This is a genomic window from Leptospira neocaledonica (assembly GCF_002812205.1).
GTDB classification, from domain to species: Bacteria; Spirochaetota; Leptospiria; order Leptospirales; family Leptospiraceae; genus Leptospira_B; species Leptospira_B neocaledonica.
In genome coordinates this window covers 1-115343 of record NZ_NPEA01000010.1, presented here as the reverse complement: position 1 = coordinate 115343, position 115343 = coordinate 1, and the positions used below count along the sequence as shown (strand labels likewise).

The 115343-nt window shown below is 40.4% G+C and carries 104 protein-coding genes (1 of these 104 running past the window's edge); 69 read left to right on the top strand and 35 right to left on the bottom strand.

Annotated features, from left to right (window positions below; translation table 11 throughout):
• From CH365_RS17420 to CH365_RS17405, 4 genes are all read right to left on the bottom strand, one after another.
• Positions 1 to 795 carry the 5' portion of a heme/hemin ABC transporter substrate-binding protein gene (locus CH365_RS17420; RefSeq protein ID WP_100769814.1) on the bottom strand. It extends 60 nt beyond the left edge of the window, so 795 of the gene's 855 nt are visible here — the first part of the coding sequence; the start codon lies at positions 793 to 795; its stop codon lies beyond the left edge, outside the window.
• A 27-nt stretch (positions 796 to 822) separates the two neighbouring features.
• Entirely contained in the window at positions 823 to 3315 is a 2493-nt protein-coding gene (locus CH365_RS17415) for a TonB-dependent receptor plug domain-containing protein (protein WP_100769813.1), read from the bottom strand.
• Positions 3315 to 3956 (bottom strand): HmuY family protein, encoded by a 642-nt coding sequence (locus tag CH365_RS17410; protein WP_100769812.1) that lies wholly within the window; start codon positions 3954 to 3956, stop codon positions 3315 to 3317. The genes CH365_RS17415 and CH365_RS17410 overlap by 1 nt, the downstream gene beginning before the upstream one ends.
• A 67-nt stretch (positions 3957 to 4023) precedes the next feature.
• Entirely contained in the window at positions 4024 to 4794 is a 771-nt protein-coding gene (locus tag CH365_RS17405; protein WP_244283268.1) for a hypothetical protein, read from the bottom strand.
• Positions 4795 to 5285: 491 nt separating this feature from the next.
• On the opposite strand from CH365_RS17405, the gene CH365_RS17395 reads away from it, so the two are divergent.
• Positions 5286 to 5714 carry a host attachment protein gene (locus CH365_RS17395; RefSeq protein WP_008594114.1) on the top strand — a complete coding sequence of 143 codons (429 nt, stop codon included), beginning with the start codon at positions 5286 to 5288 and terminating at the stop codon, positions 5712 to 5714.
• A 105-nt stretch (positions 5715 to 5819) separates the two neighbouring features.
• Positions 5820 to 7367 carry a glycerol kinase 5 gene (locus CH365_RS17390; RefSeq protein ID WP_100769810.1) on the top strand — a complete coding sequence of 516 codons (1548 nt, stop codon included), beginning with the start codon at positions 5820 to 5822 and terminating at the stop codon, positions 7365 to 7367.
• Here the strand turns inward: CH365_RS17390 and CH365_RS17385 are convergent.
• A complete protein-coding gene (locus CH365_RS17385; RefSeq protein WP_100769809.1) occupies positions 7364 to 7801 on the bottom strand; it encodes a hypothetical protein in 438 nt (145 codons plus the stop codon). The two genes, CH365_RS17390 and CH365_RS17385, sit on opposite strands and share 4 nt — an antisense overlap.
• Before the next feature lie 99 nt (positions 7802 to 7900).
• Here CH365_RS17385 and CH365_RS17380 point away from each other — a divergent pair, with 99 nt between their 5' ends.
• From CH365_RS17380 to CH365_RS17365, 4 genes are all read left to right on the top strand, one after another.
• Positions 7901 to 9127 (top strand): alpha/beta fold hydrolase, encoded by a 1227-nt coding sequence (locus tag CH365_RS17380; protein ID WP_100769808.1) that lies wholly within the window; start codon positions 7901 to 7903, stop codon positions 9125 to 9127.
• A 237-nt stretch (positions 9128 to 9364) separates the two neighbouring features.
• Positions 9365 to 11221, top strand: a complete 1857-nt coding sequence (locus tag CH365_RS17375) for a SpoIIE family protein phosphatase (protein ID WP_100769807.1) — start codon at positions 9365 to 9367, stop codon at positions 11219 to 11221.
• Between the two features lie 139 nt (positions 11222 to 11360).
• Positions 11361 to 12716, top strand: coding sequence for an ammonium transporter (locus CH365_RS17370; RefSeq protein WP_100769806.1), 1356 nt, complete (start codon positions 11361 to 11363; stop codon positions 12714 to 12716).
• A gap of 82 nt (positions 12717 to 12798) precedes the next feature.
• The gene (locus CH365_RS17365; RefSeq protein ID WP_100769805.1) at positions 12799 to 13473 is read left to right on the top strand and encodes an LIC11874 family lipoprotein; all 675 of its coding nucleotides are present in this window, start codon (positions 12799 to 12801) and stop codon (positions 13471 to 13473) included.
• A gap of 144 nt (positions 13474 to 13617) precedes the next feature.
• Here the strand turns inward: CH365_RS17365 and CH365_RS17360 are convergent, their stop codons facing one another.
• Positions 13618 to 14367 (bottom strand): menaquinone biosynthetic enzyme MqnA/MqnD family protein, encoded by a 750-nt coding sequence (locus tag CH365_RS17360; protein ID WP_100769804.1) that lies wholly within the window; start codon positions 14365 to 14367, stop codon positions 13618 to 13620.
• A 177-nt stretch (positions 14368 to 14544) separates the two neighbouring features.
• Here CH365_RS17360 and CH365_RS17350 point away from each other — a divergent pair, with 177 nt between their 5' ends.
• From CH365_RS17350 to CH365_RS17340, 3 genes are read left to right on the top strand one after another with little or no spacing between them, the layout of a single operon-like run.
• Positions 14545 to 14814 carry an STAS domain-containing protein gene (locus CH365_RS17350; protein ID WP_100724165.1) on the top strand — a complete coding sequence of 90 codons (270 nt, stop codon included), beginning with the start codon at positions 14545 to 14547 and terminating at the stop codon, positions 14812 to 14814.
• A gap of 3 nt (positions 14815 to 14817) precedes the next feature.
• On the top strand, positions 14818 to 15693 hold the full coding sequence (locus CH365_RS17345) for a CheR family methyltransferase (protein WP_100769802.1): 876 nt from the start codon (positions 14818 to 14820) through the stop codon (positions 15691 to 15693).
• Positions 15694 to 15712: 19 nt separating this feature from the next.
• Positions 15713 to 16063, top strand: coding sequence for a rhodanese-like domain-containing protein (locus tag CH365_RS17340; RefSeq protein WP_100769801.1), 351 nt, complete (start codon positions 15713 to 15715; stop codon positions 16061 to 16063).
• A 26-nt stretch (positions 16064 to 16089) separates the two neighbouring features.
• Here CH365_RS17340 and CH365_RS17335 read toward each other — a convergent pair whose 3' ends face one another.
• Together CH365_RS17335 and CH365_RS17330 are read right to left on the bottom strand one after the other, a co-directional pair.
• Entirely contained in the window at positions 16090 to 18081 is a 1992-nt protein-coding gene (locus tag CH365_RS17335) for a methyl-accepting chemotaxis protein (protein ID WP_100769800.1), read from the bottom strand.
• 24 nt (positions 18082 to 18105) lie between these two features.
• Positions 18106 to 20100, bottom strand: coding sequence for a methyl-accepting chemotaxis protein (locus CH365_RS17330; protein ID WP_100769799.1), 1995 nt, complete (start codon positions 20098 to 20100; stop codon positions 18106 to 18108).
• A gap of 308 nt (positions 20101 to 20408) precedes the next feature.
• Between CH365_RS17330 and rsmH the strand changes: the two genes are divergently transcribed.
• From rsmH to CH365_RS17250, 16 genes are all read left to right on the top strand, one after another.
• On the top strand, positions 20409 to 21368 hold the full coding sequence (gene rsmH, locus CH365_RS17325) for a 16S rRNA (cytosine(1402)-N(4))-methyltransferase RsmH (protein WP_100769798.1): 960 nt from the start codon (positions 20409 to 20411) through the stop codon (positions 21366 to 21368).
• Positions 21365 to 21724, top strand: coding sequence for an FtsB/FtsL family cell division protein (locus CH365_RS17320; protein ID WP_100769797.1), 360 nt, complete (start codon positions 21365 to 21367; stop codon positions 21722 to 21724). Before rsmH ends, CH365_RS17320 begins: the two co-directional genes overlap by 4 nt.
• A complete protein-coding gene (locus CH365_RS17315; RefSeq protein ID WP_100769796.1) occupies positions 21702 to 23198 on the top strand; it encodes a UDP-N-acetylmuramoyl-L-alanyl-D-glutamate--2,6-diaminopimelate ligase in 1497 nt (498 codons plus the stop codon). The genes CH365_RS17320 and CH365_RS17315 overlap by 23 nt, the downstream gene beginning before the upstream one ends.
• Positions 23199 to 23309: 111 nt before the next feature.
• Positions 23310 to 24422 (top strand): phospho-N-acetylmuramoyl-pentapeptide-transferase, encoded by a 1113-nt coding sequence (gene mraY, locus CH365_RS17310; RefSeq protein ID WP_100769795.1) that lies wholly within the window; start codon positions 23310 to 23312, stop codon positions 24420 to 24422.
• Complete coding sequence (locus CH365_RS17305; protein WP_100769794.1) at positions 24419 to 25570, top strand: FtsW/RodA/SpoVE family cell cycle protein; 1152 nt, start codon at positions 24419 to 24421, stop codon at positions 25568 to 25570. Before mraY ends, CH365_RS17305 begins: the two co-directional genes overlap by 4 nt.
• Complete coding sequence (locus tag CH365_RS17300) at positions 25567 to 26643, top strand: UDP-N-acetylglucosamine--N-acetylmuramyl-(pentapeptide) pyrophosphoryl-undecaprenol N-acetylglucosamine transferase (protein WP_100769793.1); 1077 nt, start codon at positions 25567 to 25569, stop codon at positions 26641 to 26643. The genes CH365_RS17305 and CH365_RS17300 overlap by 4 nt, the downstream gene beginning before the upstream one ends.
• The gene (gene murC / locus CH365_RS17295; protein WP_100769792.1) at positions 26643 to 28052 is read left to right on the top strand and encodes a UDP-N-acetylmuramate--L-alanine ligase; all 1410 of its coding nucleotides are present in this window, start codon (positions 26643 to 26645) and stop codon (positions 28050 to 28052) included. Before CH365_RS17300 ends, murC begins: the two co-directional genes overlap by 1 nt.
• 147 nt (positions 28053 to 28199) lie before the next feature.
• Positions 28200 to 29822, top strand: a complete 1623-nt coding sequence (locus CH365_RS17290) for an LA_3751/LA_3752 family putative glycosyltransferase (protein WP_100769791.1) — start codon at positions 28200 to 28202, stop codon at positions 29820 to 29822.
• Positions 29823 to 29949: 127 nt separating this feature from the next.
• On the top strand, positions 29950 to 30921 hold the full coding sequence (locus tag CH365_RS17285; protein ID WP_100769790.1) for a glycosyltransferase family 2 protein: 972 nt from the start codon (positions 29950 to 29952) through the stop codon (positions 30919 to 30921).
• A 79-nt stretch (positions 30922 to 31000) separates the two neighbouring features.
• Positions 31001 to 32209 carry a glycosyltransferase family 4 protein gene (locus CH365_RS17280; protein WP_100769789.1) on the top strand — a complete coding sequence of 403 codons (1209 nt, stop codon included), beginning with the start codon at positions 31001 to 31003 and terminating at the stop codon, positions 32207 to 32209.
• Positions 32172 to 33455: a polysaccharide pyruvyl transferase family protein gene (locus tag CH365_RS17275; RefSeq protein WP_100769788.1), complete on the top strand. Its 1284-nt coding sequence runs from the start codon at positions 32172 to 32174 to the stop codon at positions 33453 to 33455. The genes CH365_RS17280 and CH365_RS17275 overlap by 38 nt, the downstream gene beginning before the upstream one ends.
• Before the next feature lie 147 nt (positions 33456 to 33602).
• Positions 33603 to 35510: an asparagine synthase-related protein gene (locus CH365_RS17270; RefSeq protein ID WP_100769787.1), complete on the top strand. Its 1908-nt coding sequence runs from the start codon at positions 33603 to 33605 to the stop codon at positions 35508 to 35510.
• An 88-nt stretch (positions 35511 to 35598) separates the two neighbouring features.
• Complete coding sequence (locus CH365_RS17265; protein ID WP_100769786.1) at positions 35599 to 36597, top strand: lysylphosphatidylglycerol synthase transmembrane domain-containing protein; 999 nt, start codon at positions 35599 to 35601, stop codon at positions 36595 to 36597.
• Between the two features lie 13 nt (positions 36598 to 36610).
• Positions 36611 to 37204: a hypothetical protein gene (locus tag CH365_RS17260; RefSeq protein ID WP_100769785.1), complete on the top strand. Its 594-nt coding sequence runs from the start codon at positions 36611 to 36613 to the stop codon at positions 37202 to 37204.
• Complete coding sequence (locus tag CH365_RS17255; RefSeq protein ID WP_100769784.1) at positions 37205 to 38164, top strand: hypothetical protein; 960 nt, start codon at positions 37205 to 37207, stop codon at positions 38162 to 38164.
• Between the two features lie 112 nt (positions 38165 to 38276).
• A complete protein-coding gene (locus tag CH365_RS17250) occupies positions 38277 to 40319 on the top strand; it encodes an acyltransferase family protein (protein ID WP_100769783.1) in 2043 nt (680 codons plus the stop codon).
• Positions 40320 to 40371: 52 nt separating this feature from the next.
• Here the strand turns inward: CH365_RS17250 and CH365_RS17245 are convergent, their stop codons facing one another.
• From CH365_RS17245 to CH365_RS17235, 3 genes are read right to left on the bottom strand one after another with little or no spacing between them, the layout of a single operon-like run.
• Entirely contained in the window at positions 40372 to 41493 is a 1122-nt protein-coding gene (locus CH365_RS17245; protein ID WP_100769782.1) for a 5-(carboxyamino)imidazole ribonucleotide synthase, read from the bottom strand.
• Positions 41490 to 41978 (bottom strand): 5-(carboxyamino)imidazole ribonucleotide mutase, encoded by a 489-nt coding sequence (purE, locus tag CH365_RS17240; protein ID WP_100769781.1) that lies wholly within the window; start codon positions 41976 to 41978, stop codon positions 41490 to 41492. The genes CH365_RS17245 and purE overlap by 4 nt, the downstream gene beginning before the upstream one ends.
• 48 nt (positions 41979 to 42026) lie before the next feature.
• Entirely contained in the window at positions 42027 to 43439 is a 1413-nt protein-coding gene (locus CH365_RS17235; RefSeq protein WP_100769780.1) for a UDP-N-acetylmuramoyl-tripeptide--D-alanyl-D-alanine ligase, read from the bottom strand.
• An 89-nt stretch (positions 43440 to 43528) separates the two neighbouring features.
• On the opposite strand from CH365_RS17235, the gene CH365_RS17230 reads away from it, so the two are divergent.
• Genes CH365_RS17230 through CH365_RS17210 form a run of 5 tightly spaced genes read left to right on the top strand, consistent with a single transcriptional unit; the run spans position 43529 to position 48460 of the window.
• On the top strand, positions 43529 to 44578 hold the full coding sequence (locus tag CH365_RS17230; protein WP_100769849.1) for a Gfo/Idh/MocA family protein: 1050 nt from the start codon (positions 43529 to 43531) through the stop codon (positions 44576 to 44578).
• A gap of 4 nt (positions 44579 to 44582) precedes the next feature.
• Entirely contained in the window at positions 44583 to 46286 is a 1704-nt protein-coding gene (locus tag CH365_RS17225) for an ABC1 kinase family protein (RefSeq protein WP_100769779.1), read from the top strand.
• Complete coding sequence (locus CH365_RS17220; RefSeq protein ID WP_100769778.1) at positions 46283 to 46840, top strand: lipoprotein signal peptidase; 558 nt, start codon at positions 46283 to 46285, stop codon at positions 46838 to 46840. Before CH365_RS17225 ends, CH365_RS17220 begins: the two co-directional genes overlap by 4 nt.
• A 2-nt stretch (positions 46841 to 46842) precedes the next feature.
• Positions 46843 to 47370: a cyclic nucleotide-binding domain-containing protein gene (locus tag CH365_RS17215; protein WP_100769777.1), complete on the top strand. Its 528-nt coding sequence runs from the start codon at positions 46843 to 46845 to the stop codon at positions 47368 to 47370.
• Positions 47363 to 48460, top strand: a complete 1098-nt coding sequence (locus CH365_RS17210) for an AI-2E family transporter (RefSeq protein WP_100769776.1) — start codon at positions 47363 to 47365, stop codon at positions 48458 to 48460. Before CH365_RS17215 ends, CH365_RS17210 begins: the two co-directional genes overlap by 8 nt.
• A 24-nt stretch (positions 48461 to 48484) precedes the next feature.
• Here CH365_RS17210 and CH365_RS17205 read toward each other — a convergent pair whose 3' ends face one another.
• The 6 genes from CH365_RS17205 to CH365_RS17180 form a co-directional block, all read right to left on the bottom strand.
• Positions 48485 to 50023 carry a sodium:solute symporter family transporter gene (locus CH365_RS17205; RefSeq protein ID WP_100769775.1) on the bottom strand — a complete coding sequence of 513 codons (1539 nt, stop codon included), beginning with the start codon at positions 50021 to 50023 and terminating at the stop codon, positions 48485 to 48487.
• On the bottom strand, positions 50023 to 50331 hold the full coding sequence (locus CH365_RS17200; RefSeq protein ID WP_100769774.1) for a DUF485 domain-containing protein: 309 nt from the start codon (positions 50329 to 50331) through the stop codon (positions 50023 to 50025). Before CH365_RS17200 ends, CH365_RS17205 begins: the two co-directional genes overlap by 1 nt.
• A gap of 89 nt (positions 50332 to 50420) precedes the next feature.
• On the bottom strand, positions 50421 to 52100 hold the full coding sequence (locus tag CH365_RS17195) for a WG repeat-containing protein (RefSeq protein ID WP_100769773.1): 1680 nt from the start codon (positions 52098 to 52100) through the stop codon (positions 50421 to 50423).
• A 16-nt stretch (positions 52101 to 52116) separates the two neighbouring features.
• Entirely contained in the window at positions 52117 to 53226 is a 1110-nt protein-coding gene (locus tag CH365_RS17190; protein ID WP_165782624.1) for a WG repeat-containing protein, read from the bottom strand.
• Between the two features lie 540 nt (positions 53227 to 53766).
• Positions 53767 to 54483 (bottom strand): amidohydrolase, encoded by a 717-nt coding sequence (locus CH365_RS17185; RefSeq protein ID WP_100769771.1) that lies wholly within the window; start codon positions 54481 to 54483, stop codon positions 53767 to 53769.
• A gap of 21 nt (positions 54484 to 54504) precedes the next feature.
• A complete protein-coding gene (locus CH365_RS17180) occupies positions 54505 to 56331 on the bottom strand; it encodes a hypothetical protein (RefSeq protein WP_100769770.1) in 1827 nt (608 codons plus the stop codon).
• Positions 56332 to 56444: 113 nt separating this feature from the next.
• Between CH365_RS17180 and CH365_RS17175 the strand changes: the two genes are divergently transcribed.
• The 3 genes from CH365_RS17175 to CH365_RS17165 all read left to right on the top strand — a co-directional run bounded on the left by CH365_RS17175 (position 56445) and on the right by CH365_RS17165 (position 58314).
• Positions 56445 to 56807, top strand: coding sequence for an STAS domain-containing protein (locus CH365_RS17175; protein WP_100769769.1), 363 nt, complete (start codon positions 56445 to 56447; stop codon positions 56805 to 56807).
• 61 nt (positions 56808 to 56868) lie between these two features.
• Entirely contained in the window at positions 56869 to 57609 is a 741-nt protein-coding gene (locus CH365_RS17170; protein WP_100769848.1) for an LA_1326/LA_4305 family lipoprotein, read from the top strand.
• Positions 57610 to 57627: 18 nt separating this feature from the next.
• The gene (locus tag CH365_RS17165; RefSeq protein WP_100769768.1) at positions 57628 to 58314 is read left to right on the top strand and encodes a DUF1003 domain-containing protein; all 687 of its coding nucleotides are present in this window, start codon (positions 57628 to 57630) and stop codon (positions 58312 to 58314) included.
• Positions 58315 to 58345: 31 nt separating this feature from the next.
• On the opposite strand, the gene ileS is transcribed toward CH365_RS17165, so the two are convergent.
• The 4 genes from ileS to CH365_RS17145 all read right to left on the bottom strand — a co-directional run bounded on the left by ileS (position 58346) and on the right by CH365_RS17145 (position 64511).
• The gene (gene ileS / locus CH365_RS17160) at positions 58346 to 61084 is read right to left on the bottom strand and encodes an isoleucine--tRNA ligase (protein ID WP_100769767.1); all 2739 of its coding nucleotides are present in this window, start codon (positions 61082 to 61084) and stop codon (positions 58346 to 58348) included.
• 4 nt (positions 61085 to 61088) lie between these two features.
• Positions 61089 to 61733, bottom strand: a complete 645-nt coding sequence (locus CH365_RS17155; RefSeq protein WP_100769766.1) for a leucine-rich repeat domain-containing protein — start codon at positions 61731 to 61733, stop codon at positions 61089 to 61091.
• A complete protein-coding gene (purL, locus tag CH365_RS17150; RefSeq protein ID WP_100769765.1) occupies positions 61730 to 63961 on the bottom strand; it encodes a phosphoribosylformylglycinamidine synthase subunit PurL in 2232 nt (743 codons plus the stop codon). Before purL ends, CH365_RS17155 begins: the two co-directional genes overlap by 4 nt.
• A 70-nt stretch (positions 63962 to 64031) precedes the next feature.
• On the bottom strand, positions 64032 to 64511 hold the full coding sequence (locus tag CH365_RS17145) for a flavin reductase family protein (protein ID WP_100769764.1): 480 nt from the start codon (positions 64509 to 64511) through the stop codon (positions 64032 to 64034).
• A gap of 114 nt (positions 64512 to 64625) precedes the next feature.
• Between CH365_RS17145 and CH365_RS17140 the strand changes: the two genes are divergently transcribed.
• Positions 64626 to 64964, top strand: a complete 339-nt coding sequence (locus CH365_RS17140) for a hypothetical protein (protein ID WP_100769763.1) — start codon at positions 64626 to 64628, stop codon at positions 64962 to 64964.
• Between the two features lie 5 nt (positions 64965 to 64969).
• On the opposite strand, the gene CH365_RS17135 is transcribed toward CH365_RS17140, so the two are convergent.
• On the bottom strand, positions 64970 to 66460 hold the full coding sequence (locus CH365_RS17135) for an amidase (protein WP_100769762.1): 1491 nt from the start codon (positions 66458 to 66460) through the stop codon (positions 64970 to 64972).
• Between the two features lie 207 nt (positions 66461 to 66667).
• Between CH365_RS17135 and CH365_RS17130 the strand changes: the two genes are divergently transcribed.
• On the top strand, positions 66668 to 67636 hold the full coding sequence (locus CH365_RS17130) for an ankyrin repeat domain-containing protein (protein WP_100769761.1): 969 nt from the start codon (positions 66668 to 66670) through the stop codon (positions 67634 to 67636).
• A 150-nt stretch (positions 67637 to 67786) separates the two neighbouring features.
• On the top strand, positions 67787 to 69499 hold the full coding sequence (locus CH365_RS17125) for an HsdM family class I SAM-dependent methyltransferase (RefSeq protein ID WP_100769760.1): 1713 nt from the start codon (positions 67787 to 67789) through the stop codon (positions 69497 to 69499).
• A 4-nt stretch (positions 69500 to 69503) separates the two neighbouring features.
• On the opposite strand, the gene CH365_RS17120 is transcribed toward CH365_RS17125, so the two are convergent.
• Positions 69504 to 69929, bottom strand: a complete 426-nt coding sequence (locus tag CH365_RS17120; RefSeq protein WP_008594860.1) for a MarR family winged helix-turn-helix transcriptional regulator — start codon at positions 69927 to 69929, stop codon at positions 69504 to 69506.
• Positions 69930 to 69947: 18 nt separating this feature from the next.
• Positions 69948 to 70412 carry a MaoC family dehydratase gene (locus tag CH365_RS17115; RefSeq protein ID WP_100769759.1) on the bottom strand — a complete coding sequence of 155 codons (465 nt, stop codon included), beginning with the start codon at positions 70410 to 70412 and terminating at the stop codon, positions 69948 to 69950.
• A gap of 504 nt (positions 70413 to 70916) precedes the next feature.
• Between CH365_RS17115 and CH365_RS17110 the strand changes: the two genes are divergently transcribed.
• Genes CH365_RS17110 through CH365_RS17045 form a run of 14 tightly spaced genes read left to right on the top strand, consistent with a single transcriptional unit; the run spans position 70917 to position 83599 of the window.
• Positions 70917 to 71294 (top strand): NADH-quinone oxidoreductase subunit A, encoded by a 378-nt coding sequence (locus CH365_RS17110; RefSeq protein WP_036089115.1) that lies wholly within the window; start codon positions 70917 to 70919, stop codon positions 71292 to 71294.
• Positions 71285 to 71845 (top strand): NADH-quinone oxidoreductase subunit B, encoded by a 561-nt coding sequence (locus CH365_RS17105; protein ID WP_100769758.1) that lies wholly within the window; start codon positions 71285 to 71287, stop codon positions 71843 to 71845. The genes CH365_RS17110 and CH365_RS17105 overlap by 10 nt, the downstream gene beginning before the upstream one ends.
• The gene (locus tag CH365_RS17100) at positions 71842 to 72363 is read left to right on the top strand and encodes an NADH-quinone oxidoreductase subunit C (protein WP_100769757.1); all 522 of its coding nucleotides are present in this window, start codon (positions 71842 to 71844) and stop codon (positions 72361 to 72363) included. Before CH365_RS17105 ends, CH365_RS17100 begins: the two co-directional genes overlap by 4 nt.
• 10 nt (positions 72364 to 72373) lie before the next feature.
• Positions 72374 to 73588 (top strand): NADH dehydrogenase (quinone) subunit D, encoded by a 1215-nt coding sequence (gene nuoD, locus CH365_RS17095; RefSeq protein WP_100769847.1) that lies wholly within the window; start codon positions 72374 to 72376, stop codon positions 73586 to 73588.
• Complete coding sequence (locus CH365_RS17090) at positions 73588 to 74067, top strand: NADH-quinone oxidoreductase subunit NuoE family protein (protein ID WP_100769756.1); 480 nt, start codon at positions 73588 to 73590, stop codon at positions 74065 to 74067. Before nuoD ends, CH365_RS17090 begins: the two co-directional genes overlap by 1 nt.
• 11 nt (positions 74068 to 74078) lie before the next feature.
• A complete protein-coding gene (gene nuoF / locus CH365_RS17085) occupies positions 74079 to 75374 on the top strand; it encodes an NADH-quinone oxidoreductase subunit NuoF (protein WP_100769755.1) in 1296 nt (431 codons plus the stop codon).
• 3 nt (positions 75375 to 75377) lie between these two features.
• Complete coding sequence (nuoH, locus tag CH365_RS17080; RefSeq protein WP_100769754.1) at positions 75378 to 76436, top strand: NADH-quinone oxidoreductase subunit NuoH; 1059 nt, start codon at positions 75378 to 75380, stop codon at positions 76434 to 76436.
• A complete protein-coding gene (locus CH365_RS17075; RefSeq protein ID WP_100769753.1) occupies positions 76430 to 77041 on the top strand; it encodes an NADH-quinone oxidoreductase subunit J family protein in 612 nt (203 codons plus the stop codon). The genes nuoH and CH365_RS17075 overlap by 7 nt, the downstream gene beginning before the upstream one ends.
• Entirely contained in the window at positions 77038 to 77373 is a 336-nt protein-coding gene (gene nuoK, locus CH365_RS17070) for an NADH-quinone oxidoreductase subunit NuoK (protein ID WP_425268569.1), read from the top strand. Before CH365_RS17075 ends, nuoK begins: the two co-directional genes overlap by 4 nt.
• 4 nt (positions 77374 to 77377) lie before the next feature.
• Positions 77378 to 79309, top strand: a complete 1932-nt coding sequence (gene nuoL / locus CH365_RS17065) for an NADH-quinone oxidoreductase subunit L (RefSeq protein WP_100769752.1) — start codon at positions 77378 to 77380, stop codon at positions 79307 to 79309.
• Entirely contained in the window at positions 79310 to 80959 is a 1650-nt protein-coding gene (locus CH365_RS17060; protein WP_100769751.1) for a complex I subunit 4 family protein, read from the top strand.
• Positions 80956 to 82434, top strand: coding sequence for an NADH-quinone oxidoreductase subunit N (locus tag CH365_RS17055; protein WP_100769750.1), 1479 nt, complete (start codon positions 80956 to 80958; stop codon positions 82432 to 82434). The genes CH365_RS17060 and CH365_RS17055 overlap by 4 nt, the downstream gene beginning before the upstream one ends.
• A 1-nt stretch (position 82435) precedes the next feature.
• Positions 82436 to 82951, top strand: a complete 516-nt coding sequence (locus CH365_RS17050; RefSeq protein WP_100769749.1) for an SseB family protein — start codon at positions 82436 to 82438, stop codon at positions 82949 to 82951.
• A gap of 27 nt (positions 82952 to 82978) precedes the next feature.
• Positions 82979 to 83599 carry a hypothetical protein gene (locus CH365_RS17045; protein WP_100769748.1) on the top strand — a complete coding sequence of 207 codons (621 nt, stop codon included), beginning with the start codon at positions 82979 to 82981 and terminating at the stop codon, positions 83597 to 83599.
• Here the strand turns inward: CH365_RS17045 and CH365_RS17040 are convergent.
• A complete protein-coding gene (locus tag CH365_RS17040; RefSeq protein WP_100769845.1) occupies positions 83583 to 84017 on the bottom strand; it encodes an MAPEG family protein in 435 nt (144 codons plus the stop codon). The two genes, CH365_RS17045 and CH365_RS17040, sit on opposite strands and share 17 nt — an antisense overlap.
• 168 nt (positions 84018 to 84185) lie before the next feature.
• Here CH365_RS17040 and CH365_RS17035 point away from each other — a divergent pair, with 168 nt between their 5' ends.
• A complete protein-coding gene (locus tag CH365_RS17035; protein WP_100769747.1) occupies positions 84186 to 88022 on the top strand; it encodes a PAS domain S-box protein in 3837 nt (1278 codons plus the stop codon).
• A 17-nt stretch (positions 88023 to 88039) separates the two neighbouring features.
• On the opposite strand, the gene CH365_RS17030 is transcribed toward CH365_RS17035, so the two are convergent.
• Genes CH365_RS17030 through thiL form a run of 3 tightly spaced genes read right to left on the bottom strand, consistent with a single transcriptional unit; the run spans position 88040 to position 91510 of the window.
• Positions 88040 to 89203, bottom strand: a complete 1164-nt coding sequence (locus tag CH365_RS17030) for a DUF418 domain-containing protein (protein ID WP_100769746.1) — start codon at positions 89201 to 89203, stop codon at positions 88040 to 88042.
• Positions 89204 to 89212: 9 nt separating this feature from the next.
• Positions 89213 to 90541 carry an MFS transporter gene (locus CH365_RS17025; protein ID WP_100769745.1) on the bottom strand — a complete coding sequence of 443 codons (1329 nt, stop codon included), beginning with the start codon at positions 90539 to 90541 and terminating at the stop codon, positions 89213 to 89215.
• Positions 90542 to 90589: 48 nt separating this feature from the next.
• Positions 90590 to 91510: a thiamine-phosphate kinase gene (gene thiL / locus CH365_RS17020; RefSeq protein WP_100769744.1), complete on the bottom strand. Its 921-nt coding sequence runs from the start codon at positions 91508 to 91510 to the stop codon at positions 90590 to 90592.
• A 58-nt stretch (positions 91511 to 91568) separates the two neighbouring features.
• Here thiL and CH365_RS17015 point away from each other — a divergent pair, with 58 nt between their 5' ends.
• Positions 91569 to 92213, top strand: coding sequence for a YceI family protein (locus CH365_RS17015; RefSeq protein ID WP_100769743.1), 645 nt, complete (start codon positions 91569 to 91571; stop codon positions 92211 to 92213).
• Positions 92214 to 92274: 61 nt separating this feature from the next.
• Here the strand turns inward: CH365_RS17015 and CH365_RS17010 are convergent, their stop codons facing one another.
• From CH365_RS17010 to CH365_RS17000, 3 genes are all read right to left on the bottom strand, one after another.
• On the bottom strand, positions 92275 to 92835 hold the full coding sequence (locus CH365_RS17010) for a hypothetical protein (RefSeq protein ID WP_244283267.1): 561 nt from the start codon (positions 92833 to 92835) through the stop codon (positions 92275 to 92277).
• 206 nt (positions 92836 to 93041) lie between these two features.
• Positions 93042 to 93677 (bottom strand): hypothetical protein, encoded by a 636-nt coding sequence (locus tag CH365_RS17005; protein ID WP_100769741.1) that lies wholly within the window; start codon positions 93675 to 93677, stop codon positions 93042 to 93044.
• An 85-nt stretch (positions 93678 to 93762) separates the two neighbouring features.
• Positions 93763 to 94449, bottom strand: a complete 687-nt coding sequence (locus tag CH365_RS17000) for a hypothetical protein (RefSeq protein WP_125226332.1) — start codon at positions 94447 to 94449, stop codon at positions 93763 to 93765.
• Positions 94450 to 94538: 89 nt separating this feature from the next.
• Here CH365_RS17000 and CH365_RS16995 point away from each other — a divergent pair, with 89 nt between their 5' ends.
• The 8 genes from CH365_RS16995 (at position 94539) to mpl17 (ending at position 100937) form a co-directional block, all read left to right on the top strand.
• A complete protein-coding gene (locus CH365_RS16995) occupies positions 94539 to 95354 on the top strand; it encodes an LA_0442/LA_0875 N-terminal domain-containing protein (protein WP_100769739.1) in 816 nt (271 codons plus the stop codon).
• Between the two features lie 119 nt (positions 95355 to 95473).
• Positions 95474 to 95923: a 50S ribosomal protein L13 gene (rplM, locus tag CH365_RS16990; RefSeq protein ID WP_100769738.1), complete on the top strand. Its 450-nt coding sequence runs from the start codon at positions 95474 to 95476 to the stop codon at positions 95921 to 95923.
• Between the two features lie 13 nt (positions 95924 to 95936).
• On the top strand, positions 95937 to 96335 hold the full coding sequence (gene rpsI, locus CH365_RS16985; protein ID WP_100769737.1) for a 30S ribosomal protein S9: 399 nt from the start codon (positions 95937 to 95939) through the stop codon (positions 96333 to 96335).
• Between the two features lie 83 nt (positions 96336 to 96418).
• Positions 96419 to 99178, top strand: a complete 2760-nt coding sequence (gene alaS, locus CH365_RS16980; RefSeq protein WP_100769736.1) for an alanine--tRNA ligase — start codon at positions 96419 to 96421, stop codon at positions 99176 to 99178.
• Position 99179: 1 nt separating this feature from the next.
• On the top strand, positions 99180 to 99674 hold the full coding sequence (locus CH365_RS16975) for a YajQ family cyclic di-GMP-binding protein (protein ID WP_100769735.1): 495 nt from the start codon (positions 99180 to 99182) through the stop codon (positions 99672 to 99674).
• A 95-nt stretch (positions 99675 to 99769) separates the two neighbouring features.
• On the top strand, positions 99770 to 100072 hold the full coding sequence (locus CH365_RS16970) for a type II toxin-antitoxin system HigB family toxin (protein WP_100769734.1): 303 nt from the start codon (positions 99770 to 99772) through the stop codon (positions 100070 to 100072).
• Positions 100073 to 100093: 21 nt separating this feature from the next.
• Positions 100094 to 100477, top strand: a complete 384-nt coding sequence (locus tag CH365_RS16965; RefSeq protein WP_208861234.1) for a helix-turn-helix domain-containing protein — start codon at positions 100094 to 100096, stop codon at positions 100475 to 100477.
• A 64-nt stretch (positions 100478 to 100541) separates the two neighbouring features.
• On the top strand, positions 100542 to 100937 hold the full coding sequence (gene mpl17, locus CH365_RS16960) for a cell surface protein MPL17 (RefSeq protein ID WP_100769733.1): 396 nt from the start codon (positions 100542 to 100544) through the stop codon (positions 100935 to 100937).
• Between the two features lie 154 nt (positions 100938 to 101091).
• Here mpl17 and CH365_RS16955 read toward each other — a convergent pair whose 3' ends face one another.
• Complete coding sequence (locus tag CH365_RS16955; RefSeq protein ID WP_100769732.1) at positions 101092 to 101511, bottom strand: lipoprotein; 420 nt, start codon at positions 101509 to 101511, stop codon at positions 101092 to 101094.
• 17 nt (positions 101512 to 101528) lie between these two features.
• Positions 101529 to 102149 (bottom strand): hypothetical protein, encoded by a 621-nt coding sequence (locus CH365_RS16950; RefSeq protein WP_208861233.1) that lies wholly within the window; start codon positions 102147 to 102149, stop codon positions 101529 to 101531.
• Between the two features lie 95 nt (positions 102150 to 102244).
• Here CH365_RS16950 and CH365_RS16945 point away from each other — a divergent pair, with 95 nt between their 5' ends.
• The 9 genes from CH365_RS16945 (at position 102245) to CH365_RS20105 (ending at position 112701) form a co-directional block, all read left to right on the top strand.
• Entirely contained in the window at positions 102245 to 103822 is a 1578-nt protein-coding gene (locus tag CH365_RS16945) for a M16 family metallopeptidase (RefSeq protein ID WP_100769730.1), read from the top strand.
• Entirely contained in the window at positions 103819 to 105252 is a 1434-nt protein-coding gene (locus tag CH365_RS16940; RefSeq protein ID WP_100769729.1) for a M16 family metallopeptidase, read from the top strand. Before CH365_RS16945 ends, CH365_RS16940 begins: the two co-directional genes overlap by 4 nt.
• The gene (locus CH365_RS16935) at positions 105252 to 106082 is read left to right on the top strand and encodes an MBL fold metallo-hydrolase (RefSeq protein WP_100769728.1); all 831 of its coding nucleotides are present in this window, start codon (positions 105252 to 105254) and stop codon (positions 106080 to 106082) included. The genes CH365_RS16940 and CH365_RS16935 overlap by 1 nt, the downstream gene beginning before the upstream one ends.
• 1 nt (position 106083) lies before the next feature.
• Positions 106084 to 106770 (top strand): O-methyltransferase, encoded by a 687-nt coding sequence (locus tag CH365_RS16930; protein ID WP_100769727.1) that lies wholly within the window; start codon positions 106084 to 106086, stop codon positions 106768 to 106770.
• A 54-nt stretch (positions 106771 to 106824) separates the two neighbouring features.
• The gene (locus CH365_RS16925) at positions 106825 to 107580 is read left to right on the top strand and encodes a hypothetical protein (RefSeq protein WP_100769726.1); all 756 of its coding nucleotides are present in this window, start codon (positions 106825 to 106827) and stop codon (positions 107578 to 107580) included.
• A 97-nt stretch (positions 107581 to 107677) separates the two neighbouring features.
• Positions 107678 to 109033, top strand: coding sequence for an N-acetylmuramoyl-L-alanine amidase (locus CH365_RS16920; protein WP_100769725.1), 1356 nt, complete (start codon positions 107678 to 107680; stop codon positions 109031 to 109033).
• A 152-nt stretch (positions 109034 to 109185) separates the two neighbouring features.
• Positions 109186 to 110325 (top strand): DUF1574 family protein, encoded by a 1140-nt coding sequence (locus tag CH365_RS16915; protein ID WP_165782623.1) that lies wholly within the window; start codon positions 109186 to 109188, stop codon positions 110323 to 110325.
• A 22-nt stretch (positions 110326 to 110347) separates the two neighbouring features.
• Positions 110348 to 111724 carry an MBOAT family O-acyltransferase gene (locus CH365_RS16910; RefSeq protein ID WP_100769723.1) on the top strand — a complete coding sequence of 459 codons (1377 nt, stop codon included), beginning with the start codon at positions 110348 to 110350 and terminating at the stop codon, positions 111722 to 111724.
• Between the two features lie 440 nt (positions 111725 to 112164).
• The gene (locus tag CH365_RS20105) at positions 112165 to 112701 is read left to right on the top strand and encodes a hypothetical protein (protein WP_244283266.1); all 537 of its coding nucleotides are present in this window, start codon (positions 112165 to 112167) and stop codon (positions 112699 to 112701) included.
• Positions 112702 to 112716: 15 nt separating this feature from the next.
• On the opposite strand, the gene CH365_RS20200 is transcribed toward CH365_RS20105, so the two are convergent.
• Both CH365_RS20200 and CH365_RS16895 read right to left on the bottom strand, forming a co-directional pair.
• A complete protein-coding gene (locus CH365_RS20200; RefSeq protein ID WP_100769722.1) occupies positions 112717 to 113628 on the bottom strand; it encodes a histidine kinase N-terminal 7TM domain-containing protein in 912 nt (303 codons plus the stop codon).
• Between the two features lie 272 nt (positions 113629 to 113900).
• A complete protein-coding gene (locus CH365_RS16895) occupies positions 113901 to 115049 on the bottom strand; it encodes a hypothetical protein (RefSeq protein ID WP_125226331.1) in 1149 nt (382 codons plus the stop codon).
• Between the last annotated feature and the right edge of the window lie 294 nt (positions 115050 to 115343).

Below are 115343 nucleotides of genomic sequence, written 5' to 3'. Positions count from 1 at the left end.
GAGCCTTGGGCCGAAACCTAAAAGAACTAGATCATCTATTGCAACCACTCTGGATTTTTTTCCTGCAGGAGTGTCTTTCACACCTGGAAGAGAAAATACTCCGTCTTTTCCGCCGAGGCTTTCTAATCCTCTGCTTGGAATTAAGATGATATCCGGTTGAGCTGCAATCACTGCTTCCGGTGTGATCGGTTTAAAACCTTTGAATCCGTCCACTGCGTTGATTCCTCCGCCGAGTCGGATCATTTCATCTGCAGGTGTTTCCGTTCCGGAAACCTGAGCAAGGCTTGTTCCTCTATGATATACGAATAGTACTTTTGGTTTGGATTTTAATTTAGAGACCTTCTCCGCAATTTTAGAATGTTTTTTGCGGATATCTTGGACGATCTTTTGGGCTTCTTTTTCCGCACCGATCTCTTTTCCGATCGCAAGAATATTATTTAATGCAGGCTCTACTCCAGGCAATCCAGGATAGATAATCACTTTTAAGCCTGCAGATTTAAGTTGTTCTATCACTTCGGGAGGACCGGCATATTCTAATCCTAGAACCAGGCTCGGTTTTAAAGAAAGAATACCTTCTGCGGAAAGCGCTCTTTGGTAACCTACTTTAGGAAGTGCTAATGCTTCCGGAGGATAAAGGGAAGAAGTGTCATTGCCTACTACCAATTTACCTTTTCCTAATGCGAATACGATCTCGGAAACAGTTCCATTTAATGTTACGATTCTAAGATCCTTTGTCTCTGCAAAAATAGATGCAGGTAAACATAGTAACAAAGCCAAGATTATGATTTTTTTCATGTCGGTTCTCCGAATTTCAAAATGTTTTTACCGGACCCCCGGTACAGGTGAAGAAGAAGGTATCGGCGCCGCAGAATAATCTGCAGGAGCCGCACCCGCGCTGAACCTTCCATCTATCCCCACATAATAGAATCTAGGTTTTTGCGGATTATAAGTAAGATCGAATGTGTCTAGAAGGTTATCTACGCCGGCGAATATTTCGAAAGTCCCAAGTATCTTTTGAGAAATCCTAATATTCAAATTGGTATGAGGATTCACCATTCTTACGCCGTAAGTTGGTCCTGTAGTACAGTAAGATAGATTTCTTTCCGTACAGTATTCTTGGATTCCGCCGGGAATACTTCCGAACAATGCATTGATCGTATTGGTTGCCTGCGTGCTAAGCTGAGCAGTAAGTGCAGAGAACTCCGTGGGCAATTGAGGATCACACCAAAACGGATTTTTTTGACAGTAATAAGGTTGTTTCCCGAAAACGACCGCGAATAAGGAAAAACTAAATCCGCTTGGTTGATGATCTATACGAATATTTGCATTCCATCGATGGTAACCTCTCCCTTCTAAAGGAAGATTGGTCAATTCGTCTCTTGTATCAGTATACGTATAACCGCCACCTAGAGAAACATTCTGGTGAACCCTGAGAGTTACGGAGGATTCGAATCCTTTTGTAAGAGCCTTTTGGTAATTGGATGTATTAAAGATCTGTAATCCGGATGCATCCCTAGTCGGGTTTGTCCTAAATCCGATCAAGTTATCGATATTATTATAGAAGAAGTTAAAGCTGAACCAAAATACCTTATTCGGCTCCCATTCTCCACCCAAGTTATAACTACGAGAAAGTTCGGGCTTTAGATCGGGATTTCCCGCTACTCTATAACCTACGCCCGGGTTTACAAAATTATAATATAGATCCTGAAAACTCGGAGCCCTATATCCTAATCCGTTGGCTGCTCGGAAGCGGAATTTATCAGTCACATCATAGCGGACCGCTAATTTTGGAAGGACTTGTCCTCCGTAAATGGAGTCGTGGTCGGAGCGGATTCCTGGAACGATCTGGATTCTAGGAGCGCTGGATACTCTCCATTCATCTTGCACATAAAAAGCATTTCTTTGTCTTTGGGCGTATCCGTTTTGGGTTTGGTAAGGATCCGTTCCCCCAAGGATATCACTTGCACAAATATTAGGAAAATTTCTCTTACAGTCCGGAGCAATTCTTGCGGAAGAAAATTGGTCTATCAGTGTTTCCGCTCCGTAAGAAATTACATGTCCGTCCGATATCTTATGATCTAAACGAGTTCTTAATTCTGTAACTGCGTTATCCAGCTTCTCTCTTTTATCTTGTGCATCCGACTTTCTTTGGTCGTATGTATAGGTATCGAAAAATCTGGCGTAATTTGTATTTACGTTTAAGTTTAATGTTTTAGTGATTTCCCAATCCGCGTTGACTGCGCCCATAAAGTCATGGGTCTTATTACTTCTATCATATACTCCTCTTGGAGGAACTGCATCTACTGCGCTTTGGTTTAGATATCTATAATAGAATTGGAAACCGATTTTGAACGTTTCTGAGATATCGAAGGTTGTCTTATTGGAAACGTTTATATCTTCGAATGCACTGCCTGAGGTAGATTCTAAGGGACCTTCATAAGGAAGTTTTTTACGATAAATATATAATTTGGTCCAAAGGGGAGTGTCGGTAGGAAAAGGAGAATAACTAGGGGAAAGACTTTCTACTCTCCCGTTTTTGGGACCTAAAGTTGCATCCGGAGTTAGATCGTAACCGTCTCCTCTATGCCAACCCGCCGTAAAGTTAGTGGAAACAATTCCTTTGCGGACTCCTACGGATGCGTAATTACGGAACTCAGTTCCTGTCCCATAATAGAGAGGGTTTCCTCCTCCCATAAAAGTCCTAAAGTTCGCCGAGTATGGATCTTTTTGCTCTTTAGTGATGATGTTGATCACACCCGCAATTGCATCCGAACCGTAAAGAGCAGATGACGCGCCCTTTACGATTTCAATTCTTTCTATATCTTCCGCTTTAAATCTAGTTAAGTCTATAGAACCGCTGAAACGTCCTGTGGTTCTTTGTCCATCTACTAAGATGAGAACGTTTTGACCTGCAAGACCCTGTAAACGAACCGTGGACCCTCTTTCTCCTGCTTGAGCGGGACGAACTTCTATCCCTGGAACGTTACCTAAAGTTTGGGAGATATCTCTCGCTCCCATAGCATCTATATCTTTTCTGGTGATTACTTCCGTAGTGATCGTGGAATCTTTTAAAAAACCTTTTCTACGAGTACCTGTAACGGTGATGATAGAACCTCTATCGTTGTTCCCATTACTAATATCTTTCCCAGTTTCCGGATTCGGTTTGGATTTATCCGGATCTTCTTTTTTTTCTTCCGTCTTTTTTTCAGGAAGAACTTCTCCTTGAGAGAAGATAGGGATTCCTAAAAAACATAACCCTGAAAATAAGATCAGATAAAGTATCCTAGGAAGTGAAGATGGTCTGATCTTCCCCATCAAAGTTCCTTCCAAGTAAATTTAGGAAATCCGCTTGTACTTGCATCGTCATAATAATCGATCATCTCTAATCCGAAGAAAGAAGTGCCATCGGAACCTCGGATCAAATACCCTCTTGTTTTTGGGGTGAGTTCATGAGAGGTCTCGTTATAATCGTACCAATCCCAGAGAACAGGACTTGCGTTTTCAGAGGCTGTTCCGAATCCTCCTCCTCCGGTTTGAGACATGAGTTTGTCTACTAACAGAGTACAGTCTCCACCGGTTACATCGCCAAGATTGGTGTCGCCTGCATTAAAACAAGAACCTCCATTTGCAGAACCACTTGTTCCGCTATTTGTACCTATTATGAATCTTTTAAATTTTAGATCCCAGGTGCCTGAATTGGTGGTCTCTATTCCACCTGCTTTTAGATCTAAATAAACCCAGCATCCGCTTGAAGTTGCGTTCACTCTAGTTGTATTGATTCCTGCCGACGGGGAATTTGGGGTAGTGGTTGTATCGCCTGCAACCTTGATACATCCTCCACCGCCATCTTCTAATGCGGCTAAAATTGCAAGACCGTCGTCTCCTCCGGTGCTAGGCCCGCAGAAAACAGTTAATGTCGCCATGAGAATAATGAAAATTGAATATAATGTTTTCATTATTTAATCCCCCTTCTTCAAAAATTAATAATGACAGTAGGCGGCCTAAATCGACCGCCTGAAATTCTTAAAGCGCAGTAGTGCTATAAGTTACTACTTTAGTCGCTGTTACACCGGAAGCAGAACTGCCGGTTTTGTAATATGTGCTAGTATTACCGGTGGAACCGATCCCTGCACCGTTAGTCCAATCCGCTTTATTGATGATCGCGTTAGACTCGTTAAGGGTACATCTCTTCTTACAGTTTGCACCTTTGTATCCGCTTCCCCAAACGGTAAGTTTAGGAGTGGTGTCGGCACTGATATCGAAACAGACATCGCTTGCAGTGCTTGTGAAGGAAGAATACAGGCTAGTTCCTGTTCCCCCGAGAGGTACAGTTGCAGTTCCATTATCCGTTCCATATGCTGTGATGGCGGAATAACCTGCGTAGACCATGGGTCCGCCTTGGTATATGTTCACTACGAGTTTGCCGTCGCCTGCGACAGTATTCATAGTCTCCCCACCAGCGGAATTTAGCGTTGTGCCGTTACGGCCATCTTGCCATCCGGTTGCTAGATAGATTGTTCCGTGGCCACTTGCAGCTTGGAGCAATGTTCCTTCTATCCTGATATGTCTTGCTGCTCCCGCAGTAGGGATGGAGATCAATTGGAAAGTGTTGATCCCTGCAGTAATTGCAGTTTCTGCGATCTCATCATCTGCAACTGCTGCGTCTACGCAGGCGCCGTTTAAAGCCCCGAGTACAAGTGCAGCGTTCGACTCTTTTGAGCCTTGGTCGCAATTCATTAAGAAGGATATTCCTAGAATCATCGTCAATAGCGTCTTGGTTGTGTTCCGTTTCATGTTCTCTCCTGTTGAGACTCAATTCTCATTAGTAGGAGTCATGGTTTTATATTTAAGCATTGAATTGAGTCTAAAACTCAAAATCAAAACCTTCTGGAATCTGTCAACCAAGAATGAGAACAATTCTCAGAAGCAATACGGAAAAGTCCGCTAAAGAATTTCGGAAAAGCCAGCCATTCTGGCCGTCAGATCAATTGATATTTGTCTGCGGACTGACTTATGGTCCGGTTTTTTTTGAATTTAGAGAAATTCTATTTTATAAATTAGTAAGTATATTTCGTTTTTCTAATCCATTTGCTTTCAGGATGATCTGTGCTTTACTCAAACGATCGTTACGGACTTATTAAACAAAATTTGTTTCTGCTCATCTTCATGAAAGAAGAAGGTTTTGGGAAAAGTAATTGCTAGGTCCTCTTCCTTGGGTTAAAACTACCTTCGCCGAATTCCGAACCTTTCGGTAACGGAAAGTTTCATAAATAGGAGGGTACAGTATGAAGAAAAAATGGGTGGTGGTTGCAAACCGAAGCGAGGCAAAAATTTTCGAATACCAAGGACCGACTAACGGTTTGAAGCTGGTGCAAACAATGGAGAATCCCGAAGGAAGACTCAGAAATTCGGATCTAGTTACGGGAGCAGGCCAGGCTTCCAGATCGGATTTTGATTTTTTTCACGAACCTAAAAAGAGAGTGGCTGCGGCTTTTGCAGGTAAACTTAGCGATTTTATGAATTTGGAAAGGAAGAAGGATTCCTTCTCCAATTTTATTTTAGTTTCCGAACCGGGCTTTATGGGAATGATTCTTGGTAAACTGGACGAAAAGTCTAGGGAAAGGATCTATCATAAAATGCCTAAAGATATCGTGCATGAAAGAGAATCCAATCTGATGAACCATCTTAAGAGTGTGCTTGTAAGCGAAGCTTGAGATCCATTTGAGTCGATAATTATTAAGGCCGCCTTCTTGGCGGCTTTTTTATTGACGCAGCCGAATCCTAAACGATTCTACCTCAGTAAAAAATTGGAGAAGTCCATGGCTGCCTTAAAAGAAAAATATATTCTTTCTGTCGATAGCGGAGGAAGTGGGATCCGAGCAATCTTATTCGATAAGAAGGGCAGAATTGTATCAAGACAGTACGAAAAAACTCCTCCAATTGTGAGCGAGCCTGGTGCCTTGGAACATGACCCCGAAAAACTTTGGCAGGCACTTGTTTCCATTCTCAAAAAAACTTTTAAAAATAAAAAGTTCCAAGCTGTTAATGTGGATTCAATCGGAATCTGCAACCAAAGAGGATCTTTTCTTCTTTGGGATAAATCCAGCGGTAAACCCTTAACAAAACTGATTAGTTGGGCGGATGTAAGGGCAGGCAAAACTTCTTCGGAGATGAATTCCAATAAAATCTGGAAAGTCATCCAATTCGTTTCCAGAATTTTAGGAACGATCACAGGCAATCCTATGTTGATTGCAACCTATATGCTCAAGTTCACAACGGATCATGCTTCCGTTCGTTTGAAGTGGGTATTCGATAAAAATCCTGAACTTAGAAAAAGAGCGAAGAAGGGCGAGATACTTTTTGGCACATTAGATACTTGGTTCGTATATAAACTCACTAAAGGAAAAGAACATATTAGCGATCCTTCTAACGCAACAGTAACCGGCATGTTCAATCCTTTTCAGTTAGAATGGAATGCTCCTCTTTGCGGTATCTTCAATATCCCAATGAAAATTTTTCCAAACGTAAAAGATACGGCTGCCGATTTCGGAGTTACGGATCCTTCTCTATTCGGTGCTGGAATTCCGATCAGAGCGGTGGTAGGCGATCAGATGGCTGCTTTATTCGGGCATGCATGTTTCGAAAAGGGTGGAGTAAAAATTTCCCAAGGTTCAGGCGCATTCGTAGACATGAATATGGGGGATAAGCCTAAAATTTCCAAAAGAGGTTTGTTTCCTCTGGTTGCTTGGAGACTCGGCGGAAAACCGACTTACATGTTAGAAGGTTTTACAGGTACTGTAGGAACTTTGATCGACTGGCTTGGAAAAGGAATCGGGCTTTCCGATACTCCAAAAGTTTTGAACGAACTTGCTTCTCAAACCAACGACACAGAAGGAGTGATCTTTGTTCCGACTGCTTCCGGGATGAGATACCCACATTTTAATCCAAATGCAAAGGCCTCCGTTTTCGGGCTTTCTTTGGCAACTCATAGAAGGCATGTAGCAAGGGCCGTACTCGAAGGAATTGCATTATCTTTATTTGATATATTAGAAGGGATCAAGAAAGACACGAACGTTCCTGTGAGCTCCATTATGGTAGACGGAGGAGTTTCTCAGTCGGACATTCTTTTGCAATGTCTTGCGGATTTTTGCAATGTGGAAGTGAAACGAGCACCAGAACCGGATATGACTGCTACGGGTGCTGCATATCTTGCAGGGCTTGGTTCCGGTTATTGGAAAAGTTTGGAAGAATTGAGAAAGTTAGAAAGAGGTTATAAAATTTTCAAACCTAAGATGGATCCTAAGTTCAGAGAACTAAAATTGGAACGTTGGCATAGAGCAGTTCAATCCACTTTGAAAATAGACTAAGATTCTTGGATACGAATGGAGCTGACTATGGTGGTCAATTGTTCCGCCAATTCTTCGGAAGGCTCCTCGTCCCCATTATAAGTGATTAGGATCATTCTTTTTTTAGCGGAGACCAGGTAGACCATCCAATGCCTTCCGTCTTCCTTTAAAAATTCGCAGGCAATAATCTTGGAGCCTTCGTTGTTTTCGAAAAAAGCGGCCATCTCTCTCACGTATTCTATTTTATGAGTCGCAAGATATCTTTCTAATTCCTGCTCCGGATCGAATCCACCTTCTTTATTTTCGAAAGCGTAGACTTGCATGGCGCCTGCACCATTCTCCTCGAAAAAAGCGGGAATACCTTCGATCACGATATTCTGCCAATGGCCTGGGATCACCATGCTATACCAGCCGGAGGGGGAACGATAAAGTCTGTAATCTAACTTCTTATCCATCTTAAAAACTATTTCGCCATCCTTATCCGGTTAAAAATCCAGGCAAGCATGTTTGGGATTACTTGACATTCGTGTTGTCTTAAACGATCCTCTCCTGTTGTGATCGCAATCCTGAAAAACAGAAGAGGCCCTTTTTATCTGATCACTACGTTTTTCGCGATCATATTCTTTGCGGTCTTCGCATCATCTCTCGCGATTGTCTTTTCCCTATTTCTGATAGCTGTCCTGGTTTTATATCCTGTTTTATTGGACTGGTTTTCCCGTCTTTATGGTCAGGAAGATATTGCGGATGAACTTCATTTTGCAAAAACTAAAGACGGATGGAATATCGCGTTACATAGGCATATTCCTCCTATCCCGAATCCGGAACTTGCCCCCGTTATCGTGGTGCACGGGATCGCTACGAACAAGTATGTGATCGATTTGGACAAAAGACATTCTCTTCCATACTATTTAAAGTTAAGAGGATACGAAGTATTTGCAGTTTCTCTTAGAGGTGCTGGGAGTTCGTACCATGAGAGTAGGGGAGGATATGAGGATTTCACTTTTGATGATTTAGTAAAATATGATGTTCCCGCTATTATTTCAAAAGTACTTTCTCTGACGGAGAGTAAACGTGTGAATTGGGTGGGGCATTCAATGGGCGCCATGATCTTCTATTCTTATTTAGGGATCACATCCAAATCCGAAAAAGAAAAGATCGCGAGTTTTGTTTCTTTGGGTGGCCCGGGAAATTTGAATCATCTTGGTTTAAGCCTGATCGGCTTACTTTCCAGATTCCCTCGTGCTCGAAAAGTTTTGGATCTTAAATTCGGTGCTTCTATGCTCGCACCTCTCGCTGGAGAAATCTACACTCCTATAGACCAGATACTTTATAATCCGAAAGCGACCCGGCCAAGGATCGTCAAAAAGGTAATGAAAAATGCGATCGAAAATATCAGCGAAGGACTGATAGAACAATTCATGTCTTGGATTGAAACAAAGAAGATGAGTTCTTTAAACGGGTTTTATAATTATATAGATCTGCAAAAGGAAATCACTGTTCCTAGCCTATTTATTGCAGGAGCAAATGACGCGATCGCAACTCCTGACACGGTTCGGTTTGTATATGAAAGAGCAGGAACTAAGATCAAAAAATTTCATGTGATCTCTAAGGAAGAAGGAGCCAGTGATGATTACGGACATGGCTGTTTGATCCTTGCGGAGAAGGCGGAAGACGATGTATTTCCCAAGGTCGAAACCTTCTTACGGGAGCATGGAACCTCTAAAAGGCAGAGCTGGTTTTTGAAATTAAAAAGAAAATTCCGGCAAAAAGCTCGAACCTAATAAGACATAAACCTAAATTTGCTACCTTAAAAGAGTAGCATTCTTCCCTTTATCTCACCAAATCTTAAGTATGTCTCAATATAAATGTGCTTATATATTGAGCATGTAAAAGGATAAATCCTACAAAATGGGCACAATATTTAGATTTGGAGAATTGGTACGCTAATTGCATAAGATCTCGGTAGAGCGAAACGAATCCAGAGAAAAACAGAATCGGATACGTAGAGGTGCTTGACCATGATAGAACTCAAATTTGGGCAAAGAAAAGTTGTAAGCTTTCGCGGGGCAAGGAAGGTCGTCGGCGGTTTAACCGAGAAGAATAAGATCGATATCCTTCTGTATATCAGTAAGGAATTTGCAAACGCGGATAAGGAAGAGGAACTTTACGATATCGTAATTAGCCTCTGCAAGGACATCTTCGAGTGCGATAATACCACTCTTAGGATGTGGAAGGGAAATCTTTTGGTCCCTTCTCGCTTCTTAAAAGAGACGATACCGCCTCGCAGAGATCTCAGTCAGGACGAAGGTTATTCAGGGTTCACTTTTAAGACCCGTATGCCTTTGTTGATCCAAGATTTAACACATCACGCGGAATACATAGACGAGGGTGAAACCACTCGGGCCGTTATGTGCGTTCCGATTATGTACAAAGAAGATTGTCTCGGCACAATCGCGGTAGAATCGGACACGGAATTTTTCTATAGAGAAGATGATCTTGAGATCTTAGAAGCTCTCGGTTCCCAGCTTGCTCTTGCTATTACTAGTGTTCGTTTGATCCAAGGTTTGGTTCAGGCGAATGAAAGAGAGGCTCAGATCCTAAAACAATTGGAATGGGATATGAGAATGGGGCGTAACGTCCAGAGCCAGATCGTAGAGACTACGATTGCTCCCTGGAACGGTTTACATTTTGGAACTTATTACGAGCCGATGACTGAAGTTTCCGGAGACTACTTTAATGTGGTCCGACAAGGAAACTCGATCACCGCGATCATAGTGGATGTGTCCGGACACGGTATACCAGCAGCGTTAGTTACCATGTCTATTCACTATCAATTCCAACGTTGTACTTCCCTTGGTATGGGACTATCCGAAACTTTGGCCGAATTGGGTGAATCCATTCGGCCACAGCTTCCGGATGGAACTTATTTTACAGCCTTTATCCTGAAGGTTTATAGCGACTATACTTATTCTTATGTGAATGCCGCTCACCAGAAAATGCTGCATTACCATAACGGTCATGGAAGAATAGAAGAGCTAGATACCCAAGGAGTTCCTCTTGGTATCTTCGAAGTAGAAAGAAGTAATTTCGAAGAGAAACATGGCAGGATTTTGCCTGGAGATATTTTGTTCTTACCGACTGACGGTATTACGGAACAGAAAAATGAACAACGCCAAGAATTAGGGAACCAACGTTTTATAGAATGGATCCGTCAGGAAAAATCCACTATAGAAGAACAAAGAGATAAGATTTATGTTTCCGATCTGGTCGGTTCTTTGATCGGAAGATTTAAAAGATATAAAGGGGATATGAGAAACGGAGACGACGTTTCTTTATTAGCTCTTCAATGCAATCCGGAACTTGGAAAAGCTAAGACATTACTTTCTCTCGCGAAATCCGCTGCAAAGGCGAAGAAGGACCAGGTCGCATATGATAAGGCTCTGGAAGTATTCTCCATGGATGAGTCTCTCAAAGACAGTTTGGTCCTTCTTGGGAAAATGTATTACAGAGATCGAAATTTCGAAAAGAGTGTACAGTTCTTAGAGAAGTATATTAAAACTAGCGGAGAAGAATCCGAGCATATTCATTATCTTTTGGGAAGAGCGTATTACGAGCTGGAAAATATTCCAGAAGCTAAGAGGGCGTTGAAACGTTCCCTTGCTATCGATCACACATACGCTAAGTCCAGTTTAAGGCTAGCTAGATGTTATTTGAAAGATAATGAAACTCCTAAGGCGATCAAGGTCCTTCAACAAGGAATCAAGAGTGCGCCTACGAACGAGTATCTAAAAATTTCCCTTAAAAAGTTGGAGGAATTAGTAAAAAGAAAATCAGGAGATCTAGTCGTTTCGGAACAAAGAAAAGAAGCGGTTTAATTGATAAGAGCCTGACCCATAGGTCCAGGCTCTTGAAGCCCAAAACTTGACATTGATAGATAAGGTAAGTTTAGGGACGGACTATAAGCGAAGTTCAGGAATCGTGTTTAAAAAAATATATAGGAGATTTAGGAAAAATATGCGCATATTAATATTACTTACGCTCGCCTTTGCCTCGAGCGGAATTTGGGCCGATGATGTAGCCCCTGCGACCGCCGAATCCGCGTTAAGTGCAGTCGCAACTTTAAGAGATGAAACGAATTGGTTATGGACCTGTATCGCAGGCTTTTTGGTATTTTTTATGCAAGCGGGTTTCGCTTTGGTCGAAGCCGGGTTTACAAGAGCAAAAAATACTGTAAACATTCTCATGAAGAACTTCATGGACTTTGCCTTGGGTTCTTTGGCGTATTGGCTGATCGGATTTGCGATTATGTTCGGACCTCAGATCATCAGCGGAATTGGATTTGGTTCCGTGTCTTTAGCAGATAGTCTTTTGATCGTAGACGGAAAACCTGATCCGAGCAAGTTTACATTCTTCATATTCCAATTGGTGTTTGCGGGAACCGCTGCTACCATCGTTTCGGGAGCCATGGCGGAAAGGACCAAGTTCGTGGATTATGTGATCTTCTCCGTATTGATCACAGCTTTTGTGTATCCTATCTTCGGTTCCTTGGCATGGTCCAATCTATTCAATCCGGATAATAAAGGTTATTTGGTAGAAGCTGGATTTATCGATTTTGCAGGTTCCACTGTGGTCCACTCCGTAGGTGGATGGGCAGGACTTGCGGGAACCATAGTGCTTGGGCCTCGTATCGGAAAATACCAAGATGGTAAAGTTCTTCCTATCTTAGGTCATAATATGACGATCGCAGCTCTTGGGGTTTTTATTCTATGGTTAGGTTGGTTTGGATTTAACCCGGGATCCACTACTTCGGTGGGTGGAGGAACTTTCGCGATCATCGCTGTTACGACTAACTTTGCAGCGGCTGCGGGCGCCGTTTCTTCCATGATTGTCACCTGGATCCTTTTCAAAAAACCGGATATAGGTCTGACCTTAAACGGTGCTTTAGCCGGACTTGTGGCAATTACTGCTCCTTGTGCAAACGTAAGTATCAGTTCTGCGATCATTATCGGACTCGTAGGCGGTGTGCTTGTGGTATTCAGCGTTTTATTCTTTGATAAGATCAAAGTGGACGATCCTGTTGGGGCGGTTTCCGTTCACGGAGTCTGCGGAGCTTGGGGAACCATCGCTGCAGGTTTATTTGCGGAGCAGGCTTTCGGCGGAGTAAACGGATTATTCTTTGGTGGCGGGATCGACCAATTATTGGTTCAGCTACAAGGTGTAGGTATCGGATTTGTTTGGGCATTCGGAGCGAGTTTAGTTATCTTCTTAGGTCTTAAATTCACCATCGGTCTAAGAGTTTCCGAAGACGAAGAGATCCAAGGTTTGGATATTCTGGAACACGGAAACGAAGCGTATCCAATTTCCAAATAACGGACTTCCAAAAACCTCCGCAGCCGACTGCGGGGGTTTTCTTTTACGTTGACGAAATGCCACCACCCGACCGAATTGAGGTATGCGTTCGGGATTTTCCATCCGCTTCTTCCAAAAATCGCTTTTATTACTCTGTTTTCTTTTTTTCGGCTGTTTCGAATACGAAGAAACTCTTACAATCAATTCCAATCTAAGCGGCACTCTGGAAATCTCTTATGTGGTCCCGACCAAACGTAAGTCGGAAGAATCACTTATCAAATTTCTTCCTACCAGAAAAGAAGAGATCCAAAACAGACTGAACAAAGGATTTTTTTCCAAAAGCCTTGTACTAAAAGACTATACCTTCCAAAAATTAGAAAGTTCGGAAGCGGAACCCGGTGCATTCCGAGAAAAAGCGAAGGTCACTTATAAAGTAGAATTCACTGATATTTCTCAACTAGAGAATATACTTCTCGGTAATGTTCAGATCAAAAAAGAGAAGGCCAATACGATCTATATCAAGAGAGAATTTCCTTCTATCAGTAAATCTCTGGAATCTATGCAAATGGACGGAGAGAAAAAAGTACTGAGCGAAACCTTGAGGTTGATCCGCGGAAACGCGTTAAACTTCAAAGTGAATTTTCCGATCACTTCCGTTTGTTATACGAACCGTGGAGAACAAAGTTTAGGAAGATTGGCGTATCGATTGCCTCTTGCTGACACTGTGGAGAAATTCGGGAACAAGTCCTGGGACTACAGGATTACGTTCGTCTACTAAGTCTCTAGATAGAGATTGGCACTTGCCGCGGAGGCCTAACGGCACATTACCCTTTGGGCAACGTCGGCAAGCTTGTGCTTAGGATGATTTTGCGTAAGTGTGAATTGTGAATCTCCGCCACGTTGTTGGGTTGGGCGGTTATTACTATAAAATCCCCAGGTCGTTACAGTATTTTCCGAATAACTCGAAACCTTTGCGATCGCTTTCCGTTATTTCATAATGTAGTTCCTGCGTGAGATAAGTGCGGACCAAGTCGGAAGGGAGTCTGGATTCTTTTTCGATAATTTCTTCGATATGTGTTAGGCCGTATTTTAAAGAATCCTCATAGAAGCTATCCGGCAATTCCAAGGGTTTTTTAGAAGCCCAAAGCGCGAATATAAACGAGGTGCCCGTGGTTTCATACCACCATTCTGCCAGGTCTTTGACTTCGTAAACTTCCGGATCCCATTCGGCGAATAACGCGTTGTCTCCGAAAAGCATATGGGACCCTCTTCCGATCGAAATTTCTTGTTTGATGATCTTAGGGTCCGTGGGAGAAACTTCCGGCAATTGCCCGGAATCATTATGCACTAATACTCGAACCAGAGCCATACTGGTCCTAGATCCGTTGTCCGTGAGTATTCTGTAAGGAGGATAGTTTTCTTTCTTATTTTTGAAAAACTTAATGGAGCGGACTTGTTGGGAGGCGCAAACCCCGACCTTCATGGAGACGGAAAGTACGTCCGAGTTTCGGAGGCATTCGATCGAGGATATTAACCCTACGTCTACCAGACCCCGTAATAGATAATCCTTTAGGAGAGAGGGATTTTCTGGTACAACTTGATGCTCTGAATTCTGCTCGAATCCCCAGGTTAAGGGACGGGCGTTCAGATGTTTGACGATTCCAATTCTCACTTATTGTTTTTTTCCAGAAAAAAGATCCGTTTTTTTCGCCTATTTACCAGAAAATCGGTGCCTCCCTTCTAAGCCAGAAAAATTAGTTTTTCCTTTCCTTTTCCAGGCTGTTTCCCGACTGTATTCCGAGGTAGGGACCAGTTCGTCCAATCTTATGGAATGAGTCCGTCGGAACCGATGCTGATCAAAGTAGATTATGAGATCCTAAATGGTGATCATGAGGCTTTGCGTGCCTATTTGAATTCTCACGTAGAAGGGAATCCTGCTTCTGTAATTTTGGATCTGGACGAAGTGCAGGTGCTCACCTCGGTCGCTTTAGGCACCCTGGTTGCGTTTGCAAATCGCCTCCGAGGCCAAGGAGTACTCTTGGAAACGATCAATGTCAGCCCTAAATTACTGGAAATTATTAAGTTAGTCTCTTTAGACCAGGCATTGGGTATTCGCTGATTTATGGATGATAATTTTTCCAGTTTCTCTCAGATTACAGACGAAGAGTTCAAATTCATCAAAGATTTGATGTATAAGGAAACCGGAATATTCCTGGCGGATCATAAAAAGATAATGGTCCAATCCAGGCTGAATTCCAGGGCCAGAATGCATAAAATGCAGAATGTTTCGGAATATATCCGAGGTCTGCAGGCCGATCGTAAATTTTTCCAAAGTGAACTCACAGAACTTATTAATCGTATTACTACCAACAAGACCGATTTTTTCCGAGAGAACCATCATTTCGAATTTTTAAAGGAGACCTTCTTCCCTTCTATAGAGGAGAAGGCTTTGAAGTCAGGAAAAAAACAGCTTCGAATTTGGTCTAGTGCTTGTTCCACCGGCGAAGAGCCTTATACGATCGCAGTTACTTGTGCGGAGTATTTTATGCACAAGCCAGGCTGGGATATTAAAATTTTTGCATCCGATATCGATACGAATGTGGTACAAACTGCTCAAGAAGGTATTTATAAAGCGGATCGCCTGGAGCCGGTAAGTGAGGCTCTGAAAAAAAGATATTTTCTAAAGGTAAAGGATCTTTCCGGCAGAAATCAGGACACATACCAAGTGAAACCTGAGATCAAAGCTATGATCGAGTTCCATAAGGTAAATCTTTTAGAAACTCCTTATCCGATACGGGAGAAGATGGATTGTATCTTTTGTAGAAATGTGATTATATATTTTGATAAGGCCACACAGAAGAAAATTTTCGAGAACTTCGAACATGTACTCAAGGACAGAGGCCTTTTGGTGATAGGTCATTCTGAAACTCTTTTCGGTATTTCAGAAGCGTATAAGTTCTTAGGTCATACTGTGTATCAGAAAAAGCCTAAAATTTGATCTTAGTAGGGAAAGTTTTATGTTCAGAACATTTTACATTTTTCTAATAATTGCTCTTTTCTCTTTTTCTTCCTGCAAAAATCGGGAAGATAAGGAGCTTGCAGAATGGGTAGGGAAGGGTGCTTTAGTTGTGGATGTTAGAACTCCTAATGAATACGAAAAACGTCATTTCCCGGGCGCAGTCAATATTCCGATCGATAGTTTACCTTTGAGGGTGGACGAGTTAGGCTCCAAGGATAAACAAATTATTCTTTATTGCCAATCAGGTGGCCGTAGCTTAAGAGCAAAAACCTTCTTAGAGGAAGAAGGTTTTTCTCAAGTAAAAGATGCAGGAAGAATAGACCGTCTATTCTCAGTTGTTTCCGAATAAGTCTTTTCGTTTCCTTTTCTAAACGATTATAGTCTGAATTTTTCGGAGATATTTTTAAGTATCTCCGCAGTATTCGAAAGATTCCTGGACGAAGAGGACATCTGTTCCGATCCGGATGCTGTATTGATCGTATGCTCGTTGATCTGCATGATCACTTGAGAAATTTCCTGGACCGCTTTTTTCTGCTCGTCTGCAGCTAATTTTACCGCTTCCGATTCGGTCCTTACTCTTCCTGCGTTATCCGTCACTGCACGGTTGATATTGGTTTGGGAACCTGTGATGGAATATAATCTATCCATAGCATCGGAAACCTGATCCACGTTACGGATGATCGCATGAATGATCTCAGTGGATGATTGGATTCCTTTGGCTCCGCTGTCCAATTCTCCTGTGTTTTTGGTGATCATCGCGGAGATAGATTTGATAGAAGAAGCGGTCTTTTCAGAAAGTTTTGAAATTTCTTCCGCAACGACTGCGAATCCTTTTCCTGCTTCTCCGGCTCTTGCCGCTTCTATCGCTGCGTTCAGTGCGAGTAATTGGGTTTGGTCGGAAATGTCGTTGATAATCCCTATGATTGCAGTCATTTCTCCCGAGGATTTGAGAATATTCGAGATCATTGCATTCATTCCGGAAAGTGATTCTTCTCCTTTTTTTGCCTGGAGAGAAATGGATTTTGCCATGTTTAGAGTATTTTGGATCTCTTCTCCGATCTGGTTCACACTCTGAGAAAGTTCTGTGATCTTGATCTGGAATTCGGAAATATTATTATACTGGTTGTAGATGGAGCCTGAAATATTATCCATCCCCGCAGACATCTCTTCTACTGTTGCAGACATTTCTTCCGTAGACGCTGCTGTGGATTGAGCTCCATTGGAGAAGTTTTCAGAACTTGCAGATAATTCTTCTGCCGAAGCCGCAAGTTCTTGTGAAATTTTTTGGATCTCTCTTACGGAAGTTCTTAAGCTTTCTAAGAAGGAGTTAGTGTCTTTACTTAGATCTCCTATCTCGTCTTCATGATAAATTTTTAGACTAGCTGTCAGATCTCCTGTGGACATGGAGCGGAATAATTCTCTTGCTTCCTGTAAAGGATGGAGACGAACATTTACTATTCTATAAATAATGAATATAGCAACGATCAAGAATACTAAGGCGAATGCGATGATCCTGAATAACATTTGATGAACCACTTGCGCTAGCTCGTCTTTGGATACCACTGCGGAAACTCTCAATCCGTATTCCGGAACATCGTAAACGGTAGCTATTTTATCTTTTTTGAAAAAATACTCCATATGTTGTTCGGAGGGAAGGGACATTAACTGTTTACCCCAATCCGTTTTGCTTAAATCTAATTTTAAGATCAAAGATTTGTCGGGATGTCCTACCACTACTCCGTTCATATCTGTGATGGCGATATATCCGTCCGATCCGATCGTAATTCCGTTCACTATAGTCTCTGTCATTTTGCTGAGAGAGATCGCAAAACCTAAAATCCCCACCACTTGGTTCCCTTCCTTGGTCGGGACCGTAAGAACTGCGACCGCTTCTCCAGTAACCGGAGAAGGATTTACCTTACTTAAAAGATTTTTTCCTTCGAGGGCGGCTTTGATATTTCCGTCAAAACCTGTTCCTCCCCAACGAAAATTGTTCGCTTTGCCAGTGGCGTCTGCGAATACCATAGGATTTTCTTCGGGAGTGGATAGGAATACGTTCTCATACGTATTATATTTTTTGAATACGTTTGCGAGTATGGGGTTTAGGCTGCCCTTATCTCTGGCGATAGTAGCCTTAATGAATGGAGTATTCGAATTTACGAACTCTGCCAAAGTAGTCTGTTGGTCGAAGAAGAACTTAATATGTTTTCCTGCGAGTTTCGAGATCTTTTTCATCTCGTCGATGTAAGCTTCTTCCACGTATTTTTTTGCAGTAAAGTAGGCGAAGGAAGAAATTCCCACCGTAAGTAGAACGATAGTAATGGTACTTACCGCTAGGATAATAATCTTTAAACTGTTTCTTTGCATTTTTTGAGTCGGACCGAGATCGGATTATATTTTGAATTTTTCGGTTATATTTTTCAGTATTTCCGCGGTAGTTGCAAGGTTCTGAGCCGACGAGGACATCTGTTCGGAACCGGACGCGGTATTTAATGTATGTTCGTTAATCTGAGTGATTACTTGCGCGATCTCTCTTACAGCTCTTTTTTGTTCATCAGTCGCGAGTTTGACACCTTCCGCTTCTGTTCCTACACGATCCGATTGTTCGTCCACGGACCTGTTCACTGATTCTTGGGCGGAAGTGATCTCGAATAGATGGCTCATCGCTTCTCCAACCGAGTCCACATTTTTGATAATGCTATGTAGGATCTCCACTGAGGAGCGAATTCCTTTGGCACCTTCATCCAATTCGGAATTGTTCTTATTGATCATTTCTCCAATAGATTTGATAGAAGAAGCCGTTTTGACCGAAAGTTTGGAGATCTCTTCCGCAACGACTGCGAATCCTTTTCCTGCTTCTCCTGCTCTTGCGGCCTCTATTGCTGCGTTAAGTGCGAGTAATTGTGTCTGGTCGGAAATATCGTTGATGATCCCGATAATAGATTTCATTTCTCCGGAAGACTTCAGGATATTTTCTATCATATTACTCATTCCGGTGAGTGAACTTTCTCCTCTTTTTGCTTCTTGGGAGATGGATTCCGCGATTTGCAGGGTGTTTTTGATCTCTGTTCCTATCTTTCTTACACCGGAAGACAGCTCTTTTATTTTAGTATGAAATTCTAATATGTTCGAATATTGCCTATCTGTGACTGAGGAAATATTCTCCATACCTGCGGACATTTCTTCCACAGTGGCTGACATCTGTTCGGAAGAAGCAGCAGTAGATTGAGCACCTGTCGCAAAACTCTGGGAGGAAACTGTCAATTCTTCCGCAGAAGAAGCCAATTCCATTGCGATACGTTGGATATCCTTCAAAGAATGTCTGAGACTTGCGATAAAAGAATTCAGATCCGCACTCATTGCGCCTATCTCGTCGCTGTATACAACTTGAATGTCCGAGGTTAGATCACCTTGCGCCATGGTTTGGAAAAGTTTACTAGCATTCTCCAATGGACCTAATCTCTTATTTAAGAGAAGATAAAATAGAAAAACTGAAATTCCTACAGTGACTAAACTAGTAAGCCCTATGGAAAGTAGAAGTTCTGTTAAGGCTTCTCTGACTTCCGATTTTGGCTGGATAGCAATTACGGACATTCTCCATTGGTCTAACCTGGAAACTGTAGAATAACGATCTGCACCTTTGAAAGTGAATTCGAAAATTTCTCCACTTTTCAATTCCAACATTTTTTTGCCATAAGCTTCTTTAGCTACGTCCAGATTCATGATCATTTCTTTTTTAGGGTGAGCGATCACTAAACCCGTTTGGCTCATTACGGAAACGTAACCTTGTTCTCCAATGTGGATCTTGTTGATTACTTTTTCGGAAACATCTTCGAAGGAGAGGGCTATGTTTAGTACTCCTACGATATTTGCGCCGTTACGGATCGGAACTGAGATCACTGCAACTGGAAGTCCTGTGATCGGAGATTTTTGAGGAGGTCCTAAATAATGTTTTCCTTCTTGTACTGCGATGACATTCTCTTTTAGCTCGTCACCTTTTGCCTTATAACCTAGAGACTTTCCGTCCAAACTATCCGCTAAGATCCTTTTTTCTCCATCTAAGCTCATTACGAAAATGTTTTCATAAATCCCATATCTCTGATGCACTTCTTTGAAGAGGTCCCCAGCGATCGGTTTTCCTGTAAGTGCAGTTTGTATCGCTCTTGGATCAGCGGCTAACGTTTTAGCCACGTTAGTATGAGAAAGTAAGAATGCATCGAACTCTTGCGCAACCACTGCCACCACGTTTTGCATTTGGTTTAGGTGGTTTTCGGTGATCTTTTTCTGACCGAAATAATAGGCATTACCCGAGATCAATAACGTTAGCACGGTAAGAATGACGATGCCTGCGCCTAGAAGAATGAACTTTAAACTGCTTTTTTGCATACCTAGTATAGGCCTTCCTGAAGAGGCTAAGAGTTATAATAATTCGTCGGCCTAATCGGACAATTCCTTTCAGGCAGTTTGTCACCAGAGCGGATTTTTATTTATGGAGAAGTTGGAACGGTGGCATTGTATCTAGGAAAGACGGACAGTCAAGACTTTAGTGCTTTCGCGTTAGTGAGTTTATAACCTACTTACTTCGGATTATCTAAGGAGATAGGTTTGCCACGATTGTTGGAGTTCCAACATACCATGGAAAGATTGTAAAATCGGGACGGTTCTTGGTTGTCTTTTGGATAAGCAGGTAGAACTTGGAAAACGAATTGGAACCTGTTCATTATTCGGTGCTCTATCGGGAGATTCTATCCTTCTTCCTTTCCGTATTCGATAAGGACCGAGAACTCCTTTTTTTGGATGGAACAGCAGGAGAAGGAGGACATAGTCTTCTACTCTTAGAACAATTCCCCAATTCTAAACTGGTTTTAGTGGATCGGGACTCGGTTATGTTGTCCAGGGCCCAGACTAGACTTTCTGCATATTCTTCCAGAGTCATTCCTATCGAGGCTAATTTTTCGGATCTAGACTCCGAATTCTTGAACGGCTTCGGGGTTGCCAATCCGCCTGACGGTATCCTTTTGGATTTGGGAATTTCTACATTTCATCTTTTACATGCAGGAAGAGGTTTCAGTTTTAGAGAGAACGAACCTTTGGATATGAGACTTTCTTCTTCCGGCGGGATTTCTGCGGAAGATGTGATCAATACCTACCCTGAAAAAGCTTTGAGTAAAATTTTTTACGAGTATGGGGAAGAGCGTTGGACCAAGAAGATTGTAGAAGCGATCTTGGAAAGAAGGAGACACTCTCGCATCGGTTACTCGGGAGATCTTGCACAATTGGTTTCCAGAGTGATCCCAAGAAAATTTTGGCCTCCAGGCAGACATCCCGCTACTAGAGTTTTTCAAGCTTTAAGAATAGAAGTGAATCAGGAACTGCTTCATATAGAGGTCGGTGTCAAAAAACTTTTGGATCTGGTCGCAAAGGGCGGGCTCTTTCAAGTGATTTCTTTCCATTCTTTGGAAGATAGGATCATTAAGAATTTATTTAGAGATTATGCAAGAAGTGGAGAAGCTAAACTTCTCACCAAAAAGCCGGCGCTACCGACAGATGCCGAAACAAAAGAAAATCCTGCGTCTCGTTCCGCAAAATTACGTGTCATCCATAAATCTCTTCCTACCGATACTGAAGATGAAAAGGAGGATGAAGAAGAATGAGCAGGGTTTCAGAATTTTTATCCATTCGTCTTTGGCCTGATCTTGGTTTTCTGTTTAGAATATTCGGTTGGGTAATAGCTCCTTTTAGCATTGCACTTTTATTTGTTTGGCAGAATGTCCAGGTTTCTAGATTGAATCGAGAACTTGCAATCACCTCCCTAGAAAAAGAAAAACTTTTAAAGAAGAACGACGACTTAAAGATTGGAATGGCGACTTATACTTCTGCCCGTAGGATAGAAGCTCTATATCGTAAAACATATCATTATTTGCCGATCACGGTGGGCGATCGGATCATTACCGTAACTCTTCCTCCGGAGAGAAACGAGGCGGAACTTGAAACTTTCAGAGCTCCTTGATCTTTTTCCGAATATTAAAATTATTTCAGGATCTTATACTCCGGATGAAAAGATCAACTTTATCCGCACAGATTCCCGAAAATTAGAACCGAATGATTTATTCTGTCTTCCCGATTCTTCTGGAGATAAGGGTGCAGAATACGCGAAGGCTTCTTCCTCTAAATATATATTAATAGGATCTAAATTAAAAATTCCGAAATTAGAGAACAAGATCGTTTTTAAAACTGATTTGGATCCGGAAAGTTTGGCCGGTCCGATTGCTTCGGTTATTTTAGGAAATCCTTCTTCCAAAATGAAAGTGATCGGTGTTACCGGAACAAACGGTAAAACTTCTTTAACTCATATCTTAGCGTATTTGGGAGAAGCCCAGGGAAAATCCTGCGGATTGATTGGCACAACAGGTGTTAAATTTAAAGGAAGCTTAACCGACACAGGATATACCACTCCTGATCCAAGCAGCCTACAGTCCATTCTGAAAGAAATGTATGATTCTGGAGTGGAATATGTTTTTATAGAAGCAAGTTCTCACGGATTAAAACTGGGGAGAACGAATGGAGTCCAATTTAAAGCGGGAGTATTCTCCAATCTTACCCAGGATCATTTGGATTTTCATCCGGATATGGAAGATTATCTAAAGAGTAAGGCGCTTTTATTTTCTTCTGTAGCTTCTAATTCCGAAACTTTCGGTGTTATAGATTCTGATGCACCCGGCGGAAAAGATTTTAAAACTGTAGTGGAGGCTTCTTCTCCAGATCTAAAAATTTTCTCTCTTGGTAGAAGTTCAGGTGAATTTGAGATCCATTCCGAGGCATTCTCCTTGGAAAAAACTTCTTACCTAATTCGTCTTTCGGATGCCTGGGGTGGAGATACAAATATCACTACCAATCTTCTGGGCGGTTTTAATGTGCGAAATACTGCACTTGCATTTGTGACTGCGCTTGGCTTGGGCTGGGAGAAAAAATCTCTTCTAACCGCTTTGGAAAGTATTCCTCAGATCCCGGGAAGATTCCAAATCTATTATAGTAAGGATAGATCACGTATGGCTGTGGTAGACTATGCACATACTCCGGACGCTTTGGAGAATATTTTAAGAAGTATCCGAAAATCCAAGCCCAAGGAGCTCGTCGCACTTTTCGGATGTGGTGGGGACAGGGACAAAACTAAACGTCCTAAGATGGCAAAGATTGCCCAAGAACTTGCGGATAAAGTGATACTCACGTCCGATAACCCAAGGACAGAAGATCCGGAACGTATCTTAGATGATATACAGGCAGGTCTTTCTCCCGGATATTCTCCAATGCTCAGAGAAGCGGACCGTGCAAAGGCCATTCTTTACGGTATCTCTCAGTTAAAAGAGGGTGGTTGCCTTCTCGTTGCTGGTAAAGGGCATGAAGACTACCAGATCATCGGCAGGGATAAGAGTCATTTTGATGACGGAGAAGAAGTCCAAAAGGCATTCAATTCGTTGGCCTAAAAAAAATGGCGCAGATTCTGGCTTACGTCGATAATTAAGCCAGAGAAGAGGATTTTCTTTTTTACGTTTACTCGTGCTCGGCGTGGGCGAATCTGTCTTCCTAGAAACGATATGTTCTATTTTTTATACGAAAGATTTTTCCAAGATCTAGATTCTTTAAGACTTTTCAGCTATGTAACTGTTCGGGCTTTGATGGCCGGATTAACTTCCATGTTCCTGACTTTTTGGTTCGGGGGAAGGGTGATCGATTTCTTGCACGGATTAAAATTTAGAGAAAGTGTAAGGGACGACGGTCCAAAATCCCATAGCACCAAGTCAGGAACTCCTACGATGGGTGGTCTGATGATCGTATCCGCTTTAGTCGTATCCATTCTTCTTTGGGGGAATTTAAAAAATTCGAATATTCTTCTTCTACTCGTTTGTTCCGTTTCTTTTGCTACTTTGGGGTTCATTGACGACTATATGAAATCCGTAAAAAAGATCAAGGGTGGAATGAGAGCTCGCACTAAATTTGCCGCTTCCGTAGTTTTAGCTGCGATCTTCTGTGGAGTGTTCTTGTATTCTACTGGAGAAGCTCCCAAGGGGACTACAGGCAAAATTCTATTTCATTTGACGGATCTATTCTTGCCTTTCGTAAAGGGACCAATTTTGTCCTGGGGTTATTTTGCGATTCCATTTTCTATTTTAGTAATATTAGGATCTTCTCATGGAGTTAATCTGACCGACGGTTTGGACGGTCTCGCGGGTGGAACTGCGGGGATCGTAGTTGGAACTTTGGGACTGATCGCCTATGTTTCCGGAACACCTGTTGCTGCAAATTATTTGAATATTCCTTATCTTCCTCATGCTCACGAATATAGTGTCTTCCTTGCTGCTTTGACAGGAGCATTAATCGGATTCCTTTGGTTCAATAGCCATCCTGCCCAAGTGTTCATGGGGGACACCGGATCTTTATTTTTAGGCGCTACGATTGGATTAACTTGCGTGATGTTGAAGAAGGAGATCCTACTTATTATTTTGGGTGGGATTTTTGTGGCGGAGTCCTTGTCTGTAATTCTGCAAGTAGGTTCTTTCAAGCTGACTCAAAAGAGAATTTTCAGAATGGCACCTCTACATCACCATTTTGAATTGGGAGGAGTGCCTGAAACCAAGGTGGTCATCCGTTTCTGGATCGCAGCTATTATTCTTGCGATCATCTCTTTATCTAGTTTGAAAATACAATGAAGGCTCTCGGGAGAAAGTTCAAAAATTTTTGGGAATCTCCCGGTTCCCCCTTTGATCTTGTCTTAGTAGGATCCGTATTCTTTCTTTTACTTTTCGGAATATGTGTAATGTATTCCAGCTCTTCCGTTACAGCATGGAGAGAATTCCAAGACTCCGAGTATTTTTTAAAAAAACAATTGGCCTGGGCCATAATCGGCCTTGTGGTGTTCTTCTTCTTTGCAAATTTTCCTTATAAACGTTTGGAAAAATTCGCGTTAGGCGGAATTGTTATTAGTGTCCTTCTATTAGTCTTGGTGTTCATTCCTGGCATTGGAAAATCAGTAGGTACTTATTATGGAAGAAATTTCCATAGATGGATCGGAATCGGACCTTACCAATTACAACCTTCCGAGATAGCGAAATTAGCAGTGGTGATCTATCTATCTTCTCTCATGGTGAAGTTGAAATTAAAAGAGAATCGGGATCCCAAAAGATTCATTCTTCCTGCAGTTTTATTACTTGCTGTCCTGATTCTGATCTTAGCAGAACCTGCTTTCGGGACCACGATGGAAATTTTATTCGTGGTGATTGCGTTCGTATTTTTATTCGGGTTTCCGGTCCGTAACCTTCTTCTTGTAGGACTGGTTTCTCTTCCATTGGCATATCTTCTGATCAGCCAAGTAGGTTATAGAAGAAAAAGGATGGAAGTCTGGCTGGATCCGTATCGTTTTCGCTACGACGAAGGTCATCAGTTGGTAACTTCTTTTAGAGCATTTCTGGATGGAGGCTGGTTTGGAAATAAATTAGCTAGCGGATATGCACATAGATACTTAACTTACAGTCATACTGACTTTGTTCTTGCAACGTATGTCGAGGATTTCGGGTTTATAGGTTTCGTATTTTTCTTTGCTTTGGTGATGATACTTCTTTCCAGAGTGTATGTTCTTCTCAAAAGAGTAGAGGATCCGTTCGGTTTTTATTTAGGAGCGGGGTTATTATTTATTTTAGGGACCCAGTTCGTTATCAATAGTTATGTGGTGACGGGGCTTTTTCCGATTACAGGGATCAGTTTGCCGTTTATGAGTTACGGAGGATCCTCTCTTCTTGTGGTTTTAGCCGCCTTCGGAATCCTTGTCAATATAACGAGACGAGAAAACATAGGCGTATGAGATCGGTTTTAATCGCAGCCGGAGGGACCGGAGGCCATATTTCTCCTGGGGTCGCGCTCGCAGAAAGTCTTGTGGATCGAAAAGATTCTTTAGGTATCTCTGACGTTTTTCTACATTCTCTTATCCGAAATAAGGATAATCCGGATCTAAAACAGGCTCCTTGCGAAGTGCTTTGGCATAATACTCCTTCTCTTTCCGGAAATTTTCTTTTATTACCTTTTCGATATATATTCCAACTTCTAAAGTCTTGGATCAAGTTCAGGCAATTGGGTGTAGACGCAGTGATCGGGATGGGTGGGTATTCAAGCGTTCCTGCACTTCTTTACGCGGTAGTCTTTCGTAAAAAATTGTATTTATGCGAACAGAACTGTATTCCTGGAAAAGTGAATCGGATATTTTTCAAATTTGCGGATAAGGTCGCATTTAGTTTTCCTCCCAAGGATACAAAAGTCTCCTGCACTTGGGAAATATTGGGAAATCCTCTAAGATCTAAAACTGTTCCTAAACTTGCTTTAAAGTTCAGCGAAAAATGGGACCCTAAAAAGAAAAAACAATTTAATGTTTTAGTAATGGGTGGTTCTCAGGGAGCAAGGCAGATCAATAATATGGTAGTCAACCTGATGAAACACGAGGTGATCCAGGAAAGATTCCGTTTTAGAATGCTTACCGGGACAGCACTCTACGACGAGGTTTCTAAAAAAACAAAAGACGCGGATCTGATCTCTTATTCGGATAATATGGCAGAACACTACGATTGGGCTAACCTAGTAATTGCTCGTTCCGGTTCTGGAGTTCTTTCCGAATGCGCGGCTTATGCTCTTCCTATGATCCTGATCCCTTATCCGTTCGCAAAAGATGATCACCAAACTGCGAATGCCAAGTATATGGAAGCGAATGGTGCAGCAGCTTTATTGGAGCAAAGAGACGAGGACGAAAGTAAATTGTTCCGTATCTTGGACAGTTTTGCACAAAATCCGGAACAACTGAACGAAATGTCTATTAGATCATTAGAATGTTCTCATGTAGAAGCCTCAACCGAAACGGTTAGTTTCTTTTTCGATAATACAAAATAATGGAAAGCGGGTCTATCCAGCAAAGATTGGGATTTTCCAAACCCTTTTTTCTTGGGATTGGCGGCTCCGGTATGTCTAGCCTTGCGCATATATTGGCGGATGCAGGGTTTCAAGTTTCCGGCTATGATGGAAAAAAAAGCCAGGTTACCGATAACTTAGAGAAGAAGGGAGTAAAAATATTCTCCCAACTTTCCGATCTCGGAGAGAATATTGAATATGATTCTGCTATCTATTCTTCTGCGATCCGTTTGGATTCTCATCCTATCGCTTCTTTTTTTAGGCAAAAAGGGATCCGTTTTTTTCATAGATCGGAAGTTTTACATCTATGCTTTGAACATCTTACCTGCATAGCAGTGGGGGGCTCTCACGGAAAGACTACGACCACTGCGATGACTTCTCATATCCTCAATGATTTAGGATATTCTCCTTCTGTAATGGTGGGCGGGGATGTTTCCTTTTTGAATGGAGTAGGTGGAAGATTTTCATCCGGTAAGATCGGAGTTTTTGAATCGGACGAATCCGATGGTACATTTTTAAATCATAATGCACAGGTACGTATCCTCACGAATATAGATGAGGATCATCTGGACTTCTATCATACTCGGGAGAAGTTATTGGAAGCATTCTCTCGATTTATTTCTTCCGGAACTCAAACAGTGATTTTGGATATAGATGATCCTGGTATATCGGATTGTTTGGAGTTAATACAGGATAGATCTAAAATTTTCGGGTTCACTTCTTCTACAGAATCGAATATTAAGTCTGCGGGTTTTAGAAATTTAGTACATTATAAAATAGAAAGTAAGAAGCTGAACTTCATTCTAGACGGAAAAGAATTTGAAATCACATCCAGGTTTCCCGGGAAACATTATCTCACGAATTCACTCGCAGGAGTCCTCGCCACCTATTCTTTGGGAGCCGATCCCGATAAAGCTGCTAAGTCTGTCTCTGAATATGCAGGAGTTAAACGCAGATTAGAGTACATCGGAAACAAGAATGGTGTGGATATTTATGATGACTACGGACATCATCCCACTGAGGTCCAAGCAGTACTTTCTTCTATCCGAGAGTTATCCGGAGGACGGGGAAAACCGGTAATCCTATTCCAACCTCATAGGTATACTCGCACCAAAAACTTATACCAGGACTTCGCTAAAAGTTTGGACCAGGTCGAGACTGTTCTACTTCTCCCCATCTATTCCGCAGGAGAAGACCCGATTCCAGGAGTTTCCTCCGAACTCATTGCAAATAAAATGAGGATAAGACCCAGAATTCTCACTGGCAATCTTGGAATTGATCTTTCCACTTTGAAAGAAGTGCTCAAACCCGGAGATGTATTCGTAAGTCTCGGAGCGGGGAATGTTCGGGACTGGGGACTGGAACTCTTGAAAAAAACCGATACCCCATAATTTTCCGAATTCTCGTCAAAGAAATTTATTTTTTCGATAAAGAAATGCCAATCTGGTTTACTTTTATTTTATATTGAATAAAAACTCACTTGGAATAAAGTTAGGTAGAGAAGTATATATGACGATATTTTATTATGGAGCTCTGGATTGTTTAAAAACTTCATATTAAAAAGAGGATATTGGATTGTTCCTCTTGCCTTCGTTCTCTATTTTTTTATTTCAATTCCAACTAATGACGGATTTAATTCTGATTCCGGTCTCAAGTTACTCCAAGCGCGAGGATTATTAGCCTCTTCTTTCAGGGATCAGGAAGTCTTTTATCCAGGTAAACAATGGGACCCGGAATACAGATCTCATTTAAATCGGATGTTTCTGGTAAGGAAACCTGAAGGGGGTTACTGGGGGCAATATTCCGTTTTGTTTGCTGCGATATCTGCACCGATATTATTTTTATTTGGAACTTCTTCCCTTGTACCTTTTTGTATCTTACTCTATTTAGCTTCTATAGTAATATTCCAAATTATTTATAAACCTACACGCTTTACCGTTTTTTTTGCGCTGCTTTGCACTCCTATTATCCTATATTCAATGGAATACAGTGAAAATACTTTATTCTTATTATTTGCCAGTGCAGGACTTTCATTCTATTTTAGGGATCCAGATTTAAGGTGGAATTTTCGGGAACGTTTTTTGGGAGGCATCTTACTTGGAATGACCGTATGGTTTCGCCTGGAACCTTTTATTTTTATACCGGTCTTGGGATTATCGATTGCGATCGTTGAATATAAGAAAATTTTAAATAAGGATTTTTGGAAAGGTAACGGGATATTTGCAATTGGTATAGCGATTCCGATTATTATCTTTCTCATTTTTAATGAAATTGCCTACGGTAATCTATTTGGCCCCCGTTTTGTTGTGAGTGGTAAGACCTACTGGGATGTAATCGTTAAACTTAAGCAGCTATTCGTGTTGTTTTTTTTAGGTTATTGGAAATTGGGATTTTTTGGATATATGCCAATTTTGCTTTGGGTCTTCTTTGATCTTCTTTTTTCAAAATATACCCTTTCGATTCGTGAGAGGGTTTTAATCTTAACGATCTTGATATTCGTTCCGACATTAAGTTTCTCGGTAAATACAGAGGCTTTTGTTAGCTGGGGCCCACGATACTTATCGTTAGCGATTTTTCCGGGACTATTCTTACTGGATAGCTGGTATCGAAGAAAGTTCGAAAATACAAATCAAAAACTTAATATAGCTATATTACTTGTACTTATAACGGTTTCTCTCTGGGCCACTTTTAGGGGCTTGCAGATGATTCGTGCTTCCTATAAACAGATTAAAAACCTTTCGGAAGAATTTACACAATTAAAGCCAGATTTTTTAATCACGAGTAGTTATATAATCGGCGGTCATTTCGGGCGCCTTTCGCTTAGTACTCCTTGTTTCTTTGTTAATACTTTGGATGAAGCGGAATCTCTTTCAGAGAGACTATTCAAGTCCGGTAAAGAAAAACGAATTGTTTACTTAGTTACCAAATACCAAACGGAAGATATAGAGCGAAAAATGGAAGGAGGGCAGATCAGTTCGTTTTCCCAAAGATTGAAGGATATAACTCCTCATATAATTTCGTATCGTGATTTTGGGAAAACGAATACCGAAGAGTTCCTGAAATACTTAACCAACTCAACTACGTTTGTTGAAAGTAAGGAAACTCATTATTATACGGCTTATATTTTCAGCACAAAAAGTACCGACGAAAAGTCTCGTTAGTTTGTAATCCACCTCGATTTACTTTGGGTTTTATTTTAGGATCCTTTTTGGAAAAAAGGGGGTCTTAAAATATTATTGGACTATATTTGAATATGAATTTAACTGGTACAAGCCTGAAATTTATTGAATGAAACTAGTAATTAACATTCCTTGTTATAATGAAGAAAAGACTCTCGCTTCAGTATTGAGTGAAATTCCCAGAAAGATTCCCGGCATAAAAATAATCGAAATTCAGGTCGTGGATGATGGTTCCACGGATCGCACTTCTGAGATTGCTGCTTCATTTGGTTGTAAAATTATTTCTCATAAAAAAAACTTAGGACTGGGCAGAGCATTCAAGTCCGGAGTAGAAGCCGCCTTGGAAAGTGGTGCGGATATTTTTGTAAATACGGATGCAGACAACCAATATCCTTCTTCTCATATTCCTGAACTGATCGCTCCAGTGATGGCGGGTTCTATGGACATAGTTATTGGGAACAGAGTTCCTTGGAAGGTGGAGCATTTTTCTCCTTTAAAAAAGATCCTTCAATGGTTTGGGAACTTGGTTGTTAGGACTCTAATCGGAATTGACATACCGGATACCGTTTCCGGCTTTCGAGCATATTCCAAAGAAAGCCTTCTAAGATTAAACATAACAACTAAGTTTTCCTATGTTTTGGATACAATTGTTCAGGCAGTGAAGATGGATTTAACAGTTTCATCTATTCCAATTCGCACGAACCCCCCGACTAGAAAATCTAGACTTTTTAAAAATATTTTCCAACATATGTGGAAGTCGGGAACCTCTTTGGTAAGATTATTGATTATTTATAGACCTTTTCAATTTTTTGGGGTTCTCGCGATTACAACTTTCATTCCAGCATTGGCGATAGCGATCCGGTTTTTGATCTTTTTCTTCTTGGGAATTGGTAAAGGGCATGTGCAATCACTATTATTCGCGGTTGTGTTAGTGATTATATCTGGATTATTTTTGGTTTCCGCGATCCTGGCGTTTTTGGTCGGGATGAACCGAAAACTAAACGAAGAAATTTTGTATTATGAGAAGAAGAGAACTTTTCGATCTTCTAATCAACCGAAGACTACAAAAGTAAAGAAGTGAAGAGATTTGTTTTCCTCGCCGACTTGGAATCGAAAAGTTCAATATATTTTTTCGAATAATTTGAAATAGGTTTTTGAGAATGAATGCGAAAAAGGTTCAACGAGATAAACCTAAGATCGCCTTGTTCGGACCAATGCCTCCTTTTAGAGGGGGTATATCCCAATACACTGCACAGCTTAGTAAAGTTTTAGAAAAACAATCTGATTTATTTACAGTTTCCTTTCATAGGCAATATCCTAGTTTTTTGTATCCTGGAAAAACGGATATAGATCCTTTCTTCAAAGGGCAAAAATTAAAAAATGTATCTTATATTCTAGATGCTCTTAATCCTCTCTCTTTAATTCGGGCGGCGGATTTAGTTGCGGAGAAAGGATGTACACTTGCTGTCTTCTCCTGGTGGACCTTGTTTTGGGCTCCTGGTTTCGTTTTTATCTCTTCTCGTTTACGTAGAAAAGGGATCAAGACTGTTTTTTTATGCCATAACTTATTCGATCATGATTCCGGATTTTTGAAAAAGTTTATTACGAAAATCTTACTTAAGAACGCGGACGGTTATTTGGTTCATAGTTCTGAACAAAAAAACATATTAAACTCTTTATTTTCTGACAAAATCATATTACAAAATCCTCATCCGATATACCAACAATTTCCGGCTCCGAAGGGAATTTTGAAACCTCGAGGAAAATTGGAGCTCCTCTTTTTCGGTTTCATTCGCCCTTATAAGGGATTGGATCTTTTGTTACAGGCTTTGGCGAAATTGAATGATCCGGAAGTTCATTTGACAGTGGTGGGTGAATCCTGGAAGGAGCCGCTGGAATTAATTTCTTATTCCGCTGGATTGGGACTAAAGAATGTCGAATTTCATTTGGAATATACGGATGAAAGTTCTGTATCTGAATTTTTTCATCGTGCCGATTTAGTAGTTTTACCATATCGTTCTGCCACCGGTAGTGGAGTTGCAACTATCGCATATCATTATGAAAAGCCTATATTGGCCACCAAAGTGGGAGGATTTTTGGATACAGTCCTCGACGGGAAGACGGGTTTCTTAATTGAAGCAGGAAATTCCGATTTGATTGCGGAAAGGATAGCAACACTTTCTCGAAAGACCTTAAAAAACATGAGACCATCAATCCGAAATTTTAGAAGTAATTTCACCTGGGAGAGCATGGCTTCAAAAATCCTGGAATTCGATTTTGAATTTAAAAAAGGAAATACAAGCTCTACCCCAATCGATCCACGGAGAAAAAATGAAAAGAGCAGTGCCAAAACAAAAAATATTAAATAAGGAAGCATTCAGTAATTCTAATGTTCTTTTGATTGGAACATACTCCTCTGAAAATAAAGGGGATGCAGCCATGGAACTAAGTGTGGCGAATCGAGTCCGAAAGGAGTTAGGCGCCACTGTTCAAATTTCTTCTCCTTTTCCTAATATTGATAAGGCGTTCTATTCCGATTTCGAAGTGGTCTTTTCTCAGCGAAGAAAACTGATTCGGGCAAGTATTCAATTATTTTTGGCGTTTATTTATTCTCTTCTTCCAAAAGCAACACAAAGTAAATTTTCTTTTTTGATCTTATCGGATGAAGGTAAGGCTATTTTAAATGCAGACTTAGTCATAGATCTAAGTGGAGATATGTTAACTGAAGATTACGGGCCGCATGTAGCGTATTCGCATTTTATTCCGATTCTAATGTCGATCTTTCTTAGAAAGAAAGTTTTTCTTTGTGCTCAGTCAATCGGTCCTTTCGGATTAACTACATTTTTAGCCAAATATATCTTTTCTAAAGTTTCTCGTATTACGGTTAGGGAGTCCATTTCTTACGAATATATGAAACGTTTTGGGCTTTCAGAATCCAAATTATCTAAGACTGCGGATGTAGCGTTCTTGCTTGAACCCGCTAAATTGGAAAGAACAAAAGAGATTTTAAAGGAAGAAGGTCTATCTCTTCCGAAAGACCGTATCATACTTGGAATTTCTGTAAGTGATATCATTCAAAAAAAATACGATGCGAGACATGATGTCAAAGGCAAGTTTGAAGACGAATTCGCTTCCTTGTTGGACCAATTAATAGAGACACATAAAGTTTTTGTTGTTTTTGTAAGTCATGTTACCGGACCCTCCGAGACAAAAGATGATCGTAATCTTTCGAAGAGAATATTTTCTAAAATGAAAAATAAAAAATCAGGGTTTGTATTATCTGGAAATCATAGACCTGAAGAAATTAAACGAATTATTTCGCAGTTTAGTCTATTTGTTGGGGCGAGGATGCATGCAAATATCGGAGCCCTTTCCGTTGGGATACCTATAATTGCAATTTCTTATAGTCACAAAACTCCTGGAATCATGAGAGAATTCGAATTGGGGGATTGGGTTCATCCGATCGAAACTTTGGATATGGATAAGTTAAATGAGTCCATTCTAACAATGTACAAAAAAAGGAAAACGATCGCTTCTCAAATATCCAAATCGAACGAAAGAATTAAGTCAGTCGCAGAAGAGAATATTGTAAAGATCAAAGAACTTCTCTCTTAGTATTATTGATAAAGATTAAATCCTTTTTTAGGCCTTCTGTTGAAAAATGCTCGACCTAGGATAGAATGGGATGCTTGGATAAACAGTAAAATAGAAATTTCCGATACCAAAAGTCATAAATAAGATTGGATCGGAACGAGGGGTTTCATGGAATATTTGTGCGGATGTTTATACAAAAATTCCGTAAAGAAGGATGGGCATACTTCCATCAAAGAACGGTTGTCCAATTATCACGGTCAGACTCCTAAAATTCTTCTAGATAAACCTCAAGTTGAATTATTCTCTTCTGCTATCGGATCTAGATTTCTTTCAGGACAATATTCTGAATCTGATGTACATGTTGCTTTTCTTGGACCGATTAATGGAATTTGGAAAGATTCATATAGCGGTTTTGATTTAGAAACGCCGGAGCTTTCAGCTAAATATATACTAGATTTTTATCTGAAGAACGGGGTAGCAGATCTAGGTAAATTGATCGGGCAATTTAGTTTAGCAATTATTGATAATCGAAATGAATCCAAAGTTTTCCTTTTAGGGGATTCTACTGGGATGAGATCTTGGTTCGTTTGTGACGAAGGAGATCGATTTTTATTCGGAACACATTTAAGCTCCGTTGCCGTAATCGGCCAAGCCGTAAAGATAAACCAGACTTACGAAGATTTCTTTTTGACATACGGATTTATTCCTTTTTCAAAAACGGTCTATGAGGGAATTGAAGTCGTTCCTACAGGAATGTTTTTAGAAACGGGGATCGCGGACGGAGTTAATAGTTATTCATATAAACTTTTGACTAAGCCTGTACAAGTTTTCGAAAACTTAGAGAGTTTATCTCTAACGGAAATGGTGGATCGGCTGGACGAAACATTCTTATCTTCATTAGCTGCGCAAGTCCCTTCCGGACAAAAGAATGTAGCCGTTTTACTAGGAGGTTTTGATTCTGCGCTCGTAGCTTCCGGTTTGACTCGATTAGGCAAACAGGTTCACACATACAGTTTTTTTTATGAGGATGAGAGTTTTAACCAGCCTCATACTGATACCCTCTCTAAGTTTTTAGGAAACAAGCATAGTTGGATCAAAGTGGATGAAAAGGTCATCTTAGATGGGCTCAATCATTTTTCCGAAAACTTTAATTACCCTACGAATTGGCTTAACTACTTAGTGCAGACAAATCATCTTGGAAAAAGGATCAAGGAAGACGGAAACGATTTCGTATACACCGGAGACGGTTGTGATGTAGCATTTATGGGTTATCCGAGAACACATTTTGTTGCACATTGGGTTAAGTCTATTAACCGTTTAATTCCTAAATTTTTGATCGGCTCTGTAATTAAGTTGATGGAGACATTCAGAGTCGAATTATTAACCGGCCGACCAAGTCGTGTGTTGGTCGGATTACTCCGAAATTCTATGTTTAGATCCGATTTGCGCGGGTTTATTAATTTTAGGATTTTTGACGAATCTTCTGTAAGGTTATTAAGAAGAGAGAAAAATTCTTCAGATCAAACGAATGAGATGATCTTAACGAAATTATTACAAACAGGATCTAATCTTTCTATCGATAGAAAAGCTTATCTTGGGAAAGCGTTACAATCCCCAAATAAAGCAAAAATTATTGGGACTTCGGACACAAATAGTTTGGTAATTCAGGGACCTTATATACATCCGATTCTGAAAAACTTTGCGATGAGGATCCCTGACGCTATGCTTAGACCTAAAGAGAATACCAAGAATTCTAAAATAGGTAAGTACGTTCTTTCTTTGATGGCAGAAACGAAAAAATATCTTCCAGAGGAAATTATATACCAAAAGAAAGTCGCTGCGGTAGATGCTCCCGTTGATGTTTGGTATAAGAGATATTTGAAGGATGATATATCCAAATTGATTCTTGAAAATAGTCCTTTCGGAGTGAATCCGAAATATCTAAATAATCTTTTTAAAGAAAAATCTATCGAGGAATTTTATCGCAATAGAATTTCTTCGGATACGATCACTACACATGAACTTTCTCTTCTCGCTACTTATTCTTCCTTCGCGAAATTAAGGACAAAAGTTTGAATTTAGCTCTGCAAATAAAAGTGAATAATAACTTAGTTTCAAGATCTATATTCGAAACTTACATTTTTCAAAAACAATCGTTTGGTAGATGAAACTTCAACATATAAAAAGTTACTTATTTTTCTTCCTTAGAATATTATTTGCGATCGCTTTAGGTAGTTACGTATTCCTTACTGTGGATTTTGCTTCGGCATGGAAGGCATTTTTACAGTTTAGCATTCCTTTATTTATAGTCTCTTTTTGTTTAAGTACAATCTGTTCTATCGTGATTCCTGCAATGACTACGAATCGTGCTTTAAGGGTAAGCGGAATTGATATTTCGCTTTGGGAATCTATAAAGATAAATTTTTCTATGAGGCTTTACGTTATGATATTGCCTCAAGTAATCAGTTCCGGTATTCGATGGTTCCGTTACAGAGGGCCGGAGAAAGGGAAAGGTTGGGAAGCAGCATCCATTATTTTTTTTGAAAAGATAGTTCAACTTTTCTTTATCACCTTTAGTACCTTTGTATTTTTTCTTATCAAGATTAATACTATTCCGGACGTCTTAAAAAATTCAATACCATTGATCGGTGTATTAGCTATGGCGTTTTTTGCATTGATCGTATTGTTTCTCTCCCCTCAAGTTTTTAGATTATTTGGCTTCATGTTTAGATTTGCTCGGGATCATTTTCCTCAGTTTGTCGCAAAGAGGGTAGATAAAATTGAGGAAGCTATCCAAGTATATCAAAAATTAGGAAATCGTTCCGTAGTCTTAATGTTTTTCGGTTATCTATCTGCTCATTTGATTTTTATACTTAGCTCATCCGTATTGGGTTTCGGACTTGGGATCGAAATGGATTATATTGATATGGGTTGGATAAGGTCCATAGTCTTGACCTTAAGCGCATTGCCGATTACCGTAGGCGGTCTAGGGGTTCGTGAATTAGGGCATATCTATTTGATGGGCTATTTGGGAGTTGATAAATCCGTTGCAGTTACCTTTTCTCTTCTGATTTTTGCTATCCAAATTTTGATCGCGTTGATTGGGGCTTGTTTCGAAATCTGGAGATTTTTCATGCATTCGAATACGGATTTAAAAAAGTAAAAGAGGAAATCTTATGTATAACTTCTCTGATAACGAATTGATTGTATTGGCAGTAAAGGCCGGGTTGGAGACGATAGCTCTTTTTTTTATCCTTTGGCTATTATTTTTTAAATTTAGAATTTTAGAATATTTGCATGCGTTAAATAAGATTGTTATTTTCTGGTTTTTGCTCTTCGTTTTCCTTTGGACAACTGTGCAAGTTTTGGATCGATGGCAGTATTTTTTTCCGCAGAAAGTAAGTTTTTATCCTCTCGCTCGCTTTGCAATGTTCCAATTAGGTAAGAAGAGAGAAATTAGAGAAAGCTATATTTGGACGATTAAACTGGAAAACGGCGAAGAGCAGGACTTTAATCCTGTGTCTTCATTTTCCGCGATCGGCCAGCCTTCTTTGAGTACTCGGCTCGAATTATTACGAGAAGAATTGGACTCTCAGAAAGATTCCAAGAAAGAGCATGGTAAAAAGGAAGCGCAACTTTGGGCTAATTCAGTAAGAAATTATTATCAGGGCAAATATGCAAAAAAAGTAAATTCAGTCGTTTTTTATAAAACTGCATCCCCGGATGGAAATAGTATGTTGAGGACTGAACTTTATTCGGTGGTATTTTAAATGAAAAAGGTACTCTTACACGAAGACGCTGACTCTCAAACTCTTGGCTTTGCTCGGATTTTTATTTTTACGATTGTATTTTTACACGTATTTTTTGATCGGACTTTAGTATTATCTTATCTTGATCCAGGTCTTTTTTTTCCTCAAGGTATATTCAGGCTTATTCCTTCTGATTATTGGATCGGAATCAATTCTGCGGGATTTCTTTTAATATTTAAAATTCTTTTATTATCCTTTTTGGCAGGAGCAATATTCGGAATAAGTAAATATTTTCTGTATGCTTCGTATATAGGATTTGCGATCTTTTTAGGAATAGAGAAGGGCTTTGGTGGTCATGTGGATCACCGGGAACTTTTTCTTGTATATATTATGTTTTCCTTGTCTTTGACTCCATGCTTGGATTCCTTAAGTCTTAGCGGATCGGAGCTCAAGGATCAGAAAAATCCGCAAGTCTATAAAGCGGCGATGCTGCTTGTTTTGCTGGTCCCAATTCTGGAGTATGTTTATATAGGAGCTGCTCGATTGTTTATCGGCTTTCCGGAAGTTTTTCATCCCGATATTATGAAAGGTTGGATCTTACATGGGATGATCCGTCCTACTAGATTTCCTTCTCTTGGCATCGCTAATTATTATCTTACTCACAGTTGGTTAAACTGGACTTTATATTTTATTTTAGCCTTCTCCACGATCTTGGAACTTTTGGCTATACTATTTCCATTTCTAAAAAAATGGCCAAAACGTTTACTGATTCTTTCTCTTATGGGATTCCATATAGGCATTTTTTTAATAATGAATATTGTCTTCATTGAAAATCTTGCCATACTATTCTTATTCTTTAATTACGGGCCAATATTGAATAGGATTCTCGGGACCTTTCGAACAAAGGGGAAGATTGCTCTAGATATGGGATATAAGGCCTTTTCAAAATACATATATTCGAACTTTGGAAAAGAAGACTGAAACATTCTGTTCTCGAGATTAGATCATTATTAAATGATTGCGCCTTGTCTCACAAAAGTAAGAATGCCTTAATTTCTTCCAAAACTCGCTTATAAGAGCCTAAAATAAAATCATGAAACATAACGATGCAGTGACTTATCGTCCGGATATCGACGGTTTAAGAGCGATCGCTGTTCTTTCCGTAGTTCTATTTCACGCCTTTCCAACTGTGATACGAGGCGGATTTGTTGGCGTAGATGTTTTCTTTGTAATATCCGGATACTTGATCTCAAGCATTCTTTTTAAAAATCTCCAGAAGGGTACATTTCATTTTTTAGATTTTTACGCTCGCAGAATACGAAGAATTTTTCCCTCTTTATTGGTGGTTTTAACTTTCTGCCTAACATTGGGATATTTCGTATTATTAGGTGAAGAATATAAACAATTAGGAAGACATACTTTCGCTGGAAGTTTCTTTTTTTCGAATATAGCTCTTTTGGATGATTTATCCGATTACTTCAATGGCGCCGCAGAGTTAAAACCGTTATTACATTTATGGTCTTTGGGAATCGAGGAACAGTTCTATATAGTTTGGCCTTTAGCATTGTATCTTGCCTGGCGGTGTAGATTTAATTTGTTTTTCATGACTATTGTCTGCGCTGTAGTTTCACTAATATGGAATTTGGCCGAATATAAAAGAAATCCTATATATACTTTCTATTTACCTTATACTAGGGTTTGGGAACTTCTGTTTGGAGCTACCTTGGCTTGGACTCAATTGTATAAGCCAGAAACGATTAAGGATTTACTTCCTTCTTTTATTCAGAAAATCGAATTTTTCAATAAACCATTTTCTTTTCCCTTATGGAATGACCCTAAAATATGCGATATCCGTTCAATCTTAGGATTTGTTCTGATCATAGCTCCGGTTTTATTTTACGGTAAATCGACTCCTTTTCCGGGATTTGCCGCGCTGGCTCCGGTTTTGGGAGCGGTTTTAATTATTTCATCTGGTCCTGAAGCCATCATTAATAAGAAAGTTTTAGCGATTAAGCCGATGGTTTTTGTGGGGTTGATTAGTTTTCCTTTATATTTGTGGCATTGGCCTTTGTTATCCTTTACGGCTATTTTGGAATCTGGAACTCCTGCACTTAAATGGAGACTGATTGCAGTTGTACTTTCCTTTGTACTTTCTACTCTAACTTGGCATTATGTGGAAAAGAATTTACGCTTTCGGGAAAATACTTGGGTTCTGGGTTCTCTTGCAGGGTTGCTAATTTTCGCGGCTTTATTTGGTCAGACCATTTATAAAAAGGACGGATGGTCTTATCGTGTTGCTCAATATCGTGAGAACGCGAAAATTTTCGAAGGTTGGATGATCTCCGATCCTAAATGTATCGATAGATTTAAATCTGAATACGGATCAAACTTAGTATATTGTCTTGTAGGAGATCCGAATAAACAACCGGATGCAGTTCTGATCGGAGACAGTCACGCGAACGCATTGGCATATGGATTGATCCGGAAATTTTCCAACGATCGTTTGAATTTATTGCATATGGGATTAGGTGGTTGCCCTCCTTTTTTCGGAATAGAGGCAGATCCTAAACGGCCTTGCGAGAGAGAGAGTAATACCTTGGAGATGTTGGAAAAAAATCCAAAGATTACCAAGATACTATTAAATAGCAGAGGCCCTAGATATTTAACCGGACACGGTTATGGAGATTTAGAAATAAATGCGGTGGGGGCGGCAAAATACCGCTTTAGACCAGATATAACCGATCCTAAACAGGCTTTCAGAGAGGCAATGCGGGATACTTTAAGAAGGTTAACTGCTGCCGGAAAAGAAATCGTTTTTGTGGCGGATGTTCCTGAAATAGGATTCGATCCGAAACGTTGTGTTTCTTTGCGACCATTTAGACTTGAATCTGAGGATCCCGATAAGGTTTGCAAAATACCTAGGAAAAATTTCGACGAAAGAAATTTAGAATATCATGAATTAGTAAATTCTATTCTAAGCGAATTCCCTAAAGTTAAATTATGGGAGACTTGGAAAAATTTTTGTGATGATCAATATTGTTATGCTTTTAGGGATGGAAAACTTCTTTATAGGGATAGCAATCATATTTCTTTAGAAGGATCTTACTGGTTGGGAGAAAAATACGATCCGAAATAAGGATTAAAATTAATGATTAGCTCAGGCTTTTATGTCTGCGCTAATCGCTTTCTCATAAAAACGCCTTGTCGGCTCTCTCTCCCACATAGTTCCAATGCCCCATCTTACGATCCTGTCTCGGGTCCGATTTGCCATAAAGATGCAAAGTGTATCTTTCATCTGCAAGACACTTTGCCCAAAGAGCCGACTCTGGAAGATAATCTTGCCCTAAAATATTTTTCATGGAAGAAGGTTGAGAAGAAATTTCAGCAGGAAGAGGAAGCCCTGTAAGGCATCTCAGTTGGAGTTGGAATTGAGAAATATTCGCTCCATTTTGGGAGAAGTGACCTGAGTTATGCGGTCTTGGGGCAAATTCGTTTAAGACAATCTTATCACCTTTGATAAAGAATTCCAGACCGAATACTCCGATATAATCTATTCCTTCCGCCAAAATCCTTGCGGACTCGAGCATTTGTTTTTTGATCGAATCCGGAAAATTTCCGGGATGGATAGTGATGTCCAAGATATGATTTTTATGAATATTCTCCGAAGGTGAATAACAAAGTATGTTCCCTTTTTGATCCCTTGCTAAGATCACAGAGCCTTCTTTGTCGAATTCATACCATTCTTCTAAGATTAGATCAAGTGGTTCTTGCCCAAGGGAGCCGACCCAAGCTCTGAATTCTTCTTTGGTTTTAAATTTAGTCTGTCCTTTTCCGTCATATCCAAAGGAAGAAGTTTTTAATACTGCAGGAAACTTGGAAGTCTCCGCTGCCTTTGTTGCTTCTGCCTTATTCGTGATCGGATAAAAAGGTACAGTAGGAAGTCCTAATTTAGAAAATAATGTTTTTTCTCTGATCCGATGCTGTGCGATCCGTATACATTCCGGGCTCGGGAAAACCGGAAGAGAATTTTTTCGGGAATATTCTGAGATAAAGTTTAATTCTCCGCCCGGTATATTCTCGAATTCGAATGTAAGTGCATCTATAGACTTTAAGAATATTTGAAGTGAATCTTCGTCTTCGTATGGGGCAACTGTTTCGGTAGCCCCTACTAAGGAAGCAGGACTATTTCTTTCGGGAGAATAAACGGATACCTGATAACCCATTCGGATCGCTTCTTGGGCGAACATTCTTCCGAGCTGCCCTGATCCCATCACTCCAAGCCTTGCAGGAGGAAGTAGAATTTTTTTCATATTAGGTCTTTGTTTTTGGACAATGCTTCTTCTTTGATATCGGTTCTGTATTGTTCCAATTTTTTGGATAATGTTTCGTCTTGTAAGGACAATATTCGTGCTGCTAGTAATCCTGCATTTTTTGCACCTGCTGTTCCTATTGCAAGTGTCCCGACTGGAACTCCTCCAGGCATCTGCACAATGGATAATAAGCTGTCCATTCCCGATAGCGCCTTACTTTGCACCGGTACTCCAAGCACAGGTAAAGTAGTAAGAGAAGCCACCATTCCAGGGAGATGGGCAGCTCCTCCTGCACCCGCAATGATGATCTCGAAACCTTTGGATCTTGCGGATTTGGAAAATTCAAATAATAGTTCTGGAGAACGATGTGCGGATACAATTTCAGTATGACATTCTATCCCGAATTGTTTCAGGATGGAGACCGCTTCTTTCATGGTTTCCCAATCGGAGCTGCTTCCCATTATGACGGCGACTTTCGTTTTCACACTAGCAAAATCCTTTAAGATAGCTTCCTGGGCAAGTCCGAAAACGGTTTAGGAGCCCTTGGTCACTGAATTTAATTCTTCTACAGCTCTTTCTAATTTCATTCCTCTGGAGGCCTTCGCTAAAAGATAAGAGCCGGGAGGCACTTCTTTCCGGATGGTATCCACTAAGTTTTTGAGTCCGTCTTCGTCTCCTGGAAAGGAGAAGGATAGAAGTCCCGAACTTGCTTTTTTTCGAAAGCTCTTTAGTGCATGTGAAGATTCTGCTCCGAATAGAAAGATTCCCTTGCAGTTTTTTAAACCTGCAGCAAAACTTCCGATCTCAGTATGGAACTTACGGGAATAATTTCCCACTTCTTTCATGTCTCCGAGTACCGCGTAAAATCCTTCTTCGCCAGCGATCTGAGAACATGCTTCCAATGAAGATAACATGGATTCCCTATTTGCATTATAGGTATCGTTTAGAATTTTATAATTTCCTACTTGGAAATCCAATCGTTTGTCGCCGGATCTGAAGTTTTTGATCCCGTTTTGTATCCATTCCGTTGGAGTTCCTACTTCTTCCAGGACAGACACACATAATGCCAGATTTTCCAAAAGTTTGATCCCGGGAAGACTCCAATCCAATGAGGAATTTAGGAATGAGATCTTAAATCCTTTCCGATTCGTTTCTAATATTTCTATCCTTCTTTTGAGTGGAACGGATTTAAATTTTATCCCGTAACGTAAACATCTTCGTTTTAGAAAATTTTTATATTCTCCCGTCTCCGGATAGAATAATACTCCACCTTTATACATTCCTTCCAGTACTTCCGCTTTTGCTTTAGCTATTCCTTTTCTGGAACCTAATAATTCTATATGTGCCGTTCCGATCGTTGTTATGAGTGAATAATCCGGTCTGGCCATTTTGGTTAACCTTGAAATTTCTCCCGCATGATTCATTCCCATCTCGCATACAACGTATCTGGTCTTTGAGTTGATCTGGAATAATGTGAATGGAACTCCGATCTCATTATTATAATTTTTTTCCGTGACCAGTAAACCTTCTCCCAATGGTGAAAGACAGGAGGATAGGATCTCTTTTGTAGTGGTCTTTCCGCTGGAGCCGGTGACTGCAATTAAGATTGGATTAAATCTGGATCTATGAAATGTAGCAAGTTTTCCGAGCGCAAATAATGTATCCTTGACTTGGATCGCTTTCGATCTTTGTTCATCAGTGAGGCTTTTTAAAATCGGATGTCCCTTCTCGCATAAAAAATATGAGGCTCCTTTTTCCAAAGCGTCCAAAATAAATTCATGTCCGTCTCTGTTCCCTTTCAAAGGTACGAATAAGGTTCCTGGTTCCACCATTCCGGATGCTGTGCTGATACTTATAATCTCCGGTTCTTTTTGAAAGGAGAAGTCGGATGGGCTTTGTAATATCCTTCTTACTGTTTCCGGATCGTATTGGAATGGGGCTTTCATGGGCCCAATATCTTCCTACCTAAAATACTCGCAGTCTATTTTTAAAAATTCCTCTTGCAACCTTCCGGTCCGGGTTTTCAAGTATGTGGATGCGAAAAACCAAGGTTGTTTTAATCGGTTTGGGAAGGATTGCTTCTTCCTTGGAAAAAGATCCGTATAGATCCAAGCCTTGCACTCATTCCGGGGCTCTGTTCTCTTCTTGGGGTAAAAAGAATTTTGAGTTTTTAGGGGGAGTGGATCCTCATCCGGATAAAAGGGAGAACTTCCGCAAGCAGTGGAAAATTCCCGAAGAATTTACCTTCTCTGATCCAGATCATTTTCCTTCCAAATATAAACCCGATCTTGCGATCATTGCAAGCCCATCCGAATCTCATTATCGAAACGCATTGGAGTGGATCGATAAAGGTGTTAAAAATTTTCTGATCGAAAAACCTGTTTGTGAAACTTTCTTACAAGCTAAGGATCTGGAAAAAATTTCCCGTAAAAAAGGAATCCGTATTTGGATCAATCACGAGAGAAGGTATCATCCTAAATACGCCTGGGCTAAACAGGTACTGGACTCCCACAAATACGGACCGATACGGACGATCCGTGCCTCCGTTCTGACTTCTGCCTTGGCGCCGGGAAGGGCATTCCAAGGAAGGACCGGGCCATTATTCCACGACGGAACTCATGCAGTGGACTTAGTGTATTGGTTTTTGGGTAAACCGGATCGGATCTGCTCTTCTTTGACTAAAAGAAAAGGGTTCCCCATCGAGGATCGTGCACTCGCGTTCTTGGAATATAAGTCTGGACCCGCGGTGTTTCTGGAAGCGGGAGGTGCTAGGAAGTATTTTCAATTCGAAATGGATATTATGACGGAAGAGGCCCGCATCCTTCTTTCCAATGACGGTATGAGACTTTTTGTTTCCAAGCCCTCCAAGAAATACAAGGGATTTAATAGTTTGACGGAAGTCTCATTTCCCGAAAAATCATTCCTCGGATCGAACCCGTTTATGAACTTATATGCGGAGATGCATAATGTTATTACGGGGAAATCGGAAAGAATGACCGGGGACATCGGAGAAAATCTAGGCATCATGGAACTTTTACATAAGATCAAAACCGGCGCCAAAATTAGAACGGTTACTGAAATCTAATCGTATGCAGGCAAGCCCCCCTTCTACAAATTCCAATCAATTGCCTTCCTATTCTGCGAGAGGAAGATACTATCGAGGAAGTTTCTTTCTTTGGAAAAAAATTCTTAGTCTATTTTGGTATTATAAATTTGTAAGATTATTCCTTTCTTCCAAATCGAGAGAAGAAAGAGAATTAGAATTTTATAAATCACTCGGTTCCGAGTGTAGGGACTTTTTCCTGAAAATGGGTGGAGTTTACGTAAAACTCGGTCAATACTTTGCATCACTTTCTCATTTATTTCCTGAAAGTTTTACGGATCCATTACAAGACTTGCAGGATCGTGTTCCTCCTCATCCTTTTTTCGAAATTAAGGAAAGATTTAAAAAAGAATTCGGAAAAGAGATAGCAGAAGTTTTTCCGGATATTTCAGAAGCTCCTCTTGCTTCCGCATCTATCGCTCAAGTTCATTCTGCCACCTTTAAGGGAGAAAAAGTAGCGGTTAAAATTTTATATCCAGGCATCGAAGAGATAATCGAAAAAGATCTGAAAGCAGTTCGTAAATTTTTAAAAAGGATCAATCGATTCCTGGTTACATTTGATTTCAAGATTGTTCATAAGGAAATTGCAAAATTAGTCGGAAGAGAAACCGATCTTCGTTTAGAAGCTGAGTCCATGGATCGTATGGCTAGATATTTTGCAGAAGAGCCTGATTATGTTTTTCCGAAGCTCATTCCTGAGTGGAGTGGCAAAAGTGTTTTGACCGCTCAATTTATAGAAGGGAAACGTATCACTCAGGCCGGCACTTTAAAAAAAGGACAAGCGAAGTCCAGACCTGTTGATCTTTTGATCAGAGCTTATATTCTTATGATTTTTGAATATAGGTTTTATCATGCGGATCCTCATCCCGGAAATATGATCTATACTCCGGATGAAAAACTTTGTTTTATAGATTTTGGAGCAGTCGGGGAAATTCCTCCTAGCCAGGCGATCGCACTTAGAAAGATCATTTTATGTGCGATGACTAAGGACTATCCGGCTCTGGTAGAAGCTTTAGACGAGTTAGGACTCGTTTCTAAAAAAGCGGATAGAGAGAAGTTGGAAGAAGTGGTCCGCTATTCCATGGAAAAACTTTCCAAATTTTTATCCGATACGGATTCATTTAAGAATATAAAATTCGAGCAGATCCATACACCTGAGGATTTGAAGTTTTTAAAGGAGATCAATTCCAGCCTTCGAGGGCTCTTGAGAATGATCCAATTGCCAACGGCTCTTGTCCCTCTAGAAAGAGTTCTTGGTCTTCTTGTAGGAATTACCGCGAACCTAGATCCGTATCGTACCGTTTTAGATTATGGAGAAAAACCTTTTAAAGGGCTAGTCTTCCAAGGGGAGAACCAATGGCAGAAGGTATTGGTCCAGGAGGGTGGCATTTGGGGGCAGGCAGTTTCTCTTCCCGGAGAATTATTACAGGCCGTTAAAAACTTAAACCGAGGCAAGCAGGCCTATAAACTTCCGGATCTGGAACAGCATACTAAGAGGATGTATTCCTTAGGTCATCAGATTATCAGTGCAGCATTCGTACTTTTCGGGATCCATTATGGAACCGATAGACTGGATAAAGGGATCGAAACTCAAGCAATGGTAGCTTACGGAGTATCCGTTTTCTTCGGAATCCTCCTTGCTCTATCCGTTATCAAAAATAAATTCAGCTCTAAAAGGAATCGTCAGTGAAATATTTCGAAAAGAAATTCTTAGAGGTATATCCGCCTATCTTCATTATAAGTGTGATTATTGGAACAGTCATAGATCTGGTTACCAAATACATCGCTATACTATATCTAAGACCTCATAACCCGATAGAATTGTTAGGGGATTTTTTCCGTTTAACCCTGACTTTCAATACCGGTTTCGTAATGGGCCTCTTCCAGGGATTTCCAAGAACTTCTTTAGCTCTAACTGCAGTTGCGATCTTAGTGTTGATTGCATATCGTTGGAAAAATTCTGACCTGGGACATCCTGCCGGTTGGGCCTTGGTAATGTCCGGAGCTTTCGGGAATTTTATAGATAAGTTTTTTATAAAAATTATTGGTATCGGAGCAGAGTTCGGATTCGTCGAAAATCGTTACGAAGGCAGATTTATCGGAGTGGTGGACTTCTTAGACTTCGATTGGCCGAACTGGCTTTTGATTGATAGATGGCCAGCGTTTAACTTCGCGGACTCCTGCGTGAGTGTGGGACTAGTGATACTGATCCTGACCATGAAAATCGAAGAGGATAAGAAGTAGTTTTGAATTTCCTGCAACTCCCCATCTGGAAAAAGATCGTAAAGAAAAAAGGGACCTCCAATCCGGAGATCATGCGTTTCCTTCGAGAAACTTCCGTATTCGGAAAGTTAAAAAGAAGGACCTTACACGAGATTGCAAGACTAGTCCATATTAGACAATATTCAGAGGGAGAGGAAATTTTCAGGCAGGGAGAAGCCGGAGCGGGATTTTATATGATCTTCGATGGTAAGGTTGCTATTCGTTCCGTTAGAGACGGAGTGGAATTAGACCTGGCGCATTTAGACCAACATTCATTCTTTGGAGAACTTTCCTTATTCTCCGAAGAGAGAAGGACGGCAACCGCGATTGCACAAGAGCCTTCTACCTTACTTGGGTTTTTTCAGCCTGACTTAAAAGAAATTATAGAAACGAAGCCTAAGATAGGAATAGAGATCCTCTTAAGTCTTACTGGAGTCGTAGTAGAAAGGCTTCAGAAAACCAACCAGTTACTGGAAAAAGCTTATTATAAGGGCAGACAAAAAAATGCCTGATCCTACGAAACCGCTCTCCACATATGTTATCCGATTTATATTTTTCTTTTTGGTCGGAGCGGCAATCGTATTTTTTACAATCGGCCTTCAACTTCTAATCGTACCGATTGCTCTTTCCTTAATTTTATTTTATATATTTAACGGAACCATAAACTACTTCGAAACATTGGGAATTCCCAGGATCTTATCCGTTGCGATTCTTATCTTTCTGATCTGTCTTCCGATCTATTTGGTAGCAACGGAAGTGGCTCCACCTATCGTTTCCACATTGCAGCCGATCATTAAAAACTGGAAACAGGATATGGACGATGCTAAGTTCAAATACTTAGTAGTAGGTTTCAAACTTACATTCAACGATTATCCTGCAAGTTGGGAAGACACGATTCGCCCTGACGAATTAGTAAAACAAGCAGCAGAGTTGATCCATGCTCAGGTCAGCGGGTTGGTTTCAGTAATTCCTACCTTGATCGGATACTTGGTTGTTACACCGTTATTTGCATTCTTGTTTCTCTTAAACGGAAACGGAGTATATAAGAATATCGTAAGTCTTGTTCCGAATCGATATTTCGAAATGACTTTGATGGTAACGGCAAAGATCAACGAACAGATTACCAATTATTTAAGAAGTTTGGTCATTCAAAGTGCGATCATTACTGCCATATCCATGATCGGTTTTTACGTGATCGGTTTAAAATTTTTCTATATCTTTGCTTTATTTGCAGGGATTGCGAACTCCATTCCATATTTGGGGCCTATTATCGGAATGATTCCTCCATTATTTATGACCCTGACCCAAGGTGCCGGGATATTCAATTCGAATGGCATCAACGACGGAATGGGAATGTATGAACTGATGGTTGCAATCTTGGTTGTAGTCCTGATCGCGCAAGCAGTAGATAATTTTTTTGTTCAACCAGTTATCATCTCGGATGCGGTTTCTCTACATCCGGTGATTGTAGTAGGTGCTGTTACCGTAGGCGGAAGTTTACTCGGGATTGCTGGAATGCTTGTGGCAGTTCCATTAGCTGCGATATTAAAAGTGACTATTGCTTCTCTTTACAGATCTATGAAAGACCATAAGCTGCTTTGAGATAAGCAGCTTTACGTTTTTCTTTTACTCCGCGCCTATTCCTAAATAAACTCTAACTTTTTCGGATTCGAATTTTGCAGCTGCAGTTTCATCCGGAAACAGTTTAGAAAAAATAAATGCAGAAACAAACGCCAAAGACATAGAAACGATCGCAGGATTTTTTAAAGGGAAGATTGCCTGATCGAATTTGAAAACATCCACCCAAACAGTAGGGCTAAATATTATAAATAAAGTCGCAGAGACCGAACCGATCAGAATGGAGAACACTCCGCCTACCGTGCTGAAATTCTTCCATAGAATGGATAAGAATAATGCCGGAAAATTTCCGCTGGCTGCGATCGCAAATGCCAAACCTACCATGAAAGCCACATTCTGATCCTTGAATAAGATCCCAAGGAGAATGCTCACTATACTGAAGACGACGGTTGCTTTTTTAGCAACGGAGACTTGGTCCTTTTCGGTTGCTTTACCTTCTGTGAATACATTGAAATAAAGATCGTGAGAGATGGTAGAAGCGGCAGCTAATGTTAGGCCTGCAACCACTGCAAGAATGGTAGCAAAAGCGACTGCCGCGATAAATCCTAAGAAGGGAGTTCCCCCTAATAGTTCGGCCAAAAGTGCGGCTGCCATATTTCCACCCTTGTCTATACCCGCGATCTGTTCTCTTCCGATGAGGACTGCAGCCGCAAACCCCACGATTGGAATGATGATATAAAAATATCCGATAAAGGTCGTGGCATAAGCAACGGATTTTCTGGCTTCTTTCGCGTCAGGCACCGTATAAAATCTCATTAGAATATGAGGCAATCCTAATAGACCAAACATTAAAGCAAGTCCCAAGGAAATAGAATCAATCGGACTCGCTGCAAATCCTCCCGGTTCTAAAGCTGCTCTTCCAAATTTAGTCTCTACTTCGGAGAATAAATTTTCTAGGCTGAAACCGAATTGAGCCAAGGATAAAATTACAAGTAGGGTAACACCGAAAAGTAAAAGACAGGCTTTGATGATCTGGACCCAAGTGGTTGCTATCATTCCTCCAAACAAAACATATAGAAGCATTACCCCGCCCACGATCACAACAGCCAGCTCATAGGGAAGGCCGAACATAAGATTGATCAACTTTCCGGAACCGACAATCTGAGCGATAGAGTAGGTAATTGTTACTAAGATTCCACCGATAGAAGCAACGATTCGTATCGGTTTTTGTTTTAAACGAAAAGCTAATACGTCTGCAAAAGTGTATTTTCCTAAATTACGTAATGGTTCCGCTAAAAGGAACATGAGTGCGGGCCAACCCACAAGCCAGCCGACTGCATAGATGATCCCATCGTAACCTTTCAAGGCTACCATGCCTGAAATTCCCAAGAAGGAAGCCGCGGACATGAAGTCTCCTGAAAGAGCCAGACCGTTTTGAAAGCCTGTAATCGATCTTCCAGCTGCATAAAACTCACTGGAAGTTTTGGTCTTTTTAGCAGCCCAATAAGTAATTCCCAATGTAAGAACTACGAATATAACGAAGAATAGAACTGAGATAAAATTCGGCTGGCCTAAAGAGGATTCCATTATTTATTCTCCGATTCTAATTTAGATTTTAATACTTCTACTTCTCGGTCGTAATAACTGTTGGCCCAAAAAACGTATATGAATGTGAGTAACCAAGAAAACAAGATCACTGATGCGCCTGCATATAACCCGTAGTTGCCGGTACCCATTTTTTGAGTGATCCATTCCTTTTTTAAGGCAATGATCAGTATAAATCCATAATAGTTTAGGAATAGGAAAAACAGTAAAACGAAACTAACTGTCCATCTAGTTCGAACTAATTTTTTAAACTCGATGGATTCTATCAATTGATGAGCTTTTATCTTCATGTTGAAGTCCTTGGAACGGCGGAGAGAATAGAATTATACCGCAGGTTGGCAAGGAGAAAAGAAAATTAAAAATAAATATTAGCCCACTATTAATTTTGAGGCAAACAAGATGTTAAGTTCAATAATCCGGTTTTCTTTCCGTATGATACTAGATACTTATTTTCTTCGATTGGTTTTTCTATGGCTTCGAAAATCGGAGGAGTGATAGAATTTCCGGATTTGTCTATAAATCCGTATTTTCCATTTACCATCACAATAGCGATACCGTTTACGAAAGGTTGTAACTCATCTGCAGTGAAATTTCCTGAAATCCGATTTCCTTCGGTATCTACATAGATTTCCTTTTCCCCCTCTTTTGCTATAAAAACTCCGGATGTAAAAATCCTAATGTTTTGATAAGGGAGTTCCTTTTCCGTTTTACTTGCGATGTTGATTAGATAGTATTTACCATCATCATTTTTCTCATTGGATCCCGACCTCTTTAAGATCAAATATCCGTTGTCGTAAAAGGAATCATGGAGGGAATCTTTCGAGCTGAATAATATTTCACCTTTCGGGCTAATGATTTGACTAGTGCCTTCTTTTAAGCTTGCTAAGATGATATTCCCATCCTTTTGTTCGGAGACACGATCGAAGGCGAACGGTCGAATCGGTTTGAAATTAGCATTCAATACGTATATATAAGAAGATTTTTTACCGCTGCTATTATAAGCTTCATATAAGAAATTATTGATTTTGTCTATTCCCGTCCCCTGGAATATTTCTTTTCCAGAAGTATCTATTATGTAGGGCTTTTTATCCCGGTACACCTTCGCAAAACCATCGGAAAACGGCCAAGCTTGTTCATATTGGAATGGGATCTTCACTTTTCCTTCATGATCAATAAAGCCGTATTTGCCGTTTAGTTTTACCAGACCTAAACCGTCTGAAAATTTTCTTCCAGTTTCATATATAAAGTCTGAGAGCAGCTGCCCTTTTTTGTCTATGTAAGTGAATTTCATACCTATTTCCACTGCGGCGTGGCCTTCCGAAAAACCGGAAGTGAAACCGTCGAATGAAAGAGGGGATAAAGGTTCTTCTTTGTCGTTGATAAAATGATATTTATGAAAACCGTATTGGTTATTTGGCGAACTACTTACTAAGAGTATACCTTCCGAGTAGGAAAATATACCGCTGTAGGAGATCGGGATTTTGATTTTTTTCTCTTTTAGATCTAATATACCCCAGGTACACCCCCAGCTGTCCCTCTTACATACCGCCAAAGATTCAGGTTCCGCTTCGAAATAAGTATATTTGTCGTAGGTTTCATTTCCTATCCGTTTACCCGCTATATCGTAGATATCGTAATAACCGTATCCTTCGTCTCCCGCGATTCTATCGTACGCGACAATTACGTTAGGATAGATAGAGAAGTTCTCATATCCTTTGGAGATAAGGATATCTCCGTCGAGAGTTGCTAACCCACTCTTGAATTTCCTCGTAAATGCCAGATATGCTGGCTGCTCCGGTCCAAATCTTGCAAAACTCAAATTTTCACCGAGTAATTTTATACCAGGAATTTTAGAATTGGATGGGACCAGAGTTATATAATTTAGTTCCCCTTGATAATCGGCCTTCGGTTCAAATTGTGTTGTACATGCATGGTTGGAACTTCTGCCATAAACATTGAAAAAAATCCAAAGACAAACTAAAACTGCAAAAAATGCAGCGAAGATTTTGAATTTCCCGGACCGGACCCAGCTTAAAAGTTCAGAATTTTTTTCTGTCATTCAATTTAAAATCCATTTATCTCAAACAGGACTCTAAATCTAAAAGTCCGGATTGTTTATCTTTAACGACTATATATTTTCCATCGATATTTTCGCCAATCTTATCGAAAATTGGCGGAATTACAAATGCACCTGATTTATCTATCATTCCGTATTTTTGGTCGATTTCGACGGAAGCTAGTCCATTATTAAATTGAGAAAAGGTTTTGATTGATGAAGTCGCTGGGATTTTTTCTAAAAGAACATTCATATAATATTTTTTGTCATTTTCATGAACTAGAAAGATACCTTCCCTAAAATATTCTATTTCGCCAGCAGGAATTGTCTTTTGAGATTTATCTTTAATATTGATCAGATAATTTTTGTTAGAAGAATTGTCTGGTTCTTGATCTGGGTACTCAGGAATTTTCGAGATAAAATAGCCGTTATCGTATTGTACTTGGTGTAGAGGATTTTTAGTCGTGAACAGTATTTCTCCCTTCGCGTTAAGGATGAAATTAGGATTTCTTTTTTCAGTTTCCACTATAATATTTCCGTCAGCTTGATTCCGAACATATGATATATTTGTGTGGAGTATATTTTTTCCATTCCAGTCTAATAAAGCGACAGGAGCGGAATTATTCTTGAAGGCTAATATTAAAAATTCATTGTATTTGTCTATGTTGTCGTAACCCGAACTTATTTTTTCTCCGGAGGTATCAATTAAATATTTTTTTCCGTTCTGTAATACGACGGTTCTGCCATTGTAGAAATAATCTTCTCTATCAAATTGAGCTGGAATTTGTAGATTTCCTTTTCGATCAATATATCCGTATTTACCATTTAAGCAAACTAAAGCTAAGCCCTCATGAAAATCACCAGCAGCTTCAAAAATGAAGTCTGTTATAAGATTTCCTTTTCTATCTATATAAGCATATTTATCGTCTCTTCCGACAGTAGCCAACCCCTCGGAAAAATTTCTTGCGGAGTTGAAAGTTAGGGGGAAAACGGACTCATTATTTTCGTTTATATAAAAAGTTTTTCTATCCTTTCTTACTATGAATAAACCTTCTTCAGCCGAACGGATTTCATCATAAGTAGGCGGTATTTGAAATTTTCTCTCTTTAAGATTATAAACTCCTTCCAAATCTTCTACAGAAACAATTATGAGATCCGGAGAATTTATTTCTGTGTGTGAAATTCTTCTGAAACCCTGGTCCGATATTTGTCTTCCGTTTAAATCGAAGATATGATAATCGATCGGTGGATTTTTTGAATTTGAGGCAACTACGGCTTTTCCAGGTATTACATATATATCCCGAAGATAATTCGGGAGTAAAATTACTTGGCCATCTCCACCTAACAGGCCGTACGCAGATTTTCGATAATAGGTTAGATAATTTTTATTGGGTCGTGAATTTATATAAAGAAAATCTAAAAAATCACCAATCAGTTTAATATCTGGAATTTTCCGGTTTGATGATTTTAGGACGACAAAGCTAATATCTGATTCCGATCCAGCGGCATACTCGAAGTTAGTTGTACAAGAGTGATTCGAAGTGGTATTTAAAAAGAAAATATAATATATTCCCAGCGTGATGCTTAAAAGGATTAAACCCGAAAAAATTTTAAACCTTAAAGAATGAAACACCGCGGGAATTTGTGATAGATTCGGCATATCTTCAGTTCAGAATAATCCGTTAATCCCGTTTATATTAACTGTTTTGATAATCTCTTTTTCCTGTTCGGTTTCCGCTACTTTCCAAGTGACTCCAGTTGGAGTGGAAAGTAGACTTCTTCCTATTCTTTTTTTGCCGAAAGGAATGCCGTAACCGGAACTACGCACTAAAAACATTCCGTATTGAGAGGAAAGATCCGCGTAATTTTTTAGGTCTTGAGAATAGTTCGTACCGTTATCCGAAACAGAATCCAGATGGAACGCTAAATTGATCCTATCCGATTTTAATTTTTCCAGTTTGGATTTATCTTGGATCTCTTTGCCTGCAAAGATCCCGAAACGAAATCCTCCTAGAATGAGAGAATCTTCTCCCGAACCCGGAATCGCAGGAGAATCTTCGGAGGATAATCCTTTTACATCGTACCAATCCACTAATACTATGTTTTGTATGATCGGAATGGAGAATCTTAACTGACCTTCGTCGTCTCTTCTGAACATTCCTCCGCCAAAGATTGCTCCTTTATAAACTTCTGAGATTGCATAGATCTCGTCTAAAAAAGTTTTCGCACGAGAAGCTAAGGATTCAGGAGAACCGTTTCCTCCTCCCGGAAAGTATAATGGAAGAATGAGGAAATCCGATTTTTCCTTAGAAAGTTTGGCTCTTTGTTCAGGAGAAACCGGTTGGGATAGATCCTTTTGGAAAAGGGTAATTTTTACTGAGGTCACTCTTTACCTGCGACTTTGAATTTAATCGGAAAGTATGGAAGGGTCCACACCGAAACTATCGTCTTCTCCGTCGCCGGACTCGGCCCCAGGAGCTAATATTTCTGCTTCCGGAGCAGCACTTGCAGCCTTGATACCGAATTCTTTTTCCATCTCTTCAGCAGAAAGTTCAGGAACTCCACCGAAAAGATCTCCGTTTTCCAAACGTTCGGAAAACGCCAGAGCATAACAATAAGATTCCATAATACACTGCTTTATAGGTTTCTTATTCAATCTCTTTTTGGATTCCATTAGATCGAAAGTCATTAAAGTTTCCATATTGGTAACGATCTCTTTTTTCCCTTTCATATCTGCGATAAGTTTGGAAAGAAGTTCCGCTCCCTTCTGGAAAAAATCCTTGGCGGTAACTCTTACGTTACGCGACTGTTGGCTTCTTTTAGTTTCCAAGGCGGAGGTCTTTTTGGATGCTTCGATATAATTTGCGCCCGGATTTTTAAGATGGTTTTCTAGTTCTTTATAATACTGGTCGTAGATCCTGAATTGTTCGTGGATCCCTCTGGTGGTCTCGTAAAGATCGATTAGTTTTTCACGATAATCCATTTTGGATCCGCCCACGATGGTGGGTTTCAGATCTATTTTTTTAGTCGTCATTACGAATGAATATTCTTCGTCGAATTCCTTGAAGAATAACCAAGTGAGAAATGCCTTATCTCCGGCAGGGATAATATCGTGCTCTCCTCTGGTATCATGACGTTTTCTTAATTGATCCAAAGATAAAGATCTCATAAGTTTTAGGCCGTATTTTAGCTCTTTGCTGAGGCCTTCTTCCGGATCGATCGGTTTTTCTTCCGGTGCTTCTTCCGTATCTTCCTCTTCTGGATGGACTCCGCCGGAGATTTCGTCTAACTCTTCGCCTTGTTTTCTTTGGCCGAGTTTCTCTTCCGGGAGAATTCCCAGAACATTCTCCATATATGTACTCAAAAGAGGGATGTTTTTGTTCTCACTTCGAAGAATTGCAAGATAGAGTTTATCAAAAATCGTTCCGTACAGGACGTCGAATTCTTGAAGGGCTCTTTTTCTTTTGGTATTATAGACCGTAGCAGGTTTACCTTCCAGTTTTTCCAGAGCCTGGTATCCCAAGGTCACTGCTTTCACGTAAGAACCCTGGAAAGGATACATATAATACAATTTTTTGAATATAGAATAAAGAGGTTGTCTCACTCTAGTAACAGAAACCGGAAGATCGGGGGCTGCATTATGCCCTTCGAGAAGCTGGTTTAGCTCGTTGCTATCGTAGGCTTTGTGCATTCTACCCAAAAGTTCGATATAGAGAGGGTTTTGTCCGTCCAGTTCCTTTGCAATCTTGGAAGCGTAGGCTGGATTTCCTAAAAGATCGTTCCCTACAAAGTTCATTTCCAGAAGAGCTTTTTTTCCGGCGATATTCAGCTCGGACATAAAAGCGGGGAGAAGGTCGCTAGAAGAAAATGACGTTACGCGGGAGATCCAACATTTGAATCGGACCGCCATACGATTGAAAAAATTTCCCATCTCATCTTCTAAAGCTTTACGATCCATAATCGGATTCGGTTTAGAAGTTGTTACTTTTGCAGGAGGTTTTCCCGATTTAGAAGATTGGTTCTGTCTCGGGTCTCTTCCCCCGGCTTGGCTTCTTGCACCTTGGCGGACCTGGGGTTGTTCTTTTTGTTTGCGAAGAGCTTCTTCCCGTTTTTTATCCTTATCGGAGACAACTTTTCCCCCGGCGGACTGAAACTTATCGAACATTTCCCGCCTGGCTTTATCATCTAGGTTATTAGCACCGATAGTTTTTCTGGTTTTATCGAATTCGGACATGGACTGGATTCCTTAGAAACCGCTCTGATTGTATCTTGGCTTTCTGGCGAAATAAATCAACAAAGATACTTATTTCTTGACATACTCTGAATTCCTGGGCCTGTTATTTTCCCATGATTCTTAAAAGTCTCGCCCGAGAAAATCACCTGGTACTTTCAGTCCAGGAGGATATCTTGATGGATAATTCCCGGGACTTTTACCTCGAGTTTGAGGAGAGTGTTCGGGAGGGATATCCCCCTGTGGTTAGCTTTCATTTGGGCCTCGTAAAGTTTATCGACTCTTCTGGGATAGGCATTATAATCAAAGTCCGAAATCAGATCCGGGACCATAAGGGAACAGTGAATATATTCGGGCTAAATAAGTCCCTTCATTCCGTTTTTAGGCTTTCCGGTCTAGATAGAATTGTAAATCTGTACACCATCGAAGAATTTCTGGAGAAATACCCCGACTTTCGGGAATTTCTGACGGTAGAATGAACCGGAAACTCTTCTAAAAAGTTCCAACAATTAGATGAACCAATTCGGCAAGAGTCCTGTAATGAATTTTTCACTTTTAGATCTTATGAAGGGAAAAGCTCTCCGTACTTCCCTAATCCTTTTTTTAGCATTTAGTTTCTCCGGATGTTATCCTTATTTTTTCAAGGATCGAATGTTCCGTTCAGAAGGGATGGGATTTTTCACCATAGACGTTTCTGATCTATCCGATTTTGATAAAACTTCTAAGAACGAATATAAATTGGAACATCCGATCCAATTGGATCAGGCCAAAATTAAAGACTATTTTGGAAATTTAAGATATTCTAAACGTTCTTCCGTAGGTTACTTTTCGGATTTCGTTTTTTCCGACCATGAATTGGACCTACTCGCAAGGGATCTTCCTTATACTCTCAAAAATCTCCCGGAGGATAAACTTCTTCTTATCATTTCCAAGTACGATGATACACAATCGGTAATTTCTTTTGACGAGGTTACCAGTTGTCTTCTTTGGGCAGGAGAAGGTAAGATCAATCTTCTATTCGGTCGTATTAAACGTGAGCTTGTGGATAGGGATGCCGCCCTGGATTTTAGCCGTTGGACCCGGATCGAAAAGATCAAATTGGCTCACGGTTTTGACGGAACTGAGATTTCAGAAGGAGAGAACGTGGACTTTGGGCAGATTGACGGACTTCCATTGCGCAAATGGGTCGTGTTCGATTTGAAAAACCCGAGCAAATACAAGTTCACTCCTAGAAAGCAGTACCAACCTGTTAAACTTACCGACGAGAATGATAGACCTTGATCCGATAAGGGCAGGAAGATGGATCCGGAATATTGCTGTTTAAACCCTTCTACCACGGATCCTAAAGACTTAATTTCTTTCGAATATATTAATCCTGAAGTTTTGGATCTGATCAAAAAAGACCCGAGATTTCAGGAGGGTAGCCAAATGATTTCCTTAGGAGAATTGAACCTGGCTACTATGAAATATATCCAGGGCATGATCCAAAAGGAAACTTCTGAGCTGAGTTCCTTGGAAGAAGAAGTAAAAAACAGCCTGGAAAATCAGGAGCTGATCTCGGAGGATCTCAATCAAACTTTTCAGTCGGGATTGACATTCGGGCAAAAGGTTGCGGATAAGGTCGCCGACTTCGGTGGAAGTTGGACGTTTATACTTTTATTCGGATTATCCATGACCATTTGGATAGGGATCAATGCGTTCTTTTCACTATGGAAATTCGATCCTTATCCATTCATTTTATTAAATTTAATCTTATCTACTTTAGCTGCTATCCAGGCACCTATCATCATGATGAGCCAGAACAGGCAAGAAGCAAAGGATAGAGCCCGCTCCGAGATGGATTATAAGATCAATCTAAAGGCGGAATTGGAGATCCGACATCTGCATGAAAAGATAGATCATATTCTCAAAAACCAATGGAGAAGGTTGACTGAGATCCAGCAAATCCAGATGCAGATGATGCAAATATTAGGAAATCGTAAATAAAGAATACTGTAACTTACGATGTATGGCGGCCTTAGACGGCCGCTGCACAACGTTTACAAAGACCATTATGTCTTTCTTCTGCCGGGTGTCTCCAACAGCGGGGACACTCTTCTTCCTTCGGTTTTAATATTCGAACTGAAAAATGTTCGTCGGAATATTCGGACAGTTGTTCTCTATCCGATTTTTCGAAACCTACTTGAGAAACCGTAAAGATCAACTCCAGAATATCTAAAGAAAAATCTTTTTGAAGTTTATTCTCCGCTTTGGAGGAAATTTCCACTGCGGCTTCTAAAGATTTTCCTAATTTGCCGGCCTGTCTTGCTAACTCCAAGGATTTGTGAACCGTTTCCCTTGCCGCCAATGCTTCTTCGAACTTGGCTTCTAGTTCCTTGTTTCTCAAAGAAGAAAGATCCGGGAATTCTTCCGTAAATATAGATTCTTTTTTGCCGTTCTCTTTCCAAACTTCTTCGGTGGTGAAACTTAAAATTGGGGCGGAGAATACACAAAGAGTTTCTAATACGATTTGAAGTGCAGTACAAGAAGATCTTCTGGTTTTGGAATCTCTACGATCGCAGTACATTCTGTCTCGGATCATCTCGAAATAATCTTGGGAAAGTGTAACTGTGCAGAATAGCAGAAGTTTTTGATATACTTGGTGGAATTGATAATTCTCGTAATGGTTTTTCAGTTCTTCCGAGAGTTGTGCCAGTTTGGATAGATAATATTTATCCACTTCTTCCAGATCGGAAACGTTTAAACTTTGGCCTGTGGAATGTCCTGCCAAATTTCCTAAAAGATATCTGAATGTGTTTCTGATCTTTCTATAATTATCGGCAATGATTTTGAGTCCTTCTTTTCCGACTCTTACATCGTCTCTGAAGTCCTGGGAGCTCACCCAAAGTCTGAGTATATCCGCTCCGTATACATTGATGATATCGGTGGTAGGATCTATTCCGTTGCCCAAAGACTTGGACATGGCTCTTCCTTGTTCATCCAAAACATATCCATGAGTTAGAACCGATTTGTAAGGAGCGATCCCGCGTAATGCCATGGAAGGCCAGAGGCTAGATTGGAACCAACCTCTATGTTGATCGGAACCTTCCAGATATAGATCTGCGGGAGGTTCGTTGCCTCTTTCTTTTAATACCGCAAAGTTGGAGACTCCGGAATCGAACCAAACGTCCAAGATGTCCTTTCCCTTTCTGAAAGAAGAAGATCCGCATTTGGAACATTTTGTCCCAGGAGGAAGAAGTGAATCCGCAGGCTCACTATACCAGATTTCTATCCCTTTTGTTCTTACAAGGTCGGTGAAGAACTTTACGGATTTTGCATCTAGATGAGTTTCATTACAATTTTCGCAAGTGAACGCCGGGATGGGAACTCCCCAGTTTCTCTGTCTAGAAAGACACCAGTCCGGTCTAGTCTCCACCATGGAGCGGATCCTTGTGATTCCCCAGTTCGGGATCCAACTTACTTTGTCGATGGCCTCTAAGGATTTTTCCCTGAGCTGTTGGTAATCCATTTGGAAAAACCATTGCGGCGTAGCGCGAAAGATTAAAGGTTTCTTACTTCTCCAGCTATGAGGATAACTATGCTCGAATTCAGAATAATGAAGGAGTAGATTTTTTTCACGAAGTAATTCTACGATCTTAGGATTTGCATCCCAAACTTTGATCCCTTTCATCATCGGGAATTCGTCCGTATATCTACCGTAATCGTCTACGGGAGAATAAGGTTCTAAACCTGCAGCTAATCCGATCTTATAGTCGTCTTGTCCATGACCTGGGGCAGTATGGACTGCTCCTGTTCCTGCATCCAAAGTCACATGTTCTCCGAAGAGAGGAATAGAATCCTGATCTAAGAAAGGATGACGAAATAACATTTTAGAAAGAGTATCTTGGGAAACCGATTCTTTCTTGGTGAGTTGGACTTCAGCAGCTTTTTCTACAGCTTCTTTTAGTCCGTCTGCAATGAGTAATTCTTCTCCGTTAGGAGTTGTATAAAATGAATATGCGAACTTAGGATTGAAACTAATCGCTAAGTTTGCAGGAAGAGTCCAAGGAGTAGTTGTCCAGATCAGGCAGAATTTTCCGGGCTGCCCTTTGATCGGAAATTTTACGTAGATAGACGGAGACTTATGAGGATAATATTCTATCTCCGCTTCCGCATGGGCAGTCGCAAGTTCTATACACCAGTAAACCGGTTTTTTACCTCTGTATACATACCCTTTTTCGAATAGATCTCCGAAAACTTCTACAATTTTTGCCTCGAAATCGGGGCTCATCGTTTTATAGATCTTACCTTCTTCCCAAAAACATAAGAATCTAGAAAGGTCTTGTCCTTGCTTTTGAACCCATTGTTCCGCGTATTCTCTACAAAGTTTTCTTAATTCTTCCGGGCCGATCTCTTTTGCTTTTTTACCTAAGTTCTTGAGTACCTGCACTTCGATAGGAAGACCATGGCAGTCCCAGCCAGGAATCATATCAGTTTGGTAGCCTGCAAAAAATTTGGACTTAACTATCATGTCCTTTAGGATTTTGTTAAGTGCATGGCCAGTATGAAAGTTCCCGTTTGCATAAGGAGGCCCGTCATGAAGAATGAACTGAGGACGATCCTTTCTTTTTTCCTGCATCTTGCGCAGTATTTTTTCGGACTGCCAGGTTTTGATCTGGTCAGGCTCTCTCGTGGAAAGCCCTGCCTTCATAGGGAAATCCGTTCGAGGTAATATTACGGTATTTGAATATGGATTCTTCTTATCTTCTTCTTTCATTGGATTAAAATTCTATCTTCACTTTTGGGAGAAGTTTTCTTGCAGATTCTATCTGAGAGGGTTTTAATCCCGTTTCTTTGAGGATCAGCAGTCTTAATTTGGGATGACTTGCCAGAAATCCAAAGTTTTTAGGAAATGCCGCGATTTTTCTATTTCTCGCCAGGTCCAAAACCTCTAGTTTCGGAAATCCCATTAGGATGTCTATATCGGATTCTTTGAGTTCTATCTTATTCGAATCTAAGTAGATTGCTTCGATAGGAGTTCCGGTCAGCTCGGAAGGAATTCCTTCTAAGTCGTTATTTCCCGCGAAAAAAAATCTGAGTTTCGAAAGTTTAGAAATGGAGGCGGGGAGTTTTTCTATATCGTTTCCATATATATTCAAATGTTCTAAATTACTCCAGCTCCCAGTATTTTCAGGAAGAGAAGTAAGTTCGTTCATTCTTAAATCCAGCCATTTCAGGTTCGGAAAATTGAATAGTGCGGGAGGAACTGTTCCTAGTTTGCCCAGACCCAAATCCAATTTTTCGACTGAGTTCGGATTTTTTGCGGCTTCGTTTAAAATTTCAGAAGCAGGGCGTCTGCAATCTGAAATAATAAATGCAGCACCAAGGATTAAATAGGCGATACCGACCTTCTGGATGGTTCTCATTTGAATATTTCCTCTAAGCCTGATTCATACACCGGTTTTAGTTCGTTCGAAGAGACAGAAATTCCGTATCCTTCTATTTGGAGTTTAGGATCCGATTCTACAGTTCCGATGGAATGAAAGTCCAGGCCCTTGGAAGTAACTAAAGTTTTGATACTTTCTTCTTTTCCTTTTTCGTAACCGATTATAACGGAGCCTGAACTTTCCCCAAAAAGTGTAAGATCCTTTCTGGATTGTTTAATCGTGCTAAGATCTGCCTTGATCCCGAGTCCGGAGAGTATTACAATTTTTGCAAGTGCCACTCCGATGCCTCCTAAGGAAAGATCCTTGGCAAAAGAAAGATTGCCGTTCTTTCTCAAAGAAACCAAAACTTCTAATAGGGATTTTTCGTCTGCAAGATCGAATTGAGGGATCTGGCCTTGGACCTTGCCTAAGAAAGCTTTTTGGTATTCGCTTCCGCCTAGGCTTGGGTTAAATTTACCTATTAGAGCCAAGGAGAGTCCCGCTTTTTTAGGGGCACCCCAGACTGCCTCTTTTTGATTATCTAAAATTCCTACCATCCCGATTGTCGGAGTAGGGAAGATCGGTCCTTCGGGTGATTCATTATAGAAGGAAACGTTTCCTCCTGTGACCGGAAGTCCTAAAAATCTACAAGCATCTCCCATTCCGCGGACACATTCAGAAAACATATAATAGTTTTCCGGTATATATGGATTTGCAAAGTTTAAGTTATTAGTCACTCCAAGCGGTTCAGCGCCTGTGACAGCGACGTTTCTTGCCGCTTCGCAGACTGCCAGTGCTGCTCCCCAATACGGATCCAAATAAGTGAATCTGGAATTACAATCAGTTGCAGTGGCCAATGCCATATCCGTATCAGGAATAGCGGATAATCCTCCATCTGCGCCTGGTCCGATCAGTTTTACAAGTCCCACTTCCGTATCATACTGCTCTATGATCGGTCTTCTGGAGGATATATTCCAAGAATTTAATAGTTTAAGCAGCTTTTTGCCGGCTTCGCTGTCTTGTAGATCAGGAGTAGAATCAGGAGTCCAAGAAGAAACTTGGTCTAAATACGCGGGACGTTTTGTCTCTCTTACATATCTAGGTGCGCCTCCGCCCAAAACTAATGTATCTGCAGGGATTTTAGCCTTTAGATTTCCATCTTTATAAACTTCTAATAGACCTGTGTCGGTAACTTCTCCGATCTGAACCGCGTTTAGATTCCATTTTTTGAATATGGCAACGAGTTCTTCTTCCTTCCCTTTTTGTGGGATAACCAACATTCTTTCTTGGCTTTCGGAAAGCATTGCTTCATAAGCATTCATTCCAGTTTCACGAAAAGGAACCAGATCCAGATTGATCTTCATTCCGGATTTTCCCTTTGCACTCATCTCGGAAGTAGCACAGGAAATTCCTGCGGCGCCCATGTCTTGGATACCTACTAAAAGTTTTTTCTGAATGGCTTCGAGGGATGCTTCCATCAGTAGTTTTTCCATAAATGGATCTCCTACTTGAACGGCGGAACGTTTTGATTCGGATTCTTTGGTCAGATCCTTGGACGCAAAAGATGCTCCATGAATACCGTCTCTTCCTGTGGTGGAACCGACGATGAATACTGCGTTACCCACCTTTCCTCCAGTGGTTGCGCTTGCCATTTGATCATGTCTGACGATCCCGACAGTCATCGCGTTCACTAAAGGGTTCTTAGAAAAACATTCGTCTATGAATAACTCTCCACCGGAGACAGCGATACCTAAAGAGTTTCCGTAATCTCCGATCCCTTTGACTGCTCTGGATAATAAGTATTTATTTCTGGGCTCGTCCGGGTTACCGAATCTAAGAGAGTTTAGAGATACGATGGGTCTTGCTCCCATTGTAAAAATATCTCTCATGATCCCGCCCACTCCTGTGGCTGCGCCTTGGTATGGCTCCACTGCAGTAGGGTGATTATGACTTTCTATTTTGAAAACAACTGCCAGTCCTTGGCCAATGTCCATGGCTCCAGCATTCTCTTCTCCGGCCTGGGCCAAAAGTTTATCAGACTTTGTAGGAAGAGTTTTTAATTGAAGGATAGAATTTTTATAAGAGCAATGTTCCGACCACATAGCGGAGAAAATCCCGAGTTCTGTAGAGTTAGGGATTCTGCCTAGGATTTCCTGGATTTTGCTAAATTCTTCTGAGGTAAGACCGTGTTCGAGAGCGTCTTGGAGGGAGACGGATTCTTTTTCCATTACGGGACCAGTTTTTCTGACTTGGCCCCCACTGAAAACTATTTTAGGGCAGAAATCACTTTCTTAGAATTTAGATATTATAGTAGTTCCTACGGTAATATAAAAGAGGCCGTTTAGAATCGTCGGATACGGCGAATAGTACTCTTCCGATCACTATGGTATGGTCCCCTCCGTCCACTTGTTTTTCCAGTTCACATTCTATCCTGGCCAAAGTGCCGTTTAAAAAAGGTGCTCCGTTATGCCCTAGATCGCAGGCTAATTTTTGGATCAGCTCATGTTTGTCTATTTTGCCGGATGCAAATTGGCTGGAAAGCTCCTGTTGGTCGGAAGACAACACATTCACTGTGAATAGACCTGAAGCGAGTAAAGGATCGTGGCTCGCTATATTCTTTTGGAGATTAAAAAGCACCAAAGGTGGATCCAAAGAAAGAGAGCTGAAACTGCTAACTGTCAGTCCTCCGGCTCTAGTCGTGTCTGAAAAAGTCACCACAGTGACACCGGATGCAAAATGAGAGAGTGAATTTTTGAATTCGTCCGCGCTGAAAGACATAGAATGAAAATAGTTTTAGAAAGAGTATTTGTAAAGTGGGAATTCTGAAAAAATATTCAGGTTTTGTTGACCGAAACCGACCTCAAGTGTAATAGAATACGCGGAGGATTTATTATGAGTATACAAGGGATCCAAGGATTGTCGGAATCTGAGATACGCTCGGAAATACAAAAGGGAGGAAAGTTCGTATATTATCTTTACACATTTTCCATTTTGATTATGACTTTCAAAAATCCTTCTAAAGTATATTTTATTCGCGCTAGGGGAAATTCCATTTTAACAGGATTGAGATTTACCGTTGTTACATTGTTTTTCGGCTGGTGGGGATTTCCTTGGGGACCGATCTATAGTATCCAATCCCTGTTTACAAATTTAAGCGGCGGGAAGGATATTACTCCCGAAGTTTTGAGTTCCTTCGGGACAGAACAAAAAATAGATACGGATCGTTTTTAAACCTTTTAGGTCTTTTTAATATCCGCCCAAGGTCTTTCTTTTTCCAATTGTCCTGCCAATCGAAAAAGTACATCTTCTCTTCCTCTTTTGGAGGTAAATAACATCCCTATCGGTAGACCAAGAGTCGTTTTGGAAAGTGGGACAGACATAGAAGGTTGTCCCGTAAGATTTGCGAGTTGTGTAAACGGAGTTCTAGAAAGATTTTTTTCCACGAGTTGGTCCACCATGCCGCTGGCCAAGAGTAATTTACCCGTTCCGATCCTTCCGATGATCTGCATTGCAATTTCTTCATATAGTTTGGGAGCAAGCTCTCCGATCTTGGCTGGAGGTTCCGCAGTAGTAGGAGTTAGATACAAATCATAACTTTCTAAAAAGGACTCCGAAATATAGGCGGCCTCGTCCCAATAGCGGATTGCAGATACAAAATCCGCTGCGGATACAGATCGCCCTAATAGCCCTAAGATCCAGGTAGTGGATTCCACATCTCCCATCCTCGCCCTTCTACCAAGCACCTTGTCTAAACGAGAGATTTCGGAAGCCACTTCTCCGAAATACATTGTCACGTAAGCTTTTGCTAAACGTTTCCCGTCGATTAGAGGAGAGCTTTCTTCCAATTTATGGCCCAGAGACTTTAAAAGTTTCACTGTGTCGTGTAACGCGTCTATATGGTCTTGATTGACCGGAGTTCCTATGGGAGAAGCAAAAGAATATGCGATCTTTAATTTGCCCGGGGATTTCTTTGCTTCGGATAGATAAGAAGTTTTATTTTTTTCTAGAGAGAATGCTTCTTCTATTCCAACTCCCGAGACTAGATCCAAAACTGCAGCGCTATCTCTCACAGATTTTGTGAGAACATGATCTTGAGAAGCTCCCTGCCAAACTCTTCCGTAAGGACGGACTGGAACTCTTCCTCTACTCGGTTTTAATCCGAATAATCCACAATAGGCAGCAGGTATCCGGATAGATCCTCCTCCATCTGAACCAGTTGCAATAGAACTCATACCGGATGCGACTGCTGCTCCTGCACCACCACTAGAACCACCAGGAGTTCTTTCAGGATCCCAAGGATTTCGAGTAGGCCCGTGGAATTTCGGCTCTGTAATTCCCATCAAAGCGAATTCAGGAACATTTGTAGTACCTATAAAAAGAAATCCTGCGTTTCTAAGTCTAGAAACAAAAACACTGTCATCGGATGGAATGTAATTTTTGTAAGCCTTGGATCCGGAAGTGATGTTTTGTCCCTTCACATGATGTAATAGATCTTTGAGCAAAAGTGGAACTCCGTAAAAGGGGCCCTTAGGTATCTTGCCTGATCTCAACTCTTCCCTTGCTTTGTCGATCGTGTTCAGAACAACAGCGTTCAGCTCCGGGTTGAATCTATCTATTTTAGCTTCAGAAAAATCTAATAATTCCTTAGGTTGGATCTTCTTTTTTCGGATCAAATCAGCAAGACCGATGGTATCATAAGAATCGAATTGGAATTTTGTACTGCTCATATTCTTCCGCCTGAAGGGATTTAGGACTCGGTCGAAGGGGCAAATCCAGGCAAGAATCCTGGGAACCATTTACCGAATAAAACGCTCTAAGGGAGAGAGGCATAAAGCTTGGCCTACTCGGGTCAAGGATATTCCCCCGCCAAAGGGAATTTTCATTTATAGAATCGCAGCTAAAATCAGGATGGGTAAATATTGGTGATCGGAATAATGGATTTATTGGCAAAATACGGCAAACTTAGACACGGAAGCTGGGCTGTGCTCGTTTTCTTCTTCAGTTTGGCGATCGAAGCCGACACCGAACTGGATAAACAGTTTTTATCTGCAGTGAAAGAAGGGGATCTCCGTAAGGTAGAGTTACTTCTAAACCAAGGTGCCACAGTAGATGCCAAGGACGACGATGGCCGCACCGCCATCATGCTGGCAGAAGGTGAGGACGTAGTCGAGTTTCTCATCAAACACGGGGCCAATATCAATGCCCAAGATGTGGATGGGAATTCAGTATTATTCTATCGTTTAATTCCTATCTTAAAAGTAAAAATTCCGGATATGGACGATCTTGCCGAGGCAAAACGCCTAATCGAGTCAGGAGCATTGGTGGAATACACCGCTCGTAAAGGAGAGGACCAAAAACCTGTCTCCCTTCTCAATATGGCGATCCGGAACCAAAGTCTTGTTTTAGTAAAATTTTTGATAGAGAACGGTGCCAATCCGAATCATGATCCGGGTGGAATTGAAGAATATCCGCTTTTCTTAGCTGTGGGAGGCGCTTCTTCTCCTTCTAATTTGGCGATCGCGGAATATCTATTATCTAACGGTTCCAAAGCTGTATTTACTAGCAGATTGAAAGATGTTCATACTCCGAACGGGACTCATCAGATTGGCGCAAGAAATGCATTTCATTATGCTACAGAACCCAAACAAACCGACCCGAAAATTTTGGATATTTTAGCAAAGGCCGGGACCAACTTAAATCATAGAGATGCAGAAGGAAAAACTCCTCTTATGGAGGCAATTCAGAGAAAAAATATTTCTGCGGCTCAGAAATTGATCCAACTAGGATCCGACCTTACACTTGCAGATAACCAGGGTAAGACGGCCTTAGATCTGTCAAAAGAATATCATCTGGATGAAATAGAGCGGATTTTAGCCGAAAAACTTTCTTCCAAGACACAATAATACAAAATCCCTTAGTATACAGTTTTTTTTAGAGTATACCTGAACCACCTTTTCGGTGTATGATGCTTTTTTCTAAAAACCTCTAACAATTGTAAGGTTGTCATGTAGATCCGTCGTCATATCAACGTTATATAGGCGAAAATTTCTTTCATGATCGTTCCGTGCGAAGACACAGTTGATTCTCCCCGAGAAAAACCGGATCCTAAAACCAAAGAGAAAGCTTTAGGTCAGTTCTTCACGCCTTCTGCTTTGGTGGGGCCTATGCTGGAATGGGTTTCCGAAACTAAGGCTGTATTAGAAGGAAAAAAACTTAAGATATTGGATCCAGGAATGGGAGAAGGAATTTTTTTCCAAGAATTCCAAGACCATTTTCCCGGATTAGACATTGAGTTCCATGGTTGGGAAATAGATCCAGTCCTACATGAGAGATGTATACAAAACCTGGAAAGAGCCGGGATCCCCAAAAATCGTTTTCATTTGGTATTAGGGGACTTCTTACAAAACGAAAAGAAAGAAAGCTACGATATCATACTCTGCAATCCTCCTTATCTCCGCTTAAGCCATTCTAAACATGGAAAAAAATTGATCAGACAATTCGCGGAGGATATTAATGAAGAGATCCCTGGCACTGCGAACCTATATGTCTTCTTCTTACTTCGTATACTAAGGCTTTTAGCGCCTGGAGGAAGGGCTTCCATACTTGTGCCTTATGAATTCTTGAATGCAGGATATGGAGTTCCGATAAAAAAAGCGATTATTCAATCTGGATATCTTCGTCGTATACTTATCTTAGATTCTTCCTGGTCCTTATTCACTGGTGCTGTGACTTCTTCCTGTATACTATTCTTGGAAAATTCAAGAATGAACGAAGAAGGTTTTCTTTGGTCTAGGACCTCATCGTTCATTAAAGGAGAAAGTATAGAACTTTCCGAGATGGTCTGGAGAAAGATCCGTCCTGATGCTGAAGCAAAGTGGACAAGATTATTGAGCGACGACTCGGAACCGATACAAAACATAAAAAATGATGATAAAAATTCACCTAACAATAATTATGTGACTATGTCCGAAGATATTCGTCAAGGATGGGTCCCTATTAAGGAATTCGGAAGTTTTAGGAGAGGAATCGCGACAGGGGACAACGGATATTTTCTTTTATCGGAAAAGGACGCTTCGAACTTATCAATTCCTAAAAACTATCTTAGATCTTCTATTCCAAAAGCTCAATACGCACTTTCTCCTTTTTTTACCGGAGATGATTGGAACACTTTGAAGTCACAAGGAGCCAAGGTTTGGCTTCTAGATGCTAAAGATGTCCCGAACAACAAGGAAGAAGAAGGAATTAACAAATATCTGGAAGAAGGAATTAAACGAGGTGTGCCTAAACGTTTTCTTCCTTCTAAAAGAAAACCTTGGCATTCTCAGGAAAACAGAGGACCTTGTAGGATCTTAGCTACTTCTTTTCATAGGGAAGAAGTAAGATTTGTATTCAACCAAAGTCCCGCAGTGCATCTCACCTGCTTTCACGGGTTTTCCGCAAAACCGGAGTATACACATTTCGAAGAATATTTATTTGCTTATCTGATCACCCCTCACGTCCGCAAAGAATTGGAATCTAGAACGAGAGAATACGCTCAAGGACTACGAAAAGTAGAGCCGGGAGATCTGAATTCACTTCTTGTACCTGATTTTAGAAAATTAAAAGAAGCGGAGAAGGAGAAGATCGGAAAATTACTCCATAATTACAGGAAAATGATCCGCCCCTGGACTCCTGGCCGCAGGCAAAAAGGGGAAAAGGGAATCAGGAACCCGGAAGAGGAAGCAGTACTCAAAAGTATTGAGACCGAATTCCTAACCGGGCTGTAAAAAACTACTTTAGGTTTTTATAAAGTTTATCCAAAAGCCGGACTAGATCCTTCTTTTCCGGCTCGGTAAAACCTTTATAAAGACCTGCGAGTAAAGATCTGGAGATCCCAAGCATCACGGGACGGATCGAGTAGGCCTTGCGGGTAAGTTGTAGATTGACCACCCTCTGGTCTTGGGTATCTCTAACTCTTTCCACATAACCTAAATCTTGCAGTTTATCCACAAGTGCAGTCAGAGTAGACTTATCTCTGTCTATCATCCGAGCGATATCCTGCATCGGAACCCTTTTGGACATTGCCAGTGCGAATAGAATGTCCGCATGGGTAGTAGTCAATTGGCCCAGGCCCTTGTCCTTCAGTTCCGAATTCAATCGCCTATGGAATTCGTCCCTGATCCTAGAAATCAGATAAATGATCGTGCGAGGATTCATCTTAGAATGTCCTAACGATTAGGCGAACTGGTAGAGATAGATCACTTCGCCGATAGCAGCAGGTTTTGCTGCACCTTCTACTTCGAAGCTAAGTTTTAGGGTCATTCTTGCAGTCCCTCTCAGATCCTTCAATTCCACCAATTCCGCTCTAAGCCTGAGTTTGGAACCGACCTTAACTGGATCTAAAAAGCGGAGTTTTTCCATTCCGTAGTTGATTCCCATCTTGATGTTTCTTAATTCTAAGATTTGGCTTAAAAGATAAGGAGCCATGGAAAGTGTAAGATAACCATGAGCGATAGTGGTCCCGAAAGGGGATTCTTTAGCTGCTCTTGCCGGATCCGTATGGATCCATTGGTGGTCCAGGGTTGCGTTTGCGAAAGTATCGATCTGTGCCTGGGTGATTTCGTGAGCGTCGGATACGCCTAGTTCTTTTCCTTCGTAAGCCTGTAGTTCTGCGAAGCTGGAGAGTACGAGTTTAGCCATTTGATTTTATTCCTGCCAATGCTGGATCTATATGTCCAGTACCCTAATCCATTAAATAGTTTTGTCACCAACTTTTTAGGTAAAACTAGAACGACTGTTCTGTTGGGTAGCCAAAGTTTTCACACAGAGAGGGGAGGAAAAAGAGAGACTCAGAGAAAATTTTCCACACAGAGGCACAGAGCCGCAAAGATATGTGGAGCAATTTCAAGACCTTCCCCTCCGTGCCTTAGTGTCTCTGTGCGAAAATAATCGCTGTGCCTCCCTGTGAAAGTGAATTACTTTAGAAAAACTTAAAGTTCTTTTTGCAACATAGAACAGTCGTTCTGTTTTTGCGGTAAAAACTCTGTGTCTCTGACACCGGTATTGAAAGACATTCTCAGTTCGAAAAAAGGAAAATTGTAAAATTCGAAAATGATAGAATCCGGTCTTCCGACCTCTTGCAAAGGCCCCGTTCGGGATTTTAGATTGACATAAGCGAGTAATCGCGTTTGATAGAAGTTAGATATGGGAAGTTCGCCGGACCATCTAGGCCCCCTGCTGATTCAATTCCTCTTAGGAGTAGGGTTCTCCGCTCTTATACTCGGACTCGCCTTCCTTCTAAACCCCAAAAAAAAATCCAAACCTCACGACACTTTTGAGTGCGGGGTACCGTATTACGGGGATGCAAAGGGATTATTTAATATCAAGTTTTACTTGGTCGCAGTTTTGTTTATACTTTTCGATATAGAAGCGATCTTTCTTTTTCCCTACGCCGTGAATTTAAAATCATTCAAAGAGGCGGGACTGGGTAATTTTCTTCTGATAGAGATGTTTGTTTTTATTTTCACCCTCGTGGTTGGGCTGTATTATATTCGGAAGAAGGGGGCCTTAGAATGGGATTAAACGAACAACTCGCTCAACCCGGATCGTCTTACGGAGATTCCTTCCAAATTGCGACTGTAGATTCGGTCATCAATTGGGGAAGAAGTTACTCCTTATGGCCTTATCCATTTGCCACTGCATGTTGCGGGATAGAATATATGAGCACTTCTTGTGCGGATTATGATATCGCTAGGTTCGGAGCGGAAAGACCTTCTTTCTCCCCTAGGCAAGCTGACATGATCTTAGTCCTTGGGACCATCACTTATAAAATGGCTCCGGTACTTCGTGAAATTTACGACCAATTGTCCGAACCCAAGTTTGTGATCAGTTACGGTGCCTGCGCTTCTTCCGGCGGAATGTTCCATGCTTACTCCGTTTTGCAAGGGATAGATAGGATACTTCCTGTGGACCTTTATGTTCCGGGTTGTCCTCCAAGACCCGAAGCACTTTTAGATGCTGTAATAAAACTCCAGGAAAAAGTAAAAACCCAAGGGTTGGAAGCCAGAAGACAAGAAGTAATGGATAAGATCCGGGAAATGAACGAAAGAAACAAACCCCTGGTCGTCCGATGAAAGAAACAATCCAGAGTTTCCTAAAAGACAAATTCTCTCATTTTATCTCCAAGGAAGAAGAAATACTCACGAATCTTCCTACATTCTTCTTAAAGCCGGAAGGAATTGTTCCTGTTCTTTCTGCTTTAAAAACAGCACCCGGAATCGAACTGAATTATCTAAACGATCTGACCGCGATCGATTGGTTGGGCAAAAAAGCTCCAAGATTCGAAGTCTGTTACCTTCTACGCTCCGGAAACAAATCCTCCACAAAAGTACAATTCCGGGTTGCATTGGAAGAAGATGAACAAGTCCCAAGTATCATCAGCATTTTCAAAGGTGCCAACTGGCCGGAGAGAGAAGTTTACGATCTATTCGGTATTCGTTTTGCAGGACATCCTAGAATGGATCGTCTTATCATGCCTGATAATTTCCAAGGTCATCCATTAAGAAAAGATTATCCTTTGGAAGGTTTCGGTCAGGATTATCTGGTAGAGGACCTTCTCACCATCCACTTGAAAGAGGATATGGAGGCTTAAGATGACAGCGATGTACGAAAAAACCGCGGAACATTTCAGTCTCAAACAGAAAAAACTCCCGGAAGGACATCTTCTTGTGAACCTGGGGCCTTCTCACCCTTCTACTCACGGTATTTTGCAGAATGTGATCCAGCTGGACGGAGAAAGAGTGGTGGATGCAGAATCTGTGATCGGCTATGTGCATCGCAGTTTCGAAAAATTAGGAGAACGTTATACTTATAATCAGTTCTTAGTCTGTACCGACAGGATGAATTACGTATCCACTCCTTTGAATAATATAGGATGGATTCTGGCAGTCGAAAAAATGCTCCAGATCGAAGTTCCGGACAAGGTGACCTACGTTCGTATGATCGTCTCCGAACTTTCTCGCGTGATGGACCATATTATCTGTAATGGTATTTTGGGTGTGGATCTTGGTGCATTCTCCGGGATGTTACACTTATTTCATCATAGAGAAAATATTTATCAGGTCTTGGAAAAACTCACCGGCGCAAGACTTACTACTACATTCTGCAGAGTCGGCGGACTCGAAAAAGATATTTATCCGGAGTTCGAGAAGGACGTGAAGACTATTATCAAGGGTCTTCGTCCTGCGATCGAAGAGTTCCAGTCATTACTCGTAAATAATAGAATCTTTATGGATAGAACGGAAGGTGTTGGAGGTATCTCTGCGGAGAACGCGATCTCTTACGGTTATTCCGGTCCGAACTTGAGAGCTGCGGGAGTTCCTTGGGACATTCGTAAGGATGATCCTTATATGTTCTATGACAAGGTGGACTTCGATATTCCTGTGGGAGAGGATGGTTCCGTTTTTCATAGGACCTTAGTTCGTATGGAAGAGATGAGACAATCTCTTCGTATTGTTGAGCAGCTCATCAATGGTCTTCCAGCTGGGGCTCACCATGCAGATATGCCTCATATCTATCTTCCTGATAAGAGCAAAGTTTATAAGAATATGGAAGAGTTGATCTACCATTTCAAATTGATCATGCATGGTATCAAAGTTCCTAAGGGCGAATATTATATGGCAACCGAGGCAGCTAACGGCGAACTCGGGTTTTATATTGTTTCCGAAGGGGAGAAGTCTCCTTGGAGAGTGCATGTGCGTAGGCCTTGTTTCTGGTTTTATCAGTCTTTTCCTGAATTAGTAAAAGGTTCACTTCTTGCGGATACGGTTGCTACTATGAGCTCCATGAATGTGATCGCAGGGGAGTTGGACTGCTGATGGGTTATCAATTTTCTTCCGAATCTGTTTCTAGGTTAAACAAACTTCTGGAGATGTTCCCGGATAAAAGAAGTGTGATTCTCCCTGGGTTGTACCTCCTACAAAAAGAACAAGGGTTTGTAGATAGGGAAGGAATGGAGGCTCTTGCCGATAAGATTGGTTCTCCTATTTCTCTCGCTCAAGTTTACGGTGTTGCAACCTTTTATACCTTGTACAATAAAAAGCCTGTAGGTAAGTATCATATCCAGATCTGCGGGACTTCTTCTTGTTATATGAGAGGAAATGATAAACTTGAAAAACATATCTGCTCTCGTTTGGGAATAGAATTGGGAGAAACAACTCCGGATAAAAAATTCACTTTGGAAGAAGTGGAATGTCTGGGCGCATGCGGGTACGCTCCGATGATCCAGATTAACGATGCATATTATGAAAATCTAACGTTTGAAAAAATGGATGAGATCCTAAAGGGTTTAACCTAAGGGGAAACGTTATGGCAGAAATGAAAATCCTCACTAAATTTATAGACGATCCTCGTTCGAACGAATTGGAATTTTACGAATCGGTCCATGGTTATGATGGGATGAAAAAAGCACTTTCTATGGCTCCAGAAGAGATCATAGAGATTGTAAAAAAATCAGGCTTAAGAGGAAGAGGGGGAGCTGGTTTCCCTACGGGCCTGAAATGGTCCTTTATTCCTAAGGATATTCCAAAACCCAAATATTTGATCTGTAATGCAGACGAGGGAGAGCCAGGAACATTCAAAGATCGTAAACTGATTGAGAACCTTCCCCACCAGATTATCGAAGGAATGGTAATCGGTGCAAAAGCGATCGGCGCCAACAAAGGATTTTTTTACATCCGTGGAGAGTTCAACAAAGGGATCGACTCCATGCAGAAGGCGATCGATGAGGCCTACGCAAAAGGATATCTTGGTAAAAATATCCAAGGAAGCGGATTCGATTTTGATCTAGTATTATATGCTGGAGCAGGGGCTTATATCTGCGGAGAAGAGACTGCCCTTATCAATTCTTTGGAAGGTCGTAGGGGTCATCCAAGATTAAAACCTCCATTTCCGGCGGTTTCAGGTCTATATCGTTGTCCTACGGTAGTGAATAATGTGGAAACTTTTTCCACAGTCCCTCATATTTTGGACAAAGGAGCGGATTGGTATTCTAAGATCGGTACTGAAAAATCCCCGGGCACTCGTTTATTCTCCGTTTCAGGTCATGTAAAAAGACCGGGAGTATACGAGATCGAATTAGGAACTCCTTTATTAGAATTAATTAATGATCTATGTGGTGGAATGCTGGACGATGTGCCGTTAAAGGCGGTGATCCCAGGTGGTTCTTCCGTTCCGATCCTAACTGCAGAAGAATGTAAAACTGCGAACATGGATTTCGAATCTATGGCGGCTCATAAAACAATGCTTGGTTCCGGAGCCGTAATCGTGATCGGAGAAGGCACTGATCTCGTGGAGACCACTTACCGATTTGCAAGATTCTACGCTCATGAATCTTGTGGGCAATGTACTCCATGCAGAGAAGGTACTCATTGGGTGAGGGATCTTCTACATAAGATCAGAGAAGGAGAAGGTACAAGTGCAGACTTGGATCTTATTCTTTCTTTATCTCGAAACATGGAGGGTGGAACTACAATCTGTCCACTCTCTGATGCATGTGTAGGGGCTGTTCGGCCGACTATCTTAAAATTCAAACATGAGTTCGAAGCCAGATTAAAAGACAAAGTAGGTAAAGAAGAAGAAATGCCTGCCCAAACCGGAGCCTGAGACATGGATTGGAATATAATTCTACTCTGGTTATTAAAAAGTGCGCTTTTTTTCTTAGTTTTTATCACGGCTTGTGCTTATTATACATTAGCAGAACGTAAAGTAGCCGGTTTTATCCAAGACAGGAAAGGTCCGAACCGTGCAGGTCCTCTGGGTTTATTGCAACCTTTGGCAGACGGTATTAAATTTTTAACTAAGGAAGAGATTTTTCCTAAAAATGTGAATAGGGTCATGTACTTGATTGCACCTGCAATCTCCATGACTTGCGCGATCATGGCTTGGGCCGTGGTTCCTTTGGGCGGCACTGTGATCTTACCTGATTGGCTTGCAAAAGAAGTAGGATTTACTTCTTTGGATCTTCAAATCGCAAATCCAGACACGGGGATCTTGTTCTTATTTGCGATTTCCAGCCTTTCGGTTTACGGGATCATTCTTGCGGGTTGGTCCAGTAATAATAAATATTCTTTGATTGGTGGGATCCGTTCCACGGCTCAAATGATCAGCTATGAATTGCCATTGGGTCTTTCTGTGGCGGCTATCGTGATTCTGACCGGATCTTTAAAACTCACCGATATCAATGACGCTCAAATCGGTCTTTGGAATATTTTTAAACTTCCAGGCTTTATTGCATTTTCCGTTTTCGTAGTGGCGATGTTTGCCGAAACAAATCGACTTCCTTTCGATTTGGCGGAAGCAGAATCCGAATTGGTGGTTGGGTTTCATACGGAGTATGGTGCGTTCAAATTTGCGTTATTCTTCATTGCAGAATATATGAATATGATCACTATGAGTTGTGTGGTAACTATTCTGTTTTTCGGCGGATACCACCTTCCTTTCGGATGGCTAAGCGGTTCGATTTGGCAGGCCTGGGCAGGACTCGGGTTTTTTACTCTTAAGGTATTATTCTTCGCATTTTTATTTATGTGGGTGAGATGGACCCTTCCTAGATTCAGATATGATCAACTCATGACGATCGGCTGGAAAAAAATGATCCCTTGGGCGGTGGCGAATATTCTAATCGCAAGCGTTTACGTTGGTTTGGACGGTTTCTGGAAATGGTAGGAATATTCGATAATCCGCAACTTCTCCTCTTTTTTATTTTCGGAGGGGTGTTGATCGCAGGAGCATTAGGAGTTGTTTTTCATCCGAATCCTATCAGTTCCGCGGTTTTACTTGTGCTCTCTTTTTTTGCGTTAGCCGGAATTTATGCGGTGATCGGTTCCGTTTTTGTGGCAACTATGCAGGTTTTGGTCTATGCGGGTGCCATTATGGTGCTTGTGGTCTTCGTTCTGATGCTTTTATCTTTGCATGATGAAGGGGTCGCAAAACTTTGGGATCACCCACTCAAAAAAGTTCTGGTTCTTTCCGTAGTAGTTTTGCTTGCAATCGTGCTTATTCATTCAGTTAGAGAAGGTGTTCCGAACACGGAAGCTTCTCCTAAGGGATATTCCGATTCGGGATCTTACGAGTATACCTTATCCAAGTCAGCAGAAGGTAAGGCAAGTGTGACCGCAGAAGGAAATACCGCCGCGGTAGGAAGTTCCATGTTTTTAGACTATCTTCTTCCTTTTGAAATAGTTTCTATATTACTTTTGGCAGCCGTGCTCGGGGCAGTTATATTAGGAAAAAAGAATTTAGGTAAAAAAACAGAAGAAGGGGAACAATGAATCCAGGAATTCTGAAACCAACTCTCGCGGGAATTCCAGTGGAATACCTGCTGATTCTTGCCTGTATCGTTTTTTCCATCGGCGTTGCCGGGGTTTTATTCAGAAGGAGCGCAGTGGTTATCTTCATGAGTATAGAACTCATGCTGAACTCCGTAAATTTGGTATTCGTTGTTTTTTCTAAATCACTTCATCAGGTTCAGGGAGAAGTGGTGGTGTTTTTCGTGATGGCAATCGCTGCGGTGGAAGCAGCTATCGGTTTGGCTTTAGTGGTCGCAATTCACAGAAAGAAAAAGACAAGTTTCGTAGACGAAATGAATTTAATGAAATGGTAATGCGATGAGTTGGGAAATCCTTATATCGGTTCTCGTTTTTTCTCCTCTTCTTGGATCCGTATTAAACGCATTATTCGGAAGATATTGGAAGAGTCTCTCCGGTCCTATCGGGACCTTATTGTCTTTTGTTTCTTTCGGTGCCAGTGTATTCGCATATCTGCAATTCCATCCTTTGGAAAGACAGGATGCTCAGATAGTAACCTTATTCAATTGGGTGCAAGTTGGGAATTTTAAAGCGGATCTTGCTTATCAAGTAGATCAACTTTCTCTTTTTATGGCATTGATCATCACCGGGATCGGGAGTTTGATCCATCTCTATTCCATCGGATATATGAAAGGGAATCCTGGAATTGGCAGATTTTTTTCTTATCTGAACTTATTCGTGTTCTTCATGCTCCATTTGGTTTTAGCGGAAAATCTGGTGGTTTTATTTTTCGGTTGGGAAGGTGTGGGACTTTGTTCTTATCTCCTGATCGGTTTCGATACTCATAAGGAAAATGCGGCACAAGCAAGTATCAAGGCTTTTGTCACCAATAGGATCGCCGACTTAGCGATGATTGGAGGGATTGCTTTAACTTATTGGTTGGCCGGTTCCATTTCCTTTATTACAATTTCTGAATCTTTGCCTCAGGCAAAATTTTTGCTGAATGCACTTCCTTTTGTGGCGATCTGCTTTTTTATCGGAGCTATGGGCAAGTCTGCTCAGTTTCCATTTCATGTTTGGTTGCCGGATGCGATGGCCGGGCCAACTCCGGTTTCCGCTTTGATCCATGCGGCAACAATGGTGACTGCCGGGCTCTTCTTGATCGCAAGATTGAATTTTATTTTTATCTTAGTTCCTAAGGTAGGTTTTTGGATCGTTTGTATAGGGACATTCACTGCATTCTTCGCAGCAACAATTGGTGTTTATCAAAACGATATCAAAAAAGTTTTAGCTTATTCTACTGTTTCTCAGTTAGGTTATATGTTTGTGGCAATGGGAACAGGCGCTTATGTGGCGGGACTTTTCCACTTATTGACTCACGCATTCTTTAAGGCTCTTCTATTCTTGGGTTCCGGTTCCGTAATCCATGGATTATCCGATGAACAAGATTTAAGAAGAATGGGGGGACTAAAATCTCAGATGAAGATCACTTGGTGGACCTTCCTTTTGGGAACCTTGGCGATTGTAGGAGCTCCTCCATTCAGCGGATTTTTCTCCAAGGATTTGATCTTAGAAAAAGCATTCTATTTTCATCCCGTATTCTTCGGAATGGGAATAGCCACTGCATTCTTAACTACATTCTATATGTTCCGCCTAACGTTCTTGGCATTTACTGGTAAATCTAGAGTTTCTCAGCACGTGCACCCTCACGAATCTCCTTGGACCATGACTTTACCATTAGTAATCTTGGCATTGGGTGCCGCCTTCTCCGGATATTTATTGGTGCCTGAATCTTTGGGAGGAGGGATCGATTTCTTGGAGAAATATTTCTCTCCTGTTTTTGCTAAAGGACTATTGTATTCTACTCAACAAAAGGGACCAGCGGAAGTTCATCATTTAAGTCACGAGTTGGAACTCCTACTCGCTGGATTTTCTTTAGGAGCAATCCTTCTTGGGGTCGGGATTTATTGGTTCTTTTTCGGCAAAAGGGAAAAATTACCTTCAGATGAATCCAGTTATACTGGCTGGAGAATTCTACCTGCAAATAAATATTTCATAGATGAAATTTTCAAAAATCTTCTGATCGGGCCGATCTCCGCTCTATCTGAATTCTTATCTGAAGTAGTAGAGAAACGTTTGATCGATAGGGTTTTGACCGGAACTGGAAGAATTTCCGGCGGGGTTGCCTCGTTACTACGTAGGATCCAAACAGGAACCGTAGTAGATTACGCTTTTCTAATTGTCTTAGGGACTGTTTTGATCTTGTCCGTATTCTTATGGAGGGGAATCTAAGTGCCCCAATATTATTTAAGCATTCTGTTATTTTTGCCTGTTTTAGGGATTCCTTTCTTATTCTTTTCTAAAAACGAAAAATGGATCCGGCTTTGGTCTTCAATCGTGACTCTGGGAGTTTTCGCGATGACCATTCCCTTGTTTTTGGAATTCCTAAAAGGAGATAGCGGTTTCCAATTTACCCATCGTATCTGGAACTTTCTGGAATTACAGTCTGGAGGATTGGACTATCATATAGCGATAGATGGATTCTCTCTATTGTTAATTACGATGTCCGCACTTCTTTTCTTTCTCTCTGCTTTATCCGCTTTTTCTAATGTGAAACACAGGATCAGGGAATTTTTTATACTTCTTCTTTTAGTGGAAACGGGAGTAATCGGAGTTTTTCTTTCGGTTAACCTAATCCAATTTTACGTCTTCTGGGAATGGATGGTTCTACCTTTCACTTTAATGGTTGGGATCTGGGGGGAAAAAGGAAGAATCAAGGCTGCCATGAAATATCTGGTATTCTCTTTTACCGGATCCGTTTTCATGTTAGCTAGCATTTTGGTCTTATATCATTATACCCACACATTTGATTTAGAAGAATTGGCAGTAGTTTCTTTGAATTCGATTCCAGCCAATATTAAGTTTTGGTTATTTGTCGGATTTAGTTTCGCATTTGCGATCAAGGTGCCTCTATTTCCTTTTCATACTTGGATGCCTGATGTTCACGAAGAAGCCCCGACTGTCGGTTCTGTAGACTTGGCTGGTATTCTGCTAAAGATCGGATTATTCGCCTATGTCCGCGTGGCAATTCCGCTTTTTCCTCAGGTATTTTTAGAATATCGTAATCTACTTACTGCTCTTGCTGTTGCTGGGATTGTTTACGGGGCTTTGGTCGCTTTAACCCAGAAGAATAGCAAACGTCTGGTAGCATTCTCTTCTCTCTCTCATATGGGATTTTGTATTTTAGGGATTTTGACGCTTACTGAAGAAGGTGTGGCAGGTGGAATGCTCCAAATGGTGAATCATGGATTCACTTCGGGTCTTCTTTTCTTTATATTAGGATTTTTGCATGAAAGGACTGGTACAAACGAATTAAAAGATTATTCGGGTCTTGCTAAATCCGCTCCATTCTTAGCAGTAGCGATCGGTCTGGCCGCTTTCGCGAGTGCAGGACTTCCTGGGACGAACGGTTTCGTGGGAGAATTTTTAGTTCTGATCGGAACTTTTAAATATAGCCTCGTTTACGGATTTTTGGCAGGAACCGCGGTGATCTTTGCCGCAGGATATATGTTATATTTTGCGAGGAATTTATTATTCGGAGAACCGAATTCCTTGTCTTCCGGGCTATCTCCTTTGAATTTGAGAGAGAAGTTTATAGTCTCCATAGTTGCAGGAATTATAATATTAACTGGGATTTTTCCGAACATCCTACTAACGTATTTGAAACCGAGCGCCAGAGTGGTGTTGAACCTGACTTCTAAACAAGCCCTACAAGAAAGAGCCTTTTTAGAACAAGAAGGTACTTTGAAAAACGATAAAAAGAAATTCATAAATTATAGGACCTTGGGCGTTGAGCCTCCTAGTTACGAGGACAGGATCAGTTCCGGAAGAGGGACTGGAATCCCGGGTAAAAAGACAGTGTCCCAAGAGGCGGAAGAATGAATTTAATCCCAAATTCCAACGATCTGATTTCTATACTTCCTATCCTGGTTCTTTCCGGAGGAGGGATCTTATTACTTGGATTGCAGTTCTTTTTCCAAGGATTTGAATTTAGGATCGTAAGATTCACTTCCGGTTTGGTTTTGATTGCGGCATTCATTTCATTGTTTGTTTCTCAAGCAAGTCCCGGGCTCGGTTCTTATTTTTCAGGGCATTATGAAATTTCAACTTTAGGTTTCTGGTTTGGGGCATTATATCTGGTCGCCGCATTCTGTACGGTTCTTGCGTCTCCAAGAGTATTAGAACAACATAATATGGAATTTCCGGAGTTCTATCCACTTCTGCTCTTCTCGGTAGTGGGAATGTTCCTAATGACTTCAGGGACTGACACGGTTACCATTTTTGTTGGATTGGAACTGATGTCTGTGTGCTTGTATGTTTTAGTGGGAATGGCAAGAAGTGATGTTTATTCTTTAGAAGCCAGTTTGAAATATTTTCTTTTGGGAAGTTTTTCCACCGGATTTTTCTTATTCGGTATGGCATTCTTGTTTGGAGGATCAGGCACAACTCATTTGCAAGATTCTTTAAAACCTTTGGTAAGTTCCGGATTCGATTCTAATTTTACTAAGATCGGATTGCTACTTTTATTAACTGGAATCTCATTCAAGATCGCATTGTTCCCTTATCATTCTTGGACTCCTGACGCTTACGAGGGAGCCTTAACTCCGGTAACTGGATTTATGGCCACAGCTTCTAAATCCGCTTCCATGGGACTATTATTAGTAGTTTTTTCAAAATTCCCGGTTTCCGTTTCCGGAGGAGAGTGGACTTGGGTGATGGGAATTTTAGCCCTGATGTCTATGACGTATGGAAACTTCGTAGCTTTAAAACAGACGAACTTAAAAAGAGTATTGGCATATTCCTCAATTGCTCATGCTGGTTACGTTGTTGCTGGGATATCTTTAGGTGGAAAAGAAGAGGCTCTATTCTATTTGATTGTGTATTCTTTTATGAGCCTAGGAGCATTTGCAGTTCTTTCTTTCTTGGAAGAAGGAGATCGCCATGTAACGTATGAGTCCATTGCCGGACTCGCAAAGTCGAGGCCTTGGACAAGTTTTGCACTATTTATTTTCTTTTTATCTCTGGCAGGAATTCCTCCTTTAGGTGGATTCTGGGCGAAGCTATTCCTATTCCAAAAAATTGCGGAAGGAACGGATCAGATCTCAAGATGGTTACTCATCGGAGGAATCGCAAATTCCGCGTTGGCATTATATTATTATGTAAAAGTAGGAATACTCACTTACATGAGTTCCGAAGAAGGAGAAATTTCTAAATTAGATTCTCCTAAAACTAGTTACGGAGTTCTATTCGTTTCTGCGATTTCTTTGGTAGCAGTATTGGTAGGGTGGTATTTTATCCAACCCAAGGATTTGAATCACTTAAAGTTTGCAAACAAATCCGCAGAATTACAAAAGTAAGATGCCTAATATTAAAAATATTCTCTCTTCCATTAAAGAATATTTTGAGCCGATTCCCAAGTTTGATGGGGAGAATGCGAAGTTCAGAGAGGCGATCTATCTTTATTCTAAAAACCGCTCCGAAAAGAACTTAGAAAAACTTTCCGCCGAACTCACCAAAGCTTACTTTCTAATCCCCCATGCGGGAGAGGAAGCAGTTCCTAAGAAGAAGGCGAAACCTAAAAAGAAAGCGGCTGCTAAAAAAAAGAAAAAGGTTTCTTCTGAAAAAGGGCCAGAGCCTATCGTATTATTATATGTAAGCGACGAACGTGGTCGGGTATTTTTGCCTGCGTTCTCTCACCCATCCGAATCATTCCGTTATTTTAAAAAAGACACAGCACTAGTTCCGATTACTGCGAAGGAATTATGGGCCTTAGGTCTACAGAATAGGGGGGTTTCCGGGGTGGCTATAGATCCAGGCTCTACGTTATGGTTGCTTTCCAGGGAACATTTGGAATTATTGCAAAAAGAAAAATAATCTTTCGTTTTTATCGAACTTCATTCCATGTATTCTTCTTTTCGAATATATACTTTTCACCTTCTTCTTTTAACCGTTTTATTTACGAATTGTATCTTGGTTTCCAGATCGGAACTTTCTTTTCCTTCTACTTTAAACGAGGGAAAAGCATTAAAACATTATAAAAAAGTTTCTATTAAAGTGATCTACATTCCTGAAAAGGATGATCACGCTTATAATCTGGAGGAAGAAGAGCAAGAGAATAGAGAAGCAACTTGGACAAATCTGCTGGTTTCCGCATACGAGGATTCGGGATTGTTCAGAGAAGTAGTAACTTCTTCCGATGGAGATCTGAAAGTCCAAATCAAGATCGTGGAATCTCAAGCAGAAGATAGAGGAATGGATTACACATTTTCCAGAGGTTGGGGATTTCGTCCATATAGGGAAGAAGGTTCCTTTGCTATGAGTACTGATTTTTATAATTCTAAGGGAGAACTTTTAGGTTCGGTCGATTTAACTGAAAAGTACGATTACTATTATCAAGTTTTCTTTTTATTCTTGATGCCTTTCTATTCTCCAGGTGGAGAATACGAAAGATTGGGACGTTTTATGGGACTAAAAACTTTGGATAGAGCCGTGTCTGAGGCAATTTTTACCCCCAAAAAGTAATCTGTAAAAACTTCCTGAAATAGTTCACCCAAATCCCGAACAGGATAAAATTACTCGCCGCAAAAATAGCTAATCTGTGAATAACGTTATTATAGGTAAGATGGATCAGGCTATGAAAAATCCTAAGCCCTACATAGATCCAAGACAATTGAAAATTCAAAGGATCATTAGAGCTCGTTAGGTATTGAATTAGGCAGATTAGGTAGAACAATAAAGGCATTTCCAATAAGTTCATATAGTTGCGATTCGCAATGGACACCCACCCCGGAACATTTTTGGATTCTCCAAATTTGAAATCGTCCGGGATTACTTTTCCTATAAAACCTGCATAAAGGCGGCGAATAGGGATTTGCAATAATACGAAAAAAGTCAGTAGAGCTAACGCCCCGATCGGTAGAAGCCAATATTCTTTTTGCATTTCTGAACCTTTTAAATTGAAAAGAATTTTATATAGAATAGTTTTCCATTTAATCTGCAAGCAAAAGACACAGAATTTCAAAATCTTCCATTTCTATTTTCATTGACGCCAGAGACTTTTTGACTAATCTAAAGTCCCTTTATTCTCGTCTTATACCCTTATATTAAAATGCAAGAATCCCTGGAAAAGTTAGTCTATCACTGGATACAAAACGATTGGGAAGTTTTCCAGTTCATTCAATCCGAAGGGTTGGATGGGATGTGGGTACTAGATTTAAAGGCTCGAGATCGATTTTGGATCAATCCTAAATTTAAATCTGTTCTTGGATTTTCCCGATCATCAGATTTCTTTTCCGTCCGTTGGGAGGATCTTTTTTTCAAAAAGGATTACGAACTAATCGATTCTCAAATAGAGAAGGGCCCAAAAGGAATAACTCTCCCTATTCGTTATAAAACGTTCTCTGGTGGCGGGCTGGACACAGATACAAAAATTAAAATCCTAAAGAATGATTCTGATGCTTCGATTTGCATCGGTGGAATTAAGATCGTCCAAGAATCCGAGATCCATTCTTTAAAAAGAGAATTAGATTTTCTTTCTCTAATAGACGCTCTCCCAGATTTGGTAGGATATTGGGATTCCAATTTAATCAATCGATTGGCAAATGATGCTTATCAAAAATGGTTCGGAATCGAAGCCAAAAAAATAGTTGGTCAACATATTAAGTCTGTTTTAGGTGAACACCTATTCGAATTAAATTATCCTTATATACAAGGAGTTTTAAATGGGGAGACACAATTATTCGAAAGAAGTGTACCTTCTCCAGATGGGCAACATTTTATATATTCATTAACAAAATATATTCCGGATTTCAGAGATGGGAAGGTGGTTGGTTTTTCGGTAATCGTTAACGATATTTCTGAGATTAAAAATGCTGAACTTGCTAATGTTCGTCTCGCAAAGATTGTCGAGTCTTCTGACGATGCGATTATCGGCAAGGATTTGGACGGCGCCATCACGTCCTGGAATCACGGAGCAGAGAAAATTTTCGGATATAGCTCTGCAGAAATGTTAGGATCTAAATTTGATCTATTGGTTCCTGACGAGTCCAAACCTTTGGAATCCAGGATCAATCTCAAGATCAAATCTGAAAAAGAAAATCTTCGTTTCGAATCGGTTCGAAAAGCAAAAGACGGACATTGGATTGAAATGTCCATTACACTTTCTCCAATGTTTGATTCTTCCGGGAAGATGACCGGTTCCGCAGAGATCGCAAGAGATATCGGTGAAAGAAAAAGAATGGAGAGTTCTTTCAGAAGTGCATTCGAATATTCTGCGATTGGAATGGCGATCTTAGATCCGAAAGGAAGGTGGATCCAAGTGAACGGGAACCTGATCAAGCTACTTGGATATGACTGGGAAGAATTATCCAAACTTACTTTTAAGGATATCACTTATCAGGAGGACTTGGGAAAGGATCTGCAATTATTGGCGGAGACACTAGATGGAAAAAGATCCGGTTACCATTTAGAAAAACGTTATATAAAGAAAGACGGAGAGATTGTTTGGGTGCATCTTTCTGTCGCTTTGGTCAGAGATGCGGACGGAAGACCCAACCATTTTATTTCTCAAATCCTAGACATAGATGAGATCAAAAGGACCGAAGAACAATTACGTCATGCTAAAGAACTTTTGGAACAAACCAATAAGTTAGTAAGGATCGGCGCCTGGGACTTGGATTTGAAAAATGATACGGAAACTTGGTCGGGGGTCACGAAAGAGATGTTCGAAGTTTCTTCCGATTTTGAGCCGGATATAAGAGGAACATTAAAATTTGTTAAAGAAGGGGAGAACAGGGACAAAATTTTAAATGCGGTTGATAAACTTATAAAAAAAGGAGATCCTTACGATCTGGAAATCCAGATGATTACCGGAAAAGGAAACGAACTTTGGGTCAGAACAGTGGGAAGCGCCGAATTCGAGAACGGGGAATGTACGCGAATTTATGGGGCCTTCTATGATATAGATAAAAGAAAAAAGGCAGAATTGGAGTTGTTCCAAGAAAAATCCAGACTTTCCGCCTTCGTCGAACATGCCCCCGCGGCAGTTGCCATGCTCGATACGGAGATCAGATATGTTGCTGTCAGTGAAAGATGGTTAACCGAATATCATTTATTCGGAAAAAATGTTATAGGACTCTCACACTACGAAGTATTTCCTAATGTGTCTCAGGAATGGAAAGATATCCACCAAAGATGTTTATCCGGAGAAGTTCTTAAAAATGACGAAGATGTTTGGAGACCAGAGGGTTGGGATCATGACCAATACCTTCGTTGGGAAGTAAGACCTTGGTATCAATTGGATGGATCTATAGGCGGGATCATGATGTTCACCCAGGACATCACAGAAAGTTGTCTGCAAAGAGAAGAATTAACAAAAGCAAAACTAGCTGCGGAACAAGCCAATAGGGCCAAGTCGGACTTCTTGGCGAATATGAGCCATGAGATCAGAACTCCGCTGAATGGGATCATTGGGTTCTCCGATCTTTTATTACGAACTTCCATGGATTCCACCCAGCATCAATACATGATGACTGTATTCCAATCGGCCGAGTCCTTGCTGGATATTATCAATGATATATTAGATTTTTCTAAGATTGAGGCCGGAAAATTAGAATTGTCTTATGAAAAAACAAATTTATTGGAACTTTGTAGTCAGATCGTAAATACGATTAAGTTCCAAGCTCAGAAAAAAGGATTAGAAGTTATAGTAAATGTTGCCTGGGATGTGCCTCGCTTTGTAAAAGCGGATAGTATTAGACTCAGACAGATTATCGTAAATCTTTTCAGCAATTCTGTAAAGTTTACGGAAGAAGGCGAAATTGAGTTCAAAATCGAACTTCTCGAAAAAATTTCTGAAACAGAGGGAGAGTTTAGATTTTCCGTAAGAGATACCGGAATCGGTATCGCACCTGATGCAAGAGAGAAAATATTCGAAGCATTCACCCAAGGTGATGTGTCCACTACGCGTAGATTTGGAGGGACTGGTCTTGGGCTAGCCATTTCTAATAAATTACTTTCTATAATGGGAAGTGGTCTCCAATTAAAAAGTGAATTGGGAAAAGGTAGTACATTTTATTTCGATCTAAAATTGAATATTTCAGAGATCGTAGGAGAAGATTGGATCAGGCTACGTTCTATCAGAAAAGTTTTGGTCGCGGACAAAGATCAAGAAAACATAAAATTAATCGGAGAAATGTTATCTCTGCAGAATATTCCGGCCGACTTTTCCAAAAACGGAGAAGAGATGCTCAAAACTTTATCCAGTGGAAATCGATACGATATTATTCTGATGGATTCTGAAATGCCGGAAGGAGACGGTCTGGAATTGGTCCGAAAAGTAAGAGAAGATCTAAAAATCAGAAGTGAAGATCAACCGATCGTATTGATCGTAAATCCGGATGAAGGAGATTCATTTGCCGAGAAGTCCAGAAAACTCGGGGTACAAGAAGTAATCTCCAAGCCGATCCATATGCAGAAATTATTCGATATCTTAGCCAGAAATCAGATCTTTAAGGAACCTTTCGAATTCCCTTTAACAACAAGAGACCAAGAAGGAGCTCCTACCATTCATAAAACTGCTACCGTTTTGATCGCGGAAGATAATTCAGTAAATATGATGCTCGCAAAAAGTATCGTTAAGCGGATCCTTCCCAAAGCAAAATGTGTGGAGGCACAAACGGGAAGAGAAGCTGTCGATAAGTTTAGAGAGATCAATCCGGACCTGATCTTCATGGATATCCAAATGCCTGAGATGAACGGATACGAAGCAACCAAGGCAATCCGTGTTCTGGAAAAAGACGGGCACAGGGTCCCTATTATTGCAGTGACTGCCGGTATTGTATCCGGCGAAAGAGAAAGATGTTTAGAAGCAGGCATGGATGATTATATCAGTAAACCTGCAGTGAAGGCAGATTTTGCTAGAATTATCTTTCGCTGGATGAGCTGATCATACTTTAAATTATTTTAAAGTATTTTAATCATTTTCCAATAAGTCCAGGATCTTAAGATCCATTCCATAGGACCTAACGTAAAAGTTCTTTTCCAAACCAGAGAAAACATTCCCCAGAAGATCCAAATCGGAACAGTCAAAAGTAGAACAATATAACTGCCTATCTGATCGAAATATCCCAGCCCCCAGCCGCAAAAGATCCAGGTGCAAACTAGAGATTCTCCCAAATAACAAGTCAAAGAAAGTTTTCCCATTGTTTCGAACCAGATCCGATCCGTAAAACTTCTGCCTGAATTATAATAATTTCCGAGCAAGTACACATAACTGAATGTGAGAGCAGGTGCACAAAAAGTATCGGAGATCGCATATAGAATTTTTAAGAATACACTTGGATTTTCGGGAAGAATATGGCGAGAATGTAATGTATAAACAAGATTTCCCAAAATGCCAAGAGTTAGTGCCCAAGGGAAAAGTTTTTTGAAATTTGGCTTTGTATTTTCCCAATCCGTTAAGATGGAATTTTTGGCCGCATAAAAACCCAATGCAAACATGGAGAGAACTGAAGGCCACTGATAGAATACCAAAAAAGGAATGGAGAGAATGGTATCTTTTGTCCTTTGCACGGTGCTTTCCCAGAACCCGCCTAAATATGCCTTTCTACTTTCTTCCAATAAGCGGGGAAGATTTGTTTCTAATTGAGATTTGAGTTCTACTTCTGCGAAGCTCATTCCTATTCTGCAGAACACGGCGAGGGCCAAGCAGAATAGTGAAAATTTTAATAACCAAGAAGAAGATCTGTTCCTTAAAAACCAGAGAAATGCTCCTAAAATCGCATAGGAAAGGAGAATATCCCCGATGAATAAAAAAACTCCATGCAAAAGTCCTAATATTCCCAAGCCTAATATTCTACGGAAATATCTGGATCTTGAGTCTGTTTCCGGATTATTCTGTATTTGGATGAAAAACCCGTAACCGAATAAAAAGGAAAATAAAATATAAAATTTGGATTCAAAGAAGAATGCTACAATCCAAGAACCTATGGAATCTAAAAGAGTAGAATTCTCTCCTAAAGAAGCAACCAGATACATTGGTTTGGAAAAATAAGGCAGGTTGACCGCGAGTATCCCTAAAAGTGCAAATCCTCTTAAAAAGTCTATAAATCCTATTCTATTTTTCATTTCCGCACCTTAATGTTTAGGTTTCCAGTTCCATGTGAATGCAAGAAGAATTATGGCCAAGATCGCAGAAACAAATATTATAGATATAGAATATTCCCAGCGAAACCAGGAGAAGGAGCTCATCCATCCTAAACCTTTTGAGAGCACGGTCCTTCCTAGATAGCCGAATAAACCTATAAACCCTGCGGCGGTCCCAACCGCTTTTTTAGAAGTAAAGTCAAGCCCAGCCACTCCTAGTAACATGACGGGAGGGTAGATAAAAAATCCAACTACGCCGAATAGAGTTAGATCCGCCCATAAATATCCGGATGGAAGAATTAGGATTCCGAATAACGCAAATAGGATCGGAACCATACAGACCAAGCTGACGAGTCCTCTTTTTCCTCCTACTTTATCCGAATACCAACCAACGAGTAATGTGGATCCTATTCCTGCAAATTCATAGATAAGGGTGCTGATTCCTCCTTTTTCTAAACTTGCTCCCTTTGCAAATTTCAGGTAAGAAGGTCCCCAATCTGTCAGGCTATACCTTACTATATACACGAAAAAATTCGCTAGTGCGAAGACCCAAATGTACTTATTTAAAAGTACAAGATCTATAAAAATTTCCTTAAATGTAAGTTCTCTTTCCGGTTCGGAAACTTTGGAGGACTCGGTTCCCGTTCCGGTATATTCTTCAATGGAAGGAAGTCCAACCGATTGAGGGGTATCCATTAATCTGAAATATAAATAGATCGCAGTTATAAATGAGATGGCAGCAGGTATATAAAATGCGTTTCTCCATCCAAACCAAGAAGCGCTGTAAGCTGCAATTACTCCTACTAGTCCGCCTCCTACATTATGCGCAATATTCCAGATAGCGAATTTTGCTCCTCTTTCTTTTACGGAAAACCAATGCCCCAATGATCTCCCGCAAGGTGGCCAGCCCATTCCTTGGAATAAACCGTTTAATCCCCATAAAATTAAATGAGTTTGATAATCGGAAGAAGCTCCGAAACATATATTACAAATTCCTGTAAGAGCAAGACCTAATGGCATAAAGACCTTAGGATTACTTCTGTCTGATAATGCTCCCATTAGGAATTTCCCGATCCCGTAAGAGATTGCAGTGATTGCTAAAATATTCCCAATCTGCTCTTGGGAATAGGAGAGCGCCTGGCCAATTTCTTTGGAAACAACTGGGAAATTGTTCCTGACAGTATAAAAGACGGAATATCCTAAGAATGTTGCTTCTAAAATTCTCCAACGAAACTTAGGATAAAGGGAGCGGATTTCCGACTCTGGGAGTAACGGTTTAGGGGGCTTCGGTAAAATCCAAGTTAATAGGCCTTTTCTCATCGATCGGGAAGAATGATGGTATCTATCCTAAGCACAAGTAGAATTTGATTAAAAATGTCTAAATCCAGATTCTTTAGGTGAGTAAGATTTTCCTTCGTAAGAATATCTAACCTGAGGAGATTCACCTTCTTCCAATGCAAACACACTGCCTATTTTTCGGATAGAGATCCCTTCCCAAGAAGAAGGTAATTCGTCCGGAGACAAGAATAGAAGCTCTAATTCTTCTCCAGAAGTTAAAACTCCTTCTACCCCGATGGCTTCTTTTACTCCATTCTCGAAGGGGAGGATATCCAAATCCAATTCGATCCTAACTCCAGAAGATTTTGCCAATTTGAATACGTCTTGTTTGAGCCCGTCAGTCAGATCCATCCCCGCATGTATTCTATTTTTTGAATATAAAGAACGACTTAAGTTTAATCTTGATTTAGGTCTTAAATGTCTATCCAAAGCTACCTTTTTGACTTCGGGTGAAAGAGAAATATGTGCGCCTTCTAATATTTTATAACCTAAAAGAGAAGCGCCGATATGCCCACTCAAATACACATAGTCTCCCGGTTTTCCGCCTTTTCTGTCTACGGGAGAAACTGATTTTCCTAATAGAGTTAAAGTTAAGTTTAACTCTTGCGTTCTGTAAGTGTCTCCACCGCAGAGTTCTATTTCGTAAGAATTTAACGCTTTCTTAAATGAATCGATAAACGGTTCTAAAAATTCTTTCCGATTGCAAGAAGGAGAAAGGCCGAAATTAAAAAATGCTTTTTGAGGAGTCCCGTTAGCTGCTGCTATATCCGACACGTTAACTTCTACCAGCTTGTTTGCCAGATCTTCAGGACGACTCCAGTCCAATCGGAAATGTGTTCCTTCGACTATTGTATCCGTCGTGATTAAGTTTCCTTCTTTGTCCGAATAACAGTCGTTTTCCTGTTCTTTGCCGGGAGGATATAAGGAGGATATGAGTTCTTCTTCGTTCAAGCGCTTTCCAATATCTAAAAATCTTGACTTTGTTTTATTTCAACCCTAGTATAAGGCCATGAAATCACGTATAAATTCTTTTTATATAGCCGCACTGATTTTTTCAGTATTCTCTTTCGGGGGAAGTTGGCAATTCAATTCGTTATCTGCCGATACTTCTTGCAAATATTCAGTGAACCAAGAAGCAACAGGCCTGGAATGGAAGGCGTTTAAATTCACCGAAAAGACAGGAGTGGGCGGTAAGTTTACTAAAGTAAGCATTACCGGAGCTAAATCAGCAGCTAATGTTCCGGATGCATTAAAAGGTTTAAAATTCTCAATTGATTCTCTGGATCTAGATAGCGGAAACCCGGAAAGAGATCCTAAGATTAAGGGAACATTTTTCGGAAATCTGAAAAAGAGCGGAAAGATAGAAGGTTCAGTATCTTCTGCAAAACTGGAAGCAGACGGAAAATCCGGAACTGGAGTAGTGAAACTTGTATGGAATGGTGTGAGTAAAGATGTTCCATTACAATTCACTTTAATGGGAGAAGTTTTAGAAGCAAAAGGTTCTTTGGATGTAAATAATTGGAATGCAACCAAGGCATTGGCTGCATTGAATGCGGTTTGTAGTGATCTACATAAAAGCAAAGACGGTAAATCCGTTCTTTGGCCGGATGTGGAAATTACTATTAAATCTACTTTAAAGAAAGATTGTAAATAAAATCGGAATGCGGAGTGGGCGACCACTCCGTTCTATTATAAATACAGCATATTATTTGCCGTCAACCGCCGCCAGACGTTGGAACGTAACAAAGGCAAAGTATTTTATGTATTTCTCCGCAACCTCTAATATCTGTGGCAAACCAGCTGGCCTGTGTTTTGACCAAAGTATTTCCAGTTTGCCCTAAGGTGGATAAACTACCGTCATCTGTTCCGTCGGTGCAAGTGTCAGCGGCTGCACCGCCGTTTCCATCTCCAAAACTCCAAAAGGTTTGGTTTCCTAAACCTGCAGCTTCCAGGGTAACATCTAGATCCACTGCAAAAAGATTGCTATAATCAACGGCGATCTGTTTCCCATAAGGCCCTCTAATCGGAACTCCAGTAGTAGGAAGATCTCCATACATTGCGTTTAAGGAAGAAGCAGATACGAGAGAAGTAGAAACTAAAGGAGCATACTTAGAACATTTCGTATCTATAATATTTGAAAAAAGTCGCTCTTGCCCGCATATAAAATTCAGACTAGGATCCAAACTGCCTGGACCCAAAACGGATAAATTTCCAGTAAAGCCGGTGTTTGTGGCATAGATATAAATTCCTTCGGGAGCAGAGACCAATAGACTCATTAATGTTGCCTTAGGACTGCAGGACCTGTCTTTGTCTGAACAGGTTTTGTCGGAAATACAATTGCTGGAAAAGATAAAAAAGAAAATAACGAAAAGAATACGAAGCGTCATCCAGCCAAGATTAAAGCAGAGTTAGCGAGCAAGCAAGAAATTATAGGTCGATTTTTAGATCTTAAATCTGTTTTCTATTCCCTAATGTTTAGGGTTTATTCCCTATAACAAAGACAAATTATCGGATGAAATTCATTACACGCCGGGGCATCTCCGATCATCCAAGCGCTAAAACTATCTTTAGGATCCCCAGTGGCACCGGCTGCTCCAGTGGTTGTCCCATTGATACAATTATCCGTAGAATTATAAGCACCTCCCGAGTTAGAGAATGTCCAAAACGTTTGAGATGTAATGCTCGCTTGTTCGAAAGTCATAAGTAGTCCTGGAAAAATATTTGTCCAAGAAGTAGCGATGATATCTCCTTTAGGTCCTCTCACCGGATAATCCGTACTATCAGGTAGGCCATAATCTGTAGGAAAACTAGAAAGAGGATGTGTTGAGGTAGAGACAACCGGAAGAACATTCGAACAACTGAAATCCGTGATCGGAGAAAAGAACTTATTGCTAACACAGATATTCTGGAGGCTATCTTCTATACTGGATCCGTATTTTGCGAGATCTCCCTGGTAACTTTGGGTTGGATACAAATAGATTCCTTTCGGAGTGGAGAAGATGGAAAATAATAATTCTTTAGTATTACATACTTTATCCGTGTCGGAGCAGACATCGGAAGACATGCAGGCGTTGGAAAATAAGAGTAAAAAACTAAAAAAATACAATGACCTGTTCATTTAAAAATCCGTGAAAGTAACCGATTCTTTAGAACTTAAGACGAAAAAAAATAAGAAGAACAGAGAATATTGCAGAATTTCTATATTATTGTTGTTCCTCGGAGCTGCTATTCGGAGTAAAACAAGTACATAAAACTCTATGGAAGGTATTACAATCGCCCAATGAATTTCCTCCTGGGTTCAACCAATCCGAATTTTTCGTATTCGCTGAACCGATCGATCCTGTGGATTCGGAACTATTATCTATTCCTGCATTACAATTGTTCGAGGGTGATCCGCTTTCAATGGCGAAAGACCAGAAATCTTCGGTTCCTAAACCTGCTTCTGCAAACGATCGAGTTAAAGATACGGGAGTTTGGATGCTCATAAATTCGTCCCAATTGTTCGCAAGTTGAATACCCGTTGGACCGAATACAGGAACATTCGTAGGTAAAGAATAAGAAGAAGAAAAATTAGATAAGGGAACCGAATTACCTGAGACCAAAGCCCAAACATCCGGACAAAACTGATTCACGAGAGAGGAAAATAATTTTTCTCCCCTACATATATTTTGACCGCTAAATTCCAATGTCGACCCGTAAGCAGCTAGATTCCCTTGGTATTTTGTATTTGTTGAATATATATAAACTCCGTTAGGAACGGAGAACATGGAAGTAATTAACGCTTGGGTGCTGCAGCTCTTGTCCTCTTCAGAACATGTCTTATCACTTAAACAATTGTAATATAGGGAAGAATATAGAAAAACGATCAATAGAAAGCTATGACTTCGCATAATGATACTCCTCGGGTCACCTTTAGAAAGTTCAAGGAATTTCTCATTCCACTTGACTAAATTGTACGAAAGTTTTTCCTTCTGCCTAGATGCGTTCAAACTTTAAAGCCCGTTCTACAATTTTTTTCTTATTGGCAATGGTCCTAACTCCTAGTCTATTATTTGCCGATCAGACTATTCTTCTCCGCAAGGGGGGTAAAGTAATCGGTAGTGTTGTAGGTCAAAACGAGAAGACGATCACTGTTCAATCCGAATCAGGCAAACAAACCATCTACAAAAGAGATATATTAAAAATTATTTATAAAGATATCACAAAGGAAGAAGAAAATCGCATTCGTAAGGAAGAAGAGAAGAAGGTTCAGGAAAATCCTCAGATAGTGGAGGAGCCAATCCAGATCATCCAACCTCCTGTTTCTACGGAACCGAGCAGGAGCAGATGGAGCGCAGTATGGCGTTCCGCTATTTTACCTGGCTGGGGGCAATGGTACACTGACAATAAATTGGAAGCTAAGATTACCGGGGGAGCCTTTCTTGCCAGCTTAGCCTATGCAGGTTATTCCAGATCTGAAGCAGAATCCGCAAAGAGCAAATATGATGATGCGGTTTCCAAGAGTAGCAGTACGGGTACATTGATTTACGGAGGAGGAATTGCAAACTTCTACCTTCTCACCGTAGTTCCAGGTGCTAGGGCAGATTATGAGAGTTCCGTCCAGGCTTATAATACTTCCGTTTATGTGCTGGGTGGAGTGTATCTTGCTCAATTGGTCCGGACGTATTTCCTAGGAAAATCTTGGGAGCAGGGGGCTTCTACCAATCCTGTCGCTTGGACAGTTGTGCCAAGACCGGATTGGTCTGCTGGTAGAGTTGGCTTCGGCGCAGAAGCAAGTGTCACTCTCGGATTTTAAGAATTTTCCTAACAAAAAGGGCATTTTGAGACTCGGATTTTTCTCCTAAAGCCTTAAAACCTCAAATTTCCTTGACCCCTTAGGCCGGTACGCGAAATTGGCCAATACAGGACATACCCATGCCAATCGTATCTAAACCGCATAGAACTCCTTCCTTAAAAAAGGAACAAGCTAATAAAGCTTGGTACGTAGTCGACGCAGAAGGAAAAACCTTAGGTCGTCTCGCTTCGGAGATCGCACATAGACTTCGCGGTAAACATAAACCTACTTTTACTCCTCACGTAGATTGTGGAGATAATATCATCGTTATCAATGCTGCTAAGGTAGCTGTGACAGGAAATAAAGAGACTCAAAAAGAATATTTCCATCACTCTCGTTATCCAGGTGGTATGACTGCTACTACTCTTCAAAACATGAGAGAGAAGCACCCTGAAAAAATCCTGTATGAAGCAGTGAAAGGTATGCTTCCAAAAAGCAAACTCGGTGCTGAAATGTTAACTCATTTCAGGATTTTCCCAGGAACCGAGCATAATCTCGGCGCTCAAAAGCCGATCAAACTGGAACTCTAGGAGATATTAGAATATGGCAACCGCCAAGGAAATTTGGGCAGTAGGACGTCGCAAAAACGCGATCGCTCGTGTAAAATTAAAAGAAGGTTCCGGTAAAATTGTAATCAACGACAAGGATTACAAAGATTATCTGCAAAACAGCCGTTCTAATATTAAAGAAGCTTTAACTGCTTTAACTCTGATGAATGTAGCCGAAAAGTTCGATCTTAAGGTAAACGTTTCCGGAGGAGGAATCATCGGGCAAGTAGGAGCGATTCGCCACGCACTTGCAAGAGTGATCTGCCGTTATAATCCCGAGTTCAGACCGACTGTTAAAAAAGAAGGCCTTCTGACTCGTGACCCACGTATGGTGGAGCGCAAGAAATACGGTCTACACAAAGCACGTAGAGGAACTCAGTTCTCTAAACGTTAATTTACGCTTTTTAGATCTTTTTTTGGGAATGCCTGAAGTTCTTGCCAACAAGACCTCGGGCATTTTCTGTTTTTAGGGGTTACATGAATTTTAAAAAAGTTTCCGAAGTCCGCAAAATCTTTTTGGATTATTTTAAGGAGAAGGGCCACACAGTAGTTCCTTCTTCCTCTCTGCTACCTGCGGGAGATCCTACACTTCTATTCACCACTGCCGGAATGGTGCAGTTCAAACCATTATTCACAGGTGCAGTAGAGCTTCCTTATACAAGAGCAACCTCCGCTCAAAAATGTTTGCGAACCACCGATCTGGAGAATGTAGGCAAAACGGAAAGGCATTGTACATTCTTCGAAATGCTCGGAAACTTCAGCTTCGGAGATTATTTTAAAGAAGAAGCAATCGAATATGCTTTGGATTGTTCCGTAAACCATCTAGGATTCCCTAAAGAAAAGATCTGGATTACAGTATTCGAAAATGATGATGAAGCGGAGAAAATCTGGCTTTCCAAAGGTATTCCTAAGGAAAGGATTACTCGCTTAGGTAAAAAAGATAATTTCTGGGGACCTGCAGGAGACAGCGGTGCTTGCGGACCTTGTTCGGAATTATACTTGGATCGAGGCCCAGAAAAGGCTCTTCCTGATTGTGGAGTCAAATACGAATGTAAGCCTGGCTGCGATTGCGACCGTTTTTTAGAATTTTGGAATATAGTATTCAACCAATTTAACCAGGATACTGAAGGAAATCTTCATCCACTTAAACAAACCGGAATCGATACAGGTTCCGGATTGGAAAGAGTAGCTCTACTTCTGCAGGGTGTGGATTCAGTTTATGATACGGATGAGCTGAGAGGGATTATCGGCGAAGTTGAAAAAATTTCCGGTAAAACCTATAACGAATCCACCAAAGTTCCTTTTAGAGTGATTACGGACCATATTCGTTCGGTATTATTCACGGTATCTGACGGAATCTATCCGGACCGAACAGGAAGAGGATACGTTATCCGTCGTTTGATCAGAAGAGCGGTTTTATTCGCCAGAAAATTGGATCTAAAAGAACCTTTCTTGTACAAGCTAGCAAAATCCGTATGCGATATTTATAAAGAACGGTATCCGGAACTCGAAAAACATATTTCCTCAGTAGAAAGAACACTTCTCGCAGAAGAAGAATTATTCCTCAAAACCCTAGAGATCGGTTTAGAAAAGATAGAGGTCCTGGTTTCCAAAACAAAATCCGAAGGCTCCAATACATTCTCCGGGAAAGACAGCTTTCTATTATACGGAACGTACGGATTCCCTGCGGAAATGACGGAAGAGATCGTAGCAGAACATGGACTTTCTTTCGATAAAAAAGGTTTCGAAGAAGAATTGGAGAAGGACAGACAATCTTCTCGCGAGACCTGGAAAGCAAACAAGGTCTCCTTATTCACGGGGATCAAAACGGATAAGACCCAATTTCTGGGCTACGATGTTTTAGAAGCCGAGTCCGATCTTAAATTTATATTCTCAGATAATAAACAAACTTCAACGCTCAAAGAAGGAGAATCAGGAGTATTGGTATTTTCTTCCAGTCCATTCTATCCAGAAGGAGGAGGACAGGTAGGAGATATAGGATTTATCCGAAAAGACGGGTCCGTATTTAAGGTTTTAGATACTCAGAAAGAAAATGATATTATTCTTCATATCGGGACCGTTCTCTCCGGAAATTTTTCCGATGGAGACAAAGCAATATTAGAAGTGGAGAAGGAAAGAAGAGAAAAACTTAAATTCCACCACTCCGGAACCCACTTATTGAATGGTGCCCTCAGAAATCTTCTTGGAAATCATGTACTCCAAAAAGGATCTATTGTTTCTCCTGAATATCTACGTTTTGACTTCTCTCATCCGAGTCCTTTAAGTGTAGAAGAAATTCGTAATATAGAATCCTGGGTGAACGAAAGTATTGTACGTCATATTCCGGTTGATACCAAAGTGCTGCCGATCGAAGAAGCTAAGAAAACGGGAGCAGTCGCAGCCTTCGACGAAAAATATGGAGATAGTGTAAGAGTTCTCCAGATGGGAGATCGCTCCTTGGAATTCTGTGGAGGAACCCACGTAGGCAATACGGGAGATATCGGATACTTCTTCATTAAAAAAGAATCCAGCCCTGGCGCCGGAAATAGAAGGATAGAAGCAGTGGCAGGCCCACTGGTTGTGGAGACCTTTCAGAATAGATTTGCGGAATTAACGGAAGCTGTTCAAAATTTAAATCTTAAGATTAAGGATGAGTTAGGAGAAGAAGGTAGTTCGCTTTCTATCAAAACTACAATTCCTGGACCGGATGAAATCAGATCTTTGTTTGAATCCAAGGGTGCGGATGCAGTAGTTACTCTAAGAGACCTTTCCGAAAAATTATCCGTCGAATTGGAAGAAACCCAATCTAAGTTCTTAAAAGAAAAGAAAAACAGAGAATCCAGAGACTTCGAGAATAATCCGGATATAATCGCTAAAGTATTCGAAAATTCTAAAGTGATTGGAACTGCTAAAATTGTTTCCGCCATCTTTGAGTCCAAAGATGCAAAGGCATTAAAAGGGCTTTCCGATAATATTAAAGTGAGAGAAAAGGAAATTGTAGCCATTCTCGCTAGCAAAAACGCGGAAGATGCAAGTATTGTAATTACTTGTTCTTCTTCTTTGGTGGGAAAGATCCATTGTGGAGAACTCGTAAAAACTGCCTGTGAAATTTTAGGCGGAAAGGGCGGCGGAAAACCGGACATGGCCCAAGGCGGCGGAAAAGAAGTTTCCAAAGTAGAAGAAGCAGTTCGATCTGCATTAGAAAAGGCAAGTTCCAGTTTGAACGGGGGAAAATAAGATGAGCGATCCATCATTCGATGTTGTTTCCGAAATAGATAAACCTGAATTACAAAACGCGGTTACTCAGGCAATTGCAGAGATCAAGAATAGATTCGACTTTAAAGGTTCCAAGTCGGAGATCAAACTGGAAGAGGAAAATCTGATCCTTATATCAGATAACGAAGCGAAACTAGAAAGTGTGATCGATGTACTGATCAACAAGATGGCTAAAAGAGGACTCGGTCTCAAGTCTTTCGATTTTAAATCCAAATTAGAGCCCGCAACAGGCAATACTGTTCGGATGAAAGTGAAAATTCGTAACGGTCTTGAAAAAGAACAAACTAAAGAGATCACTAAGATCGTAAAAGATTCTAAATTGAAAGTGATCCCTACCATCATGGGAAATTGTGTTAGGATCCAAGGAAAGAAGAAGGATGATCTTCAGGAGATCATGAGACTCTTAAAATCTGCGGATCTTCCGTTTGATGTTCAATTTCAAAATTTTAAGGGTTAATCAACTACTTCTCCGGTAATCAATATTCCGGTGAGATCGGTTTTTTCTGCGATATTTTAGTTCCAAAATTTGGAACTAAAATATATAGTATCGCAATGCGGAGAAACCGGATTATTTCCAGAGCTACCTTAGTTGATTTCTGGAAAAAACATCCTAAAGCAGAAGGTCCATTATCCGCTTGGTATGAAGAAGCTAAAAAATCTCTTTGGAGCGAGCCCAAGATCATTAAAGAAAGATATAGGTCGGCGGATTTTATACCTGGCAATCGGGTCGTCTTTAATGTGGGCGGGAGCAATTACAGGATTATCGTAAAAATGGAATATAGGTTTGGGGGAGTGTTTATCCGATTCGTCGGGACTCATTCCGAATACGATAGGATAGATGCGGAAACAATTTAGGCATCTTGTAAGGATTTTATTATGACAAATGCGATTAAGATACAACCGGTAATCTCTAAAACCGATCATAAATCCGCTTTAAAACGGATCGAAACATTGATGGACCGAGAAAAAAAATCCAGAAATGAAGAAATTGAATTAGAAACACTTTTCGTTCTAGTAAGTAATTACGAAGAGAAACATATTTTGATCTTTCCTCCGGATCCAATTGATGCGATCCGATTCAGAATGGAACAACAAGGTCTTACACAAAAGGATCTTTCTAAAATTTTAGGTTCCAAACATAGGGCTTCCGAATATTTGAATAAAAAGATCCCTCTTTCTATAGAGGCGATCCGAAAGCTGAATAATTCATTGGGAATTTCAGGTGACATACTGATCCAAAAATATACCACGAAAAGATGAGCGGATTTTTTATTTTCAAGCTGCTTGACAAAACCTTTCGGAACGATAAGGGTCTAATTTACGTATGAAACGTTTTACATTTCTCGCAATTATTTCAATTTTTCTGATCTCAGGGCTCTCTGCCGAAGAGGAAAACCCGATCAAGTTCAAGATAGAAAAATCCGCTCCTTCCGTTTATCTTTTGAAAATTGCTTATCCCGAAAATTTCGGGATCCAAAAAGAAGCTCCGCATCGTATCCTACTAAATCCCGGATCCGGATTAAAAGTGGTTTCAGCGGATCTAAAACTGAAAGGTAAAACTTCTAACCGCAAAAAAGAATATTTCGAATCAATAGAACCTATACAATTGAAGTTAGAAGGAAAGGGCGAACTGGAAATTCACGCTAAAATTTTCTACTGCGATTATAACAGAAATATCTGCATCCCCGGAAAAATATTACAAAAAGAAATTATACAATAATCGAATATATTCTGTTTATAAAAAAAAGCGGCTATAAGCCGCTTTTTTTTATGTAGTTTTGTTTTATGAGTCGTTTGTAGGGATTCCAACAAAGGGCTCAACGGAAAAATTTAGTTGAATGGGCGATGTAGGAGCTCCTACATGCGAGATCTCGCTACTTCTTAATCTCTATCTTTAGATCCGGTTGAGATATATGAAATAGATAATATGTCTTTCCATTGATCGGCTTGGAAACTTTTACGAACTTACCTTTGGAATCTACGAGTTCTTTCAGGAATTTTCTGTCGGTAGGTCGGAATGAATCTCCCTTCTCCGCTATAAAAAGATTTAAGGCCCTTTTTTTGGCGAGATCCAATGCTTCACCTTCGTTCCCGTCTAGGGAAGATACGACAACTTGATAAGTGGATGAGCTAATAAAACCTTCGGTTGCTTTCACAAATTGGTCGTCTTCAGTGGGAGCGGATTCTTCTACTACATTCTTGGGATTCTCTTTTTTAGGTTCTTCCGTTTGAGGGGTTTTACATACGGAAATGAGAGAAACGATCAGTACTGCTAAAATCGCTTTTGTATGCATAGCGTTAGATTCCTTTGTTATGGAATTATTTTAGATTCTAAGGTTCGCTTAAGTAAATCCGCATCCACAACCCTAAAGACAAAAGTACAACTCTTAGGGTCGCTATAATCTTCTCTGTATAAGAACAGTTTATCCAAAAGCCAAGCGAAAGAAGCTCGGTAAGTTAAATAATCAGCATTTACGATTTCCGTCTTCTTCTTTTCTTTTTTTTCTTCCGGAGGATCGTCTTCTACCGGTGTCTGCACGTTTTGGGTTGCGATAGAGGCCGTACCCATGGGGGAATTGGATTTGGTTCGAACCGCTTGCGGTGGCCCGGGAAGAGGTTCATATTTGGGCACGGTAGAATTTACTCCGACCCCGATCCAAGTTTTTCGTTCCTCTGAGACCTGAGCTATCAGCAAATTTACGGAAATCTCATCTCTTTTGCGGATGGCTCTCGCCTTACAATCTTCTCTCAATGTTAAGAGAGGTTTTTCCTGGTTCGGGATTGGAACTGTTACCACTACTTGGAAATAATCGTGAGAGATAAAACCCGAGTCGCTTAAATTATCCCAAACTTTTCTTCTATACTCCGGATCTGCAGGTTCGCAATACCCTAAAAAAAATGTCAGGAATAAGACCAACAAAACCCGCAACATAGTTCCTAGTTTAAAGCTCCCCTCTACAAAAACCAGCGGGATTTTTTCCCGGTATCTTCTGGACAACATAACTTTTAGGGGAAATCTTGTTGGTTATGTGGGAATATCTTTCCAGGTCCGTCATTTCTCGTTTCAGCATTTTGTTTTTCACTCTTTGCATTCTTATAAACTTCGAAACCTTCGCTAACGAAGATATCTTCTCCGAGATCCGAACTACTTTGGAATCTAGAGTGAAGAAGGTTACTCTGAAAAATGGGATAAGGCTCCTCATGATGAAAAGAGCGGATTCTCCCACGGTAGCTATTTATACCAAATTTTTGGTAGGAGCTGCAGATGAGACTCCCGAGATCGCGGGTACGGCCCACCTTTTAGAGCATATGCTCTTTAAGGGCACGAAGAATATAGGAGTCACCGATGCTCAAAAAGAAAAAGTATATCTAGATCAGATCCGTGTTTGGGGAAAACGTTTGGATTCTTATCGAATACAAGAAAGGGAATTGGCCGCAAAGGGGGAACCTGTTCCGGAAAAACTGATTAAAGACAAAAATATTTTAGAGACCAGATTTAAAAATCTGTTGGAGCTCCATCGTAAGTTCGTGGTTTCAAATGAAGATTCTTATATCTACGAAAAGAATGGTGGAACCGGTTTTAATGCATACACCACGAATGATGTTACGAATTACCAAATTTTGCTTCCTGCAAATCGATTGGAGATCTGGGCAAAACTGGAATCAGATAGATTAAAAGATCCTATATTAAGAGAATATTATACAGAAAGGGACGTGGTCCTGGAAGAACGTAGGATGAGAGTGGAAAACCAGGGAATGGGCATTCTGAGAGAAAAATTTTTAGGTGCCGCTTTTCCGAAACACACATACGGAATGCCTGTGATCGGTTACGAATCCAATCTTCCTTTTTTGGATATCGATAAGACTGAAGAGTTTTTCAAAAAGAATTATAGACCTCATAAAATGGCGATCGGGATTGTAGGAGATCTGGATTTTGATAAGACTGAAAAATTAGTCAGAAAATATTTCGAAGATATTCCGGATGGACCTTCTCCTAAACTTTCTCACGAGCCCGAAAGTTTTGACCATGAAACTAGAAGAGTAAGTGTAAAACATTCTTCCGGTCCTATGAAAGTGATGGGTTGGTTGACTCCTGCTTCTCCTCATCCAGATAAACCGGTTTTGGAATTGATAGATGCGATCTTATCTCAGGGAGAAACCGGAAGATTATACAAAAGACTGGTACTTAGAGACAAACTTGCTCAGAGAGTGGCTTGTTGGACAGGAGAACCTGGAGAAAGATACGCGAATCTATTTGCGATCTATGTAACCAACGTAAGAGGCGCCGATCCTGATAAGATTGAATCTTCTATCCTAGAAGAAATCGAAACTCTCAAAAAAGAAGCAGTCACCGAAGAAGAGCTGGCTAAGATTAAAAATCAGATTGTGGCTGATTATATCAGAGGTCTGAACAGCAATTCAAAACTTGCTGATGTTCTTACTTATTATGAATTAGTGGCCGGAGATTGGACCGAGATTTTCGATGATTACGCACGTTTGGATAGAGTTACGCCGGATGATATAATGAGAGTGGCCCAAAAATATTTCATACATAGGAATTTGACTGTAGGTGATCTGATCAATTCTGACGGAGAGAAAAAATGAATATTATAAAAAAATTAACTATCTCCGCTTCTGTATTTTTATTCTCCTTTGTTAGCTCAGATGCTGCTCCTGGAGATTTTGTAAAAGACGTAAAAGTCCCTGCTTTAGAATTCCATTTTCCGGAAATTAAGGAAATCGGTCAGGATCCCAATACCAGAATACTTTATCTGGAAAACTCCGAATTCCCGATCAAAACTCTGGAGATCACTTTTTACGCCGGACCATCTTTCTATACCAAAACCTCTTTCGAGCTGGTAGAAATTTTTCCAGAGGCTTGGAAGAAGGGAGGCACAACCTCCCATCCCGGAGAAAGTTTTGCTGAAGTCTGGGAATCTTATGGCTCCAAACTGAGAGTAGGCTCCGATTTGGATACGGTGACTTTAACTTTCTCCTGGCTTTCCAGATATGATCAGGAGTCCAAGGCCTTAATTTCTGAATTTCTGAAACAACCTATCTTTGGAAAGGAAGCATTCGAAATCGCAAGATTGCAGTTAGGCGAACAGATCAAAAGAAGAAACGATAATATCGTAGGTCTCGCTTTTAGAAAGGCAAATGAACTTGTTTATCAAGGGAAAGTAAAAGGTAAGTCTCTTTCCTTATCCGCGCTTGAACAATTAAAAGAAGAAGATTTAGAAGAATATTATAAAAACCAATTATTAAATTCAAGACGTTCCATACTTGTGAGCGGTAAATGGAACCAAGAGGAAATTCCTCAATTTTTGGGAGATATTCTTCCTGGACTTTCAGGAACACCTGTGATGGAATCCCAAGGTTCCAGTCCGGAGGAATTAAATAAAAACCTAAACCAAAAGGAAATCAAAAACCTGATCATAGATAAGGCAAACACTCAAAACGTGGTTCTGTTTTTGGGAGTAGGGCCTGCTCATAATGATAAGGATTTTTATGCGGTCCAAGTTCTGAATTATCTAGTCGGAGGTGGAGGTTTTACATCTTACTTCATGAGTAAAATCAGATCCGATAAGGGATTGGCTTATTCTTCTTCTAGTCATCCGGTGTTTGAAAAGGATCATTCCGTAATTTACTTTTTTACTCAGACAAAATCCCAAAGTACTATGGAAGTTTATAATCTTATGGGAGAAATTTTGGGAGATTCTACCTTCTCCAATATAAGCGAAGAAGAATTGAAGAATGCAAAAGAAGCAATTCTAAATAAGTTCATCTTCTTATTCACCGATTCGGTGGAAATTCTCAGAAACGAGGTCCGTTTCAGGGAACATAAAATGCCTAAGGATTATCTGAAAAATTATAGAGATAAAATCCAGAATGTAAGTCTTGCAGATTTAAGAAGAGTGGGTAAGATCTATTTTAGAAGAGACAAATTGACTGCAGTGATCTCTGGACCAAAATTTTCGGTCTCTTCTGACCTGCCGGGGCAAAAGATAATCGGTCCGGAAGATCCGATCCCATAATGGATTGTAAATTCGAACATAGAGGATATTTATTCGAAGGAATTTCGGAAGGAGGAATTCGCACCTCCGTTGTCATGCCTCGTTTAGGTTTGATGTTCGATATAGGACACCAAAATCCGGATCGTATCAATATAGAAAGGTTACTCTTAACCCATGCACATTTGGATCATTCTGCAGGGATTCCTTATTATATTTCTCAAAGGTCCTTACGTAAATTAGGGCCTCCTAAAATATATCTTCCTAAAAGTTTAGAATCTCCCATGAGAGAAATTTTATCTCTCTATTCTAAGATAGAGGATTTTCCTTACTCTTACGAAATGAAGGGACTGGAAGAAGGGGAAGAAATAGATATAGATGCATACCATTTTTTTAAAGTATGGAAAACATTCCATAGAGTCGATTCCCAAGGTTATACGATCTACGAAAGAAAGAAAAAGTTAAAATCTGAATTTGTTGGATTAGATCGAAACGAACTTTTAAAAAAGAAAGAAGAAGGAATCGAGATCAACGAGCTTCATTCTAAACCTGTGGTTAGCTTTTCAGGAGATACTAAAATAGAATATGTCCTGACTCATAAGGATGTGGCCGAATCTGAAATTCTATTTTTAGAATGTACTTATATAGATCAGGAAAGAAATGTGGAGAATGCAAGAGAATGGGGGCATATCCATCTGGATGAAATTTTACATCATATCTCTTCTTTCAAAAACGAAAAAATAGTTCTGATCCATTTTTCAAAACGTTATCCTCCTTCTTATATTCGAAAAGTATTCTCTAAAAGAATTCCACCTTCCGAAAGAGATAGGATACATCTCTTTCTCCCCGAATAATATGGCTTCTCAAAATCCAAAGCAGAAATACGGGACTTCTATTTATAAAGATGGATTGGAAGATTGGATCCATTCTGAATTAGTTAAACGCCCCTTTCATTGGCTGGAGGATTTAGAGAAGAAGGCCGCTCAAGATAAGTTTCCTGTTTTGACCCCTGCCTCAGGAGCAGTACTTGCATTTTTGGCTTCTTCTTGGGATCCGGACGTGATTTTGGAATTAGGAACAGGTTATGGAATTTCTTTATTCTGGCTTATCTCCGCGGTTAGAAAAGACACAAAGATCCAGACAGTGGACAGAGAAGCGGAGTTTATCCAAGTAACGAAAGAATTTTTTTCCAAACTGGAACCGGATTCTTCTAGAGTGGAATTTACGAATGCGGACTGTTCGGAGATCGCAAAGGGATTTTTGGGGACTTCTTCTTCGGGTCAAAAAGAATTGATGTTTGTGGACTGTGATAAGATTCGTTACCCTGAAATTTTAGAAATGATCCTGGAAAAAGGTAAAACCAGAAATCTAAGAGTGGTCTACGATAATGTTCTATGGCATGGAAGGATAGCGGATCCGGAAAACCAAGCTCCTTCCGACCAAGCAGTGCGTAAATTATGGTCCCTTATCAAAAATTCTAAGATAGAATACACCTTATTCCCTGTTGGTGACGGAATATTATGTTTCGATTTTAAGCAATAAAAAGCTTGTTTGCTTCTTAAGCGTTGTGTTATATTACCGCGAAGGGTCGATCACATGACAAAAATTTCTTTCCCTCGGATCGTCGCGGTTCTTGCGGCATTCTTCTTAATTTCGTACGGCGTAACTGCACAAAATAAACCTACAAATAGTGACGGTAAGGGCTCTGCACTGGCTAATGCAGCCGAAGATCCTAAATACCAGGGAGATTATTTGGAGGAATTTCATTTTGCCAGGACCTTGGATTCCACTCAGAACAAGATCAAAGTTGATTTAGGTGCTCTGGAAGTAGTTGTAAAAAATTTCGGATCTCAGGTCCAAAATTCCCAACAGGACTTCGATACCATCTGGAAAAAATACAACGAAGCATATCGCTATTCTTTAATGCGCAAATATATCGTCGCCGGTCGTAAGATGAAGGAAACGGAAGACGAAACCAATAAGCTGTACGGAAAATTCTCCGATCTATATAACCAAAAAGTGGATCAGCTCTTGGGAGAATGTGCAGATGCGATCGTTTCTATCGAACAAAAGTCCGGACCTGGGGCTGCTGCAAAAGGATATGCGGGAAGAGAAGTTTCTAATAACCAGCATAAACTTCAGATCGCTTACTACCAATTTATCCAAGCGGAGAAGATGAGAAGGGACTCCAGATTTAAGGACAGTCTCATGCATCTTAGGATCGCGAAAGAATACGGAATTTCTATCCTCAGCAAATTGAAAACCGAAGAGGAAAGTAAAAATGTCCGGGAGAAATACAAAGTGGATCTGAGCGATAACCGCAATATGGTGTACGCAGAATCCAAACTTTAAAAGATCTCCGGAGGGAAACATTCGGATTCCTTCCTTGACGTATGATGAGGGGATACCAGGCTATGCCTGATATCCCCGGAGAAATAAATTTCCATACGTGATACGAAGAATTTTACTCATCCTTTTCCTTCTAATATTTTCATTCTCCGTTTCTTCCCAAGAAACAATTCCGAAAAGAACCTATAATATAGTCATAGATCCGGGTCATGGAGGCTTGGACTTAAAGCCTAAAGAGGAACACGGAGACAAATACGATCCTATCTCCAATAAATATCTGGAACCTTATAAGGCAGGAGCCCAAACGAAATCCAGGAGAGAGAGCGAAGTTGTATTTGCTCTCGCAAAAGAAGTAAAAGAAATTTTGGATCTTACCAAGACACCGGAAGGATTCGAAACATTTAGATCTTACGCTAAAAAATTTACGAATGATACACTTCCTTGGATCAGGATCGATTCGGATCTCACCAGGGAAGAAACAGCGAAAGAAGAAGGAGCTGATCTTTCTTCAGATCCGAATGCATTTTATAGATTATATGATTACCCTGATAAAAAATCGGGTAAGATCAAACCCGGAAGAATTTCTAGGATCAATGCCGCTCGACCATATTTAGTTCTCTCCTTACATTTGAATCCAAGTTGGAAGGGACATCCGGGCGGAATGGCTGCTGTACTTTCTCCTTCTTATAGAACATTCTATAATTTACGAAAAATATCCGAAGGAAAATCTTCCAGATCATTCGAAGACGGACCTTGGAGTGAATGGATGCGTTTCAAAATGGAATGGTCCCGTTTAGAAAATGCAGTTGCGGATGCATGGATCTATTTTAACGGGTATTGGCCGAACAAGTCCGGAAAAAAAACAGACCTTTCCAATTTCGAAGGGTATCGACAAAATATGGTGACTTGGAAATATGCAGATCCTTCCGGTTGGATCGATAAAGCAGTGTTAGACGGTCCAGGGCCTTACGCTAAAAAACATTCGGAATATTCCGCCAAAGGAAAATTTTGGGATAGAGAAAGAGCGGAGCCGGAACTCTGGAGAAGAGAGGACGGCGCAGAAGGTTTCGGCGGAGATAATCATTACGCCGCATCTGAACTCATGAGATTTTTGCAATATGGTCTTCGGACTTTGCCAAACCAAGAGGAAGAATTATCCAATCCTGGTCCGATTAATAAACCTTACATCTCCACATATAGCCTTCCTACGTTTATCAATGCAATCTCAGCTTATTTAGAAATTGGTTATATTGATAAAGAGAAGGACATGAAAATCCTGACCCAAAGAAAAAAGGACACTGCGATCAGTTTGGCAGTGGGCGTTTATTCATTATTCCATGGAATCAAAATTAAATCCGCAGATTTGCCTTACATTCCTAAAGGGAAGAAGATAGACTGGACACGTTATGAGAACTTGAAGGAAGGAAATTATTTTAGAATAGTGAGAGAAGAATGATTCTTTACTCTTCTCTTCAAAACAGTAAAACTCATAAACATTTGGAACTCTGCTTTTTCTCCGGAAAAGTAGGCTTTCTTGCTCAATGAGATCCTTCTTACACAGATCTAAAAAAGAATTGCTTTAGGGTAATCGGGCTATACATATGGATTGTGAATTTTAATAAGCTCGCCAAGAAGCGAGAAAATCGAAAATTTATCGCCTTCCTAATTCCGATTCTTGCTTTGAGTGCCTATCTTATTGTTGATAAGGTTTTTCTTATAGAACCTTTGAGAGATAAATTGGCTGCTTATCTCCCATACGATGGGGGGTTTTCGGCACTGATCCATAACGAAGACATCGTCGAGTTGAATTATATTAATTCCAAAAATGTTTTTTTAGCGATCGGAACTTCAAGGAGTGTGGCCTTTAACGGATATCCGAACGTGGGCTATACACGAAAAGACCCGTTTTTAACCCCGCAAATAGCGGATAAAATGAAAAATTGGGAGGCAGTAAGTATCGCTATGGCGGGGGCAAGTATGCGCCTGATTTATGCCCGCTTACTACAAACTCTTGAAAAAGGGTGGGCACCCGATTTTGCAATCGTCGAAATCTCGATGATGAGTTTTAGTAAGAACAGAAAGTATAAAGAATTTTTAAAACAAAATGTCATTCCAGTTGATTTTGCAATAAAACATCATAAGGAATTCGGGTTGAAAGCGGTTTGGGATATTCTTTATCCCAAGATGTTCTTATCTTATAAATATCAATTTTCCCCCAAAAATTTCCTGAGGCTATTACAAGGTGAAGATCGAGACTGGGAATCCATGATCGTCGGATTAACGGATGGAAATGCTTCCTATGCAGTAAGCAAAAAAGATCGCAAAAACTTGGAACTCGGTAATTTTAAGGATTATAATACTCTAACCCTTGGGACTGGTGCCGTATATAAAGAGCTTTTCGAAGGTAGCTTGGCGATTTTGAAGCAGGAACATTCTGGTAATGGTGTTTATGTGGTCGATTCGGAAGAGTTGGAATATTTGGAGAAGACGATCGAGTTATTAAAAGCTAAAAAAATTCCTACCGTTTATTGGCGACCTCGTGTGCATCCGATTTTGAACGATTATGAGCGGATGGAAGATAATTGGGTGGAATTTAACACTAAGGTTTTGGATACGATTCGAAGAAGTGGTGCTCATTATGTGGATGCAAATGAGTTCCCTATGAAATGTGATTATTTTCAAGATGTCGGACATTTGTCGCGACGTTGTTATACCGAGCTTTCGTCTTTTCTTTTACCTGTGCGTTGAGCTATTATTGCATTAGGAAAATATGTTATTTAACAGCCTTGTTTTTTTGATCTTTTTCTCGTTTGTTTATCTGATCTACTGGTCCTTGAATCACAAGTGGAGACGAGGATTTCTCATTTTGGCCTCCTTTGTTTTTTATGGGTATTGGAGTGTCCTTTTTCTTGCTCATTTCGTGTTGATCGTGGTTTTGAATTACGGCTTTTACTATTTTTTTGAACGCCGAGGTGACCGTAAAAGACTGACCTGGATTCTGATCTTAAATCTGGCGAATCTTTTCGTTTTCAAATACTATCCGTTCTTTAAGCGAGTGATGTCCGATATCGGCTTTGGTTTTGATGTTTTACCTGTCAGTGGCGAATGGATTCTTCCCTTAGCGATTAGTTTCTATACGTTCCAAATGATATCTTTCCAAGTTGATGTACATCGGGGAGATTTTGAATATAAAGTATCCTTATCGGACTTTCTATTATTTATACTTTTCTTTCCGCAGTTGATTGCTGGTCCTATATTACGAGCGAAAGATTTCTTGACCAGGATTCATGTTCCGAAGCGGCCCAACTTACTGTTTTCAACGACAGGTAGTTGGTGGATTCTAATCGGTCTGATTAAAAAAGTACTGATAGCTGATCAGATATCGGTCTGGATAGATACTGTATATTCGTCTCCGGGAATGTACAACGCGGAAGCTCATTGGGCATCATTTTACGGTTTTGCGATTCAGATCTATTGCGACTTTTCAGGCTATACGGATATTGCCAGGGGATGCGCTTTACTTCTAGGCTATAAACTTCCTCCTAATTTTCTAGCTCCCTATTTTTCGGGATCCTTTCGGGAATTTTGGCGTCGATGGCATATATCATTATCGACTTGGTTACGCGATTACCTCTATATTCCGTTAGGTGGAAACAGGTCCGGCAATCTAAGAACGAATATTAATCTTTTTTTAACGATGCTTTTGGGCGGTCTCTGGCACGGAGCAAATTATACTTTTATAATCTGGGGGGCGTGGCACGGCCTACTTTTGGGTTTTGAAAGACTTATAGAAGGGCGTTTTTCCTTTTTCAAACGGGTCCCTAAATTTGTTTCCGCATTATTTGTTTTTCATTTCGTTTGTATCGGTTGGGTGTTTTTCCGAGCCGACTCGGTTGTGGATGCGTTGGGATTTATTTCGGGCTTATTTAGTTTCTCCGGAGAAAAGTTAAAATTACCTTGGGGAACGAATTGGATATTCCTTTCTTTTTTAATTGTTCATTGGTTGGAATACCGCCCACTAAAACCGAAATGGGAAAACTTAAAAATAGTGCTTCGCTATGCGATTCCAGTGGTGGCTATTTTTGTCGGATTTTGGATCGCGGGGTCTGTTTCCGGCGAAAGGTCATTTATTTATTTCCAATTTTAATGAGAACTACGATCTTATCCAAACGGGCAAGATCGTCTTCTCAATCTAACTGTATTTTATTGCACCGACCTCACGGGAATATCTTAAGATACCTTTGTGGAATTTCTCTCATATATTCCTAGAAACAATGCAAGTTCGATTATTAGGGATTTCGAATACTAAGAGGCTCGAGACCAAAATTTTGAAAATTATCCAGATTGAGAGAAAAGATTCAATAGAACAAAGATTGTAATAATCCGAGGATCTTTGACAGTAGTTCTCCGGGCTCGGATTTATTAACTAATAATTGGAATTCCGAATACGATAGAGAGCAGCCCAATTATAGATGGTAAAATGTTGTTCTGCTTTGTATTATAATTTGATCGCTCTTATCAAGTTTGATATAAGCGCCAGCAAGGGTGTAGAATGTTCAAAATGTATTTTTTGTCTAAGGATTTAAGATGAAAAAAGTTAAGGACCTGGAATCATTAAAAAATCAGCGGGCTCAGAGTACGGAAGCAAAACGTCTACTTTTTGCGGTTAAAAACGTTGGATTTAAAGAGGTAGAAAGTAAAACGGGAGTTACTCAGCATACTTTACAGAGATGGGCAAGAAATAATGATAAAATTGAAGATATGCTTCTAAATGAACTTTTATTAGAATGCGGTATTTCAAAAATATATGTTAGGACTTGGAAAGGTAGATGGGAAGCCTCAACGGAAGAAAGAGTAGATAGATTTAATGAATTAGTTAAGGATGCCGTTAATAACCAGCAAGTTAAAGAAGATGTTCAATTAAAAAGAATTATGGATTTGGTAGTTAAGTTAGATTTAGGGGATAAAGAATTAATTATCAATATGTGCCATAAGCTGTTGCAAGAAAAGAAAAACGATTTTCTGCGTTCTCTAATTTCCCTATTATTCAATTTGCCTAAGGCCATTCTTGAAACAGCCTATAAACTTTTGCTTGGATTGGAAAAGAATTTATACGATAAATAGATTTTTTCGAACCGACTAATTAAAGAACAGTTTTGTAATTTTTTTAGAGGCCTCCGACAAATAAGCTAAAGGAGTAATTTTGCCAACTAGAAGGTTCTGAATGCCAGACATTTGAATATTATTTAATTCTTCCTGCCTTAATTTTTCATATCTATCGCAGATCTCTTTATAGCCAACTGGATCGATTTTGTTTAGTAAATACCGATTTATAGTAATTATTATCGAAGATAATCGAGGGTTACGGTGGTCCTTTCCGAAGTCGGCCAAATCCACATTAAATAATTTATATTTTGTAACGGGGATCCAGCTAAACCAAAGGAAAAAGATAAACCCGAAGGCCAATACCGAATTATGGATCAGCTCCTGGTCGGTGATGAAAAGTAGAAATACCGCCGAGGAAAGACAAGAGCAGAGAATTCCAGTGAAAAGATATATCGAATGAAGTTTTTCGAAATAACTTCCTTTTATCATGTTATAGATAATCCGTCCAAGCCCCCAAACTAAAGCAGAATAAATATATGTAACGGAAAGGTTATAAATTAACCCACCTCTAAAGTAAAATAGGCTTCCGTTAAAGACGATGGGGGATCCCATTCCCAAGATGGAAAGACCGGAAAATACCAAAATTGCCAAAACATGTGCCGCTGAAAAAAAGTTAGGGACAGATGTTAGGCTATTGGGATTTGAATAATTTCTAATTATATAATTTACTAAGAATGGGATGCACAGAATCGGTATTGGAATTAGATTCATTATAATTATTTTCGCTTCTAGATTAAGGCTAGTTTCCAGCGTAAATAAAAGCAAAGACCAAAGAGCTATCAAAGAAGCAATTATGGAGAATGCGAGAGACAGAGCGCGGCGATCGGATTTATAATAGAAAAATATCGCAGAAAATAAAAGGGCAACGGGCGTAATGAATGACAAACGTATTCTCCTAACTATAAATTGTTTTTGCTTCTAACTTTAAAATGAGTTCGCTGTTGGCAAGAATTCTAAAGAAAAATGTCAAATTTCTCTATGGATTGCATGCCGAATTATCCCATCAAAATAGAGCGGACTCAAATATACACTTAAGTAATATGTCAAAGAGATATGATAGTTTGAAAATCGATTAAATTAGAATTGGAGCAAAAAAGCAGTTCATCGTCAGTATACTGATATTGTCTATACTGAAAAGTCAATGGGCGGGTGATGTCTTATTGGTTTAGAGGTTTTTGATACAGTATCGCTTTTCCGAAATACCTGTATTCATTTGGTTCTCTGGATTTAAGATATCGAAAGTAAAATACCCTCCTTTCGCTGGTTTGAGGTCGTAAGATAAATTTTCGATGAGCTAATCCCGAGTAGAATAGATTTTGAGGATCAAAAGTAGAATATTCAATTTTTGCGACTAAATTCGGAGAATTATATACTTTACCTTCTCCATCTCCGAGTTGGGGATCTTTAATACGTGAAAAAAGAGGTTCCGGATGAAACATGAATGGCGAGACATCTGCATTTGCATCAGATGGGTTTTCAAATTCGACCGTTACTTTTAGAAAATTTTCGGTAGAAGGATGTTCCGTAAAAATTCTATCTTGTCGGGGCGTTCCGCCATGGCCTGTAATATTGAGAATATAGGAGTCTACTCTTTGCACGTCGACTATTCTTGTCTGAACGGCGATTGTGCCAAAATCTAAGTCTGAGGTCTTTGTTATCTTATAATCGGATAAAATAGGCCCGGAAATTTGAGTCGTCAGTTCAGGGTCTCTTAATACAGTATTTACTGCTTTGATGACATTCGTCGCAACCACGGATTCCATTTCAGACAGCCAATAGAAAGGAAAAATGGGCCAACCCAGCCAGACTTGCTGGTATACCGGCTGAGATTGAATTCTCGGAATTGGAACTTCTTTTCCGAAAGAATTATACAGGCTTGCCGTAATTTGCAGATCCCAACTTTCAAAACCGGGAATGAGCATTAATGTAAATAGAGAGGTATAAAAAGACAAACCACGTCTATGAGCGAATTTGGACACTTTAAGAACTAGAACATTTCTTAATTCACCTTCTATGTTTGTATAAGAAGACTGGGGATGAACTTCTATTAATCTTATTCCGAGCGCGGGGAGTTTGGATTCTAAGGTATGTTTTACAGTATAAGAGGATTCTATTAAGTGTAAGTCATAGTTATTTTCATAAATTAATATGACGCCAAATTCTTTTTGGATTTGAGAAAGAATACGTGGTTGTCGATCTTCTGCACTTGAATTTCGCAAAAGATACAAAGAACAAGAGTTGAATACAAGAAAGAAGAGGAGTAATAGAGTTGAGCCCTTGCGAAAAAAAGTTGTAGGAACTTTCATTTTATTTCTTCCTTCCATTCATTCTGAAGAAGAGGCCGAATTTATTAGGCCTTTTTCATTCTTTGTTAGTTTGTTATAACAGCCCTAGTGTAAGAACCACTACATCGGCATTTTCCGTATCAAAGTAAGATTCCTTACAAATTCCACAAAGTATATTTTATACGTTAAAATGAAAAAAAAGTACAAAATATACTTTACTGTTTTTGAAACTTTAGAGTCCCATTGCAGAATCGCTGAAATCGGACTCTAAATATGTCTCAACTTAGGAAAGTAATAGCTAAACGGATTCAAATT

Excerpts from the sequence above, each read along its gene's own strand:
- CH365_RS17415 (WP_100769813.1), bottom strand. The coding sequence starts at position 3,315 with ATGGGGAAGATCAGACCATCTTCACTTCCTAGGATACTTTATCTGATC.
- CH365_RS17410 (WP_100769812.1), bottom strand. The coding sequence starts at position 3,956 with ATGAAAACATTATATTCAATTTTCATTATTCTCATGGCGACATTAACT.
- CH365_RS17405 (WP_244283268.1), bottom strand. The coding sequence starts at position 4,794 with ATGAAACGGAACACAACCAAGACGCTATTGACGATGATTCTAGGAATA.
- CH365_RS17395 (WP_008594114.1), top strand. The coding sequence starts at position 5,286 with ATGAAGAAAAAATGGGTGGTGGTTGCAAACCGAAGCGAGGCAAAAATT.
- CH365_RS17390 (WP_100769810.1), top strand. The coding sequence starts at position 5,820 with ATGGCTGCCTTAAAAGAAAAATATATTCTTTCTGTCGATAGCGGAGGA.
- CH365_RS17385 (WP_100769809.1), bottom strand. The coding sequence starts at position 7,801 with ATGGATAAGAAGTTAGATTACAGACTTTATCGTTCCCCCTCCGGCTGG.
- CH365_RS17375 (WP_100769807.1), top strand. The coding sequence starts at position 9,365 with ATGATAGAACTCAAATTTGGGCAAAGAAAAGTTGTAAGCTTTCGCGGG.
- CH365_RS17370 (WP_100769806.1), top strand. The coding sequence starts at position 11,361 with ATGCGCATATTAATATTACTTACGCTCGCCTTTGCCTCGAGCGGAATT.
- CH365_RS17365 (WP_100769805.1), top strand. The coding sequence starts at position 12,799 with ATGCGTTCGGGATTTTCCATCCGCTTCTTCCAAAAATCGCTTTTATTA.
- CH365_RS17350 (WP_100724165.1), top strand. The coding sequence starts at position 14,545 with ATGCTGATCAAAGTAGATTATGAGATCCTAAATGGTGATCATGAGGCT.
- CH365_RS17345 (WP_100769802.1), top strand. The coding sequence starts at position 14,818 with ATGGATGATAATTTTTCCAGTTTCTCTCAGATTACAGACGAAGAGTTC.
- CH365_RS17340 (WP_100769801.1), top strand. The coding sequence starts at position 15,713 with ATGTTCAGAACATTTTACATTTTTCTAATAATTGCTCTTTTCTCTTTT.
- CH365_RS17335 (WP_100769800.1), bottom strand. The coding sequence starts at position 18,081 with ATGCAAAGAAACAGTTTAAAGATTATTATCCTAGCGGTAAGTACCATT.
- CH365_RS17330 (WP_100769799.1), bottom strand. The coding sequence starts at position 20,100 with ATGCAAAAAAGCAGTTTAAAGTTCATTCTTCTAGGCGCAGGCATCGTC.
- CH365_RS17320 (WP_100769797.1), top strand. The coding sequence starts at position 21,365 with ATGAGCAGGGTTTCAGAATTTTTATCCATTCGTCTTTGGCCTGATCTT.
- mraY (WP_100769795.1), top strand. The coding sequence starts at position 23,310 with ATGTTCTATTTTTTATACGAAAGATTTTTCCAAGATCTAGATTCTTTA.
- CH365_RS17305 (WP_100769794.1), top strand. The coding sequence starts at position 24,419 with ATGAAGGCTCTCGGGAGAAAGTTCAAAAATTTTTGGGAATCTCCCGGT.
- CH365_RS17300 (WP_100769793.1), top strand. The coding sequence starts at position 25,567 with ATGAGATCGGTTTTAATCGCAGCCGGAGGGACCGGAGGCCATATTTCT.
- murC (WP_100769792.1), top strand. The coding sequence starts at position 26,643 with ATGGAAAGCGGGTCTATCCAGCAAAGATTGGGATTTTCCAAACCCTTT.
- CH365_RS17285 (WP_100769790.1), top strand. The coding sequence starts at position 29,950 with ATGAAACTAGTAATTAACATTCCTTGTTATAATGAAGAAAAGACTCTC.
- CH365_RS17280 (WP_100769789.1), top strand. The coding sequence starts at position 31,001 with ATGAATGCGAAAAAGGTTCAACGAGATAAACCTAAGATCGCCTTGTTC.
- CH365_RS17275 (WP_100769788.1), top strand. The coding sequence starts at position 32,172 with ATGAAAAGAGCAGTGCCAAAACAAAAAATATTAAATAAGGAAGCATTC.
- CH365_RS17270 (WP_100769787.1), top strand. The coding sequence starts at position 33,603 with ATGGAATATTTGTGCGGATGTTTATACAAAAATTCCGTAAAGAAGGAT.
- CH365_RS17265 (WP_100769786.1), top strand. The coding sequence starts at position 35,599 with ATGAAACTTCAACATATAAAAAGTTACTTATTTTTCTTCCTTAGAATA.
- CH365_RS17260 (WP_100769785.1), top strand. The coding sequence starts at position 36,611 with ATGTATAACTTCTCTGATAACGAATTGATTGTATTGGCAGTAAAGGCC.
- CH365_RS17255 (WP_100769784.1), top strand. The coding sequence starts at position 37,205 with ATGAAAAAGGTACTCTTACACGAAGACGCTGACTCTCAAACTCTTGGC.
- CH365_RS17250 (WP_100769783.1), top strand. The coding sequence starts at position 38,277 with ATGAAACATAACGATGCAGTGACTTATCGTCCGGATATCGACGGTTTA.
- CH365_RS17245 (WP_100769782.1), bottom strand. The coding sequence starts at position 41,493 with ATGAAAAAAATTCTACTTCCTCCTGCAAGGCTTGGAGTGATGGGATCA.
- CH365_RS17235 (WP_100769780.1), bottom strand. The coding sequence starts at position 43,439 with ATGAAAGCCCCATTCCAATACGATCCGGAAACAGTAAGAAGGATATTA.
- CH365_RS17230 (WP_100769849.1), top strand. The coding sequence starts at position 43,529 with ATGCGAAAAACCAAGGTTGTTTTAATCGGTTTGGGAAGGATTGCTTCT.
- CH365_RS17225 (WP_100769779.1), top strand. The coding sequence starts at position 44,583 with ATGCAGGCAAGCCCCCCTTCTACAAATTCCAATCAATTGCCTTCCTAT.
- CH365_RS17210 (WP_100769776.1), top strand. The coding sequence starts at position 47,363 with ATGCCTGATCCTACGAAACCGCTCTCCACATATGTTATCCGATTTATA.
- CH365_RS17205 (WP_100769775.1), bottom strand. The coding sequence starts at position 50,023 with ATGGAATCCTCTTTAGGCCAGCCGAATTTTATCTCAGTTCTATTCTTC.
- CH365_RS17200 (WP_100769774.1), bottom strand. The coding sequence starts at position 50,331 with ATGAAGATAAAAGCTCATCAATTGATAGAATCCATCGAGTTTAAAAAA.
- CH365_RS17195 (WP_100769773.1), bottom strand. The coding sequence starts at position 52,100 with ATGACAGAAAAAAATTCTGAACTTTTAAGCTGGGTCCGGTCCGGGAAA.
- CH365_RS17180 (WP_100769770.1), bottom strand. The coding sequence starts at position 56,331 with ATGTCCGAATTCGATAAAACCAGAAAAACTATCGGTGCTAATAACCTA.
- CH365_RS17175 (WP_100769769.1), top strand. The coding sequence starts at position 56,445 with ATGATTCTTAAAAGTCTCGCCCGAGAAAATCACCTGGTACTTTCAGTC.
- CH365_RS17170 (WP_100769848.1), top strand. The coding sequence starts at position 56,869 with ATGAATTTTTCACTTTTAGATCTTATGAAGGGAAAAGCTCTCCGTACT.
- CH365_RS17165 (WP_100769768.1), top strand. The coding sequence starts at position 57,628 with ATGGATCCGGAATATTGCTGTTTAAACCCTTCTACCACGGATCCTAAA.
- ileS (WP_100769767.1), bottom strand. The coding sequence starts at position 61,084 with ATGAAAGAAGAAGATAAGAAGAATCCATATTCAAATACCGTAATATTA.
- CH365_RS17155 (WP_100769766.1), bottom strand. The coding sequence starts at position 61,733 with ATGAGAACCATCCAGAAGGTCGGTATCGCCTATTTAATCCTTGGTGCT.
- purL (WP_100769765.1), bottom strand. The coding sequence starts at position 63,961 with ATGGAAAAAGAATCCGTCTCCCTCCAAGACGCTCTCGAACACGGTCTT.
- CH365_RS17145 (WP_100769764.1), bottom strand. The coding sequence starts at position 64,511 with ATGTCTTTCAGCGCGGACGAATTCAAAAATTCACTCTCTCATTTTGCA.
- CH365_RS17140 (WP_100769763.1), top strand. The coding sequence starts at position 64,626 with ATGAGTATACAAGGGATCCAAGGATTGTCGGAATCTGAGATACGCTCG.
- CH365_RS17135 (WP_100769762.1), bottom strand. The coding sequence starts at position 66,460 with ATGAGCAGTACAAAATTCCAATTCGATTCTTATGATACCATCGGTCTT.
- CH365_RS17130 (WP_100769761.1), top strand. The coding sequence starts at position 66,668 with ATGGATTTATTGGCAAAATACGGCAAACTTAGACACGGAAGCTGGGCT.
- CH365_RS17125 (WP_100769760.1), top strand. The coding sequence starts at position 67,787 with ATGATCGTTCCGTGCGAAGACACAGTTGATTCTCCCCGAGAAAAACCG.
- CH365_RS17120 (WP_008594860.1), bottom strand. The coding sequence starts at position 69,929 with ATGAATCCTCGCACGATCATTTATCTGATTTCTAGGATCAGGGACGAA.
- CH365_RS17115 (WP_100769759.1), bottom strand. The coding sequence starts at position 70,412 with ATGGCTAAACTCGTACTCTCCAGCTTCGCAGAACTACAGGCTTACGAA.
- CH365_RS17110 (WP_036089115.1), top strand. The coding sequence starts at position 70,917 with ATGGGAAGTTCGCCGGACCATCTAGGCCCCCTGCTGATTCAATTCCTC.
- CH365_RS17105 (WP_100769758.1), top strand. The coding sequence starts at position 71,285 with ATGGGATTAAACGAACAACTCGCTCAACCCGGATCGTCTTACGGAGAT.
- CH365_RS17100 (WP_100769757.1), top strand. The coding sequence starts at position 71,842 with ATGAAAGAAACAATCCAGAGTTTCCTAAAAGACAAATTCTCTCATTTT.
- nuoD (WP_100769847.1), top strand. The coding sequence starts at position 72,374 with ATGTACGAAAAAACCGCGGAACATTTCAGTCTCAAACAGAAAAAACTC.
- CH365_RS17090 (WP_100769756.1), top strand. The coding sequence starts at position 73,588 with ATGGGTTATCAATTTTCTTCCGAATCTGTTTCTAGGTTAAACAAACTT.
- nuoF (WP_100769755.1), top strand. The coding sequence starts at position 74,079 with ATGGCAGAAATGAAAATCCTCACTAAATTTATAGACGATCCTCGTTCG.
- nuoH (WP_100769754.1), top strand. The coding sequence starts at position 75,378 with ATGGATTGGAATATAATTCTACTCTGGTTATTAAAAAGTGCGCTTTTT.
- CH365_RS17075 (WP_100769753.1), top strand. The coding sequence starts at position 76,430 with ATGGTAGGAATATTCGATAATCCGCAACTTCTCCTCTTTTTTATTTTC.
- nuoK (WP_425268569.1), top strand. The coding sequence starts at position 77,038 with ATGAATCCAGGAATTCTGAAACCAACTCTCGCGGGAATTCCAGTGGAA.
- nuoL (WP_100769752.1), top strand. The coding sequence starts at position 77,378 with ATGAGTTGGGAAATCCTTATATCGGTTCTCGTTTTTTCTCCTCTTCTT.
- CH365_RS17055 (WP_100769750.1), top strand. The coding sequence starts at position 80,956 with ATGAATTTAATCCCAAATTCCAACGATCTGATTTCTATACTTCCTATC.
- CH365_RS17050 (WP_100769749.1), top strand. The coding sequence starts at position 82,436 with ATGCCTAATATTAAAAATATTCTCTCTTCCATTAAAGAATATTTTGAG.
- CH365_RS17045 (WP_100769748.1), top strand. The coding sequence starts at position 82,979 with ATGTATTCTTCTTTTCGAATATATACTTTTCACCTTCTTCTTTTAACC.
- CH365_RS17040 (WP_100769845.1), bottom strand. The coding sequence starts at position 84,017 with ATGCAAAAAGAATATTGGCTTCTACCGATCGGGGCGTTAGCTCTACTG.
- CH365_RS17035 (WP_100769747.1), top strand. The coding sequence starts at position 84,186 with ATGCAAGAATCCCTGGAAAAGTTAGTCTATCACTGGATACAAAACGAT.
- CH365_RS17030 (WP_100769746.1), bottom strand. The coding sequence starts at position 89,203 with ATGAAAAATAGAATAGGATTTATAGACTTTTTAAGAGGATTTGCACTT.
- CH365_RS17025 (WP_100769745.1), bottom strand. The coding sequence starts at position 90,541 with ATGAGAAAAGGCCTATTAACTTGGATTTTACCGAAGCCCCCTAAACCG.
- CH365_RS17015 (WP_100769743.1), top strand. The coding sequence starts at position 91,569 with ATGAAATCACGTATAAATTCTTTTTATATAGCCGCACTGATTTTTTCA.
- CH365_RS17010 (WP_244283267.1), bottom strand. The coding sequence starts at position 92,835 with ATGAGTCTATTGGTCTCTGCTCCCGAAGGAATTTATATCTATGCCACA.
- CH365_RS17005 (WP_100769741.1), bottom strand. The coding sequence starts at position 93,677 with ATGAACAGGTCATTGTATTTTTTTAGTTTTTTACTCTTATTTTCCAAC.
- CH365_RS17000 (WP_125226332.1), bottom strand. The coding sequence starts at position 94,449 with ATGCGAAGTCATAGCTTTCTATTGATCGTTTTTCTATATTCTTCCCTA.
- CH365_RS16995 (WP_100769739.1), top strand. The coding sequence starts at position 94,539 with ATGCGTTCAAACTTTAAAGCCCGTTCTACAATTTTTTTCTTATTGGCA.
- rplM (WP_100769738.1), top strand. The coding sequence starts at position 95,474 with ATGCCAATCGTATCTAAACCGCATAGAACTCCTTCCTTAAAAAAGGAA.
- rpsI (WP_100769737.1), top strand. The coding sequence starts at position 95,937 with ATGGCAACCGCCAAGGAAATTTGGGCAGTAGGACGTCGCAAAAACGCG.
- alaS (WP_100769736.1), top strand. The coding sequence starts at position 96,419 with ATGAATTTTAAAAAAGTTTCCGAAGTCCGCAAAATCTTTTTGGATTAT.
- CH365_RS16975 (WP_100769735.1), top strand. The coding sequence starts at position 99,180 with ATGAGCGATCCATCATTCGATGTTGTTTCCGAAATAGATAAACCTGAA.
- CH365_RS16970 (WP_100769734.1), top strand. The coding sequence starts at position 99,770 with ATGCGGAGAAACCGGATTATTTCCAGAGCTACCTTAGTTGATTTCTGG.
- CH365_RS16965 (WP_208861234.1), top strand. The coding sequence starts at position 100,094 with ATGACAAATGCGATTAAGATACAACCGGTAATCTCTAAAACCGATCAT.
- mpl17 (WP_100769733.1), top strand. The coding sequence starts at position 100,542 with ATGAAACGTTTTACATTTCTCGCAATTATTTCAATTTTTCTGATCTCA.
- CH365_RS16955 (WP_100769732.1), bottom strand. The coding sequence starts at position 101,511 with ATGCATACAAAAGCGATTTTAGCAGTACTGATCGTTTCTCTCATTTCC.
- CH365_RS16950 (WP_208861233.1), bottom strand. The coding sequence starts at position 102,149 with ATGTTGCGGGTTTTGTTGGTCTTATTCCTGACATTTTTTTTAGGGTAT.
- CH365_RS16945 (WP_100769730.1), top strand. The coding sequence starts at position 102,245 with ATGTGGGAATATCTTTCCAGGTCCGTCATTTCTCGTTTCAGCATTTTG.
- CH365_RS16940 (WP_100769729.1), top strand. The coding sequence starts at position 103,819 with ATGAATATTATAAAAAAATTAACTATCTCCGCTTCTGTATTTTTATTC.
- CH365_RS16935 (WP_100769728.1), top strand. The coding sequence starts at position 105,252 with ATGGATTGTAAATTCGAACATAGAGGATATTTATTCGAAGGAATTTCG.
- CH365_RS16930 (WP_100769727.1), top strand. The coding sequence starts at position 106,084 with ATGGCTTCTCAAAATCCAAAGCAGAAATACGGGACTTCTATTTATAAA.
- CH365_RS16925 (WP_100769726.1), top strand. The coding sequence starts at position 106,825 with ATGACAAAAATTTCTTTCCCTCGGATCGTCGCGGTTCTTGCGGCATTC.
- CH365_RS16910 (WP_100769723.1), top strand. The coding sequence starts at position 110,348 with ATGTTATTTAACAGCCTTGTTTTTTTGATCTTTTTCTCGTTTGTTTAT.
- CH365_RS20105 (WP_244283266.1), top strand. The coding sequence starts at position 112,165 with ATGAAAAAAGTTAAGGACCTGGAATCATTAAAAAATCAGCGGGCTCAG.
- CH365_RS16895 (WP_125226331.1), bottom strand. The coding sequence starts at position 115,049 with ATGAAAGTTCCTACAACTTTTTTTCGCAAGGGCTCAACTCTATTACTC.